The sequence below is a fragment of the Deltaproteobacteria bacterium genome (assembly GCA_016177765.1).
GTDB lineage: Bacteria > UBA10199 > UBA10199 > JACPAL01 > JACOUP01 > JACOUP01.
In genome coordinates this window covers 1030445-1145122 of sequence record JACOUP010000008.1, presented here as the reverse complement: position 1 = coordinate 1145122, position 114678 = coordinate 1030445, and the positions used below count along the sequence as shown (strand labels likewise).

Here is a 114678-nt window from a genome sequence, read left to right as displayed (position 1 = left end):
TCCCGGCGATGATTTTTGTGAGAACTGCAATGAATCGCTCATGAGTCTGGACGGGATCTCTTCTCCCAAAACCGAAATTGGCCGATCCCTCATGGAAGACCCGATCAAGAAACTGTCCCCCAAAAAACCAATTGCTATCTCTGAAAAAGAATCCCTTCTAAACGCAGTCGAGAAGATGAAACAATCCAAGATCGGTTGCCTGCTCATCACCGAAGGGAATTTCCTCAAAGGGATCCTGTCGGAGCGGGACCTCCTCTTCAAGGTATTGGGGAAGGTAACACTTTCCTCTCCTGTCTCCCAAGTGATGACTCCCGACCCGGAAAGTTTGCGCGAAACGGATTCGATTGCCACCGCCTTGAACAAGATGTCTCTCGGGGGGTTCCGTCATATCCCGATCCTCAAAGAGGGAAGGCCCTCCGGGATCATCTCGATCCGGGACATCCTTCAATACATCAGCCATCACCTCGGAACTTCTTAAAATCGTATGCTCTACAAACAAAAGATCGTCAGAACCCTGCGGTGTAAAAATAAAAATGTGCGGGGGACGCTGGCGGCGCTCATCACGGCCCTCTCCAAGGCCGGTGCCGATATCGGCGAAATCAGCACTGTTTTGGTGGGTGAACTCCACAACGTCCGCGACATTTCGATCATCGTTGATGACGAAGCCGGGCTCGCCCGGGTCATCAAGGCGGCCGAAAAGACACCCGACGTTGAACTGCAACAGGTGATCGATGATGTCTTGGAACTTCACCAGGGAGGGAAATTGAGCCTTCAGCCGACCTTTCCGGTGCAATCGATTGAGGATTTGAGAAAGGTCTATACCCCCGGTGTCGCCTCCGTCTGCAAACTGATCCATGATGATCCAAAACAAGCGGTCAGCTATACTACTATTTCTAAAACGGTGGCCCTGGTGACCAACGGGAGTCGTGTCTTGGGGCTTGGCAATCTGGGACCAGTCCCCTCGATGCCGGTCATGGAGGGGAAAGCGGCCCTGTTTGCCCAATTCACCGGTCTCAACATGATCCCAATCCTGATTAACACAACGGATATCAATCTCTTCGTAAAAACGGTGGAGACTATTTCAAAGACGTTCGCCGCCATTCAGCTCGAGGATATCCAGACCCCGGACTGCTTTGAGATCGAAGAACGTCTCCAGAAACTGCCTATCCCCATCATGCATGATGACCAGCATGGAACCGCGGTGGTGAGCCTTGCCGCCGCCATCAACGCCTGCAAAATGGCGGAACTTGATATTCATGAGGTCACCATCGGGCAGATTGGCCTCGGGGCCGCCGGATCCGCAATTGCCCGGCTGATCATGAAATACACTTCAAAACCGGTCATCGGTTTTGACCTCAAAGAGGAATCCCTCCAGAGACACAAAAAATTTGGAGGGACCACCGCCACACTGGAGGAGCTGATGAAGAAGGCCAATCTGGTTATTTCCACAACGGGTCAGGAGGGACTGATCAAACCAACAATGGTCCGGAAGGGACAGGTGATCCTCGCCCTCTCCAACCCCCAGCCGGAGATCTCCATCGTGGAGGCCCTGAAAGCGGGGGCCTCGTTTGCCTCGGACGGGGCCCAGATCAACAACCTGATCGGCTACCCGGGGATCTGGAAAGGGGTCCTGGATTCTGGGGCGCAAAAGATGAACAAGGAAATGTACATCGCCGCGGCCGAGGCGATCGCCCACGCCGCCCCGGAAAGAGAATTGGTCCCCTCCCCCCTTGACCCGTGGGTACATCAGAGGGTCGCCCGCGCCGTTGCCAGGGCCGCCGTGACCACAGGGATGGCTACCATTTCACTCGACAAAGATTATTTTGGAGAAAACGAGGAGCCCCGATGACTCAAAAACAGATGATCACCAAAGAAGAAGCACTCTCCTACCATGCGGAGGGGAGAAACGGTAAAATCGAGATCCATCCCACTAAACCTTGCGAGACCCAGAGGGACCTTTCGCTCGCCTATACCCCCGGCGTTGCCGAGCCTTGTCGAGAGATAGAAAAAAATCCCCTCGACTCTTTTAAATACACCAATCGCGGCAATCTGGTCGCCATTATTACCAACGGAACGGCTGTCCTCGGTCTCGGAGATATCGGCCCTGTAGCCGCAAAACCGGTGATGGAGGGGAAGTCGGTTCTCTTTAAAAAATTCGCCGGTATTGATGCCTTCGATCTGGAATTGGATGCCGCCAGCCCCGACCGTTTTATTCAGGCCGTACAAGCCCTGGAACCAACCTTTGGCGGGATCAATCTTGAGGATATCAAGGCCCCCGACTGTTTTGCGATCGAGGAGAAACTGATCTCCTCCATGAACATCCCCGTTTTTCATGACGACCAGCATGGGACTGCGATCATTGCAACCGCCGCCCTGATCAACGCCCTCGATCTCATCAACAAAAACATCAAGAATATTCAGGTTGTCTTTTCCGGTGCCGGTGCCGCCGCGATCGCCTGCGCCAAGATGTTTTGTTCGATGGGGATGGAGAAGGAACAGATTACCCTCTGTGATCGCAAGGGGATCGTTCATTCCGAGAGGGAAGAGATTGAACGATACCGCCGGCAGTTTGCCCACCCCACCAGCAAGAGAACACTGGCCGAGGCGTTTGAAGGGGCTGATTTGTTCATCGGCGTTTCTTCAAAAGGGCTCGTCACACCAGAGATGCTCCGTTCGATGGCGGCCAAACCGATTGTCTTCGCCTTGGCCAATCCTGATCCGGAAATCAACTATGAGGAGGCGGTTGCCGTCCGCCAGGATCTGATTATGGCAACTGGCCGTTCGGATTACCCCAACCAGGTTAATAACGTTTTGGGCTTTCCCTTTATCTTTCGAGGGGCCCTGGATGTCGGGGCAACGCGGATTACGATGGAGATGAAGATCGCGGCTTCTAAGGCACTGGCCGCCCTGGCCCGTGAACCGGTCCCTTCGGAAGTCAGAAAAATCTATGCCAATATCTCCTTGGAATTCGGACCCCAATATATTATCCCCAAGCCGTTTGACCGGCGTGTCCTCCTCTGGGAGGTTCCTGCCGTGGCTAAGGCGGCCATGCAGAGCGGTGTGGCGACACGACCTATCCAGGATTGGGAAGACTATGAAAGAAGACTGACCCGCTACTTCCCGGCATCGGCAACCGCAGGAGAGACCCGTAGCGGGCTGCTTGGGATCCGGTCCTCTCGAACCTGAACAGCGTCTGGCAGTTTCAAGGGAATTATTCTGATCTGATCTCTGGAAACGTAATTGTTGCCGACAAGCCAGCCGGTCAACCTCTTGACATCCCCCTGACGCAGGAGAAACCGGGCCCTCTTTTCCAAAGTCGCCTGGCCGTTTGAGTTTCCACTCGTATAAAACTGTTTCTCATCATACTGCGGGTTGTACGGCTGAAACCCGTTCCGGGAGAGCTGGTCCACCATCTCCTGAAAAGGGATCGGCTGGCTGATTTGCGCCAGCTCTACGACGACAAGAAGAGGAAAAGGAAGTCTTTTTCCGGCATCCAATGACTCGGCCGCCTCGATGGCCGGCCACAATTGGGGGGGGTAATCCTTGGAGTCATCGCGAAACCGGGCCACCCGGAGGGGGCTGGTAAACAGATGTTTGAAAACATCGGCCGCCGTCGGCAGGGGAATCGGGGGAGGCTTTTGTCTCTTCTTCGATCTTCCCTTCTTGCCGGCGGCCCCATTATTCCCGTCTTCCTTCCTGGCAAGCTCTTCCTCTTTTTTTCTGATCATATCATCCAACGCTCCACGCAGACCGATGCGGAGGGTACCGATCCCGGCGTGGTAGGTGCTTGTGGAGACCCAAAGGGCTTGGGACCTGTCAAAACCGACTCCCTTGCGGATATAACCATCCTGGACAACGGCATCAAACCCCTGGCGAAGGATCCTCGCGGCGGCCTGTCCCGAAAAAATGAAATTACGACGCTCATCAATCCCTTTTCTTTGATTGATCTCGAGGCCGTAACGAAATTTGGGATCTTTGAACTCAAGACGACAATATTCGTTATATCTCCTGCGGCCCCTTTTCTTCTCATCAAAGACAACAATCTGATAAGGCCCGGTGGCGCAGGAACCATTGGGGGGAGGTGGATTCGCCTGGGCCTCCGATTCAATAATCGCCAATTTAGCCAGGTGACGGGAATCCGGCAATTTGTCATCAGGGAGGGCGCCGCGGAAGGCCTCTTCAAAGATCACCTCCAGATAGACCTGCCAGGCAGAAAAACGGGTGGCCGCCGCCGTGATATCCGCCTCTCTCCCGGAAAGATAATTATACCCTTCAAAAACCTCCCCATCCTTCTCCGCCCTTTTTTTAAAAACTTCCCGCGCCTTTTCATCGAGCCTTTCTTTCTCTTCCTCAGCGGCTCTTTGGATAATCCTGACAATCTGGGGATGTCGCTTGCCCGATCTTTCCAGTTCACGATAGGAGGGGGTATAAACCTTGAATCCAATCCCGTCTTGTTGCATCTGTTCAACGGTCAGCCGGTAGGTCTCTCCCTCCCGATCGGTCCCGAACCCCTCTCCCTTGTAGTTAACAATGGACATCTCTCCCTTGCTAAATTTTCTGGCATAGGTCACCCACAACCGGTCGGAGAAGTAGACCCAATGCCAGTAACGGATCAAAGAATCGAGGCCGTCAGGCATTTCTAACGCCTCCACAGGGGGCAAGGGGGTGGGGTTAAAGGTATAAACCTGAGGGGGCGGACAGACCTCCAAGGGTGATCCACCCAAGGGTGGTTCGTGATGGCTCGTCTTCCAGACCCCCAATGCCCCCACAAGGTTTTCACCCACCCTCTTCACCCTGACGTCCGGCGCCTCCTGAAAAATCTCTGAGGCAAGAATCATCAGTTGCGTAACCGATTCCTCCGGCAGATTGGAAAGGAGCCCCTGATTCTGGATAACGGCAAGAAACCGGGTAGCGGCAACAACCCGATCATCCTCACGAACCTCCTCAATAACACTCCATGCCGCACGACCCGATTCCGTCAAACGATAACTCATTTTAACAAGGAAATTCCCCACAGCCTGTAAGAGAGTCCTCTTCCCAAGAGCCCTGTCCGTCAGGTAACTGGCATAGGTCATCAGAGGGGGTTTCTCTCGCAACGAACAAAACTGGCGGAGCGACGGCTGGTCCAGGAGCTCCGTTTCGTCAATGACACCAGGTGAAAATGAGTCATTGAGGGCTTCAGACAAGGCCGGAAAGGTTCCATACCCTTGTTCATCCAGGGCCTTGTAGATCACCTTGCCGTGAGGGTCTTCCGGAAGGGATACTTTAACCTCTTTAAATTTTGGAGAGGGCACACCCATACCGGTTTCTATTATCGGTCGGGTTCAGGGCAAAGTTGCTGTTTTTATGAGGGTTTAAATCACTCCAGCCATTCCCTTTTTGGAGTTGACGGGGCTTCAAGAGGGTTGCTAGAAGTGGCCTCATGCCTCGGGCGAGAAAGGTTGATCATATCGGGATCGCGGTTCCCGATCTCAAGGCGGCTGAAGCCCTTTTTGAACGGCTCCTTGGCAAAGGGGCCGATCGCCACGAAACCGTCGAAGATCAAAAGGTGACTACCGCCTTCTTTGCTATTGGAGAAACCAGTCTTGAACTCCTTCAGGCGACCGATCCGGAAAGCCCTATTGCCCGATTTCTCAAAAAAAATGGCCGTGGTGGTATTCATCACATCTGTTTTGAAGTAGAAGGGATCGAAGAAATTCTGGCCCGTTACAAACGGGATGGGGTCCAACTGATCGATGAAAAGCCGAGGATCGGCGCCCATGGGAAGAAGATCGCCTTCATCCACCCCAAATCAACCGGTGGGGTTCTGATTGAACTCTCCGAACCGAGCCTCTCTGAAGAAGATACCCAAGAGGAACGATGACCCAGAGGACCCACCCCAGGCAGGCCCTTTTCGCCGGCGAAAAACAATTTCCAATCATCCCGACCTGCGAGCATTTTGCCGGTTCCGAAAAATTGATGGCGAAGGCGCTGGAACTCCAGAATACCAAGGAGGGCGTCTTTGATATCACCCTCGATTGCGAAGATGGGGCGCCTGCCGGTAAAGAGAAAGAACATGCCGAGATGATTGTGCGAATCGCTAACTCGGAATTGAACAAACAGAAGATGAGCGGCGCCCGGATCCATGATTACACCAACAAACATTGGCGGCAGGATGTCGATATTTTGGTCCCGGGGGCTGGAAACCAGCTCGCTTATATCACGATCCCGAAACCAACGGCGGTCGGTCAGGTCCGTGAGATGATTTCTTATATTCAGGCGGTTGCCAAAAAATCAGGAATCAAAAGAGAGATCCCGATCCATGTCCTGATCGAAACCCATGGGGCCTTGAAAGAGGCCTTTGAGATCGCCGCCCTCCCCTGGATGCAGGTGTTGGATTTTGGTCTGATGGATTTTGTCTCCGGTCACCATGGGGCGATTCCCGACAGCGCGATGAGATCCCCCGGCCAATTTGAACATGCCCTGCTCGCCAGGGCTAAAGGGATTGTGGTCGCCGCGGCGCTCGCCAACGGGATTATCCCGGCCCATAACGTAACGCTCGACCTCAAAAATTTTGAGCAGACCAAATCGGATGCCGCACGGGCCCGCCATGAATTTGGTTTCTTGCGGATGTGGTCGATCTACCCGACGCAGATCGATGCGATTGTGGAGGCGATGATGCCGAACTACTCTCAAGTACAGAAAGGATGCGAAATCCTGCTTGCCGCGCAGGAGGCCTCCTGGGGACCTATCCAGTTTGAAGGAAACCTCCACGACCGGGCGACCTACCGTTACTACTGGGAACTGATCCAGACCGCCCATCTCTCGGGCCAAAAACTTCCCGAGAATGCGGAGAAGGCGTTTTTTTCATGACGTTTGACCCCCACCAAGGACTCGACGCCGCCCAAAAGATCCTTGCCATCGCCGGTCGTCATCTGGCCCAGCATGAACCGTTGGGTGAAGCACCCTTGGGTGAAGCACCCTCACAAACGACCGCCTACGACTACGCCTGGCTTTCGGCTGAGGCGTATGCCGCGGAACAACTGGTTGCTTATTCTGAAAAAATCCCCCACGGGGGAGATTTGGAAACAGCGCTAGCCCAACTCTTTACCGCGGAACTGGTCTCTCACCTTTCCGAAAAAGTCAGTTACCACTTTCAGGCCTGGGGACTGGATGAAAAACAACTTCGGGAAACAATTTGGGAGCCACCCCTGACCAAAAAAGTAGAAGAGATTTTAAGTCCTGGGAACTATTCCCGTATCGCCTGTCTCATCCACGAAAAGGGAAACGGCGGAACTTATGGTCTGAACAGCCAGCATGAGATGTTCCGTCAAACTTTTAAAAAATTCGCCGAAGACAAGGTGATGCCGATCGCTGAAAAGGTCCATCGTAACGACCTCCTCATCCCGCAAGAGATCATCGAAGGGCTAAAAGCCCTCGGTTGCTTTGGGTTGTCGATCCCCCAAAAATATGGCGGCTTTCAGGATGATGGTAAGCCGGACAATAAAGGAATGGTCGTTGTTACCGAGGAGTTATCACGCGGCTCGTTGGGGATCGCCGGAAGTTTGATCACCCGCCCGGAAATCCTCTCCAAGGCGCTCCTCAAAGGGGGAACGGAGGGGCAAAAACAAAAATGGCTCCCGCTTTTGGCCTCCGGTGAAAAAATGGCGGCCGTTGCTGTTACAGAACCGGATTTTGGGAGTGATGTCGCCGGCCTGAAAGTCACCGCCACGAGAAAAGAAGTGAATGGGAAAAAAGGATGGGTCATCAATGGGGTTAAGACCTGGTGCACCTTTGCCGGTTATGCCGACAGCCTCATGATTCTCTGTCGGACCGATCCGGACAAAAATTTGGGCCACAAAGGGTTATCCCTGTTCATCGCCGAGAAACCGCGATTCGAAGGGCATGAGTTTAGCCATGATCAACCGAGTGGTGGCGGCCATGTTGAGGGCAAATCGATTGCCACCATCGGCTACCGCGGGATGCATTCGTATGAAGTTTCTTTCCAAAATTATTGGGTCCCGGAGGAAAATCTGATCGGCGGCGCCGAAGGACTCGGAAAAGGTTTTTACTTGCAGATGGAAGGGTTCGCCGGTGGGCGTCTTCAAACGGCGGCTCGGGCCTTGGGGGTCATGCAGGTCGCCTTCGAAAAGGCACTGACCTATTCTCAGGAAAGGAAAGTTTTCGGAAAACCAGTTTTTGATTACCAAATAAATCAAGCGAAGCTTGCACGGATGGCGGCCTTGATCCAGGCAGCCCGGCAGGCGACCTATCATACCTGCCATCTGATGGATGAGGGAAAAGGCGCCATGGAAACGTCATTGGTTAAATTTTACGCCTCAAAGATTAGCGAATGGGTTACGCGCGAGGCGATGCAGATCCATGGTGGTTACGGGTATGCCGAAGAATACGCCGTCAGCCGTTATTTTCTGGATGCCCGTGTTTTTTCCCTCTTTGAAGGGGCGGAAGAGGTCTTGGCCCTGAAGGTGATCGCCCCGGCGTTGCTGAAACAATACCTATAACCCCCCTCCCTTGATGGGGAACTTCCCCGCTTATCGGGGAAGATGTCCCGGAGGGACAGAAGGGGCGGATGGGGATAAAGGGGAGGGTGGAGGATTTAAAAATGTCTGAGCGTAAAATCCCGATCACCAAACAAAAAGAATTAGCCAAGACTGTTCCGATTAATCTGCCGGAGGGGATCAAGAAACCAGAATACGGCCGGACGCTGGAAGAGTTCGTGGAGGGACAGGTCTTTACGCACCCCCGTGGGTTCACCATTTCTGATTCTTTTGCCCAAGAATTTGCCACCACCTTTCTCGACACCAACCCGCTTTATCTCAACGCCGAATACGCCAAGGGGCATGGCTTTCGGGGTCAGGTCGTCCCACCGCTGATGGTCTTGAACCTCGCCCTCTCGATGGGGGTCCAGAATGATTCGGAAAAGGCGGTCGCTCATCTGGGTTACTACGACGTCGTCTTCCCACGCACCGTTTATCCCGGAGATACCCTCCGTTCGATGACAAAAGTTCTGGCACGACAAGATCGGGGGGAAGGAAAACCAGGGATTGTCACGGTACGAACCGTCGGCCTGAATCAAAAAGATGAGATTGTGGTCCAGTATGATCGAAAAATCATGATCCCGACAGGAAAGGAAAAAAAATTGGCAGAGTCAAAACCAGGAATCCTGCCGGAGATCGGCGCCGCAACCGCCTGGATCCCAAGAGCAACCTCTCCTTACCCAAAACTTCTGACCGGTCCCAACACCTATTTTGAGGATTTTACGGTTGGCGATATCATCGTCCATGCCAATGGCCGGACAATTTCTGAAGAGCACTACGCCTGGACCTACCGTTTGGGGAATACCCATCCGCTCCACTATGACAAGATTTATACCCAGAGCCGCAGTGGACCGCTCTCCGGCCAGCCGGTCGTCTACGGCGGCCTTGTCTTTGCCTGGCTGGCGGGACTCGCCTCACGAGACACGACCGAAAATGGTCTCTGGGATTTTGGTTATACCGAGGGGTACCACACCCAACCGGTCATCGCGGGGGATACGGTTTACGCCATCTCCCGGGTCCTGCACAAAGAACCACACCCTGACCCGATCGACGAAAAGATCCCGGCTGGGATGGTTACCTTTCAACTGATCGGCGTTAAAAACAGAAAAGGGAGTGAGGCGTTGGAAAAGTACGGCGCCGATCTTTTTGTGAAGGAAAACGACAAGAAGGCTCTCGGCAAGGAAAAAATTCCGGAAAAGATTTTCGAGATTGAACGAAGGGTGTTGATCAAAAAGAGGCCTTAATGCACGATAATCCCTGGCTCATTCGAACCTACTCCGGCCATACCTCGGCTAAGGAATCGAACAGGCTCTACAAGAAAAATCTGGCCAAGGGACAAACCGGGCTTTCCATTGCCTTCGATCTCCCGACCCAGACCGGTTATGACTCGGACCATACCCTCGCCCGGGGGGAGGTCGGCAAAGTCGGCGTCCCGATCGCCCATCGCGGGGATATGGAGGCCCTTTTTGACGGAATCCCGCTTGCAAAAATGAACAGTTCGATGACGATCAACGCCACCGCGATCTGGCTTCTGGCCCTCTACGCCAGCGTTGCTGAAAAACAGGGGGCCTCCCTTTCGAAATTGCAAGGGACCACACAAAACGATATCTTGAAGGAATACCTCTCTCGCGGCACCTCTATTTTTCCGCCGGAACATTCACTCCGCTTGACCACCGATCTGATCGCTTACACCGTCCGGTTCATGCCCCAATGGAACCCGATCAACATCTGCCCCTATCACCTGCAGGAGGCTGGAGCAACGCCGGTGCAGGAGATCGCCTTTTCCATCGCCAATGCGATCGCTGTGCTGGATGCGGTGAAAAATTCGGGCCAGGTTTCCAGTGAAGATTTCCCGAAAGTGGTCGGCCGAATCTCCTTTTTTGTGAACGCCGGGATCCGGTTTGTGGAGGAACTCTGCAAGATGAAGGCGTTTGTCCGGTTGTGGGACCAGATTACTTTCGAGCGTTACGGGGTCACCGATCCCAAATACCGAATTTTCCGCTACGGCGTTCAGGTGAATTCCCTTGGACTGACTGAGGCCCAACCGGAAAACAACATCGCCCGCATTATCTATGAAATGCTCGCGGTGACCCTTTCCAAAGAGGCGAGGGCCCGCGCCATTCAGCTTCCCTGCTGGAATGAGGCGATCGGCCTCCCCCGTCCATGGGACCAACAGTGGTCACTCCGGATCCAGCAGATCCTCGCCTGTGAAACAGACCTGCTCGAGTACGAAGATATCTTCAAAGGTTCTTCCGTCATTGAGGAAAAGACGGGTGAACTGGCAGACTCCGCAAAGAAAGAATTACAGAAGATCGAAGATCTCGGCGGGGCGGTGAAGGCGATCAGCATCATGAAACAATCTCTGGTGAGTTCCAATGCGGCGCGGGTCAAGTCGGTCGAATCGGGCGCAAAAGTGGTTGTGGGGGTCAACCGGTTCACCGAAACGGAATCCTCCCCCCTGCTGGAACAATTTGACGGCGGTTTTTTAAAAATAGACCCGAAGGCCGAGGCGGAGCAGGTCCGGCGCCTCCAACTCTTTAGAAAAAAGCGAAATAAGAGAGAAGTTCAAAAATCTCTGGAGGCCCTTTTGCGCGCCGCCGAGAAGAAAGAAAACCTTGTGCCGGTTTCCATTGAGGCGGCCCGGGCCGGTGTCACTACCGGTGAATGGGCCTCCACCCTTAGGCAACTCTTTGGGGAATACCGCGCCCCAACCGGTCTCACCGGAACCGGACTCTCCGGTCAATCAATGGCAGAATCAGATTCCAACTCCTTTAAAAATCTTCGATCAGAAGTTGAAAAAGTCTCAAGGAAATTAAAAGGGCGAATCCGGATCCTTGTCGGGAAGCCGGGACTGGACGGTCACTCCAACGGAGCGGAACAGATCGCCCTTCGCGCCCGCGATGCCGGGATGGAGGTGATCTATCAGGGGATCCGTCTCACTCCAGATGAGATCGTCTCTTCCGCCCGAGATGAAGGGGTCCATGTCATTGGGCTCTCGATCCTGTCTGGGTCCCATCTCTCCCTCATTCCTGAGATTATCAAGGGGCTCAAAAAAGCCGGTATTGGCAAAGTACCGGTCGTTGTCGGCGGGATTATTCCGGAATCGGATAAAAAGAGGCTCCTCAAGGCGGGGGTCAAACGGGTTTACACCCCCAAGGATTTTGAACTGAATCAAATCATGATTGATATTGTCCGATTGCTGGGATAGTAAAAGTTCTCCATGCCCAAAGCAATTTACGCCATCGGTGAAATCCCGCCTCGAGGAGTTGTTCCCAAAAAGATGTGGGCCCAGGTCATACGGCAAAGCCGGTTTGGGGAACCGAAAGAGGCCTTCAAAATGGAAGAGATGCCGGTTCCCTCGATCGGGCCGGATGAGGTCTTGGTCCAAGTCATGGCGGCCGGGATCAACTACAATAATGTCTGGGCCGCCACAGGGGTGCCGGTGGATGTCGTCCGTCTGCACGAAAAAAAGGAGGCGGAGGAAAATTTTCATGTCGGTGGGAGTGACGCCTCCGGAATTGTCTGGGCGGCAGGCAGTGAAGTCCGGAATGTCAAGGTGGGGGACGAGGTCGTTGTCCATTGCGGTTGGTGGGACAAGAATGACCCGTGGGTCAAGGCGGGCAAGGACCCGATGCTCTCCCCCTCCCAACTGATCTGGGGATACGAAACCAACTGGGGGAGCTTTGCCCAGTTTACCCGGGTGCAGGATCATCAATGCCTTCCCAAACCGAAACATCTCTCTTGGGAAGAGGCCGCTTGTTACATGCTGGTCGGGGCGACCGCCTACCGAATGCTTCATGGCTGGCCGGAACACACGGTACAAAAAGGAGACGTCGTGCTGGTTTGGGGGGCCTCTGGTGGTTTGGGGTCCATGGCGGTTCAGATCGTCAAGGCGGCCGGTGGAATTCCGGTGGCCGTTGTTTCCGATGACGATAAAATCCCTTACTGTCTGAAACTGGGGGCCAAGGGGGTTTTGAACCGGACAAAATTCCATCACTGGGGAATGCTCCCTCACTGGAAAGATGCAGATAATTATTCAAAATGGTTTGAGGGGGTCCGCTCCTTCGGGAAGACACTCTGGGAGGTTGTTGGAGAGAAAAAAAATCCGAGGATCGTCTTTGAACACCCCGGAGAAGGGACCATTCCCACCTCGATGTTTGTCTGTGACACCGGAGGGATGGTCGTCATCTGCGCCGGGACCTCCGGGTTCAATGCCACCCTCGACCTTCGTTACCACTGGATGCGGCAAAAAAGACTGCAAGGATCGCACTTTGCCAATGATCAACAGGCCAAGGGGATCAACGACCTGGTCACCCAAAAAAAAGTGGGACCCTGTCTCTCCAAAACCTTCTCGTTTGAGGAAACCGGCCCTGCCCACCAACTGATGAAGGAAAACAGGCACCCGCCGGGGAATATGGCGATCCGGGTGCAGGCGAAATGATCGCCTTGACATTCCCAACCGACAAAATACAGTGGTACTTATTTCCAAAGGAGTTTTTATGAAAATCAAAAAAATAGGGGTTATCGGCGCAGGACAAATGGGGACCGGTATCGCACAAACGGCGATCCAGTTTGGCTACCAGGTCTGTCTCCGGGATGCCAACGAAGAACTAACCCGCAAAAGTAGCGCCAAGATTGAAAAAGGGCTTGCCCGGTTGGTCGAAAAAGGAAAGCTGACAGAGGATCAGAAAAAGGGCCAGATGGCCCTTCTGCAATCTTGCCCGGACCTTCACTGCGTGGCGCAAAGTGACATCGTCATCGAGGCGATCACGGAAAACCCGAAACTGAAGATGGAACTTTTTAGGGAATTGGATAAGCTGGCACCCAAAGAGACAATCCTCGCCTCCAACACCTCTTCCATATCCATTACCCTATTAGGCTCTGCCACCAGCCGACCGGAGCAGGTGGTGGGAATCCACTTTTTTAACCCGGTCCCGGTCATGAAGCTGGTTGAGATTGTGCGTAGCCTCAGAACTTCCGACGCCACCTTTCAAGCCGCCATGGGGCTTGCAGAATCGATGGGGAAAACGCCGGTCCCTGTTAAGGACTCCCCCGCCTTTGTCGTCAACCGGATTCTCTTGCCGATGATCAATGAGGCAATCTATGTCCTGCAGGAGGGGATCGCGGATGCCAAGGCGATCGATACCGCCATGAAACTGGGCTGTAACCTCCCGATGGGGCCGCTCGAGCTGGCCGATTTCGTGGGACTCGATACCACCTTGGCCGTTCTTGAGGTTCTGTACCAGGACATGGGGAATGACAAGTACCACCCGGCCCCGCTTCTCCACAAATATGTGGAGGCCGGTTGGTTGGGGCGTAAATCAGGGCGCGGATTTTTCGATTATTCAGCGCAAAAGTAATTTGTTCTCCGTCTCTCCCGCTAAAGAAAAAGAGCTGTCCAACCGGATGCAACGTCTCGGCGTTCACCCCGAGGATCTTGAGGAAAGTTTTGTCCGCTCCTCCGGGGCTGGCGGTCAGCACGTCAATAAAACCTCGACCTGTGTCTGGCTCCGTCATTCCCAAACCGGCCTGGAGGTTAAGTGCCAGATCTCCCGAAGTCAGGCGATGAACCGGTTTCTCGCCCGGCGCCTTTTGTTGGATAAAATAGAAACCCAAGTCTTGGGAAAAAGGAGCGAGGAACAAAAAAGGATTGAAAAGATCCGCCGCCAGAAACGACGCCGCTCCCGCCGTGCCAAAGAGAAGATGTTGGCGGATAAACGCCGCCGCTCCGAGAAAAAGAGCCTCCGGCAAAAACCGGGCTTTTAACACAACCCATTCCGCGCTCCCCCGATAATAAGCCCGATGGTGACTCGTTCCTCATGGACATTTTTATTTACCTCAGAGGATCCTGCCTTTTCGCTCCTCCGTGCGCTCCGGGAACGGGGTGTTTCTTACGACGCGATCGACCAAGGGTACCACGAAATCGATTACTCCCAGCCGGGCCCCAACATGACGATCAAAGGGGCTCAGGATGGAGAGATTGACCCGCGCGAGGTGTATGAATACCTCCTGGATCATGCCGATCAATACCGTGATCTTGTCAACGGACTCGGCGGCAAACCTCTGGCGTGGGAACTGGATGACCTGGATCCCAAAACCAACTTTGACGCCGAGATTCGTGCCAAAGTTCAAGGGGCGATTGACTCCCTGGATAAAATCCTTCGTCAGCAAGGGCTCACGCCAGGGACTGACCCGTACAAGGAAAAAATGGCGGTCGGTCTCTTTTATTTTGCCCTTCTGCACCGCGATAAAAAACTGATCAGTGCCGATCTCGGTCCCTTCTTGCTTCAGACGGCAGAACTTGCCGACACCGGTCTTGACCAGTTTCAGTTCTATCTCACATCCACCGGGGGCTTGGGATTAACGGATTTCACCGGTGATGCCCCTGTTGAGGCAACTGCTCTGGAGGCCCTTGTGGGGGGTGTCGGCTATTGCACTGAAAAGATCAATATTCTCTTTGCTGCCTTTCGACAGGCTGGCCTTGACCCTTTCTTCGTCTATACGACAGGAGAAACGGTAGCTCAATCTGGTGCCCAAATACCTGAAACACAAAGTCAGAATGATCATATCTATCTTGGTCTCACCATCGGTCAAGAAAGACGTTTCTTTGACCCAACACTACTCACCTCCAAGGCCTCTTACCCCAACAATTACCCGCTTCGCCCGATCCACTATCTGGCGATGCTGAAGATGAATCGGGGGAACGATTTTATGAAACAGGGAAAAACGGAAGAAGGGTTGAGGGAGCTTAACCAGGCGGCCTCGTTACAGCCAAACCTGGCCCAGGTTTATCTTCATCTCGGTAGTTACTATTCCGGGGAAGATCCGGAAAGGGCCTTGGCAAACTTTCTAAAGGCACGTACCGCTAACCCCAATTATGCGTTGGCCCACGCGGCACTCTCCCAACTTTATTTCCTGCTCCAAAGGTTCGACGAGGCAATAACATCCGGCAGAGAGGCGGTCCGTCTTAATCCCAACGATGCCGAGGCCCATTTAGTATTGGTTTTTGCATTAAATGCCACAGGAAAGGTCGAAGAGGAAGAAATCCACAAGGCTCAGTATGTCAAGTTAGACCCAAGTGCCAGAATCGCCGAAAAGTGGCTAAAGAGATTTTCTAAACCGAGCCCTGATGCAGGAGTCAAGTAAGTACACCCCCAGAAAGTTGGCTTAACTGATTGAATTTATTATAATCCGACCTGATTAGAATCAGGGCAACTTTTCCACCCCCCGTCCGAGAACCCTAAGGGGTTCATTTTTCTCCCCTTTTATGGCTACTGACGTCAAAAAGATCTCTCTTCTGCTGGGTGTCATTCTCCTTTGCCTGCAGGGGTGTGCCGATATCAAATCGGCCGACTCGGATGGGGGTGAAAACCAGATCCTGCCCAGTGAAAGTGAGGCGTTGTTCCCGCACCCGGACGGATGGGCCGAACCAACATCACATGGGGAGTGGGTCCGCCAAAATGGTCTTCAGGCTTGTCTCAACTGTCACAAAGAGGATTCCTATAAAAAGAATGATACCCCCCCAACCTGCCATTCCTGTCACCCCCTTTTCCCACACGAAAAGGAGTGGGGCACCAAGGAACTCCATGGAGAAACGGTTTTGAGAAATGGCAAGGCATTTTGCACAGGATGCCATGGCGCTGATCTTCAAGGGGGGCTTTCACAAATCTCCTGTCACCAGTGTCACCCAATCTACCCCCATTCTTCCGACTGGAAGAATCCTTCCCGTCATGGAAAAACGGTTGAAGAAACCGGCAAGAAATTATGCGTTAATTGTCACGGGTCCGACGCCCCCCAAAAATTTTTTGGAGAGTCCTGCCACAGCTGTCATGCGATCTACCCACATCCCTCCTCCTGGGTGGAGGACCACAAGACAAAGGCCTTGGGGATCGGTCTGTCCACCTGCCAGGCCTGTCATGGAACCGATTTTAAGAATGTGTTAAACGGGAAAACCTGTTTTTCCTGTCATCAGAGTTACCCGCACACCGACCCTCGATGGGCGACCGGTTTTGGTCACGGCCGCTATTTTTCAAGCCAATTCAAAAGCCCTTCCACTGAAGCGGAGTGTTGGGACTGTCACGGTTCCCCTATTCCCTTTAATGGCACCCAAACAAGAGAGGAACTGAAAAACCAATCCTTCTGCTACCAGTGTCACTGGGCCTACCCCCACAAGCGGTATGAGACGGCCAATGGCCCCAAGGACTGGGGTGTGGCGACCTTCCCGCCGGGGCTCGGTCACCTGTACTATCTGATCCAAAGCGATCTCCTGCTGGACTCCCGAGGTTCACACCCGACAACAAACGACAACGATCCTTGGTTGATCCCGGCCGTCCGGGCAACCTGCGGCGGTTCAACGGAAGGGAGCTGTCATGTCAATGGGAACCGGTCGGAACCGGCCGATCACGGGACAAAATTGTGCGGCGGGTATTGCCATAAGAGGTAAAATAAGATGGGTGGAGACGGTAGAATCGTTGGAACAGCAACCAGTCGCGGGACCCTCATCCATGAGGATCTCCGGCAGAATGGGGCCCTCTCGGTTGACGGAAGATGGAATTCCGAGGGGGACACATCCGTCTATGGCGAATTCGACGGCGCCTACTTCCTCCGGTGGGACGACGACCGCTACACCCTTATCCCCGGAGAGGCCTTCGTCGGCCTTCGGAAGGGGGTTGTTGATCTTCGAGGAGGGCTCCTCTTTGGCGCCCCTTTCTGGAGTTACGAGCGGTTTGCCGGAGGCCGCGTCCAACTGGATCTTCCCTGGATTGCCGCCGAGGTTTATGGCGGGCAGACAATCATTGACCTCTGGGAAAATGGTGTCCCGGTGCCACAGGGAGATAACCTTCTCGTCGGCGGCGGTCTGGCCGGCGGTCCCCCACTTTTTCACTTGAAGGTCAATTACGAACAGGAACTGGAGACAACCGGTCCGATCGTTGAGAGAAGGGGTTCCTATCTTCTCACCAGTCGCCCGGGATGGGACCGACTCCTCCTCTTTTCGAGAGGAAAGATGCTTTTGATCCGGGAAGGTCATGAGGTGACTGCCGGAGGTCATCTGGATGTTGTGCCCGGGAAAGTCGGTGTTGAGCTCGCCGGTGTCGTCTCCAACCTCCCCCCCTTCTTTGAATTCGAGGAGGTGGAAACAGCCAATGTCGAAGACCAGCGGGGCCGTGTTGCCGTTTCGGTCAGCCCGACGGGAACGATCCAGACAACCGTTGCCGGCGAGGCGGGGCATTTCTTCTGGGGGGGTGAGGTCGGCGCCAACACCGCCTACGGCGGGGCCTCCTTTCTCTACCGTGAAAACCGGCAACAAAAAGGAGGGGATACCGGGGTCCTGGCCTATCTCCTGATCCCCCTGACCGATCAGCTTGCCGTCAGGCCTTATGCAAATCTCTTGATGGAAAGGGGGGAGGAGATCAGTGGTCCCCACAACCTGCTCGACACCGGAGGAAGGGTCACCTGGACCCCCTGGAGAGAATTGGGCCTTTCGGCGGGAGGGGGCTACGCCTTCACCCCACTCACTGGAAACGGGGCGTACGCGATGGTCAGCCTTGTAGCCGGGATCGCCGCAGGGTCAGCGGCCAATCCCCCCCCTGTCCTTGCCACCCCCCTCGCCTCGCAAGGAATGGCCCGATCTCCCACCCTTCTGAAGAGGAGGCGATTCGGCCCCCTGATGAAAGAGGCGACCAGTTTTCCCCACCAGGTACATCTGACCGATGAGGGGGTCAGTGACGCCAATGGAGGGAGCCCCCTGACCTGTCCCGAATGCCATTCCCCATCCCCCCTCATCCGTCTCCCGCAACCAACGATGCAAAGGATCTGTTCCAACTGCCATGAATGGGAGGAGGCGTTGGAACCGATTTTTTCAAAACTGGCGCGTGTGGAACACCCGGGAAGGGTTGAGGGTCTCTCCTGCCCTTCCTGTCACGGCCCGATGGAAGAGATTGAGGAACCGACCGGCGGTATAGGGACCCTTGTTCTCTACCCGCATTCAACGGAAGTGGCCAGGACCCGCGGACCGGGATGGCAAGACCATGGCCTCCGGCAAGATGCCAGCTGTCCGGTCTGCCATGCAGGCGGCGTCTCATACAAGGAGCGGACTATCCCAGCCTGCACCTCCTGTCACGACATCTTCAAACCCCAAAACTACCTGGCCCAGATGCCACACCCCGACGGGTGGCGCATCGGTCACGTGATACAGGCCAGACGCACCGTCGAACCTTGCACCACCTGTCACAGCAACTTAAGCTATTGCCGCGACTGTCACAGGAAAGAAGGGGTCACGCTCCGCGATCTCCATCATACCGATTTTATGAGAATCTCCCGCGGAAGGATGAGGCATGGCCTGACGGCGACCCAGTCAAGCGTGGCTGTCTGCGCCGTCTGCCATACGCCGCAGGAGTTTCAGAAAAGAGAGGGCCGCGAGGAAGTCTGTACGAGGTGTCATTGATATGGACCCATTGTCAGCAACCGGTTTGATTTTTATTTTCGGAGTGGTCTTGGGGGCCTGCGAGAAGTTTTTTGCCCCCCCTCCTGACGAAACAGAGGGGGATGTTTGCAAAAAATGCCACACCAGCCCCGATGAGCCAGCCTCTTCTTCTTTTCATCTGTTCGGAAGAGCGGACCAAGGGGCCCATGATGCGCACCGGCAGACCAGATTCACCAGACCGATCGGCTGTCCGCAGTGCCACACGCTACCGACCCCTGAGACCCTTTGGGAGACACCCACCCATATCAATCAATCCGTTGATATTTACGCGCAGGACAACCCCTGGATTCAAGGTTACGATTCGCTGACAGCGGAATGTACAACAGCCTGCCACGTCCCACGTCGCTGGACCGAAAAACATGAGGAGAACTGCAGTTTCTGTCACACGAAAACAGTCCCTCCCCACGATATTACCGATCGCCGTATATGTTCCCGTTGTCATACCGAGACGATCGGATCCGACGGGCAGTTTATTTCTCTCGATAAACATATCGATGGGGCGATCGAGGTCCGGCAAAATATCTGCGAAGGGTGCCACGAATACCCCCCAGACTCCCACATGGCCAACCAGCCCGATGATGTGGTCACTCAACTGATCATGGGGTGTGATCACTGCCATCTCGAAAAACCGGTCTCCGGATTCAGGACTTCGGTGGATGACCCCCACAGGAGTGGAACAGTCGACTTCCAAGAAAACCTCTGCGTCTCCTGCCATGATTTTCCTCCCACAGATGGAGCTCACCCAACACACACCAACGACGCCGGGATCGCTTGTACCACCTGCCATGAGGCGCTTCCGACAACGGACGATACTATTTTCTATCACATGAGCACCACCACCAAGGTCAGTTTTCCAGAAGGGCCGGCGATGATCAACCACCACGGCGACCCCCTGCAACCGGCTTGGGATGACAGCGCCAAGACCTGCAGTTCCATCGGGTGCCACGGGGCAGGCTTAGCCGCAGGGCAACTCATGAGCCCCCTCTCTTGGGACGACCAATCGGGGGAAGCCAAGGAATGCGGCGCTTGTCATCACGTCCCCCCCTCTGAACCTGAATTTCACCAGCTCTTCCAGTCTCAGGGAGAATCTTCTTGTCCCGAATGCCACACCCCGGTCCCTTCCGAGGAACATGTGAATGGGGAAGTCAATTTAAGACCTTAGCATTTTGATCCGTTTCAAACATTCTGAACGAATAGATTTTCCATAAATATTGACAGTCTGCAAATCCTTGTAGGATAAAGTCTGGCGGATGAAGTTTTACCTCATCAACCCGAAATTCCCGGATACCTTTTGGGGTTTTCGTCACGTTGCCAACATCGGTGGCTACCGTTATGCGATGGCCAACCTGGCCCTGCCGACCGTCGCGGCGATGATCTCGCAGGACCATGAAGTCACAATCGTTGATGAAAATATCGAAGAGATTGATTTTGAGACCGATGCGGAGGTCATCGGCCTCACCGGATTCAACATCCAGTCGGAACGGATGTATGCCATTGCCGATTTTTTCCGTCAAAAAGGGAAATTAGTTGTTATCGGGGGCCCCTACGCCTCGCTCTGTCCTGAGGAATGTGCGCCGCACGCCGATGTCCTGATCGTGGGGGAGGCGGAGGGGATCTGGCCGCAGTTCCTTGCCGATCTGGAAGATGGCCAATGGGGACACCGCTATGAAGAGAAGGAAAAGATTGATATCACGACTTCACCCATCCCCCGCTGGGATCTCCTCAAAATCCGGCATTACGGACGGATCCCTGTCCAGACCACAAGAGGCTGTCCCTTTAGTTGTGAATTTTGCGACGTGATCGTCTACCTTGGCCAGAAGGTCCGCCAGAAGAGGCCGGAACAGGTCTGCGCAGAACTGGACGCCCTCTACCCTTACCTCTGGAAGGCCGGGCGTGACTCCGTCTTCTTCGCCGATGATAATTTCATCGGCAACAAGGGGCATGCCAAGAATGTCTGCCGACAGATCATTGAATTAAATCGCTCCTTCAAACGCCCTCTACGTTTTTCAACACAGGTCACGATCAATCTGGCCAAGGACAAGGAGCTGTTGGAACTGATGGCCGAGGCGAATTTCCAAAGTGTCTTTATCGGGATTGAAACTCCGAACAAGGAAAACCTTTTGGATATCCAAAAACCTCAGAACATGGCGGGCGATATGATTCAGGATGTCCGGACCGTCCAGTCTTATGGTCTTTTCGTCTGGGCCGGGATGATCGTCGGCTTCGACAACGATACCCAGGCGGTCTTCAAGGAACAACTGGATTTTATCAATGAGGCCAACATCCCGATCTCCATGACCGGGATGCTCAACGCCCCGGCCAACACCCCCCTCTGGTCCCGCCTCCACAAGGAGGGGCGTCTTCTGGAAGGACACCAGTATATCGATCAGGCCGACACCAATATTATTCCGAAAAGGATGACCGCCGAAGAGTTAAGGCAGGGGTACGCCCGCCTGATGACGGAACTCTATTCCTATGAGAATTACGAAAAACGTCTCAAAGGGTTGGTAGACACCATAGAAAGAGAACCAAGCCGCCGCCGGAAAAAACCCTCTTACCGGAGGGCCGCCGTCAACACGGCCCGGCTGGCCAAGATGATCCGGCACTACCTGTTGACCGGAGACCGGCAAAAACGGAACTTTTTTGTCTCTACGGTCTCCCATATCCTTAAAAAGCGGCCCCACTACCTCAAGGAAGGACTCTGGCACCTCGCCGTCCACAAACATTTCCACGAATACAGCCACCAGCTGGCCAAAAATGTCGGTGTCTAAGTTTCCCAAGTAGTCAATTTGAGGTTGCAGTCTAGCAGGAGTCTTGGTAGGCGTGGCCCCGGTTCAGCTTGGACGCGTTATCACAAGAAACAAGGAGAACGAGGTCGGCTCCCATCGTCTAGTGGCCTAGGACGGTGCCCTCTCACGGCACAAACACGGGTTCGAATCCCGTTGGGAGCACAAAAATAAAAGTTAAGGACAAACCATGCCCTCTTTAGCCCCAGACTCTCTCTCTTCTCTGATCACTCAATCCTTCACCGACAGGAAACGTCCAGCCTACGGCCAGCTCGCCACGGCGGACCTTGATGGAACACCACACGTGCGTGCGGTCCATTTTCACCTCATCCCGGAACGGGAGGCGCTTGCCTTTAACTGCCACACCCTCTCCGCCAAGTGGCAGCAACTCAGCCAGAATTCGAGGCATGAAGGTTGTTTCTTTGATCCCTACAGGCTCGTCCAGATCCGGTGGCGGGGAATAGCGGAACCGCTCAACCCGCGGGATCCCAACGAAAAAACCTTTCTGGACCAGATGTGGTTGCGGATGCGGCCCGATGTCAGAGGAGAATACTGGATTGATTGCGGGGGAAAATCGTCGAACGTCAGCGAACGGGCCCCCAATCTGGGAACCATCCTCTGCCGGCCGTTTCTCTGGGATATTTACAAGATCAGCCAGAAAGAAATACCGACAGTGGCCCGACTGATTGATTCCTTATGGCCCGGCAAGATCTCCTTCGGGGAGTACGGCAAGGGGGAAAGAACCATCCACGAACTTAAAAATGGCCGGTGGGTCTCCCGAAAAGTCTCACTTCTGAATGGAAAGTAAAAGGACCCGTCCTTTACTATCTTCGACGATCCCCAAAAAGTCTGAGGAGCATCAGGAAGAGATTGATGAAGTCGAGGTAAAGCGCCAACGCCCCCAGGATCGCCATCTTGGCGTACCCCTCGCTCTCCTCCTGAAAACCGGTCGCCATCACTTTTAACTTCTGGGTATCATAGGCGGTCAACGCGACAAAGATGACGACGCCAATAAGGGAAGTAAGGTAGTCAAAGGCGCTACTTTTGAAAAAGAGATTCACGACGGAGGCCAGGATGACCCCCCAGAGCCCCATGATCGCGATCCGTCCGACACCGGTCAGGTCTTTCTTGGTGAAGTACCCGTAAACGCTCATCCCCCCGAAGGTGCCGGCGGAGATAAAGAAAACCTGGGCGATCGACTGGCCGGAATAGATCAGAAAGATCGTGGAAAAGGTCAGGCCATTGAGAGCCGCATAAATGATAAAAAGGGTTGTCGCGGCGGCAGGACTCAATTTCTGAATTCGCGCCGAGAGGATAAAGACCATCGCCAGCTGGGCAATGATAATAAGAATCAAATTTCCGGAACTGCCGAGGATCGCCTTCTGCATTGACGGCTCGCTCGCTACAAAAGCGGCAACAAAACCGGTGAGGGCCAGCCCCAGTGCCATCCAGGTGTAGACCTTGGTGAAGAAGCGGCCCAGAACCGCCGAGACCGAAGACTGTGCGACAATATCCTGCCCGTTCATAACCCCCCCCTTTTTTAAATTAATGCAATGATGGTAATTCTAACTCACCCTGAAAGTTGCTCACGCTCTGGTGCGCCGCCACCTGCCTGGCCATCTCGATGAACCGTTTGGACTGCGCCGCCGAAGGATCCCTCGCGACAATCGGCCGCCCGTCATCGCCGCTCTCGCTGGTTATGGTTTCCAGCGGAATTTCTCCCAGAAATGGCAGTCCCAGAGTTTCGTAACGGCCGCTCGCCCCCTTGTGAAAGACCTCATGCCGCGTCTTGCATCCGGGGCATTCAAACCAGCTCATGTTCTCCACCAACCCCAGTACCGGAACGTTGGTCACCTGAAACATCTTGATCGCCCGTTTGACATCCGCCAACGCCACATCCTGAGGTGTGGTGACAACAACCGCCCCGGAGAGCGGGATCAACTGCGCCAGCGAGAGCTGGACATCCCCGGTTCCCGGCGGAAGATCGACAACAAGATAATCCAGTCCCCCCCACTCCACCTGTTCCAGAAACTGCTGGAGCATCTTCCCCAGCATCGGTCCCCGCCAGATTACCGCCTCATTGGGAGGGAGGAGAAACCCCATCGACATCAGTTTGAGGCCAAAACGTTCCAAAGGTTCAATCCGGTTGTTGCCGACAATTTTTGGTTTTTCCCCTTCCTGAATGCCAAACATGATCGGGATGGAAGGGCCGTAGATATCGGCGTCGAGCAGGCCGACCGAGGCCCCTTCGCTCTGGAGGGCCAGCGCCAGATTGACCGCCACCGTCGATTTACCAACCCCCCCCTTGCCACTCCCGACGGCAATGACATTCTTCACCCCAGGAATCCTTTTCTCATCCTGCGAGGGGATCCTGCGGGACTTGACCTCCGCCCCCCAGGCCACCTCAATTTTTCCGATCTGGGGAAAACCTCTTTTGAGAGTCTGATCAATCTCATTTTTGATTGTTTCTTTTAAAGGACAGGCCGGGGTTGTCAGGACAACGGTCAGAAAGATATCGTTTCCCCGGATCTCCAGATTTCGGACCATCTCCAGAGAAACAATATCCCGTCCCAGTTCCGGCTCCTTGACCGTTTTCAAAAGGGACATCACTGTTTCGTGATTAAGCGACATCAGCACTGACGCCCTTCTCCCCTTCCACCGACTCTTCATCATAATGAAGGGTCACGGAAGGGCCAAAATCCATGTTGCGCCGGCGGGCCTCATTCTCCCAACGGGGTTCCTCGGAGCAAACAACCCGAAATTCCTCTTCCCCGCATTTCATGGCAAGCATCGTGACAAAGGAGCGGATCAGGCCCCGCCAACCCATAAAGTCACTGGCCAAGTCGGAGAAGGAGATGACAAATTCGGTCCCCTTCAGGAGCTGGATCTTGTCGATGATCGCCGAAAAGGCCTCGGTGAGCCTTTTTTCGGTGGCCTCCGTCGAAAGACCGAGGCCAAAGAGGAGGATCTCCGGAGAACCGATCCGCCCGGAAGAGGGCATCATTAGCGCCTCCATGAACTTCCCCTCGATCTTCCCCTTGAGGATCAGTTCGGAGAGCCGACCGTTCAGACGCCAGTCCAGAAGCCCGACCTGCCCTTTGAGAGGCCGAAGGTCTTCAAAAAATGTGGCGACTGCAAGACGGGCCCCTGTCTCGTCAATCGGTTTTGTGGTGAGCGCCAGATGAATCACCTTTTGTCACTCCCTTGGCCATCGGGTCCAGGATGCCATTGATAAAGGCCCCGGACTCCTCGGTGCCGAATTTTTTGGCGATCTCGATCGCCTCGTCCAACGTAACATTGATCGGGATGTCGCGTCGATATAAAAGTTCATAAGCGGCCAGACGGAGGATATTCCGGTCCACAACCGCCATCCGCGAAAGCCTCCAGTGGGCGGAGTGTTTTTCGATCAGCTGATCAATCTCCTCCCGGTTCCGATAAGTCCCCTCCACAATCTCTGTGGCGAAGTCTCGAGTCTCCGACGAGATCTCTTGCTCCCTCCAGAAGAGGGGCAAGACCTGTCGCGGCTCGGTATCGGTCATCTCGACCTGATAGAGTACTTGCAATGCCGCCTCTCTCGCCTTCCGCCTTTGGCCCATCCTTATTTTATCCTTAACCTAAAAATCATCTCCAAGGCAGCGGCGGCCGCCTCTTCCCCCTTGTTTCCGTGCCGGCCGCCGGCCCGCTCCAAAGCCTGCCTTACCGTGTAGGTCGTCAAAACACCATTCCCGACCGGGATCTCAAAATCATAGGCCACCTGGGCGATCCCCCGTGCCGCCTCCCCGGCCACAATCTCAAAATGGGCCGTCTCCCCCTTAATCACCACCCCCAAGGCCACGAGGGCGTTATACCTTTTGGAACGGGCCAGCCGCTTCAAAAGGAGCGGGATCTCCAGGGAACCGGGGGCCTGAAAAACATGAATATCCCGAAGTGAGGCCCCCCTCTTTTGCAAGAACTGCCTTGCTCCGGCCTCCAGCTTTAATGCAATCGACCGGTGGAAACCACTCACAACAAGCGCAAAGCGCAATCCTTTTGCGGAAAAATTGTTTGGAAGGGATTTTAAATTTTCAGTTTTCACTACGCCTTCTTCAAGAGGTGTCCCAGCTTTTCCCTCTTTGTCTTGAGATACCTGGCATTTTTTTCCGAGGGTTCGATTTCGATCGGGACCCTCTCGACAATCGTGAGATTGTACCCCTCAAGCCCCACAATCTTTCTGGGGTTGTTGGTCATCAGCCGGATCTTGGAAAGCCCGAGATCCGCCAGTATCTGCGCCCCGATTCCGTAATCCCTCAGATCCGCCTGAAACCCCAGTTTTTCGTTCGCCTCCACGGTATCGTACCCCTCTTCCTGAAGGGCATAGGCCCGAATTTTATTCAGGAGGCCGATCCCCCTCCCCTCTTGCCTTATATAAAGGAGGACCCCGTGCCCTTCCTTGGCAATCCTCTCCATCGCCGCGTGGAGCTGTTTGCCACAATCGCAACGCTCCGATCCGAAGGTGTCCCCCGTCAGGCACTCTGAGTGGACTCGAACAGGCGTTGGTTCACCCGGACGAATCTCCCCACGGATGAGGGCGATATGGGTGCATTGATCGACATCGTTCTCATAGGCAATCAGCCGGAAGTCTCCAAATCCCGTTGGCAGATTGGCCTCGACAATCCTTCGCACCAGTTTTTCCTTCTGCATCCGGTAGCTGATCAGATCGGCAATAGAAACAATCGGGAGGTTGTGCTCCTTGGAAAATTTTTCCAGATCCGGCAGGCGGGCCATGGAGCCGTCTTCCTTCATAATTTCACAGATAACACCGGAGGGTTTCAGGCCTGCCAAACGGGCCAGATCAACAGAACCTTCCGTCTGGCCGCTACGCACAAGGACCCCCCCCTTCTTGGCCCGTAGCGGGAAAACATGGCCGGGCCTCGTGAAATCGGAAGGTTCTGCCTTGTCATCAATCGCCTTAAGAATCGTCACGGCCCTGTCGTGGGCGGAGATCCCGGTCGTTGTTCCCTCCCGGGCATCGATAGAAACGGTAAATCCGGTCCCGAAGGGGGAGGTGTTCTCCATCACCATCGGTTGGAACCCTAACCGACCCGCCCTCTCTACCGTCAGGGTCAGACAGATCAGACCTCTTCCATACCGGGCCATGAAGTTGACCGCCTCCGGCGTTACCTTCTCGGCCGCCATGGCGAGATCCCCTTCGTTCTCGCGATCCTCATCATCCACAAGGATCACCATCCGGCCCCGACGGATCGCCTCAAGGGCCTCTTCTACCTTCTGTTGGGGGGATAAAAGTTTCATTTTGGAAGACTTCCTCTATATCGGGCGAGCCTGTCAACCTCCAAATTGATCTGGTCAGAGGCCTTCCGGTCCTTCAGATTCGTGACTTTGAGGGTATGAGGGATGAGAAATATTTTAAAAGTAGACTGCCGGCGGTTGACCTTTGGGTGGAGCACCCTGTTGATCGTGAGACTCACCCCGTCAATCGCGACCGACCCCTTCATCAAAATAGACCGCGCCAATTTCTTTGGGAAAGAGATCGTCCATTCCGCCCCATTGGGGTATTTTCGAAGAGAGACAATCCGGCCCATGGCATCGACATGGCCGGTCACAAGGTGCCCTCCAATCCGGTCTCCAAACCGGAGGGACCTCTCCAGGTTTACCCTCATTCCTTTTTGAAGCAGACCGAGTGTGGTGATTTTTAAGGATTCACGGGCGACATCAAATTCGAGGAGGCCGCTCCGGTACCGGACCAGCGTCAGGCAACAGCCATTCACCGCGATACTCTCACCAATCTTGACGCGGACCGGCCGAGACTTCGGTCTGAGGACAAGCCGGACCCCCGCTGGAATCCTCCGCGTTTGGCAAATAATCGCTGTCTGTTCGACGATGCCGGTAAACACCGGCCTTAAGACTACTTGGTCAGGGAGACATCCGTCAAGGAGGGAGTCGGGAGGTTGAGCGTCAGATTCGTAATGAGGGTCTCCTCATCAATGGTCAGGATCTTGTAATCCTTGAGATCCTTGGGAACTGTTCCGTTTTTCGAGAGGCCGGTGCAGGGCTCGTCCACAATATCACCGCAGACCTTGCCATCCTTGTTGGTATCGATACCGGCCGCCAGGTAGAAATTGCCATCGGCGATCCCCTCAAAGAGGAAGGTGTAGCCGCCAGAGGAGGTCGCCCGAACGTGGGCCTCCGGCTTGCCGGTTGCCGTATTGACCAGAAAGAGATCGATCGCCCCATAATCCTTCGCCCCTTTGATGAGATCCTCGACCAGTTTCTCCAGGTCGTCAGGGTCGCCACTGCCGGAGGTCACCTCCGCAATGACCGGAACCTCCAGCGTACTGGCGCCGTAGGTCACAACCACAGTGGCATTATAAGTCCCCTCGGCCAGGGTTTCATCGATCTTGATCCCAACGATCCAGCCAGCATTTCTTTTCTCCAACGTCTCAAAAGAAAGCCAGGGGACATTCGCCTGATCCTTGATCGTCACGGCGGCTTCTCTATTAAAGACCAGGAGCGGCGCCCCCATCAGCCCCTCTTCCAGATGCATGGTCGCATAAGAAACAGACAGCGGGGCCCGTTGGTTGGCGACGGCCGAAAGGGCGGCACCGGCATTCACCAGCCCCCAGCCATAATAGTTGTCACGCCCCACGGAGCCCAGATCGAAGGCGGTTTGTGTTAAAATATCCTTCACCTGGGTCTTGTTCAAGGCCGGATTCTTGGAGAGCATCATCGCCGCCACACCGGCCACATGGGGGGCCGCCTGTGACGTTCCGCTCAAGAGACCGTATTGATCGGTTGGGCCGATGGCACTCGTCACCTCAACGCCGGGGGCAACAAGATCTTGCCGGGGGCCATAGTTGGAAACGATCCCGTAGGCCTCATAGCTATCGACAAACTCCCCATACTCTCCGGTCATCCCGACGCAAATAACCTCCTGAAAGGCGCAGGGGTAAACAGTCTCATTGCTCATCGGTACCGAGGGATTTTCCGGATTCCCGTTCCCTGAGGCCGCCACAAGGACCAGACCTGCCTGAGAAGCCCTCCGGAGACAGGGCTCAAAGAGCGCCCGGCCCTCCGCATCCAAAGGATACCCAAAGCTCATATTGATGATTCGGGCCCCATTGTTCTTGGCCCAGTCCAGCCCTTGACAGGCCAGATCCACATTGGTTTCCGTCCCATTCACAATACGGATCGGCATGATCTTCGCCTTGGGGGCGACAGAGGCGACAATCCCGGCCACATGGGTCCCATGGAAACGGATCGCACCGGTGGTCATCGTATCCGTGGCATCGGCATTATTGTCCACAAAATCGTAGCCGGCCACCAACCGCCCCTGAAACGCGGGGTGATTGGGGATAATCCCTGAATCCAGAACCGCCACGATCAGATCCGACCCACTGTTATTTGGAAAGAAGGTAAGGGCCGCCGGCTGATTGATGAGCGGCAAGTTCCATTTGTCACCGGCATGGCTCTGTATTCGAAGAATCGTGTTGGGACTGCAGGCCTCGATATCGGGATCGGACGCCTTGAGTTGGGCGCAGGCCGCCTTCGCCTGGGAGTGGGCCCGGGTATAAAGGTCTCTCCGGTCAAAAACCTGTTTGGCAAAATCGGCGGTCTCTACGCCCATCGCCTGGAGGGAGGAACTCCCTTGGGTGAACCACCCTTGGGTGAATCGCTCTTTGAATTTAATCTTGGTGATACCGGTGCCGGTATTCTCCTCAACAGACTGGACCGTCAGAGAGGATCCCCCTTCGGGTGAATCACCCGCTCCAGAGGCCAAACTCATCCCTTGAAGAGAACCGTTCCCGACCGCTACCCGATTTTCCTTGTAACGAACCAGGACCTCCCCCGGCACAGCACTCGCCACGGTGATTCCCTTGCTCGCAATCGCCACAGAATCAGGGCCAATTTTTACACGACCGGCAACACGGCCACCGATAACATCTCCGGCTTCGCCAGTCTTGGAGTAGTAATAGGTCTTGTCGATCACGAGCAATTTATCATCAATCTCATAATTGTGGGTCATCGGGTCGGTGGGAGGGAATATAAAATCAATCTGTTTTCCCTTGGGGGTGTAGGTCCCGGCCACGGCAAACGCCGTCGAACCATCATTCGCCTTTCCCTCAACGGTGATTCCGCGCTCCCCCTTCTTCATCGTAAAGGTAAGAACCAGACGGACCTCACCGGTCATCGACTGGGCCTGCCACCGGCCGGCCAGAAGCTTGTCGGATTGCGTGGCATCCACCCCGTCGTCATCACTGCCGCCGCAAGAGGCGAGACCCAACAGGGCAAGACCAAGGCCGATAAAGGACAAGATTTTTATGGTCGATGCTTTCATAGCCACTGGTTAACAGAGCAAATAACATGCCAAAGTAGGGGCAGACGACCACGCGCCCCTACTCATTGAAATTACATTGGATTTTACTGTGACCCGAAGGAGAGGCCTTTTCCCCTAATCAGCCCTGTTGGGGAGAAGATACCCCGTTACCAGGAGGTCTGGCCCCACCTTTTCCACAGAGACAGAGTGGAGTGTCGGGAGCCCTTTCAGACCCTCATTTTCCAGACCGGAAAACATCGGAAGCCCACCCCCCCCCAAAAAGCGGGGGGAATAGAAGAGGAGGAGCTTATCCACCAAACCTTGTTCGATAAACGATGAATGGATACCCGGCCCCCCTTCCACCAGGAGGCTGGTGATCCCCTTCTCACCCAATTTGTGGAGGAAATCATGGAGATCAATCCTCCCCCCGGGGGTTGACCGGCAGAAGAGGATCTCCACACCGGCCTTCTGGAATAATTTCTGCCTTTGCAAAGAAACCCTTTCAACGGTCACCACCACCGGCGGCGGGCCGGCGGTTTTCCCAAAAACCTTGGCCGTTGGCTCCACGTAAAGAGAACTGTCCAGGACAAGTCGGAGCGGATTTTTACCCTTTCCCCCTGGAATTCGTGTGGTCAGTTGGGGATTGTCCCTTGCCACGGTGTTTGCCCCGACGGCAATCGCATCGACCTGATCCCTCAGTTCATGGGCCCTCAAGCGGGACTCCGGGGAGGTAATCCAGCGCGAGTCCCCTTTTCGGGTCGCCACCATCCCGTCCAGTGTGACCCCCGCCTTCAAAATAACAAAAGGGAGTCCGGTGGAAATATGCTTGAAATAAACCTCGTTCTGTTGTCGGCACTCCTGTTCAAGGATCCCCAATTCAACCCGAACCCCTTTTTTTCGCAAACAAGCAATCCCTTTTCCCCCCACCAGGGGATTGGGGTCGCCGACACCGACAACGACATTACGGATTCCCGATCGGACAATCGCCTCCGTGCAGGGAGGGGTTCGACCCTGGTGACAACAGGGTTCGAGATTGATATATAAGGTAACCTCTTGTAGGGGCAGACCTGTGTGTCTGCCCTTTTTTTGGCGGCCACGCAGGGCCGCCCCTACATTTTCTATCGCTTCTACCTCCGCATGCGGCAGACCGGCCTTGTGGTGATACCCCTCGGCAATAATTTTATTTTTCTGAACGATAACGGCCCCAACCATCGGGTTCGGAGAGGTCCGGCCGACCGCCTGTCTGGCGAGTTCAAGGCAACGTCTCATGTAGAATTCGTGGGTCATTTCACAGGCTGTTTCAACAACCCCTTCAATTCCGCCATAAACTCATTAATATCCTTGAACTCCCGATAGACCGAGGCAAACCGGACATAGGCGATCTGATCCAGTTGTTTCAGTTCCGCCATGATCCTCTCTCCGATTTCAGAGGCAGGGATCTCCTTTTCCCCCTTCTCCTGCAGGGACTGTTCCACGGCGGTCACTGTCTTTTCGATCGTCTCGATCGAGATCGGCCGTTTTTCACACGCCTTCTGGATCCCCCCCCGTACCTTGTTCCGGTCGTAAGGCTCCCGTCGGCCATCTTTCTTGACCACCAGCGGCAAAAACTCCTCGACCCGTTCGTAAGTGGTAAACCGCCGGCTACAGGCCTCACACTCCCGGCGGCGCCGGATCAGATCCCCCTCCTTGGAGAGGCGGGAATCGATCACACGGTTATTGGCATCCAAACAGAAAGGGCATTTCATGGGGTATTATAATAGGGGCTCGCGTCGCCCCCTACAAATATAATGGAAATTTTTGACACAGTTGTTTTACCTCTTCCCGGATCTCTCTTTTTTTCTTCTCATTCTTGGGATCGGAGAGCACCTCATGGATCCACCCGCCGATCTGTTTCATTTCGTTCTCTTTCATCCCCCGTGTCGTCAGGGCTGGTGTGCCGATCCGGATACCACTCGTAATCAGAGGGCTCTGGTCGTCAAAGGGAACCCCATTCTTGTTCACAGTAATGCCGGCCTCTTCCAAGACCTCTTGGGCCTCCTTGCCGGTAACCTTGCGATTACGGAGATCGATCAACATCAGGTGGTTATCGGTCCCCCCGGAAATAATTTGATAATCGTAACCGACGAGGGTTTCGGCCAACGTCTTGGCATTGGTAATCACCTGCCTGGCGTAGGATTCAAAGGAGGGCTCAAGGTTTTCCAAAAAACCGACCGCCTTGGCCGCAATGATATGCATTAATGGGCCTCCCTGAATACCGGGGATCACCATGGCGTCAAGCAATTCTCCCATCCTCTTCTTACGGCCTGATTTTGGAGCAACCAGACCGAACGGATTTTCAAAATCCTGCCCCATCAGGATGATCCCGCCGCGGGTGCCGCGGAGGGTCTTGTGGGTGGTAGAGGTTACCACGTGGCAGTGCGGGAGAGGGTCATCCAGGAGTTTCTTGGCGATCAGCCCCGCAGGGTGGGCGATGTCCGCAAAAAGAAACGCCCCGACCGAATCGGCAATTTCGCGGAATTTTTTGTAATCGATGTTACGGGAATAGGCGGAGGCGCCGACCGTGATCATCTTCGGTTTCTCCTTCTTGGCCAGGTCAGCAACCTGGTTATAGTCAATCCGCCCCGTCTTTGGATCGACCCCATACGCCGCAAAGTTATAGAGCTGACCCGAAAAATTAACCGGTGAACCATGGGTTAGGTGCCCGCCGTGGGAGAGGTTCATCCCGATCACCTTGTCCCCCGGTTTCAAAAAGGTAAAATAGACCGCCATGTTCGCCTGCGAACCGGAGTGGGGCTGGACGTTCCCGTAAGAGGCCCCAAAAAGTCTTTTCAGCCGTTCACGGGCCAGTTCTTCCACCTGATCGACAAATTCACAGCCGCCATAATACCGTTTGCCGGGGTACCCTTCCGCATATTTGTTGGTCATCACGCACCCAGCCGCCTCAAGCACCGCTTTGCTGACAAAATTCTCAGAGGCAATCATCTCAAGTGAGTTTTCTTGCCGCGACAATTCACTACCAATCGCCTTGGCTACTTCCGGATCCTGCCTTTGCAGATGGGCCATCGATGCCTCCCTAAGTAATTAATAACGGCACAGTAAGAAATGACTGACCTTCCGTCAATCCCGAAAAAACCATCAAATCGGGGGCCGCTCTCCCCACCTGCCAGGCGTGACTGGCCAACAACTAGCTGGAATCAGTCGTTTTTTTGAGTTGTCCCTGTTGGCACACCATTTGCTTTTGTACTGGGTAGGATGAAAAAGCAATTAACCATAGTCGCCTTATCTATCGCCTTCGCGCTGGCCCTCCTTCCGGCCTGCGAGAATAACGATGAACCCAAGATCGGTCCTGAAGGGGATACAGTGACTCCCACCTTCCCGGTCATCGACAAGAAAAAAACTGATTGCCAGGGGACGGTGGATGCGAATGGGCAGTGTCAGGAGGCAGGGAGTGGTAACACCGGCGGTGACGGTGGCCCCACAGGGGGGACAGGGGGAGGCAACGGTGTCAGCGGGACCCCCGGAGGAGGGAACGAGACACCTCCTTCGATCAATGTCGAACTCCACCGTTGTGGTCTCTCCGATCCGAGCTGTCAGCCGATGATCGACGGACAGGACAAAGTCGTCGGGGCCCTCAAGCTCACCTGGGAGTTAATTGGGATCCAGTCAGCCTTTGTCCAGCTCCCGACTCAGGACGATCCTGGTGTTGGCACACAAGATCAGTTCCTCAACCCTTTTAATTACATGCCGTTCCTCGGTAGCACAACCGCTCCTTACATGGGCCGCACAAAATACAATCCGGATGATCTTCTGGACCACCCCCTTAAGGACTGGGATAGCTACATGCCGTTTGTCAAAAACCGGATTTTAGGGGATGCGGAGGCGTTGCCTTTCAACTATTGTGTCGCCGCGGCATCCAGCATTGCCTCCGCCCTTGCCCAAACAGAAAATCGCCTCTGTTATAGCAGTCCGCAGACGAATGAGGCCAATTATCTGAATATCTTCTTCCCCTTGAGGCGGGGGGAGACCACAAGACGGGGGACATGGCTCCTGAATGCGAGAGATACCTCCAAGATTATTGTCTACTATAAGGAATTTGCCAGCACCGTCGTGAAAACCATTCTCCTGACACAACCGGCTTCAATATCCTCACAATAAAAAAATGCAAATAACCGTTAAAATCCTGCTGGCCTCCTTTTTTTTGATGATGGCCGGCCTGGCAGTCCCTCTGGGCCTTCTTTACAAGAGCCTGCCTGATCCCTCTTCGTTAAAGGAAACCGATCCCAAGACCACCTCATTCATTCAAGGGAAGTGTCGTTTGGAATCGTGCCCCCTCTCATGGAGCCCCCTTTCTGGAATGCCATCCTTTGTTCCCCAGGCGATTGTGCTGGCCGAGGATACCCGCTTTTTCAGCCATAACGGGATTGATCGGCATAATATCCTCAGGGCCTTAAAGATCAATATCCGGAGTAGAAAGATCGTCTGGGGGGGCAGTTCGATCACGATGCAGTTGGCCAAGAATCTCTACCTGAAGCCGGACAAGACGCTCGGCCGTAAACTGGCAGAGCTGGTCCTGACCTACAAACTGGAGAAAACCCTCTCCAAAGAACGGATACTCGAGCTTTATTTGAATGTTGCGGAATGGGGGCCAAACCTTTTTGGGATCGGGAACGCCAGTCTCCATTACTTTCACAAAGAACCGTCTCAACTGAGGCTGGAAGAGGCGGCCTTTTTGGCCTCCCTCCTCCCGAATCCTTCCCTTGTTGCTGATGGGGATCTTCCAGACCGTTTCTTAATCGCCGGCTCTTTTCTCTTTGAGGAGCTGGTCAAGCAGTACCAACCGGTCGTCAATTAGCCAATATCGGCATCAAGACATTGGCGACCTTTAGGCAAACTTCCTTTCCCAGAGGAGTGTGAGGAAAATAGACCAGGGAAGGATCTGAATATTCTGGACAACGCGGGGGGTTTTTTCGAGTGAGACCGCTACCAGGTGTTTGATCTTTTTTTCTTCCTGAAGGGCCAAAAGTCCTTTCAGGTCATTGGGCGTAATATTAGTTTTGGCCTTGACCTCAACAGCCACCGCCTCCTCGATAACAAAGTCGACCTCAAATCTGGATTTCGAGCGCCAATAGTAGAGATTCCCGCACTTGGTATAATCAACAAATGTCTTCATCTCATGAAAAAGATAGGCCTCGAAGGCTTCCCCAAACTCCGGTGATCTCGGCTGGATCGATTGACGGTGTTGAAGATGACGAACAACGCCCCAATCGAACAAATAAAACTTGCTGGTCGTAATCGGTTTCCTCTTTTGACTTTTCTGCCATGCGGGAAGTTCGTGGGCAATAAGGGTGTCTTTGAGGATCTGGAAATATTCGTGGACAGTCGTTCTGGGGATCTGGGCGTCATTACTGATGGAGGTATAGTCAATCATCTGACCATTACAAGAAGCGGCCACTTCCAGAAAACGGCTAAAAGCGGGAATGTTCCGCGTGAGTCCTTCCGCGGCGATTTCCTCCTTGAGATAATCACCGGCATACCCCTCCAGATCATCCTCAGGGTTGTCAGAAAGATAGATCGAGGGGATAAGACCCCGATTCAACGCCTTCAGGAGGTCAAATTGATCTCCCAGTTCGTGATAAATAAAAGGATGAAAGGCGCGCGACCAGGCCCGCCCTCCAAGGAGGTTCACGCCACCCCGACGGAGTTTCCTTGCGCTGGAACCGGTCAGAAGGAACCTGACTTTTCTGGATTCAATTAATCGATGGACCTCATCGAGGAGATTCGGAAGTTTCTGAATCTCATCAATCACAACAACGGTGTCTCTGGGTCCAAGCTCCTCTTCCAACCTCTCGGGCCTTTGACCCAAGGAAAGAAGCGTGCGACTGTCCAGGAGATCATAGAAACGACAAGAGGGGAACTGGTGCTGAATGAGACTGCTCTTCCCGGTCTGACGGGGTCCAAAAAGAAAGAGAGATTTCTTTTCCAGAAGGGGGCGAAGATCCAGGAGGCGAGGAAGATACATAGATGATGACCAACGACTATTATAGCGTTTATAATGATATCTGACGATATATCTGTCAATAAGAATCTTGCCTGATGGACCACTGATCAGGATAATCATGATAATCATTGACAATGACCTCTATTATCATGATAATCGGTTGTGATGTACCCACTTGAAATCAAAAGAATTCTTGATATTACAATTCCAAAAAACCCGTTAAAGGGCTCCGGTGCCGCTTTTCTTTGGGGTCCCCGGGGAACCGGAAAAACAACCTGCCTCAAGCAAAAGTATCCCGACGCCAAGTATTATGACCTGCTTCAGACGGATATTGTGGCAGACCTGACCTTGCACCCCTACCATCTGCGGGAGGAAATTTTGGCGCAAAAGCCGCCGATGGTTATCATGGATGAGGTTCAAAAAATTCCCGCTCTGTTAGATGAAATTCATTGGCTTCTGGAAAACAGGCCCACCCTGTTTATTCTGTGCGGGTCCAGCGCGAGGAAACTCAAGAGGGAAGGGAAAAATCTTCTGGGAGGGAGGGCCGTATCCTATCAACTGTTTCCCTTTACTTCTATTGAGATTGAAAATTTCAATCTGGATAAGGCGCTGCAATTTGGGACCGTTCCACGCCACTACTTGTCCGATTCCCCCCGCCCACTCCTCAATGCTTATATCAACAATTACCTTAAGGAAGAAGTCATCGATGAAGCGCTGATCCGGAATGTTCCTTCCTTTGCGGAGTTTCTCAAGACCGTTGCCCTCACCCATGGACAGCTTCTCAATTACGCCAATGTGGCGCGAGAAGTGGGGGTGTCCCCTTCAACGGTTCGGGCCTATTACCGGATTTTGGAAGATACGCTTGTCGGACACCGTTTGGAACCGTGGAAAAAGAAAAAAGACAGACGTCTGATCGAAACGGAAAAGTTCTATCTTTTTGATGTGGGAGTCGCCAATCATCTCCATCCGGAAATTCGTGAGGTTGTTCCCGGAACCGATATTTATGGCAATGCCTTTGAACACTTTCTGATTGAAGAGATCCGCGCCTTTCTTTCCTACAAGGGAAGGGACGATCCTCTGACGTTCTGGAGAACCACCACAGGTTACGAAGTGGATATTATCATCGGCTCGATGGCTGTCGCCCTTGAATTCAAGTCGGCCAAAAAAGTGACGGAGGGCCATTTGAAGGGAATGAAAGCCCTTTTGGAAGAACACAAGGTGGGCCGGGCCTGTCTGGTGAGCCAGGAAGAAGTGCATCGTAAAACAACGCAAGGCATTGAGCTGATCCATTGGAAGATGTTTTGCGAGAAACTCTGGTCAGGGGAATTCCTTTCCTAAACCTCCTTCAAGAGATTCTCAATTTGACAAAACCTGTCAAAATATTGGCGGTTTTTGGGCCTTTAAGAACCACTCAGCATTAATAAAACCAAGTAAAAACAAATGGTTAATAATTAAGAGCCTATGGCATGGGGTTTGCTTCTATTAAGGATGGAGGTTGCCGCGGCAACTTGGCTTGGTCCAAGGGCCGAAAATAGGGGTCGGAGGTTCTTATGAAAACAGCTTTTAAAACCGGTTGGGTTCTTTCCATCTGCCTCCTGGCACTTGCCTGTTCCGATTCAGAAAAGAAATCAACCATCACCTGCACGCTCGGTTCCTCGGCCATCCAGGCCCCAACACAAGTAGCAGTCAAGGCCGAAAATGTTTCACTCACCTTCACGGAGAACGGGACCGCGACCCTTTCCTGCATGGGTCTCCCTCCTGCACCAGAATCCCAACCCTCTGTGGATGCCGGAGGAAAAATCGTCACCACCTCGGCCAACATGAAGGCGATGAAAAAATCTGATAAACCGGATAAGGTAGAGATCTCTCTCTCGTGGGATTGTTCCCAGTGCACCTGTCCCCCTGCCAATGGGGGAGAGGCCTTGAAAGATATCGCTCCCCCCCCTCCGGCCCGTGCCACCGTCGTGGATGGCACAAAGACAATGGAAGGGGAGCCGACTCTGTCGGTGGATGATAAAGGGGACTGCACACTCGAACAGACGATCAATGTTCAGGTCGGGACTACCGCCCCCGGCGGCCCCACCTGCGGCAACGGAAGCTGTGAAACTGGTGAGGATGCCACCAACTGCCCGGCCGATTGTACCGGATCAACGCCTCCCCCACCGCCGCCGGCTCCTCCTGGACCAACAGCGGAGAACTGCTCTAACGGGATTGATGATGACGCCGATGGGCTCGTGGATGCCAATGACACCGATTGCGGAGCGGCGGGTGCTGGCGGCGGTGGGAATAACAGCAGACCGGTAGCGCGGTGGGTCGGTCCCGGTCAGGCACAAGTCGTCACCGAAGAGGCGGCCCCACACTTTAGCGCCAGCGACCGAGTTTCTGATATCTTTCTGACACTGAAGACCTCCAATGCCCAGGAGGCGGGGATGGGTAGCGCCCCTGGATTCGGTTGCTACTATGTAGATCTCTGTCCCCAGAACTCCCGGGAGGGATGCATCAAGGCCCTAAAATATACGATGTGGCGTGATCGGCCCTATTTCTGGACCTATGCCGGGGCCCAGTGCTCGGGCAATTCACGAAGTCTCTCTTCCCTCACCTGTCAATTCGGAGTTGCGAATCTTTCGGCAGAAAACGTTCGAAGATACCGTCTTTACATCCGTGCCAGCGGCGTTCAAAGACAGGACAATCCTGACCAGCGGAATACGCACTGTCGTGCTTATTGGGAAGACGAGTGTGGAAATAAAAAATGCGTTGAACAGACGACCGGTCCTGAGTTGGATGACCCCTGGCATGTCGCCAGCTATCAGGTCATGGTCAAATTGACCAACGGGCGTGAGGTCAATTTCCCTGAACGAGACAATTACCAAAAGGGGGGGATTGGATGGTGGATCGGCAAGGTCGGTGGTGTCATTAAAGAACTTTTTTATTCATTCTAACGATGAAAATTATTCTCACAACTTTTGTCTTGATTCTCTCCTTCTCTCTTTTGGCCTGTTCCGACAGCGCAAAGAAATCGGAGATTGCCTGCACACTCAGTTCTTCAGCCATTCAGAATCCCACACCTGTCCCGGTCAAGGGAGATAATATCTCTCTCACCTTTACAGAGTCAGGAACCGCGACCCTTTCCTGCATGGGGCTTCCGCCGGCACCTGAATCCCAACCCTCCGAGGAAGGAAAGATCGTCATCACCTCAGCCAATATGAAGGCGATGAAAAAATCTGATAAACCGGATAAGGTCGAGATCTCTCTCTCGTGGGATTGTTCCCAGTGCACCTGTCCCCCCACCGATGAGGGAGGGGCCTTAAAAGATATTGCTCCCCCTCCCCCTGCCCGCGGAACGGTGGTCAATGGTACAAAGGCGATGGAAGGGAATCCCCAGCCGACAGCCGGTGAAAAGGAGTCCTGCACCCTTGAACAAACGATTACTGTCCAAGTCGGCACCGTCGCACCGGGGGGGAGTGTTTGCGGGAATATGGTTTGTGAAACTGGAGAAGATGCCAATAAATGCCCGGTGGATTGTACAGGGAATGATAGTGAGGGCGACGGAGGAAGCAACAGTGGCACCGGTAGCGGGGACGGTGGGAGTAACGGTGAAGGCCCCGGTGAAGATGACAATGACGATGATGACCCGGGCAACGGAGATGTTGCCGGCGGTGGCAATCCTCCCCCTTCTGCGGAAAACTGCATTGATGGGATCGATAACGATCAAGATGGCTTCACCGACGCTAACGACCCCGATTGCGGGGCCGGAGGAACGGGGGGTGGTAACGCTGGGGGTGGTCGTAGCAACGACGATGATGATGCCGATGAGGATGAGACAGAAACAGCCGTTTTGGTAGTGGAGGCCCCAGCGGGTTATGTCGCCACCGTCGTACCGTCTTTAAGGCCACGAAGCTACACCGATGGAAGAAAAAGGGTCGCCCTTGTTGTTAAACTCTACAGCAAAGTTAATTTTGGGGGTAGCTGGGGCACCTTCGTCCATAGTGTAAGAGACACCAACTGGGATGGGGTCGGTTCTATAAAGATATGGAAGGGACCCAATTATTGCAACGGAGATAAAATCAGAGTTTATGGCGATCAAAACTATAATACTGATGATCGAGGGAGTTCTATTGAATTGGTACCGGGTAAATATCCTGATTTTGAACGTTTTTGGAGGGGCAATAACCGTTTGACCACCCGTGTTCAATCAATAAAATATAAACTGGTTCGCGGTTGCCGCGAGGCGGACGATCTTCGAGGGCAATCTCATGTATGGTCTCATAAGATTCCAATCATCCTCTATTTATATCAGGACAAAAATTATAGCGGTGATATTGTCCGTATCATTCACGACATAGGAAACCTTGATGACATGGACTTTAATAACAGGGCCTCCTCGGCCAAGGTGAGAAAAGGACCCGACTTCAACGATCATGCCAAAGTAAAGGTTTGGGAGAGTAAAAACTACAAGGATGGTTATCAATTTCTGAAGGTGAATGGACGAGCCAGAGGTAATTACCCTGACCTCAGCACTATTAACTTCAAGAACAATGATGATACAAATATCCATGATGATATCGAGGCTGTAACCATCAGGGGACAAGAATGCACCCGTAGAGGTGATAAATGCGAATACTGAAGATAAAAAAGTTGCCGGTATTTCTCCTTTTTCTCCCTCTCCTTCTTCTTTCTTTCGCCTGTTCCGACAACGATAAAAAAGAGGCCCAGGGAGAGACCGCCTGTACCCTTTCCGGGCTGGCCGGCGATCCCGTCACCGTCCCGATCAAGGCAGACAGCTACGAGATCAAGCCGACCGAGAGTACGACTCTCACCATTACCTGTCAGGTCCCCCCCAGCCAGGCGGCCCAGTCCCAGTTGGATGAGAGCGGCAGTGTGGTGGTAGCCAAGGGGGCAAAATTACAGGCGAGCAAAAAAGAGGAGATCCAACCCGGCGAATCGATTTCTCTTTCATGGGACATGTCCGGTGGAACTCCGGTCTGTCCTGAAAATGAAAAAGATCAGCCCTGCACTATTGAAAAAACTCTCACTATTAACGTGAAACCTGGCGAAGTGCCCCCACCGCCACCACCTCCCCCCCCGCCTCCACCGCCACCACCTCCCCCTCCACCAGTCGTTGATTCTAGTCGCCGATACAATGCCGGTCTTTTCTCAAGGGCCTTCAATATTTTCAGAAATGCCGTAGACGACCTGCGTGTTCCTTCTACACCGCCTACGCCCAGCCGATGTCCTGAAACTGTATATGATGACGGCCGACAGCCAGTCTTCTTTGTGGTCCAGGCCTGGGAAGAGGCAAACTTCCAAGGGGTCCACCGTACCTACGTTGACTCCACTCGCTCGGTTGGGAGGGAGATGAACGATAAGATCCGTTCCGTCAAGATTTGGATCGGTCCCAATGGGTGGGAAGGGACCGTCGCCTTCTGTTCGGGTGATAACTACCAAGGGCGTTGTAGCTCGCTACAAGCGGGGACCTACACAAACTTCAGTAATGAAATCAGTTCCATCAAATTCTACCACTCGATGGGAGAAGACGGTCGGTGCCAGGGGACTCCTCCCAGTCATCGATGGAACAAATCAATCCCTCTTATTGTAGAGCTGTATGAACATATCGACTTCAGGGGAGAGCATCGGACCGTTATTAAAGACTATCCCTACCTTGGGTCCGAATACAATGACAATTGGAGTTGTAACGACGACAACTGTATTGGCGGTCCCGCTATAGAAGCAAGTGGGCTTACTTTCAACGACCGCACCTCATCCATAAAGGTCATCAAGGGACCTGACTCTTCTATCGGTGACTGCGTCTGGTTTTATGAAAATGGTAATTACAATGAGGTGAACGGTGAGTATGACCGAAACTCATTCGGTTTTAGTCTTAGTCGCGGTCAAGAGGTGTCCGATGTTGGAGAATATGCCAGAACCAACTATAGGTCTAGCGGCTATACTGGAGATTTCAACGACACACTAAGTTCCGTTAGCTTCTGCGAATAGTGACTACGTCTGGTTTTATGAAAACAGTAATTACAATACTGCGGCAAAGGATGTGTATGGGGCAAATTCATCCGGTTTTAATCTTAGTCACGGTTATGCTGGCCGCTTGCAGCGACAGCGATAAAAAAGAGGCCCAGGGAGAGACCGCCTGTACCCTTTCCGGGCTGGCCGGTGATCCCGTCGCCGTCCCGATCAAGGCAGAGAATTACGAGATCAAGCCGACCGAGTCTACCGTACTGACCCTCACCTGTCAGGTGCCACCGAGTCAGGCCTCCCAGTCCCAGTTGGATGACAAGGGGACCGTCCTCATCGGAAAACCGGCCAAACTCCAAGCGACCAAAAAGGAAGGGATCAGGCCGGGAGAACCAGTCCTCCTCTCTTGGGACCTCTCCGAAACAACCCCCATTTGTCCGGAGGATGACAGAGGAGGCCCTTGTCTGATTGAAAAAAAGATCTCCTTTAATATCGTCCCGGAAGGCCCCCCACCGCCACCGGTCCCCTCTCCGGAACCATCCCCCAACCCTACCCCCCCTCCGCCAGCGCCTCCCCCAAGCGGGGAATCCACCATGGAGATAGGAATCAGCTTTAGCTATCGATGGCTTCCGGCAGGGGGTGACAGCGGCTTCATGGATTTAAGGGCGTTGGTTATCGGCGGCGGCTCCTCCCCTTATCTCTACAACTGGAAGTTTCTGAATACCAACACCCAAGCGGTAGGAGAGATCACCTCCCTCCCGGTGACCAAAGGGGATACCTACCGGGTTGAACTGACTGTCACCGATTCCCGAGGGGATACCAGGACCAAAACCAAATCGATCCAGGTCTGCGTGACGGCAGACGGTTATTGTTGAAAAGATTCGGAACAAACCCGTTTAACGATAAGCTTCTTTGCGATGGTGGGCCGCGGTCATGAAAACCAGTTTCTCTTTCTCATTAATCTGATAAAAGAAACGCCAATCGCCGATGCGATAACGCCACGTGGGGGGTTGCCAGTCGCGAAGCTTCTTGATTTGGGGCCCAAAATGAGGTTCTTCCCTCAACTGGGGATAAACAAACAACCTCAATTTTTGTTCCAGCGGGGCAAATCGCTGTGGCGCGATCTCCCTGACGTTTTGAAGAAAGTTTTTCGTCTCAAAAACTTGGTATCTAGCCAACGAGTCTCCCACGGCGGGCGGCCGTATCGCGGGACCCCCTTTTCAAACGACGGAGAAGGGTTTTGTCGGAAAGAATTTCTTCCATCTCCTCTTCTTCAATCAGTTCGGACATTCGGGCATATTGAAGAACTGCCATTTCAATAAAATTAGACAGCGACCGTTTTTCAGCATTAGCGCGATTGATAAAGGTCCTGTAAACAGGATTTTCAATCCGCAAGGTAACTGTTTTTGCCATGAAGCCTCCTTTTATTCATTATTATTCTATAAAATTCATAATGAATCAAGACTTTTTTGTTGAAAAACTGCTTCTTCCCTCATAGCATTTTTGCAATGCCCCAAACCCTCTTTGAAAAGGTCTGGAACCGTCACAAGGTCAAAGAGCTCTCCGATGGCACCACCCTCCTTTATATAGACCGTCACCTCGTCCATGAAGTGACCAGTCCTCAAGCGTTCGAAGGTTTAAGAACAGCTCACCGTCAGGTCCGCCGGCCGGAACTGACCTTTGCCACGATGGACCATAACGTCCCGACGATCGACCGGATGAATATCACCGATGAGATCGCCCGGGCCCAGATCGAGGCGTTGCGCAAGAACTGCCAGGAATTTGGGATCACCCTCTATGATTTGGATAGTAACGAGCAAGGGATTGTCCATGTAATCGGCCCGGAACTGGGACTCACCCTCCCCGGAACAACGGTCGTCTGCGGCGACAGCCACACCTCGACCCACGGCGCCTTTGGGGCCTTGGCCTTCGGGATCGGAACCTCAGAGGTGGAGCATGTTTTGGCCACCCAGTGTCTGGTCCAAAAGAAACCGAAGGTTTTTAAGGTGGAGTTTTCGGGAAAACCCTCCAAAGGGGTCACCGCGAAAGACCTCATCTTAAAATTGATCGGCACGATCGGCACCGCCGGCGGGACCGGTCACGTCCTTGAATATTGTGGCGAGGCAATCCGCTCTCTTTCAATGGAGGGTCGAATGACCCTCTGCAACATGAGTATTGAAGCGGGCGCCCGGGCCGGGATGATCGCCCCGGATGAAACAACTTTTGATTTTATCAGCACAAATAAGGCTGGGGAACCCAGTCGCCCTTTTTCGCCAAAAGGAAAACAATTGGAAGATGCAATCCACTTCTGGAGAAATTTGCCGACCGATGCCGGGGCCAAATTTGATAAAGAGATCTCTCTCGATTCCTCAAAAATTGCCCCTCAGGTCACCTGGGGGACCAATCCCGGAATGGTGGCTGATGTCGATGGCCGAGTCCCCAAGCCTGAGAATAAAGATACGGAGAGGGCCCTCGACTACATGGGGCTTAAACCGGGGGCAAAGATAACAGAAATTCCGATCGATGTTGTCTTCATCGGGAGTTGCACCAATTCCCGCATTGAAGACCTCCGGGCCGCCGCCAGGATTTTCAAGGGGAAAAAGAGAAATCCTAAGGTTCAGGTCCTCGTGGTCCCCGGTTCACAAAAGGTGAAGCAGGCCGCAGAAGCGGAAGGGTTGCATAAAATTTTCAAGGAGGCTGGTTGCGAATGGCGGGAACCCGGTTGTAGTATGTGCCTCGCGATGAATCCGGACCAGCTACTCCCCGGCCAACGGGCCGCTTCTACCTCCAACCGGAACTTTGAAGGGCGCCAAGGCAAGGGGGGACGGACTCATCTTGTTAGCCCGGAGATGGCGGCCGCGGCCGCCATCGAGGGGCATTTTGTGGATGTGAGAAAATGGGAATGAAAACCCTCACCCATCCATGGGGTCGCGATGGCAACTCCCCTCTCCCGATAATGGGAGAGGGCTAGAGGTACCCAGTGTTAATGAAAAACAGTGTCCTACTAACTTTGTTTGATATTCTTGGTTACTGCGAGTGGATCAATGATCCGAGTTATACTCTTCAAGATAAAGTTAATGTGCTCAGACGTTTGAATCAAATATGCGAAGCTAATGAACTTGAATCATCACAAAAATGGTTAGGTGTTTCGCTTTGTGACTCGGTAGAAACTCATTATGGCAAATTGCTACCAGATTCGCCTTATATCACCAGATTTCTCGTTCCCGTTGAGGATGGTTGTCAAGAAAGGTGGGTTCTGGACTGGCCCACTGTATCAAAAAGCTTGCCTCAATGGGCTTGGGATTATCTTTGTTCAGAGAAAGACATCACGTTTCTTAAAGATCGTTCTCCAAAAGAATGCCAAAAGAGATATGAATCAACATTAGCATTTTATTCAAAGCGCTTCACGAGCCCTCTCCCCTCGGCGGGAGAGGGACGCGATAACCGTTGAGACAGTGAAGGGTGAGGGGGAAAATGGGCTCAAGCACGGTAGATAAGGCACGCTGGTTAAGACAAATTGGGACGCTAAGTGAGTCCAAGCTGTGGCACGCCCTCCGCTATCAGAAACTGGGGGTTAAATTCAGACGACAAGAACCGATCGATCATTATATTGTCGATTTCTGCTGTTTTGAGAGGCGACTCGTTATAGAAATTGACGGGGGCATTCATGAAAATCCGGATCAGAAGAAATACGATGGGCAACGCGAATCTCACCTTAGGGATGAGGGGTTCAGAATCTTGCGTTTCAGAAGTGAAGAGGTTGAGAAAAGACTCGATGAGGTGATTGAAAAAATAAAAAGAGAGATCTTGAGCCCTCTCCCCCTGGCGGGAGAGGGGGAAATATTATCCTGATTATCTTAAGAGGGTGAGGGAAATATGAAATCTTTCACAAAATACCACGGTCTGATCGCGACGCTCGACAGGGCCAATGTCGATACGGACCAGATCATTCCCAAGCAGTTCCTGAAATCGATCCGGCGGACCGGTTACGGTGAAAACCTCTTTTTTGATTGGCGCATCCTCTCCGACGGAAAACCGAACCCGTCTTTTGAATTGAACGCCACCCGTTTCAAGAACGCCCGGATCCTCGTCACCCGAAATAACTTCGGTTGCGGGAGCAGTCGGGAACATGCGGTCTGGGCGATTGTCCAATACGGTTTTGCGGCGGTGATTGCCCCTAAAAAAGGAATGACGCCGGCCTTCGCCGATATTTTTCGCAGTAACAGTGCCAAAAACGGTCTATTGACCGTGGAGTTGCAGGAGGCGGAGGTTGAAGAGATCTTCCAGATGGTCGGACGGTACGAAGGGCTTCAGGCAACCATCGACCTGCTGGAACAAAGAGTGGTGCTCCATCTCCCAGAGGAGATTTCATTTCACTTTGAGATCGATCCGGCGACAAAAGAAAAACTGGTGAATGGGTTGGATGAAATTGGTTTGAGTTTGGCCCACGAAAAAGAGATCAGCGCCTTTGAGAGTAGTCACGATTCACAAATAATTCCCTCGCCTCGCCGACGGTAAAAAGAGAGCCGGTGATAACCGTCAATCCCCCTCCCCCTTGAGGGGGGAGGGTTGGGGAGAGGGTGATCCCGTGGCCACCCTCCCCTTCATCCCCTCCCATCAAGGGAGGGGAGATAGTTTTTTCCATCGCCTCTTTTACATTCTTCGTCACCACGACCTCTTTCCCATACCCCCTTACCATCTCCGCCAGGACAGAAGGGTCGAGCGCCCTCCTGGAATTGGGTCTCGTCGTGATCACCTGATCCGCCAACGGGACAATTTCATCCAAGAGGCCCCGAATATCTTTATCGGCCATCACCCCCAAGACCAGTGTGATCGGAACCGATCGATACTCTTCCTCCAGAAAAAGCCGCAAGGCGGCCATCGCCTGCGGGTTGTGGGCGCCATCCAAAAGGAGTGGCGGATTTTTGGAAATCATCTCCAACCGACCGGGCCACTTCGTATTTTTCAAACCAAAAATAATCGCTTCCGCAGGGATCGGCCACCCTTTTTCTTTCAAAATTTCAATTGCCGCTAGCGCACAAGCGGCGTTTTTTTGTTGGTGATGACCGAGAAGGGAAATTGGGGATGGGTCCTGTCTCAGGTTGGGTGATTCACCCTTCCGCCCAACCGGGCTCACCCGTTCCGCTCGGCCGGGCGCCCGACCCTCGCCACCCACCCCTGCAAAGGGAGACTTACACCCCTGAGCCACATTGCGTATCACCCCCAACGCTTCAGGGGACATCTCCCCGCAAACCACCGGCACCCCCGGTTTGATGATCCCTGCCTTCTCAAAGGCAATCGCCTCCAAGGTTTTGCCAAGATGTTCGGTATGGTCCAGACCGATGGTCGTGATAACAGAAACAAGGGGATTGAGGACGTTGGTCGCATCGAAACGCCCACCAAGCCCGGTTTCGATCACTGCGATGTCGACTTTCTGCCTGGAAAAATAAAGAAAGGCCAATACCGTCATGAATTCAAAAAACGAGAGGGGCGTGCCAAGGGGCGCCCCTACATTTTTTTCTAATCTTTGTAATTCCTCAATAAGGGCCTCACATTCCTTTTTCGCAATCATCTCACCGTCGATCTGAACCCGTTCGCGGAAATCGACAAGGTGCGGAGAGGTATAGAGACCGACCCGGAATCCGGCCTTCTTCAAGACAGAAGCGATCATCGCGGCGGTCGAGCCTTTGCCATTCGTTCCGGCGATATGGATCGAAGGAAATTTTCTTTCCGGATGGCCGAGCCCTTCCAGGACCTTTTGGATCTTACCTAAGCCCAGCTTCATCCCAAAATATTCGCGCTCGAGGAGTTTTTGGAAATAATGATTCATACAATTTATCAATGTGCCACTTAGCCAGTTCCGTGAAACTGCCGATATCGCTCCAACCGATCGCGGCAGGGATCACAAAGGCTCGTTTTGTTTTTTCCATGATAGCGTAGTCAATAGAAACTGGTTTCAGCGAACGATAACCATTTTTAGATTTTAATTTTTGGAGCATCCCTGGATTTTGTTTTTTAAATTCATTCAGAAAAAACTGGATTTTTCCGATGAAAATGCCGCCGTTCCAAAAATAGTCGCCACTTTTCAGGTATTTCCTGGCCGTTTTGAGATCGGGCTTTTCACGGAACCGTTTCACCCGATAAATCGATCCGTTAACAGAAACCCCTTTCTGAATATACCCATAGCCGGTGTGAGGCGAAGTCGGCTTCATCCCCAAAGTAAGGATTCCATCGTGCCGTTTTAAAAATTTTTCCCCTTTTCGAAGGATTTTTCGGAACTTCGCGGCATCGCGGATCGCATGGTCAGCCGGCAGGATCACCGCCACCTCGTCGGGAAATCGTTGCACCAGATGCCAAAGAGCAAAACCGATCGCCGGTGCCGTGTTTCGCCCCGCCGGTTCGATAAGAATGTTCTTCTGCGGTAGAGTGGGAAGGAGCCGCCGGACCCAAACGGACTCCGCAACCGGTGCGATGGTAAAAATTTTCCTTCGAGGGCAAAGAGGAAGAAGCCGACCAACCGTTTCACAGAGGAGTGGTTTTTTACCAACCAATGGGAGAAACTGCTTGGGCCTCTTTTTACGCGAGAGGGGCCAGAGTCTTGTCCCTTGGCCGCCGGCGAGGATCAGGGCAAACATTTAGACGGGAACCCCGTATCTTTTGAGTTTGCGGTAGAGGGTCGCCTGACCGATATCCAGTTTCTTGGCCGCCGCCGCGATATCCCCTCCACATTGGGTCACCGCCGCCTCAATGGCGTACCGCTCCACCAGTTCCAGGGGAAGGACTTTCTGAAAAGGATCAAAAACAAAGGAAGAAGAGGAATCGCTTTTTTCAACCTCCCTCTTTTCTGACTGCTGGACAAAGCGGGGGAGATGAAAAAGTTTGACCCGCGTATCGTCATGGAGAACCACCAACCGTTCAACGGCGTTTTCCAGTTCGCGAACATTCCCCGGCCAGTCGTAGTTGACCAGCGCCTCCAGGGATTCTGCGGTAAACTCCTTGAACCGCTTGTTGTTCTTCTGACAATACTGCTGGAGAAAGTGCCTGGCAAGAAACGGGATATCCTCCCGTCGAGAGCGCAACGGGGGGATCTGGATCGGCACCACATTCAGGCGGTAGTAAAGATCTTCCCGAAAATGCCCCTTTTCGACCTCGGCCCGGATATTTTTATTGGTGGCCGCAATGACCCGAATATCAACGGTGACCCGGCTGGTACCACCGATACGGGTAAAACTCCTCTCCTGCAAGACACGCAGGAGTTTAACCTGCAGCGAGGGGTCCATTTCGCTGATCTCGTCCAAGAAAAGGGTCCCGCCATTGGCCCTCTCGCAACTGCCGATATACTGCCTGTCGGCGCCGGTGAAAGAACCCCTTTCATGACCAAAGAGTTCATTTTCCAACAGCTCCTTCGGGATGGCGCCGCAATTGATATCAATAAACCGGTTCGTCGTCCGTTCCGAGTGACCGTGGATCGCCTTGGCGATCAATTCCTTGCCGGTGCCGCTCTCGCCAAGGATGAGGACTGTCGCATGACTCTTGGCCACAGTCTGGACCATGTGAAAGATCTCCTGCATGATCGGTGAAACCCCGACGATATCATCAAACTTCCCTTGCCAGCCGACCTGGCTTTCCAGGACAGAAAACTTTTGAACAAGCCGGTGTCTCTCCGCCGCCTCCCGGATTGATTTTTTCAGACGCGGGAGGTCCGGAGGGGTTCCGAAATAATCCCAGGCCCCCATTTTCATCGTCGAAACAGCCCCCTCCAGTTCGGCCAGTGGCGACAGGCAGATCACCGGCAGTTCCGTCTGCTGTGACTTGAGACGACGCAAGAGATCAATCCCCTTTTCCCTCCCCTCTTTCTGGCTAAAATAGAGAAGGAGAACGTCCGGACGGAAACGCCCCAAGAGTGACGGCAGGAGATCGGGGCTTGCCTCCGTAAGATTGAAATCCCCATCGGGTAAATCCCCCTTGGGTGACACCCGATGGGGCGAATCGCCCTTGGGTGAATCACCCTTTTTCAGACCGGCCACCAGTTTCTTGTCGGGAGAGGCCCCATAACTGAGGAGGAGGACGTTAATCGGACTCATGATCCCCCTCCTTTCTTGAATTCGGTGATATTGATGCCGCACTTCTTGAGGATTTTTTTGAAATTGCTGCGATCCATGCCGGCCCGCGCCGAGGCAACGGAAATATTCCCCCCGGCCCGTTGCAGAAGGGTGGCGATATAGGTCTTGTTAAAGAGGGAGACCGCTTTGTCCTTGGCCTCCTGATAGGTCAAGTGGATCAGGTCACGGTGGTTCTGGTCTTCTGACAGATAAAAAATCTGCCCCAGAAGGGCGGGGGGAAGGTCACGGGCGGTGATTGTCTCAGAGGTGGTCATCACAACGGCCCGTTCAATCACATTTTCCAGTTCACGGACGTTCCCGACCCACCGGTATTCCTGAAAGGTCTGCATCGCATCCACCGAAATCTTCGTCACTTTTTTCCCTGTCTTCTCGGCATACCGCTGGAGAAAATGGTAGGCCAGGAGCGGGACATCCTCCATCCGGTCGCGAAGCGGCGGGACCTGGAAGCTGACAACGTTCAGCCGGTAATAAAGGTCCTCCCGGAACTTTCCCTCCTTGACCCGTTGATAGAGATCCCGATTGGTGGCGGCAATCAGACGGACATCGACATGCTTGGCCTCCGTCCCCCCGACCGGTTTCACCTCGCCATCCTGAAGGACCCGGAGCAGTTTGACCTGCATCATCGGTGAGATTTCGCCAATTTCATCCAGAAAAACCGTCCCTCCGTTCCCCTCTTCAAACAACCCCTTTTTGTCACTGATCGCCCCCGTAAAGGAACCCTTCTTGTGCCCAAACAGCTCGGTCTCCAAAAGATTTTCCGAAAGGGCGGAACAGTTGATCACCACAAACGCCTTGGAGGCCCGAGGGCTCGTTTCATGGAGGGCCCTGGCAAAAAGCTCCTTGCCGGTCCCCGACTCCCCCAGAACAAGAATATTGCTCTCACTGTGCCCCACATTTTCCACCAACCGGAAGAGCTCCTGCATCTTGGCACTCCGCCCGATAATCCCCTGGAAGGAGTCCCGACGACGATCACCACCGCTTTCCAGGTTCTGAACCCTCTTTAACAGCTGTTCTTTCTCCCAGGCCTTGCGGACGGTGTTCAAAACACGGTCCATGTTGTCAAAAGGCTTTGTCAGGTAATCGTAGGCCCCCTGTTTCAGGGAGGAAACCGCCGTATCGATGGTGGCACTCCCGGTGATCAAAATCACCTCAGTCAGGTACCGGTTGTTTTTGATAAACTGAAGGATCTGCAAACCGGAAAACCCTGGCAGATTGAGGTCCACCAGGGCCACATCAATCTCCCTTTTGGCCAGAAGCTGTGTCGCCTCCATCCCGTTGTTCACGGAAAAAGCGAGAAAGTCGTCTTCACGAACGAGTTTTTCCAACGCCTTCGCTATCGAAGGATCGTCATCAACAATCAAAACGAGACCTTTTTCCATTTAATTCACTGCCTCCTTATCCAACTGTTTCTTTTTGATCTTTTCCACAAGGGTTGTCCGATTGAGGCGTAAAAGCGCCGCCGCCTTGTTCTTGTTCCCCCCCGTCTTCTGAAGCGCCTTCAGGATCAACTCCGACTCAAAGTCGGCAACGAGGCTCTTGAAGGAGATCCCCTTATCCGGAATGACAATGCTTGTAAAAAAATCGGGGGTCTTTTCCTCAAAGAGGTGCGACGGCAGGTCTTCCACCTGGATGATCCCCTGTCCTTTGAGAATCACCATCCGTTCGACAAGGTTTTCAAGTTCCCTCACGTTCCCCGGCCAGCCATACCTCAGGATCTTGACCATCGCCTCCTCGGAAAACCCGTCAACCTTTTTCCCATTCTCGTCGTTGCATTTTTGGACGAAATGTTTGACAAAGACGGGGATATCTGCCTTGCGGCTTCGGAGCGGCGGGATTCGCAAGGGGATGACATTCAAGCGGTAAAACAGATCCTCCCGAAACTGCCCCCTCTGTACCGCCTCTTCGAGGTTCCGGTTGGTGGCGGCGATGATCCGGACATCCACTTCGTGTGATTTTGTCGAGCCGACCGGCTCAAATTTTCTCTCCTGCAGGACCCGCAGGATCTTGACTTGGAGTTTCGGGCTCATGTCACCGATCTCGTCTAAAAAGATCGTCCCTTTGTCGGCCACTTCAAATCGTCCCTGCTTGTTGGCAATCGCCCCCGTAAAAGAGCCCTTCATATGGCCAAACAGTTCACTCTCCAGCAATTCTTCCGGGATGGCACCGCAGTTGACTGGGACGAGCGGTTTATCCGCCCGTTGTGAATTATAATGGATGGCACGGGCCACCAGCTCTTTCCCGGTACCGGATTCACCCAAAACCAGAATGGTGGAATCGCTCGCCGCCACTTTATGGATCGTCCGCAACACCTCCTGGATCTGGGGAGAGACCCCGATGATGTTGTCAAAGCGGTATTTCTGCCGGATCTGGCGCTTGAGCTCCCTGTTTTCCTCACGAAGGCTCCTGTGTTCCAGCGCCTTGCTGATCAACAAACCGATATCTTCCAGCTCGAACGGCTTGGTCAGGTAGTGATAGGCCCCCGCCTTGACCGCCTCCACCGCCGAGGGGATCGTTCCGTAGGCGGTCATCACGATGCAGACAAGGTTTGGACTCACCTCTTTCAGGCGCCGGACCAATTCAATGCCGGAGAGCTTGGGCATCATCATATCGATCAGCGCCACATCCGCCGAGGACTCCTTGGCCAGGGCAAGCCCCTTTTCCCCATCCTCAGCCGTCATGACATCATAATTGAGGCTGGTCAGGTATTTCTCCAGCGCCTTCCGGATGATCTCTTCATCGTCAATAATCAAAATTTTGGGTCTCATAGAATTCCCTCCGTTTTTGTACGGGCGACCGGGCCGGTCGCCCCTACCCTCGCAATCGGCAGTGCCACCGTAAAGGCACTCCCTCGCCCCCACTCACTCGTCACTTCAATCCGGCCGCCATGCTCCACAACAATACTGTAAGAGATCGAAAGTCCAAGCCCGGTCCCTTCACCAACCGCCTTGGTCGTAAAATAAGGGTCAAAGATCCGGGGCAGGTGTTCCTTCCGAATGCCGGTCCCCGTATCACGGACAACCAGACCCACTTGTCCTCCGGAGGCCGGCAGGGTTTTGACAAAAATGATTCCTCCCTGTGGCATCGCCTGGAAGGCGTTGGTTAGAAGATTCACCACCACCTGCTGGATGCGGCTTTCATTGCCACAAACAAGAGGGAGCCTTTTTTCGTAATCGGTTTGCACCTCAACACCGCGCGACTTGAACTTGAGGCGCAGGAGGGGAAGGATCTTTTCGACCGCTTCATTGAGATCGACCTCCATCCTGTCGGAGTCTTTCGTCTGCCTGGAAAAGTTGAGGAGGTTCTCCACAATCTTTTTGCACCGGATCGCCGCTCCTTCAATCTCCTTCAAATCATCACGAACGGCATGAGCCGGCTCCAGTTCCCTCATCGCCAGCTGTGTGAAGGCCAGAATCCCCCCCAACGGGTTATTGATCTCGTGAGCCACCCCGCCGGCCAACATCCCCAAGGCGACCATTTTTTCATTCTGCATCAGTTTTTGCTGGAGGATCTTCTCCTCGGTAACATCCCGGTAATGATGCACCACACTTTTCTTCCCGCCAAAGGGGTACGAAGAGACCTGAAAATCCCTATTGGGCATTAACCGATCAATGAAGACCTCATTGGGGCTCTCAATCCTCAGGGTACTGGCCAAAGGACAACCCGGACAAATGGAATCTCTCTTGGCAAAAACCTCGTAACAATGCCGGCCGATCATCTGACGGATCCCCACCTGGGACTTGCCGGCCGAGGCGAGATTGGCCCGTTCGATCTCGTAGCCCTGATTGATGATCATAACCGGATCCAGGATGGAATCAAAGGTCGCCTGCCACATCTGCTTGGCCCGGGAAATCTGCCCCACCAGCTTCTGAAGAGTTTTTAGCTCTTTCTCATTTTTTTTCTTGGGTGGGTGTCGCTTTTTTGTCGCCCGTGTCATTATTAACCCTGATCCCTTTCCAGAAATCCTCTACCACATCTGAAAACCGTTGGCAAGGAATTGAATTTTATTGACTTTTGACTCAGGGGGAGATACCGCTCTCCCCCTGAAAACCGACCATGAAAGCACCTCATAGCCCCTACAAGGAAGCTGGTGTTGACATCGACACCGGCAACCGGTTTGTCCAAAAAATCAAACCGTTCCTCAAGAAAACCGAGCGTCCCGAGGTCCTTTCAAGGCTCGGTCACTTTGCCGGCCTCTTCCAGGTCAACAAATTAAAGTACACCAATCCGGTCCTCGTCTCCTCAACCGATGGGGTCGGCACCAAGATCCTTATCGCGGTGGAGATGAACCGGTTTGATACCATCGGTATCGATCTTGTTGCGATGTGCGTAAATGATGTCCTCTGTCTTGGGGCAGAACCGCTCTTCTTCCTCGACTACTATGCCTCCGGCAAACTGGATATCGAAGCGGCCGCAACGGTTGTTCGGGGGATTGCCAAGGCCTGTGCCGACATCAACTGTTCGTTAATCGGCGGTGAAACGGCCGAGATGCCTTCTATTTACCGGGACGGCGACTTTGACATGGCTGGTTTTACGGTCGGGATCGTTGACCGCGACCAGATCATCGACGGCTCCTCCATCTCCATCGGCAACAAGATTATCGGGATCGGCTCTTCCGGTTGCCACTCAAACGGTTATTCCCTCGTGAGGAAGATTCTCAAGGAGGCGAAGGCCTCCCTGAAAGATCACCCCAAGGAGTTGAAAACCTCCCTGGGGGAGTCCCTCCTGATGCCGACACGGATTTATGTCAATACGGTCATGAATCTGAAGAGAGATTTTTCCCTGCATGGGATCGCCCATATCACCGGCGGCGGCCTTCTGGAAAACCTGCCTCGGGTCCTGCCGGCCCAGTGCCGTGCCGAGATCCGGCTTTCAAACTGGCCCCGCCCGCCGTTATTCACCTGGCTTCAAAAAGAGGGGAAGGTCGAGGAAGAAGAAATGCAACGGGTCTTCAACTGTGGAATCGGCCTGATGTTGGTGGTGCCAGCCCCTGAGGTGGAGGATATCCTTCAGCGCCTGAAGAGTCTTCAGGAAGAGGCCTGGTTGATCGGAGAGATCGTGGAACGCAAAAAAGGAGAACCGTCTTTAAGCATCTTATGAGATTACCGCTCCGACTCGGAGTCCTGGTTTCCGGAAACGGAACCAACCTGCAGGCAATCCTCGACGCGATTGAACGAAAAAAACTCTCCGCTGAAATTGCGCTCGTCATCAGCAACCGGCCAGAGGCGCACGCCCTCCAGAGGGCCCGGGACAAAAAAATCCCCATCGCCGTTGTCACCGCACAGGAGTACCCGAGCCGGGAATCTTTTGACGGAAAAATGAGTGAACAGCTCGACGGAAAAAAGGTAGGGCTTGTCATCCTGGCCGGTTTTATGCGAATCCTGACACCAACCTTTGTGCGCCATTACCAAGGACGACTGATGAACATCCACCCTTCACTTCTCCCTTCCTTTCCGGGACTCCATGCGGTACAACAGGCCTTAGACCATGGCGTCAAGCAGACCGGTTGCACCGTCCATTTTGTCGATGAGGGAACAGACACTGGACCGGTCATCCTCCAACAGGCGGTGCCGGTCCTGGACAATGACACGGAGGCCACACTGACCGAACGAATTCACCGCGAAGAACACAAGCTGTATCCCAAGGCGATCGAACTTTTTGCCCAGGGGAAAATCAGGCTCACCAACCGGCGTGTCCTTATTTCAGGAGGAGTCCTATGAAAAAATTAGCCGTGGGTCTTGCACTGTTCCTCACCCTGGCCACTCCCTGCCTCCAGGCTGATGAAGGGGAAGGTTACGACGGCGGGCGGCGCGGTTTTACCGTCGGTTTCGGACCGATCGGCAATATTTACGTCATTGATACCCTGCCGATCATGGATCCCGGTATCGGCGGTTATGTCTATTTTGACTACCGGTTCCACCCGCAGGTCGCCTTTGAGACCTCCTTTTTTGTCTCCAGCCAGGATGCCGACAATGTCTCCAAGGCGGACGGGAACATCCTTCTTCTGGGGATCCCGGCCTTTGACATCAAGCTCTATTTCCGCGACGGAGAGCCGAGATGGGACCCGTACGCCTCCACCGGGATCGGTGTCTACATCCTGACCGAAGGGAATGTGAGCAATTCCACGGGGGGGGCCGGAATCGGGGCCCAGGTGTCACTCGGTTTTGACTATTATTTGAATAGCCTCATCTCGCTCGGGTTTCAGGGGGCCTTCCGGTCGGTTGGGGTGATTACCAATTTCGGAACCCCCAGCGCCAGCACGGCGATCTTCCCTTACTCGTTGCAGGGGAATGTGGCGTTCCATTTTTAACGGGAGGAATAGAAACAATGGTTAAATTAACCTATTTCGGCCATTCCTGCTTCGTCATCGAAGGAAGCAAGGGGAAGTTTATCATCGACCCATTCCTGAAAGGGAACCCTCATGTGAAGGTCAACCCGAACGAGATCTCGGTGGATGCGATCCTGGTCACCCATGGCCATCAAGATCATCTCGGAGACGCCGTCGAGATCTCCAGGAGAAATCACGCCCCGGTCATCGGGGTCTATGAACTGGTCCAGTACTGTCTGGCCAAGGGGGCCGAGAAGGGGCATGGGATGAACTTGGGCGGTAGTCGCCGTTTTGATTTCGGTGAAGTTTACGTCGCACCGGCCTTTCACAGTTCGGGAACCGCTGATGGTTCCTACGCCGGTTCCCCCTGCGGTTTTATCATCCATTGTGACAACAAAACGATTTACCATGCCGGGGATACCGGGCTCTCTCTGGAAATGACACTGATGGGGGAACTCCATAATATCGATGTTGCCATCCTGCCGATTGGCGACAATTACACGATGGGACCCGCCGATGCGGCCAAGGCGGTGGAGTTTCTGAAACCCAAAATGGCGATCCCGATGCATTACCGGACCTTTCCGGATATTGAACAGGACCCCGAAGAATTTATGGACAAAGTAGGGGATCTGGCTAAAGTAAAGATCATGGGGTTTGGGGAAACCTTCGAGTTATGACAATGACCCCCAATTTTTGCGACCTCCTCGTTGTCGGGAGTGACCTTTCCGGCATCCTGGCGGCGACTCTGCTCGCCAAACGGGGGATGAGTGTTCTTGTGTTGGAAGACGATGGCGGTTTTGAACCGAACGTCTTGACCGGCCTTGAATCCCGGCTTTTCAAAAGTATCCTTGGCAAATTGATGATCCCGGACGGGCGGTTGCAGATCATTGAGAAAAATCGGGTCAGTTACCAGGTCGTCTTTCCGCGGAATCGGCTGGATGTTTCGCCCAATCCCTCCATCCTCTTCAAGGAGATTCAACGCGAATTCCCGGAGCTTGTCGGTTTCTTTGAAAACCTCTACAACGAGGCTGAAGGGTTTCGCAAAACGGCGCTGGAGCTGCTGGCCCCTTCACTTCCCATCGCGGACAAAAAGGAAAAAAAGAGGTTTGTCAAACTGGCCCGGGCCCTTCCCTATCAAAGGCTCTCTTCCCTTGTGGAGAAGACGCCTGTGGAGGTAGCCAGTTTCATCCGGTCCCAACTCCTGTTTCTGTCTCAGGGGGTCCTCATGGATCCGCTTTTCTTTCAACTCTGTTTTCTTCTCTCTCCGGAAATCTTCGCCACCTACTCGGTCAAGGGAGGGCTAACGGAACTGAAAAAAATCTTCTACGAAAAGATTGAATACTTTGGAGGAGCGGTTCAGAGGGCAACGGATGGTTTCGATCTGGTCATTCAGAAAAAAGAGGTCAAAGGGGTCAAACTCCCCCAGTGTGGTTTTGTGACTCGGTGCCGATACCTGCTGGGGAATACCAATATCCAAAAGATTTACCAGATGATTCCGAACCGGAAGATCTACCAGATGACCCCCAAAGGGTGGCTCACCCAAGGATTCCGCACAATGCAATTTAAAAAGAAGGCGTCCCGACTGGCGCCGGTCACTCACCGGATGAATCTTTTGTATGTTGTTGACAGTCAGGTCCTGCCAACCCCGATGAAGGAAAATCTTCTTTTGATCCAGGACCCGTCGCTCCCTTTATCCGGTAGCAACTACCTGCAGCTGAACCGGCAACCGATTCCCAAAAACATGAAGCAAGAAGGAGACACGTTGCTTTCTGTGAGTTATTTTCTGCCGCCGGAAAAACTGTCAATGACTGTGCCAGAGTTTGAAAAACTCCACGAAGAGATCACCGGTCTTCTCCACAGACTGATTCCGTTTGCCGGTAGTTCGCTCAAAAGGGTTTCCCCCAAGATTTTGCCGGAAGAGGATGGACTCTTCCCGGAAAGCTCCGAGGAATACAACGCCTTCCGGAAGGGCGCCGGCGCCTGCGTTGCCTACACCCCCTCTTTTTTCTTCCCGACCCTCACCTCTCCCTACGATAACATGCTGACCGTCGGGCCAAACCTCCTCCCCTGGCTCGGCACGGAAGGAAAGGTCCTCTCCGCCCTCAAGGCGGTCGACCTGATCTGGGGACGGGAACTGAAACTCAGGGAAGGTTAGAATTGACAATATTATTGTATACTGTATAATAATACTGTGCATATCATTGATGCCCGGCGATTTGAGGAGGCCTTGAAGGAGCAGGGTTATCCCTCCATTGGCGCCTTGGCGAAGGATCTCGGTCTCCATCGGAACACCATTCACTACTATCTTTCGGGTCATGGCGTTTTTCCGGCCGCCTTTGAAAAGCTCCTTTCAAGACTCCGGCTGAAACCGGCAGAAATTTTGATCCAGAGTGAAGAGTCCTCTTTATCCCCACTCGAACCGATCGCCCCCCTGATCAGTCAACTCCAAGAGGAGTTTCCTTCCGTAGCTTTTGTTCTGTTCGGTTCACGAGCCAGGCAGAAGGCGCAAAAATATGCGGATTGGGATATCGGTATCTATGCCGAAAAGGGGCTCTTCCACGAAATTTACCGGAGTATGATTCAAAAGAAGGGGGACTTTGAAGAATCTTCTCCCTATAAAATCGACCTCGTCAATCTCAACCGGGCCGACAACGATTTTTTGCGACAGGCCTCCAAGGGATCGGTTTTTCTGGGAGGGTCGCTCACCAGCTGGATTGCCTTGAACAAAAGGAGTCGCCATGAAGAAGCTAAAAGAGGCCATTGACGATCTGGAGCATGCCCTCTCCTTTCTGAACAAGGCCGAAAAAGACGATTTTTATTATTCGGGTATCGCCAAAAAATTTGAGATCTGTTTTGAATACGCCTGGAAGCATTTTAAACAAAAGGCCAATGATGAGGGGTTTGAGGCCTACAGCCCCAAAGAGGCGATCAAGCTGGCCGGCCGCATGGGGCTTATTGACAATGTCGAAAAATGGCTCGCCTTTCTGGAGGATCGCAACCTCGGCGTTCATGACTACCTGGGCATCGAACAGAACCAGTATCTCAAAACAATCCAATCGTTCTTTACCGAAGTTAAAAAGTTGAAATAGACAGCAAGGGTGATTCACCCATGGAGATTTGACGGCAGGGGGCGAAGCTCTTCCGGTGAAGTTCGGTTAAGCCGTAGGTCCGAATCTCCTTCAAATGAATCTTTGTCCCATACCCTTTATGGCGTGAAAACTGGAACTGCGGGTATCTCTCCTGCCACTCAACCATTGTCCTGTCCCGGGTGACCTTGGCAATGATCGACGCGGCGGCGATTGAAAAAGAAAGGGAATCCCCCCGGATAATCTGTGTTTGCGGGTAGGCCGAGGTGATCCTGAAATTACCGTCGATCAGGAGGTGATCCGGCGGAACCTTTAAATAACCGAGTGCCAGCTCCATCGCCTTTTTGGAGGCCTCAAGGATATTCATCCGGTCAATCTCATCCGGCCCCACAACCCCAACCCCCCAGGCGATCGCCTTTTCCAGAATTTGGGGGTAGAGTTCTTCCCTCTTCTGCGGACTTAATTTTTTGGAGTCATCCACGCCAGCAATCGTTAAATAGGGTGGAAAAACAACGGCGGCGGCAACGACAGGACCGGCAAGACAACCACGACCTGCCTCATCTAACCCCGCGACAAACCGAAAACCCTGGCGGTAACACTGCCCCTCAAAGAAGAACAGATCTCTAGGCTGACCGGACTTCTGGCTGGCTGGTAGCCGCCGGCGGAGCTTGGTTAGCTTCAGCAAATTCCTCTTCCCCTTCGAGTCTCGCCTTCTTGCCGGAAAGGTCTCTCAAGTAGTAAAGCTTGGACCGACGAACCTTGCCGCGCGAAACGACCTCCAGCTTGGCCACGGTCGGGGAATAAAGCGGGAAAATCCTCTCAACACCAACACCATAAGAGATCTTGCGAACCGTGAAACTCTTGCGAATCCCGCTACCGGCGATCCGGATCACAACCCCCTCAAAGACCTGGATCCTCTCCTTTTCCCCTTCCCGAACCCGGGTGGAAACCTTGACGGTATCCCCCGGCTGGAACTGGGGCAGATCCTTGCGGAGCCCCTCTCTTTCTATCTTCTGGACGGTATTCATGAGGGGGGGAGACCTAACAAATCCATTTTTCTAAGGCAATAGGGTTTTTTAAGTGGAAAAAGGGGAGGAAAATGATAGGTCCTCTGTGAGAATGCGCCTTTTCCCAGCGGCCTTTTTGGCAACCCTTCTAATCACCCCCCCTCTCTGGGCCCTCCCCCGTTATGCCGTGCAGGAGGGGGTCGGTTGCGTCTCCTGCCACGTCAATCCAACCGGGGCCGGCAAACGGAACGATACCGGGGGTTTCCTCTTTGCCAGAAAACTCTCGTTGAAAAGTACAAGGGTGATTCACCCAGGAGACCTTGTCCCTCTGGACTTACCCAACGGCCGCTTGAATAAATTTGCCGCGATCGGGGCCGATTTTCGGGTCCATGACACCACCACCCTCGGAACCGTCAACACCAACAATATCCAGATCCCTCAAGGAAGCCTCTATTTGGAGCTGAACGCCGGCCAGCACCTGACTGCCTACGCCGATTATGACCTCGCCAATACCGCGAGCCGCGAACTGTTCGGGATGGTCCATCAGCTCCCCGCCGGCCTCTACTTTAAGGTGGGGCGGATCAACCTTCCCTACGGCCTTCGGGTGGATGATGACTCAAGCCCGATCCGGACCAGTTTCAATGCCACCTTTGCCAATCAGGATATCGGTGGTGAGATCGGCATCGCCCCGGGCCCCCTGGAGATCATTACCGCCGTCTCCAACGGCGTCCCCGGAGGCACCAACGACGAAAATGCCGCCAAGGCGATCACAACAACCGTTCAGTGGGTTGGAAAACGGGGACGGGTCGGTAGTTCCTTTCAATTCAATAAGCGATCAACGACCCGGCTGATCTCCACCGGCCTGCATGGCGGGTTCACCCTGGGGCCCCTGATCGGACTGGGAGAAGTGGACCTCCAGCAGAACCATCCCAACAGTACCACGACTAGTAACGCCTGGGTCATTGCCGGTTATAGCGAGCTGGACTGGAAGGTCATCGACGGTCTTTCTCTCAAAACGGTTTACGATTATTTGGACCCGAATTATCTGGTCGGAGGCGACCTTCAACACCGGATCGGGTTCGGTATCGATTTATACCCCTTGTCCTATTCGCAGATTTCGGTACTCTATCGGGCGAATCTGGGAACCGGTCCCTTGGGGGATGACCAGATTCTGCTCAAGATGCACTTTTTCTTTTGATGGATATATTTTACATGAAACAAACCTTTCTTTTTTTTGCTGTTCTCTTGACCCTTTTTTCCGCCTGTGGGGGCTCCTCCGAGACCGATGCCACCGATGACACAATCACCGGAACACTCACCAGTCTCCAAACCAATCTCTTTACCCCGACTTGCGCCCTCTCCGGCTGTCATTCCAGCAGTTCCCAGTCTGGTTCCCTTTCCCTCGCGGCGGGGGAATCATTCGGCTCTCTCGTCGGGACCGCCGCGAATGAACTCCCCAGTATGAACCGTGTCACTGCCAACGACACTACCAAAAGCTACCTGATCCACAAACTGGAAGGGACCCAAAGTAGTGCCGGCGGGAGCGGCTCACGGATGCCGCTGGGAGGGTCTGCCCTGACCGAGGCCGAGATCCAGGCGACCAAGGATTGGATCAACAGTGGCGCAAAAAATAATTAAGGTCTCAAGACCAGCTGAAGCGTCACCGTCACCTTCTCCGCTAGCTTCACCCATAACACCTGCGGACGCTCGATCTGGTAGTCGGCCAAAAGGATCGGGAATGTTGAAGAGATCTGCAGTTCCTGTTTTGTCGGGTCGTACAAAACTTCCAACGGGATAGTCTCAGTCCTCTTGATGCCGTGCAGGTCAAAGCTCCCTTCGGCAGTCACGCCCCCTTTTTGCCCCGGCGTTAGCAACTTCATCCCGCCAATCTGTTTCAAGGTAAAACGGATTTCAGGGAATTGGTCGGTCTCCAAAAATTCACGCATATCTTTGTCACGCAGACGGTTGCCTGTCTTCAGACTGACTGGATTGACGGAAAAAGTGCCCTGCACCTTGGTCAACTGCCCGGCGTTCCCTTCCACCCAACCGGAGATCTCTTTCGTCTTCCCGACAAAATCTTCCAACGGGGCCTTTGAACTGAACTGAACGGAACTCTCCTCGGGAACGACCTGAAACCGGACCGGCTTCTCACCCGCTATTGCGAAAAAAGAAACAGATATCAGAAGAAAAAATAGTTTTATTTTCATCTCACCCTAGACCCTACTTTTTTAACAGATCCGGCCTCTTTTTACCTGTCTTTTCTTTTGCCATCCTTTGCCGCCAGTTTTCAATCTCCTTGTGATTCCCGGAGAGGAGAATCTCCGGAACCTTGAGCCCCCGAAAATCTTCCGGCCGTGTGTACTGGGGGTGTTTTAACTGGCCATCGGAGAGGGTGTCTTTCGCAACCGACCCCTGATCCCCCACCACCCCGGGGATCCATCGCACCACCGCCTCGATCAAGACGAGCGCCGCCGCCTCTCCCCCCATCACCACATAATCACCAATCGAAATCTCTTCATCAATCCAGCCTCCTTCAACAACCCGGGCATCGACCCCTTCATAGCGGCCGCAAACCAGGACAAGCTGGTCATAGGCGGCCAATTCTTTCGCCTTGGACTGCGTCAACAGATTCCCTTGAGGGGATAGAAGGAGTCTTCGACTCTTTTTCCCTTTTTGACACAGGGTTATTTTTTCGATCGCCGCAACGACCGGTTCCACCTTCATCAACATCCCCGGACCGCCGCCGTAGGGAGTATCATCCATGGTACGGTGACGATCGGTCGCAAACGACCTCAAATCGTGAAGAGAAACGCCAATCTTTTTGGAGACAATCGCCTTCTGGAGCAGGGCGACCTTGAGAGGTCCTTCAAAAAACGAGGGGAAGAGGGTCAGTATGTCGAAAGAGTGCACGGGCGCTTCAGCCAAAGGATAACTCGAGATTTTAGGAACGAACGGATCTAAGGATATGATTGACCGTCTCCGAAGGTTTGGCCCCTTTGGAGAGCCACCATTGGGTCCGTTCCTTATTGACCGTTGATTTTTCAATCCCCTTGGCCGGGTCGTAGGTCCCAAGGATTTCCAAACAACGCCCGTCCCGGGGAAAAGACTTGTCCGCCACAACGATCCTGTAAAACGGTTTCTTTGTTGCCCCAACACGCGAAAGCCGGATATGTGTCGCCACTTTTTCTCCTTAATGAAAGCGGGGGGAGCCTAGGGAATTGGCCCTTCAAAGTCAAGGGACAATGTAGGCCTTTGATTCTTCTGCCCAATATGCTAAATTAGCCCTTAATGTCTCACCCAAAGATCGCTCGCATTCGTGTTGCCGGGCCGGACCACAAAGGGATTATTGCGGCGGTCACCGGCTACCTCTCCCAAAATAATATCAACATCGAGGATATCGACCAGAGGATTTTAGAAGGGGTTCTCGTCATGAACATGGTGGTTGATTTTAAGGAGATGCGAACCCCCCTCCCCCATTTCCTGAAAGGACTCCGGGAGGTGGCCCGAAAGATCCGGATGGAGATCAGTTTTCATCCGGAAAAAGAAAAAAAATTAAAAGAGATCGCCATCCTCGCCACCAAAGAGCCTCACTGTCTGGAAGAACTCTTAAGACAGATGAAGAGGGGAGAGATCAAGGGAAAACCGGTGATGGTTCTTTCCAACCGGACCGACCTTCGACCGATCGCCGCCAGATATCACGTCCCCTTTTACTACAACCCGTCTCTCCGTAAAAAGGAACATGAGGAAAAAATTTTGAAAAAACTGGCCGGTTTTGACGTCGATGGGATCATCCTCGCCCGTTACATGCAGATCCTCTCCCCGGAGTTCTGTTTTCGTTACGAAGGGAAAATCATCAACGTCCACCCGTCGCTCCTCCCCTCTTTTCCGGGCGCACGGGCCTATTCACAGGCGTACCACAAGGGGGTGGAGGTGACCGGCGTCACCGCCCACTTTGTCACCACCGATCTCGACGAAGGACCGATCATCTGCCAGGAGGCGTTCCGGTTTGACAAGACCAAGACACCACTTGAAGAAATTATCGAACGCGGAAAAAAACTGGAGGCAAAGACCCTCGCCCGCGCAGTCAAACTGTTCTGCAACAACCGCCTCGTCCTCCGCCGCGGCAAGGTGATCGATAACCGGAAATTGCGAGAACTGACTGAAAAAACAAAGGGGTTTTACCGCTAAACCACCAACCCAAGTTTTTTTCAAAGCACCTTAACAATACCCTTGACGGGACCCTGTTGTAACAGTTGCCTCACTTTGGGCATTAGACGTTGGAAGGATTCCAAACGATTATTTTTTGTGACCAAAATGATAACGCCAATTTGTGCCGATTCCAGATTTTGCTGATAAGTAAGATTTTGGTCCGCCGTGAGAAACAGGTCGAATTTGGAGGCGGCCAATTTCAACAATTCGCCGTTTTTCTTTCCTGCCCAACTCATTTCAGGAACAGTGAAAACCTCGTGATACTCTAGGAGGTCGCCTTTCAATTTTTTGGGGAGACATTCGTCAAGCAATACGCGCATGAGGCCCACTCACAAGAGTTTCTTTGGCTACTTCCAAGATATTGAGAACCTGTTCGTGACTGACAGTCGGAAAATCTTCCAAGAAATCAGTGGTGGACTTACCCTCTTCCAGATAGTCTAAGAGATTCTGGATGGGAACCCTTGTGCCAGCAAAAACGGGTGTCCCCCCCAAAAGTTCTTTTGAACGCTGGATAATGTTATCGTGCCTCACAGGGACAGTATTGCACCCTCTCCATCAGGATTCAAGACAGAAATAGTCAATAAAACCTTAAACCACCAGCCTCTTGACCATCCGCCGGATCGCGAACCAGCAAAAAAACAGGGCCAGCAGGAGAATCCAGCTAAAGGGGAGGAGAAGATTCCAATCGAATCCCTTTTGGGCAAGCGTCCGGCAGAGGTGTACGGCGGGGGTGAGCGGGAGGATCCAGACAATCTTCTGTAAAAAGACCGGCATCCCGGAGAGTGGAAAAAAAGTGCCGGAGAAAAGAAACATCGGTTCTAAAAAAAGGGTAAAATAATAGGTAAAGAAATCATAATCCGGGGCATAGGAAGTCGCGAGCATCCCGAGCCCGGAAAAAAGAACCGCCGTAATCCCCATCACCGGGGCAATCCACAACGCCCCCAAGGGAGTGATGAGGCCGGCGACCACCATCGCGATCAACATCACGAGCCCGGCCAGACAGGCCTTGGTCGCCCCCCAGAGGATCTCCCCCGCCACCACCTCTTCCATGCTGATCGGTGTCGCCGCAATGGAGGCATAGGTCTTTTGTTTCTCCATCCGGGTAAAGGAACTGAAAGTGGTTTCAAAGGAGGCGCTATTCATCACCGACGAGGCGATCAGCGCCGGGGCGAGGTATTGAACATACGGGATCCCCTCAATCGGCGGGATAAAGGAACCGAGACCATAACCGATCCCGACAAAGTAGAGAACCGGTTCCCCCAACGCCCCAACGAGACTGGTGTGCCAGTATTTGGACCAGACGATTAAGTCGCGGAGCCAAACCTTGAAGAGACGTCTCCCCAGATTCATTCCCTTAAGTCCCTCCCGGTCAGTTTCAAGAAAACCTGTTCTAAATTTTCAACCCCCTGGTTTTGGATGAGGGCCGAGGGAGACCCTTCCTGAATAATCTTGCCATGATCCATAATCACCAAACGGTCGCAGAGCTCTGACGCCTCTTCCATATAGTGGGTGGTGAGGATCAGCGTCACCCCCTGGCCCTTGAGTTCTCTGAGTTTGTCCCAGATGGCGTGACGCGCCTGCGGGTCGAGGCCGGTCGTCGGTTCGTCCAAGATAAGGAGTTCCGGTTCGTTGATCAACGCCCGGGCGATCAAAAGGCGCCGCTTCATCCCGCCGGAGAGTTTGTCAATTGGGGCCTTTCGCTTTTCCTCCAACTGAAAAAATTGGAGAAGCTCCCCGGCCCGTTTCTGAGACAAACGGGAGGAGAGGTCAAAGTAGCGCCCGTACATGAGAAGATTTTGAATGACGGTCAGGTCCGGATCAAGGCTGTCCTCTTGAGGGACCACACCGATCCGTTTTTTGATCTCTCTTGCCTTTTTCTCCGGGTCTTCGCCAAAAACCAGGAGATCCCCGCCACTCCGTGGCGAGGCGGCATCAATCATTCGCATCAAGGTGGTCTTGCCGGCCCCGTTCGGGCCCAGAAAACCAAAACAGACTCCACTGCGGATCTCGAAGTCAACCCGGTCGACGGCAGCCAGGCCCCCAAAATTTTTAACAATCTGCCGGGCTGAGATAATAGAGGGTGACATCTAGATCTTCGAGGTCGTGATCTCTTTTTGGGCCTGATATTTTCCCTTTTTATCCTTGTAGGAGGTTTGGCAGAGATCGGTCGCCTCCAGAAAAAGGACCTGGGCGATCCCCTCCCCGGCGTAGACTTTTGCAGAATAGGGGGAAAGGTTGGCAATCTGAATGGTGACAAACCCTTCCCACTCCGGTTCAAAGGGGGTGAGGTTTACAAAAACCCCGGACCGGGCATAGGTCGACTTGCCGAAGGCGATCGCCAGAATATCCCGCGGGATCCGGAAATATTCGATACTCTGGCCCAAGACAAAACTGTGCGGAGGGATGATGCGGACCGACTCCCGTTTTTCCTCGAAGTGCGAGGGATCGACATTCTTGGGGTCGAGGATCTCTGCCTCCGGTTTGTCTGAAGCGGGTCGCAAAACCTTGAACTGATCTGAGAGGCGCATGTCGTAGCCGTACGAAGAAACCCCGTAGGAGATCACCCCTTTTCGAACCTGATCTTTGGCGAATGGCTCAATCATCTTTTTTTGTTCAGCCATCTCGCAGATCCAGTGGTCAGGTTTGACAGGCATTTAGCACCCCAAATGTCGTGAGATCACGATCCGTTGGACCTCGCTCGTTCCTTCCCCAATCTCCAAAAGACGCTGGTCCCGGTAAAATTTGGCGACCGGGTATTCCTCCATCAGGCCGTACCCGCCAAAAATTTGCACCGCATGATCGACCACCCTCCCCATCACCTCGGAACAATAAAGTTTTGCCATCGAGGCCTCCTTGGCAAACGGCCGCCCCTGGTCTTTCAGCCAGCAGGCCCTGTAAAGGAGGCCGCGGGCCGCCTCGATCTCGGTTGCCATATCGGCCAACTTGAAGGCGATCGCCTGATGCTTGGCGATTGGCACGCCAAAGGTTTTTCTCTCCTGGGAATATTTCAAGGCCGCCTCAAACGCCCCTTCGGCCCCACCCAACCCCATCGCGGCGATCCCCAGACGGCCGGAGTCGAGCGTCTTCAACATCTGACGAAAACCATCCCCCCTTTTGCCTAAAAGATTTTCCTCCGGCACCGTCACATCCTGAAAATAGAGCTCCGCCGTGTTGGAGGAACGCCAGGTCATCTTGTGGTGCATCGTCTTCGCCACAAAACCGGCGGCCCCTTTTTCTACAATGATGCAAGAGATTTCCTTCTTACCGGTCTGTTTTTCAACGCCGGTCACACATTGCACCGTTACACCGGCCGTGATCTCGGTCGAACCGTTGGTGATAAAAATCTTGGAGCCGTTGATGAGCCATTTGCCATTTTTGAGTTCGGCGTGGGTCTTGGAACTGCCGGCATCGCTCCCCGCCTCCGGCTCGGTCAGGCCAAAGGCCCATAGTTTTTTGCCAGTGCAAAGATCGGGAAGGTATTTCCGTTTCTGTTTTTCAGTCCCGAAGGCCACAATCGGCCCGATCCCCAAAGAGTTGGCCGCCGCCACGGTCGCCGCTTGACAGCCATCGACACGGGCCAGTTCCTCGACGCAAAGGATATAGGAGAGGGTGTCTGCCCCTTGTCCACCATAATCAGGAGAAATCGTCATTCCAAAGAGTCCCAAGCCGGCCATTCGGGCGGTCAGGGCGCAGGAAAACTCCTCTTTTTCATCCAGTTTTTGGGCGACCGGCCGGATCTCTTTTTCGGCAAAGTCACGGATCGTTTTCCGGAGCATCTCTTGCTCGGCCGTCAGATCAAAATCAGGCATGGGGACTTCCTCCTCAAAGGCTCAAGAAATTCCTAGGAAATAATTGATAAAAGTGCAACAACCAAACGTCCTTGACAGTCCCCTCAAAACGGCGCTAGCCTTTCCGGAGAGAAGCACTAAAGTATTTTTTCGGCCATTGAAGGAAACTATTCAGGAATCCAGCGAAGCAATCTCTTTCTCTTCTGGTCATCCCCTCCTTCGTCACCGGACTAACGCGGCGCTTTACCATCTCTACAAACAAGGTTTTCTGGAGGCCTCAGAGTCGTGGGCCGTCGGCAGTCGTCACTTTGCGCGGGTCTCTTTCCGTCGCTTTCACCAGATTGTCAAGGACTGGCGTCTCCTCCTCAGGGATTTTGAAATCGGTATGGCCGGAGGCGTTGTTACGATTCTTGCCGCCACCGCCAGTTTTTTTGTCGGTGCCATTGCTTTAAGACCGCACTGGTCGCAGTTTGCAGGCTCCTTTGTCCTCAGTTTTATCGCCCGTTTTCGAACCATTGTGAGGCAGGGGATCATGGCGGATGTCGGCCAATGGGCCAAGAAACGGTTTCCCTACCATATCGAATTCTTCCAGATCCGGGGACACCATTTCAGCCTGGGGGCCGCTTCCCTCGGAAAAATTTATGCCCCGATCGAACAGGCGTTCGAAAACTGGTTGGCTAATTCTTTTTACAATACCTGCGCCGGGATCGGTCTTTCCTGGAGCTCCCTCATCATCAAGTCAAGCGACCAGGCACTGGCCTCCATCGCCTTCACCCTTCCGATCGACCTCTTCATGGAAGACCCTAAAAAAACTGAACGGTTAAAAAGGTGGGCCGTCCGGCCGATTAACAAGTTCCTGACCTACTATTCGCTCGCCGGTCTGATGGCCTTTGAGAAGGGGATCCCCGGGCCGCCGTTGTGGGGTCTCGCCCATGGTACGCAAAGATTGTGCTCCATCTTGGGCGGCCTCCTCTCCATCATTACCCTCCCCAAAATCAGGCCGGTCGCCAAACAGGGTACAGACCCTATTGAACGGGGGCTGGACTGGGATGGAAAACCGCTCAACGTGGAGATTACCCTTCACGGTCAGGTGATTCCGGACCGAAAAATCCCCTCTTTTGAGGACGGGGAAGAAGATGTCGCCTCTCTCCGCAGCACCTCTCTGGAGTGGATCAATGTCAATGAAGAGGCCGAGTCGGGTAATTTGCGGGCGACTAATTCTTTTTTGGCCAATACTTCCGCCGGGGCCCGGATCAACCGGGGGAGCCTCGACTTCAAGACACTCAACAATTCAGAGCTGACTTGGCTCTGTTTAAAGAATACCGACTGCGCCCCCTGGCCCACGATCAACCGATACACCGGCTACAACGACAATCCGAATCTGGTAAAGTTCTATTTCCTTTATGAACCGACGGGCAAGATCGAAGAAACGGCCCTGACCCAACCGCCAATCACCTTCAAAAGTCCTTCGTACGGGATGGTTCATGTCCAGGGGCAACACCGGATGGGGGAGGTTTGGCGGCGTTCTCAGAAAGAAAGAAGACCCCTTTATTTCCCTACCTTCATGATTGAGATGACCGATGAAGAGATGGAGAAACTGGTCGTCAAACCATTCGGCGGGATTGAAAAGATCCCCCATTTTCCTCCCCCTTTCCTGAACCGGAGTCGTATCGGCGTCCAAAACCCGGGGATCGCCACCCGGAAACGTTTCTTCGTCAATATCCGGGAGGTCCTCAATCCGTTGCTCCAGAAGGAAATCGAAAATGCGCGGGCCAATTTCCTGGCCGGCAATCTCCCCTTTGGCGGGACAGGAATCGCCTGCGGGACCTTGAGCCCGACCCACCAGGGGCATCTCTCTCTCTGGCTTCAGGCAGTCCGTCAGCTGGGCCTGAAAAGATTGGTTGTCTTCACCGTCAACCGGTCACGAACCCACAAGGGACCGATTCTCTCCCATGCCGCCCGTCAGTCTATCTTGGTGAACAAGGTCCGGGATTTTCCAGAAATTGAGGTCTTCTCCCCCCTCGAAGGTTGGAGTATCACCGACAATATCCGTAGAATTATCTCTCTGACACCACCCCCCCATACCCTCGTCTGCGGGGGTGATACCGTTTCGCTCTACACGGAAGAACACCAGCTCCCCCCGGAGATGAAGATCGCGGTGCGTCCGAGGCTGGATTGCCCGATGCCGCCCCGTTCTGAACGGATCATCCACCTCCTGGATGACCCTGAAAATTCCTCTATTTCAAACCGCAGTACGATTGAGGTAGTTTCCTCCCTTTAGCCCCAAACCCCCGGGATTTTTTGCAGGCATTGGGGACAACAGCCAGACTGGAGGTTGTTCTTCAAGATTGTGTACCCAACCCTTTCAACCAGGAGGGTCTTGCAAGAGGGACAATAGCTGTTTTCCAGATCCCCTACCTTTCCCGGCAGATTACCGGCGTAGATAAAGTGGAGCCCTGCCTCCTGACCGATCCGCGCGGCGCGAACAAGAGTCTCCACCGGTGTGTTGGCCGGACCCCTCATTTTGTAATCCTTGTGAAAGGCGGTCAGATGCCATGGGATCTCTTTTGAAATCTTGGCGAGAAACCGGGCGATCTGCCTCAACTCTTCATCCGAATCATTAAAGCCGGGGATGATGAGGGTAACAACCTCCAGCCAGAACTGTTTTTCGTGAATAGCCTGGATCGTTTCAAGGACAGGATCCAACAGCCCCCCCAGTTCCCGATAATGTTTGTCGTTAAAACCCTTGAGGTCTACTTTATAAAGATCAACCCAAGGCCTTAGATAATTGATCACTTGTGGGGTCCCGTTGCCGTTGGAGATATAGGCGGTCTTGAATCCCGCCCTCTTCGCCTCTTGAAAGACAGCCACGGCCCATTCGCTGGTGATCAGTGGTTCATTGTAAGTGGAGGCGAGTGTCGAGGCCCCCCTTTCTCTGGCCATCGCCACCAATTCTTTGGGCGTCACCTTCTGCGGAGGGGCTATCGCCTTTGGGTCGCGCAGGGCCTGACTGGTCAGCCAATTTTGGCAATTCGGACAGTGATAATCACACCCCAGCATCCCGAAGGAGAAGGCCTCGGTTCCTGGCATCGCATGAAAGAACGGTTTTTTTTCGATCGGGTCGCACTGGAGCGCCCCCACATAACCAAAGGGGACCTGGAGTTTCCCTCCTTTATTAAAGCGGACCTTGCAAATCCCGATCCGTCCTTCGGGAATCACGCACCGGTGGCCGCAGGAAAAACAGCGGACCTTCTCCCCCTCCAGTTTTTCATAGAGGGTCCCTTCCTGGGTCATCGCACCTAGCAGACCGGCATAGTCAATGGTGTTCACTCTATCAACTTTAGACCTTTGATTTTCCCTTGGCAAGCGCGGGAAAAATCCATAAGATCCCTCCCGATGAAACTCGGAGTGCTCACAGGGGGGGGTGACTGCCCCGGTCTGAATGCCGCCATTCGTGCGGTTGTCCGGCGGGCCGTTTCCCTCAACATTGGCATCGATGGCATCCTGGAAGGATGGAAAGGGCTTCTGACTTCTCATTTCCGTCCGCTCGATATCGCCTCGGTCTCCGGCATCCTCCCGATGGGGGGAACGATCCTCGGGACGACCCGTATCAACCCTTTGAAGACACCGGAGATGAAGAGAAAGGTCATTGAAAACTTCCGGCGTTCCCCCCTGGACGGCGTATTGGCGATCGGCGGCGAGGGAACGATGCGGGTCTCCTATGCCTTCCACAAGGCCGGCATCCCGACGATCGGCATCCCCAAAACGATCGACAACGATCTTTGGGGGACCGATGTCACGATCGGTTTTGATACCGCGGTGCAAATTGCGACGGACGCCATCGATCGTCTCCACACCACCGCAGAATCCCACCACCGCGTGATGATCGTGGAGGTGATGGGACGTCACACCGGCTGGATCGCCGCCTGTGCCGGCATTGCCGGCGGGGGGGATGCCATCTTGATTCCGGAAGTCCCTTTTTCACTCAATCACTTGATAAGGCTTCTGAAGCAACGAGCCAGCCGCGGCAAGAATTTTAGCATCATCGTCGTTTCCGAAGACGCCCGGCTCTACGAAGGGGTTGGGAGGAAGAAAAAGATCCTCAAGACCCCCACCAAAAAAGACGAGTACGGCGACATCAAACTGGGGGGTATCGGGATGCTTCTCGCGAGGGAGTTGCAGAAAAGGACCTCGTTTGAGATCCGGGTGACGGAACTGGGGCATGTTCAGAGGGGAGGAACGCCAACCGCCTATGACCGGATCCTCGCCACCCGCCTCGGCGTGGAGGCGGTTAATCTCGCCCATAGCGGAAAATTCGGCCGGATGGTCGGGATCCAGGGGAACAAAATAATTTCCCTCCCGCTCCAACAGGTGGTCAAGAAGATCAAGACGGTGGATCCCGCTTTCTATAAGCTGGCAGAGGTTTTCTTCGGTTGAGAGTTGACTTTGAGCAACCGCTCATCTACTAAAAAGCCGCTTATTCGGGGATCGTCTAACGGCAGGACTGCGGACTCTGACTCCGTAAATCTAGGTTCGAATCCTAGTCCCCGAGCATAAAACAAATACCCTAAACCAAAAGTGATTCCAAAATTCGAAGACCCGCCGCCCCTGCTCGCCGTTTGATTTCATTCCAGTCGGTGTAAGGTTCTTTGAGTGATTTGTAGTGACTTAAATCAGTCTCTGTCAGATCCCAGGGCTTGGGTTCAGCCAGCTGTGTGGCGAGTTGTTTTAATACAGACTCCTCCCCCTCTTGCGGATAGAGATCATCCAATGAAGCCAGCGCCTTCAAAGATTTTTCAGCCCCGAAATGGTCGAAAAGGGCGACAAAATCAATAAAGTCCCGCGTCGTGTTTCTCTTGGTAATTAAGTAGCCTTTGATTCTTAAAATTTCGGCAACCGTCGGGACGCGAAGTCCTTTCACCATCGTTGTCTCCAGTGGTTTTTTCCGGATCAACTGGCGAATACCGGTCCGGACCCCTTGAAAGTTTCCCAAAATGAGAACCGGAGGTTCCATCCGGCTTGTTTTCCAGCCGGCTTCTTTCTCCACTTGAGCCAAAATTTCGGCGAATCGTTTTTTAAGATCAGGCAAAACGTGATCGGCATCCATAGAGACACGATGACCGGCATGAAGTGCCGCGGCTGTTCCGCCAACAAGAACAGACTCCGGAAAATGGGATTGGAAGAGAGCTTGTGCGGAAAGTAATTTTTCCCATGCAGGAAATGTATCGGCTTCTTTTTTCACAAAAAATTCCCCCGTAAATTGCCAAGGATCCCTTTCCATAAAGAAATGGTTCCGTAGATACTGATCGCATTAAGAACTTTCTCGAGCGCACCGGCTTCAGCGCCAAAGGGGTGATCGGCAATTCTGCGGCGCAGTTCTTTCCAGTCTCTCAAGCTTCCATGCGAGAGAACCTCTTCCAAATAGACCGGATTTCCCCAAAGCGCTCCTCTAAGACGCACACTGGACATGGATGACTCATGAGTTTTTTGAAGACCCCAACGCGTTTGAGCGGCATGCCTCGAAATAGCCTGACGGGCCGAAGGGGAAAGGTTTTTGGCCCGCCTCTTCCCCCCTTCCTTGCCCCACTGTTTAAAGACCTGCAAAGTCCTGGTTGAAACCGGCTTCATGCGGAACATTCTATGCTTAGGGGGTAGGTATTGTCAAGGCCCTATTTCGTGGCCATAACATATTGTATTCATTGATCCTAGTCCCCGAGTATTTTTCGTTGTCTTTCAGCCCTCTTTTGAATTAGAATCCTAAAAATGCGGCGGCTTTTCCTGTTGGGTCTGCTGATTTGTTCCCTTGTCTTCTCGCTTTCTTACTGTGGCGGGGATGACGACGATGACGACACCCCGGACAAGGAAGATCCGGAGTATACCGAAGATGGTGTCACCGGCGGAACCTTCACCTCAGAGGATGGTAAGTTTCAGGTCATTATCGCCGATGACAGCATGCCAGCCGCCCTCCGGGCCCAACCGGAAATCGAAATCGTCGACACCCCCTCCGATCTCCTGGAAGAGGGAGAAAAAACCGTTTCCAGTTCCTACGATTTAAATCTTGATTCCATCATGCACTTTATCACCACCCAGGATGTTACGATGACGGTTCAGCTGGATAACTCCTCCATCCCGGCGGCAGACCAGAACGCCATCAAGGTTTACATCAAGGTCTTTGATCCGGACAACAAAACGACCCTCTGGGTTCCTGGAAGTTTGAGCGGTTCCCAACTCACCCTCAAGCTAAAGGGACTTCCCAAAGACGCCATCTACACTGTCGTCTACAACCCCAACCTGCAGACCGCCACATCGTCCGAGGGCTCGTCGATGACCCTGGACCCCTCCAAAGAGGCAACGGCGGAGGCCCCGTGGAGCACCAATTTGTGGATCAGCTATTACAACCCGAGGGACCCCAATCTAAGGACTGTCATCTCCGGTATCTTGAACATCCCTGCCGCCAGCCTGACCGATGCCCAGATCCAAACGGTGATTGTCCAGAGGGTCAGCAATAACGGGGTGGCCGCCGGCGCCATTTACCAGGCCGCCGGTTTCCGACAACCGAACCTTCAGGTTATTGCCGTCGGCGGCAAGAATTATATGCCGATCTCTCTCTTCAATGGCGGAAGTAAGTTTGAACCGGGAGGGCTTGACGAAAGCGCCAATCATTTTGGTTTCAGCTTCGGGATCCTCTACGTCGGTTTTTCCCGAATCGCCGACACCACCGCCACCAACGCCCTGGGGACTGTCTTCGCCTCGGTGGCCCATGAGATGTTCCATTCGGTCCAAAATGGCTACGACACCGGTTTTGGGGATACCCTTCAGGGTTCCGCCGAGGGGAGTGCTGCCACCTACGGAGTAACAATCGACACGGCGGCAACCACCCCGCAGGTCCGCTCCGCTACCGCAACCGAAACGCATATCCTCTCCAATTATCTTTTGGTTCCAAACGCCGGCGGTTCGGAGGCTTATTCCAATCAGGATTTCTTCGCCTACGTCGGCCGTGTCTACAACAACAAAAGTCTCAGCTACCTCCAGACCTATTATGCCAAACTCAAGGCAGGGATCGATGCGCTCGTGGCGGACGGGACCAAGTCGGCGCCACTCGGCCCTCCCTGGGACACCGTCACCGACGCCCTCGACGCAACCCTCCAGGGCAAATTTAAAAAGGACCTCGCCACCGTCTATGCCAAATACGCGAGAGACCGGGCGATTGAACATTCCAGCGACAGCGTCCTTCGCTCCGGAGAAACAGCCGCCGGTGTCTTGAACACCAACCTCTTTTCCGCCAAATCGATCGTCGCCAAAACAGTCGACCCGGAAGAACTCAAAGACTCCAGCCTGACCGGTGCCGTGAAGAAGATCAACGAATTTGCCACCAAGGTCTTGAAGATCACCCCGACCAAGGCGGTCGAAAACGGCGTTGATGTCACCCTCACCCTTTCCCCCAGTGCCGGGGCCGTCGGTAATGCCGTTCGTGCCGCGGTTTACCGGGCCGGGGCCGCCGTCGGGACGGAAATGTCCGGGAATTCGGTCGGGATCAAGGGGTTTGGTGTTTCAACCGGCGACGTGTTAACCGTGGTCATTTCCAATGCCGCCACCATCGGACGGATTGATGTCGACTTTGAGCTGGCCAAGGTTGCTGAGGAAACGACAACGACGGCAAACAGTTTTTCGGCCACGATCAAGATCAACGGCGCCAATATCTCGTTCGACCCCAAGACGATCGTTGGCGGCTTCGGCACCTTTACGGGGGATGTCAAACGGATTAACCTCCCCACCGCCTTCGCCTCCGAAGGGGCCTCAGCCACAGATCTCACTCAAACAATGGTCAATATCATTACCGACCCTGACGATATCAATGCCGGCAATACCTACAACCTGAACGAAACCGATACCGTCTTCGAGCAAAATACCGGCTCTGCCAGTATCATCTTCAACTCTCCCAAGATCACCCATGATGATAACGGGGAACAGGTGGTCTTCGGCTCAACGGGGGGAACGATTACCCTGACCAGTTATGGCGAAACGGGGGGGAGCCGGATGACCGGCACCTTTACGGCCAATATGAGCGGTAAAAAACGTGTCGTCACCAACGGCGTCGAAAGCGATCAGACCCTCACTGGAACTATCTCCGGTTCCTTCGACGTACTCCTTGAGGCCAACTGATTTTTCAGTTATACTTGTAAGGTTCCATGGCCCTCAAGCGATTCGCCTCTCTTTTTCTGGCCCTTCTGGTTTTCATCCAGATGGTCATCCCCACTGCCGCCCAGGCTGTCTATACGGTCAAAAAGCTCTCCCCGGAGGAGGCGTTTGTCAGGAGTCTGGACCGGGGCTGGATCTATTCCCATGCCGACTATGACAAGGGGGTCGGGATTGTCGGCCAGATGGTCGGCGTCATTGAGTCCCCACCGGCCGAGGTCTGGAACATGTACCGGCGATCAAACGACTGGCCAGCCTATGAAGTCCCCACCTTGAATGACTGCCGCGCCCTCAGCGAAGGTTTCATCAAGGAATACCTGGTCAAGAAAACAAAGGAGATCAAGGAATTTTACCAATTGATGAACGGTCGACAATTCGATCAGGAGCAGGGGCGGAAAGCCGGCGCGCGTTGGGATTCCTATTCGTTCCAGAGTTTTGACATCCCCTGGCCGGCCAACGATAAATGGTTCATCCTCAAAAACAAAAACAACGAGACCCGTGAAAAGGAAGGGGTCTTTTCCTCGGAATGGGAACTGGTCGGCGGCAATGTGAAACATTTTGCCGGATCGGTGACCTTTGAGCCGTTCGAGGGGGATCCCACACGGACGAAGATGGATTACAAGGCGACCGTCATTACGGGCAACCGCGTTCCTAAATTCCTGCTGATTTGGGGGGCACAACAGGTGATGCCGCGGGTGATCAAGGCGATCCGGAAATACCTCTACAAAACCGGCAAGGGAAAGATCAGTAATTCACCTGAAGAAAGTTCTGCCCTAACGCAACCGGCCTTTTGATTGAAAGGTATCCCAGCTTTTGATGTAATTGAGGGCGGTTTCCTTCTGGTAGTCTTCCGGTTTTTGCTCCGGGGTTGCTTTTCCCTTTTTGCCTTTGGGTGAACCACCCTTGGGTGAGCCACCCTTGGGTGAGGTTTCTGCCTCTTTTTCGGAATCCTCTTCTTCCCCTTTGGGCGAACCGCCCTCCAGGTGCCCCTTGAGGTCCTTCTCGCGAACCACCCGCTCCCGCGGAGTAGTCGCCGTAGAGGCAATCATTTCCGGCTTCACCTCACCCACCTCAATATCCGGTTTGATCCCCTGGGCCTGGATCGACCGGCCGGAGGGGGTGTAATATTTGGCAATTGTCAGCTTGAGGGCCGAACCATCCCCCAACTCATAGACCGTTTGCACGGAACCTTTACCAAAGGTCGACGTTCCCAAAAGGATGCCTCGACGATGATCCTGCAGGGCCCCGGCAACAATCTCTGCCGCCGAGGCGCTCCCCCCGTTCACCATCACAATGAGGGGATAAGCGGGATGCGTCTTTTCCCTTCGGGCCTCTTTCTTGTCGACCTCCTTGTTATGGCGACTCTTGGTCACGACAATCGTCCCGCTCTCCAGAAACTGATCTGCCACCTCAACGGCCTCATCCAGGAGACCACCGGGGTTATTGCGAAGATCCAGGACAAGACCGGCCAGTCCCCCGGGCACCTTTTTTTCGAGTTCCCGCAGGGCACGATCCAGCTCTTTGGCCGTCCCCTCCTGGAAGGAAGTCACCCGGACATAGCCGTATCTTTTATCCACCAATTCCTTCCGGACACTCTGGATCCGGATCAGATCCCTCACCAGGGTGACCTGAAACGGTTTGCTCCCCTCTCTTTGCAGGACAAGGGTTATCCGGCTCCCCCTCTCCCCCCGCATCATCTTGACGGCATCGGTGAGTGACATCCCCTTGGCGGGGGTTTTGTTGATCCTGAGGATCCTGTCTCCCGCCCGTATCCTGGCGCGGTCCGCCGGTGTCCCTTCCAGGGGGGCCACCACCGTCAGAAAATTGTCTTTGGAGGTCACCTCGATCCCGATCCCGCCAAACTTTCCCTCCGTATCAACACGAAGTTCCCTGTAAACCTCCGCCGGCATAAAGAGGCTGTGGGGGTCCAACGCTGTGAGCATCCCACGGATAGACCCCTCAATCAGTTCCTTGTCCTTGACATCCTCGACGTAATCACTCTTGACGTGATGGAGAATCTTGGCAAAGAGCTCCAGGTCCTGGTACAGCTCCCTGGTGATTGTCTTTTCCTTCTTATCGGCCGCTGGTGACAGAGACGGCATGGCGAAAAAAGAAATCCCCAGCAAAAGGGCGACAGCAATCTGTTTCATGAGGGACACCCTTTCATGAAAAAGCAAAAAAGTATAGTTGCTTTTTTCTGCCAGCACCGCTAGGAGAAAACCGATGTCTGTCGTCAATGATCTCTCCTCACTCGCCCGGTTGGTTCGCTATTATACCCTGATCTCCACCTCAGAAGCCGGTTCCGGCCATCCCTCCTCTTCGCTCTCAGCCACCGACCTGATGACAGTGCTCTTCTTCAAATATCTCCAGGCGGATCTGGACCATCACAAAGATCCCAACAACGACCGTCTGATCTTTTCCAAGGGGCATGCCGCCCCGCTCTTCTATGCCCTTTATGGCGCCGCCGGTGTCATCAAACAGGAAGAACTCCTTCGGCTCCGCCGTTTGGGAAGCCCTCTTGAGGGGCACCCGACCCCGCAATTCCCCTATGCCGAAGCGGCCACCGGCAGTCTCGGACAGGGGTTATCCATCGGCGTCGGGATGGCGCTCAATGCCCGTCTCGATCAGCTCCCCTACCGTACCTTCGTCCTTTTGGGGGATGGGGAAATGGCGGAGGGATCGGTCTGGGAGGCGATCCAGCTGGCCTCCCACTATCATCTTGATAACTTGGTCGGGATTATTGACGTCAACCGGATGGGGCAGAGCGGTGAGACGATGTGTGGCCATGACGTCAAGACCTATGCCGAAAGGGTCGCCTCCTTTGGGTGGCATGTTATCACGGTGGACGGCCACTCCCTCCCTGAAATTGATGCCGCCTTCAAAGAGGCCCTGGCAATCCGGGGCAACCCAAAGGGTGGTTCACCCAAGATGATCGTCGCCAGGACCCTCAAGGGGAAGGGGGTCTCCTTTCTGGAGGACAAGGAGGGGTGGCACGGCAAGGCACTCTCCAAGGCCGATCTTGAAAAGGCGCTCCAGTCCTTGGGGCCGGTTGATACCAATTCTGTCGGGATTGTTGAAAAACCTGAAAAAATTAAACCAAAAAGAAGAGAGAAGCAGGAAAGGGGGACCCACCCGATCCCTCTCCCTTCTTACAGTCTGGGCCAAGAGATCGCCACCCGCAAGGCTTATGGGGAGGCGATCACCGCCCTGGCCGTCCAGTACCCGGAGGTGGTCTGTCTCGACGGGGATACCAAAAATTCGACCTTTGCCGAAATCTTCGCCAAAAAGTGGCCGGACCGTTACTGGGAAATGTTTATCGCCGAACAAAATATGGTCGGTGTCGCGGTCGGTCTGGCGGGACGGGGAAAGATCCCGTTTGCCTCCACCTTTGCCGCCTTTTTGACACGCGGTTTTGACCAGATCCGGATGGCCGCCGTCTCGAGGGCCAATGTCAAATTTGTCGGTTCCCACGTCGGGGTCTCCATTGGTGAGGATGGCGCCTCACAGATGGGACTGGAGGATATCGCTTTGTTCCGGGCGATCCATGGTAGCACCATCCTCTACCCCTCCGATGCAGTCGCCACGCTCGCACTCGTAGAAGAGGCGATCAAAAAGGAGGGGATTGTCTACCTCCGGACCAACCGTCCGGCGACGCTGGTTCTCTACCCGGCGGGTGAAAAGTTCCCGATCGGTGGTTCCAAGACAATCCGTTCTTCAAAGAATGACCGCGTCACCGTGGTCGCCGCCGGGGTCACCCTGAATCAGGCCCTCACCGCCGAACAGACACTGGCCCAGGCAGGGATCCCGGTCCGGGTGATTGACTGTTACTCCGTCAAACCGATTGATGCCGCCACGCTCCTGAAGGCCGGCCGTGAGACAAAGGGGATTGTTGTTGTGGAAGACCACTGGTTTGAGGGGGGGCTGGGAGATGCCGTTTTAAACGTCTTTGCCGGAGAAAGGAACGTCCCGATCCTGAAACTGGCGGTCACCAAGATGCCAATTTCTGGAAAGCCTGAAGAGCTGGTCGACGCCGCCGGGATTTCGGCGCCGCATATCGTCAAGGCGGTCAAAAAACTACTGATGTGATTCGACGCTGACCCGTTCCACCCCTTCCAGATTTTGGTCCAGAAAGAGCGACCCGACCCGGGCGAACCGCTCCGGCGAATCGGTGACAAAAAAAGACTGTTTCCCTGTGCGATCTTCCTGACTGAGAAGATTTTTGGTTTTCAGAAGGCGGGCCAGCTCCTTGGCCGTTTCTTCCGCAGAATCGATGAGCGCCACCGATGGTCCCAACAGTTCACGAATCACCCCCTTCAAGAGCGGGTAATGGGTGCACCCCAGGATGAGGGTATCGATGCCGGTCGCCTTCAGGGGATTGAGGTATCGTGCGGCGACCTTGCCACTCTCCTCCCCGGAAAGCCACCCCTCCTCGACCAAGGGGACAAAGAGGGGGCAGGCGACACTATAGACCTCCACCTTGAGATTGAATTTTTTGAGAAGGGTGGCATACGCCTGGCTCCGGATCGTCCCTTCGGTCCCGATCACCCCTACCTTTCCGTTGCGTGTCCGCGCCAGCGCGCCGCGAACGCCCGGTTCGATCACACCAAGCAAAGGGACGGAAAATTTTTCGCGCAAGGTCGGAAGGGCAAAAGCCGAGGCGGTATTGCAGGCGACCACAATCACCTTGGCCCCTTTGCCGGCCAAGAACCGGACATTCTCCAGGCTGTAACGAGTAACGGTCTCTGGGGATTTGGCGCCGTACGGAACACGGGCGGTGTCGCCCAAGTAGAGGAGATCCTCCCTCGGAAGGAGACGGGCCACCTCGCGGCTGACGGTCAATCCTCCGATCCCGGAATCAAAAATGCCGATGGGGGTTTCTATCGCGAACGACCTTTCCTTGAACCTTTTCCGCGCTTCATCATCCGGCGTCCCACATGATCCAGCTCCCTTTCCAATTTATGGATCCGCTTTTCACAGGAATCGAGATCCTGTTTGGAAGGGATGCTCATCACCTTCAAGACATCCTGGACATTGTGACGGATGAAACGACCGACCTCATCCTTGGTATGGATGATCTTGGTCACCGCATCAATGAATCGACGGCTGCTCACCAGATCAGAAAAGACCGCTGACTTGAGAACCTCACCAACGATATCCCTTTTTAACTTCTCACCCCTTTCCAGGGCATCCTCCAAAACCTCTTTGAGCATGAAGACCTCCTGTGCGGGGGGCATTATCCTTCAGCCCAAAGAGGGGTGTCAATCAAAAATAAACCTTGGGTAATTCACCCTTAGCAATTGACTTTTGAGACCAAATGAATAAAGTTGTTTTGCTTCAGGAGGGGAAATTCCTATGACTTCTCAGGCGTTTGCGGCAACAAGCAGTTCTCTCGGTGAAAACGGGCATCTCCTCCAGATCCTCTGGGGTGCCGACCCTGTCGTGAAACTGACATTCATGATCCTGGTCGGTTTTTCGATCGGTTGTTGGGCTATTATTTTCTACAAATCCAAGGAGATGAAACGGTGGCAGTTGGGTTCCCTCCGTTTTGCCGAACTCTTCTGGCGAACCACCAACCTGGAGGAGTTGATCAAGCGCGGAGGGGATGACAACCCGCTTTCCAATATCTTCCGGAGGGGTGTCTCCGATCTCTTTCGCCGCAAGGGTGATTCATCCAAGGAATCCGGAACGGCCACGGCAGAAATAATCCGGCGGAAGGTGGAACGGGCCACCGAAGATGAAGTGGAACGGATCGAACGCTACCTCCCGTTTCTGGCCACCACCGGCAGTTTTACCCCTTTTATCGGTCTCTTCGGCACCGTCTGGGGGATTTTGACCGCCTTCTGGAAGATCGGCCGGGCCGGCTCTTCGTCGCTCGCCGTCGTTGGACCCTATCTCGCAGAGGCGCTGATCGCCACAGCGATGGGGTTGGCCGCCGCCATCCCGGCCGCCATTTTTTACAACTACTTCGTCCGCAAGACACGAACCTACATCCGTCAGGTGGAAAACTTCTCGGAAGATCTCCTCTACCGTGTCGAAAAGGAATATTTTCGATGACCCCGGGGCATCACAAGGAAGACGGCCACTATCTTTCCGAAATCAACGTCACCCCTCTCGTGGATGTCTTTCTGGTCCTCCTGATCATCTTCATGGTCACCGCCCCACTCCTGCAACAGGGTCTGGATGTCGATCTCCCACAGGCGGGTGCCCCGGCCCTGGAAAGGAGCGAGGCCGATATTATCCTGACCATCAACAAACAGGGACAGATCTTTCTCCAGGATGACAAAAAGCCGTACACCCTTTCCGACCTCGAAGGCAAATTGGTGTCCGTCTACGCCCAGCGCGAGAAAAAGGAGATCTACCTGAGGGCGGATAAAGAGGTCTCCTATGGGTACGTCGTTTCGACGATCAGTCTCCTGAAAAAGGTCGGGATCGGTCGTGTCGGGATGATTACCCAGGAAAAAACGGGGAAGGAAACCTAAATCTGCTTGAACCATTCTCGCTACGCAAATATCTCTACTTCTCGGTTGCGTTCCATGCCGCCTTCGTTCTGGTGTTGAGCACGACCCCATTTTTTCAGTCGTTTCGCCGGCCGCTCTTTCAGGACAAGGTGACCTGGATCAATCTCCCTCTAGGACCCACCGATAAACTGGAACCCGGTTTCGTCAAAGCGAGGGACCTCCCGAAGAGCACCATCCAGGAACAAAAAAAGATTCTCTCCGTCCCGCCAACCGTCACCCTGCCGGAAAAGACCTTCAAGACACTGCCGGAGAAGGACAAAAAACCTGCTGTCAAAAAGGAAGTCCCGCTCTCTCCCGCCGCCCAGAAACAAAAAGAGCAGGATGAGTTGATGAAAAAGGCGTTGGCCCGAATCGGCGAGGAGGTTAAAAAGAACAAGGTGATCCAGCCGGAGGTGGGGCAGATCCCGGCCGGAAAGGCCGGCGGGGTCCCGTTTGGCTCGCCGGGAGCCGTTTATGTCTCCCGAAATGATCCAGAATACCTCCTTTATCAGGCCAAGATCCGGGAGAAGATCATGAGCCAGTGGCTTGTTCCCCTTACCCTTCAGGGGCTCGACCTCTCCTGCCAGCTGGTCGTCCATATCAACGAAAAGGGAGAGGTCCTGCAAACCGAATGGGAGAGAAAATCAGGGAGCGAGGCGCTGGATCTCTCCGTCTTGAGGGCGGTCGAACGGGCCTCCCCGCTCGATATCCCGCCGGATCGTCTGAAACCGGAGGCGATCAACGAGGGGTTTCTGGTAGAATTTAACACACGACAGAAAGGATCAATGTGAGGCAACGATTCTGGCTCGTTTTTTTCCTGCTCTTCGGAGCGGTGGCGGAGGCCCGCATTTACATCATGGTCGATCAGCCTCTGGAAAAAAAGTTCCCGATTGCGGTCCCGGACCTGATCAACACCGGTTCCCGTGATCCCGAGGAATGGGCCGAGACCTTGCCGGAGATTATTCGGAAAGACCTGCAAATCGCCGGTCTCTTCGAGGTGATGAATCCCGATTCCTTTCCCCGTCAGGATGAAAAGAATTTTACCGCGGAGACAGTCCGGTTTGCCGCCTGGAACCTGATCGGCACGCAGGCGCTCATCAAGGGGGCCTTTTCCTACAAAAAAGATGTCATCTCGGTGGAGATGCGCCTCTTCGACCCGGCCCTCGGGAAACAACTGGTCGGCCATCGGTACACCGCCAAGCTGAATGAGGCGGGTGTTGTCGCCCACCACTTTGTGGATGAGGTGATGGAGGTCTTGACGGGCGTTCGGGGGCCGTTTTCCAGCCGGATCGCCTTTGCGAGCGTCGTCGGCAAGAACAAGGAGATCTTTGTCACCGATGTGGATGGCGGCAATCTCCGTCAAATCACCGCCTCCAAGACGATCAGCATCTCCCCCTCGTGGGACCCTTCCGGGACACGGCTGGTTTATTCGGGCTACGTCAACGGTTTTCCGGAACTCCACGTCATTCCTGCCAGCGGCGGGAGACCGCAGAAGATCACCAACAACAAAAGTGTCACCCTCACCCCGGCCTGGGCGCCAAACGGCAGGGGGATTGCCGCCGCCACGGCGATGGGGGACGAGATTGACCTCCATCTCTACAACCTTCAGGGGGGGAAGATCCGTTTACTCACCAGCGCCTTCGGGATTGACATCAACCCCTCCTGGTCGCCCGATGGCCGTCAACTGGTCTTTGCCTCGGAGCGGGAGGGGCGTCTCCATATTTTTACGGCGGATGCCGATGGCGGGGATATCCACCGCCTGACCTTTGTCGGTCATCACAACGACAACCCGGACTGGTCCCCCAAGGGAGACAAGATCGTGTTTCAGGGGCGGGATGAAGGGGTCTTTGATCTCTTCATCATGAACACCGATGGCTCGATGATCCAACGGCTGACCTCCGATTCCGGCAACAACGAAAGCCCCTCTTGGGCCCCGAATGGACACTACATCGCCTTCAGTTCGACCCGGACCGGCCGTTCGCAGATCATGGTGATGATGGCGGATGGAGGAAATCAGGTCTCCATTCTGCCGAAAGGAAACGGGATCCATCCGGACTGGTCCAATTGGATCGCAAAATGAACGCCGCGATTGATATCGGCACGAATACCGTTCTCCTCCTGATTGCCGATTATAAAATCCCCCCAACCCCCCTTTTGCAAAGGGGGAGAAATGGGGATTTACGGATCATCCGGGATGAAGCGCGAATCACCCGCCTTGGCCAACAACTCCATGCCTTGCAACTCTTTCCGCCCGCCGCCATGAAACGGACGCTCGCCGCCTTAAAGGAATACAAGACCCTCTGCGATCACCATCAAGTGAAAGAGATCGCCGCCGTCGGTACCGCCGCCTTTCGCCGGGCCCGGAATGCGGAAGAGTTCACCCAAGAGGTTTTAGAAAAAACCGGGATCCGGATTGAAATTATTTCCGGGGAGGAGGAGGCCTGTCTTTCGTACGCTTCAGTCCTGAAAGATTTTGGGGATCGACACAAAAACCTGATGGCCCTTGATATCGGCGGCGGGAGCACGGAGATTATTTCGGTCGACGGGGCGGTCAGCCTGCCACTCGGTTGTGTGGAGCTGACGGAGCGGTTCTTGACGTCGGATCCAGTCCGGCCGACAGAGATAAAATATGCTTACGACATTATAGAAAATGGTCTTGCCGGCAAGGGAGGAAGATCGGATGGCAGCTCTCAGTTGACCCTCGTTGCCCTCGCCGGCACCGCAACAACCCTCTCGGCGATCAACCAGAAACTTCCCCTCTGGGATCCTGCTAAAATTCAGGGGTCAATCATCACCAAAACCGAACTGGACCGGATGACAAAAGAATTGGCTCAAAAGACAATCGTCGATCGCAAAAAAATCACAGGGATGGTCCCCGAACGGGCCGATACCCTACTGGCTGGTGCCATGATCCTTCAGAAGGTGATGGAACAATACCGGATTGAGAAAGTCTTGGTTTCGGATCGGGGCTTAAGGTTTGGACTGTTTTATAAAAGATTTATTCCGAATCACCATCAACACGCGTCCGTTCGGGAAGCTTGATCGTCCAAGCGACAAGGCATCCTCTTTCGTCTTTCGCCTGAAGCCCCTCGGATTCAAAGGCATTGTTGAGAATCCCCCGCACCCTCTCCTTAAATGTTTGAACCGCCGCCTCATCAACCCTTTTTGGGGAAAAAAGACGGGCCTGCCGGATGATCATGCGGGGCGGAACGGGCGGCGAGATCGGCGAAAAGGGGATATGGACCGTGATCTCCCCATCAATGGTGGCCTCTGACATCCTTAACTCCCGTATCGCCTCACCAAAATCTCCTTCCAGAGTCCCCATAATCCGTCCCACCTCCGCCGCCAGCGCGTCACAGTCAAGGACCCTCGGTCCTTCGAGAGCTCCACTCCTCCTCGCCTCTGCCGCCTCGGCCAGCCCATCCTCAAAGTCACTCCCGGCACGAGAAAACTCATCCGCCGCCTCTTCGGCCTCAGCGGCACCACCGGCCGGCATTGATCTCGGTGGTTCCGATTTCGACGTACGGATCCCCTTCAATAAATCCGCCTCAATAAACCCCGTTGCCACCAGTCTTGCTTGAATCCTCGCCTTTAAACTCTCCTGAATGTCCCACCGATCATCGCACCCCGCTAAAAATATCCGGATCCCCGCCAACCCCCCTTTGTCCCAGACCGAACCGATCTCATCTTTCAGGTTATCCCAGTCCGCCTCACCCAGGAAAGCGTCCGCAACCTCCCACTCCAGCAGACTCCTCACCCAGACTGTATTCACCGCTTTTTCATCTAAACCATACCCCACAGCCCTCTTCCATTTCTCCACTACCGGGAGTGAAACCACCCATTTCGGCCGAGAAGCCGCCTCGCGGATAAAGAGATCCAGCCCCTCCCGACCCCCACTATCCCAATCGGCCCTGATTCTATCCCTCAGATCATCCCACTCCATCTGGCTCAGATAATTATCGAACGACATCTTATCGACTAAGGCATCGTGAAAGGTCTGAGGAGGTGGGGAATCGGCAGCGGCTACTTCAGTGGGGGGAGGCCCCACCCGCCTAAATTGTAGAACCGCCCCCCCGACAGGCCTGCGGGTCTCAGCATCCAGGACACGGCCGATAACCCTGCCGGTCCCTGGGGCCGGTGGACCGGCAACCGCAGAAAGGGGGATAGAGGAGACAACGTCTCGAAGTGACATAAGAACCTCATCAGTATTATCGACTGAAAAACTGGGGAGTTGTGCCTGAAATGACTAGCAGTCTGTTGACAAACTCAAAATGACCCTTCGACAAGCTCAGGGTGTCCACTCCCATTGGCCGACCGAATAAATTCGGCGGCTAATCCAATGACAATTCCTTCCGGAATTCCAGAGGAATTGTTTTAAATTAGCCCACGAATTTATTCGTTGGGCCTCTTTGCCGCAAGGGCCTTCTGGAGCCGGGCTATCGCCTCTTCCGCCTCCTCCCTCACGGAGATCCCTTCCAGTCTCGCCCCCTGCCGGTCATGCCAGTCGACGTAGGCCCGGTACTCGGCAATTGCCTCTGTGTAGGCCTTTCGACGGGAGGCAACAGCGGCCGGCTTGTCCCCCTTAACCAAATCCCCCTTGGCCTCAAGGTCCCCCGCGATCAGATAACGGAAGAAACCCTCTTTTGACCGTTGCCGGTAGATAGCGATCGCCTCGTCGTATTTTTCCTGCTTTTCATAGAGCTGGGCGAGACCAAAAAGGAGACGTTTCAAGAGTTCTTCCCCTTCTTCACGGAGGGATCGATCCTGCCTCGAATCGGTCTTTGGGTGAGCCACCTTTGCCAGAAAGGCCTTGAGCCTCTCCTCCCCTTCCCGCAACGCCACCATCGCCTCCTCAACAACGGCCGGCGGACCCCTCTCTGACCTCTTCCCTTGGGCCAGGATCTCTTTCACCTCGGCAAAAAGGGCCTCTCCCTCCAGGTCGATCAGTCTCTGGAGATCAATCGTCATCTCCGGAGTCATCTTCGGCCTAATCTCCAATTCCTGATCGACCGGCTGGTACCCCTCTTTGGAAATATGCAGAGTGACCTTCCCGGGATGAAATTCGGCCCGCTTCAAGCGTCCGTTTCTGTCCGTCGTGACCTTCCCCAGGAGGGAATACGCCGTCCCATCCGTCGCCGTCCCGCCAAAGGTGACCTCCGCCCCTGAAATCGGTTTGTTGGATTTATCCACCAGATGGAGGGATAACCGGACTACCGGTTTGCGTGGCAACGGCCCACCGGGCAGGACTGGGGCCAAGCGACCAGCAGGGGGCAGGGGTGGTGCCGGAGGCCTTACCGCCGGGGGTTCTGGCGGCCCAGGTTCAGGAACCGGTGGAGGGGGTGGTGTATAGACCGCAATCCCACTCAATAAAGCGGCTTCAATAAAATTTGTATCAACCAGTTTGGTCTGGATCCTTGTCTTGAGACTCCCCTCGATCGTCCATCGTCCCCCACACCCGGAGAGAAATAACCGGATCCCCGCCAACCCCCCCTTGTCCCAGACCGAACTGATCTCATCTTTCAGGTCATCCCAGTCCACCTCACTCAAAACCTTAGGTGAATCACCCTTGTCCCCGACCTTCTCTTCCAGCAGACTCCTCACCCAGACCGTATGAACAGACTTCTCGTCGAGACCGTAACCGATTGCCCCCCTCCATTTCTCCACCACCGGAAGGTCAACCACCCAACCGGCCCGAGAAGCCGCCTCCCTGATGAAATGATCCAGACCTTCTTGACCCCCATCCGACCAGTGATCCTTGATTGAATTCTTCAAACCATCCCACTCAGACGAGGTAAAATGATTGTCTGACATCTTCTCGAATAGACTGTCATAAACAGTGGCAGAAACACCGGAGGGGGCCATCGCTAACGATGATCCCTATAAGATCAGACCGCTGAGATCAAGAAAATTGACAAATTCCCCCTCTCCCCTTGCGGGAGAGGGTTGGGGTGAGGGGGACTAAGGCCCTATATCCGGCAAGATCAGCCTCGGGGTATCCCCAGAAAAATCAATATCAAAGGCGAGGGGGTAGGATTCTTCCTTCCTTCCTCCATTCTCAGGGTTTCTGAAGACCCCGATATTCCGCCCCCTGAAGAATGCTTCCAAAGGGTAGGCCCTCGGATCGGTCTCAACCTCGTCCACAAAACCATCATCATCCACACGAAGGCCCACCTCTACCTGTTGAGGGCCGCCTTGTCTCTGCAGTGTCTCCCTTATGGATGACCATGTTCCAGCATTGATCTGATTAAAGAGGGAGGTCACCTTCGGCAGAAAGGCAACATACCCCAACTTTCCTAACGCCTTTTGGGCCTCGTCGTAATGAGGGTCCTTTTCTCCCAACTTTTTGTAATAAAGGACCGCCTCGGCATACTTCTGGAATATAGAGGCCCTTGATATCTGTTGTCCCCCCAAGACATCCAGCGCCGAGGCGAGGAGGTATTGCAGCTCCGACGACGTCTCCTCCCGATTCAGGCGCCTCCGGTGACACTGGACAATCGCGTCGGCATCCAGGATCGAATCGTAGAGATCCACAAGGAGGGAATCCACCTCTTCGGCAAGCCGGAGAAGATCGGCGGCAACCGTTCCATGCCTTAGGGCCTCTGTTTTTTCAAAGGCGATCCCCAGGAGGCTACTTGTCTTCTCCAGATCCTTAATTGCCTTCCGTTTGTCATCGTCCTTTTTTTTCCCGATGAATCCACGATTTGTCGGGACAAGGAGCTCCGTATCCCGAATCAACCGAAAGACGTTCTGCCCGTCAAGCTCAGACGGTAACGGGAGTCCCTCCTCCACCAGGGCAAATTGCCGGACAACCTTGTCCCCTTCAATAGTGATCCTCGCGTCGGGAAAGGACCGATACCCCTCTTTGTGGACCTTGACCCGACAATCCCCGGTAGGGATAGTTGCCGGAGCGATTGTTCTGCCACCCTCCTCACGCTGAAGCCGACCCTCTTTACCCGTATGATAGACAACAGGACCATAACTTTCCCCGTCGCCGCTGGAGGTCCCTTCCACGGTAACCGTCGCCCCCTCCAGGTAGGTCTCCCTCAAGAGGTCGGTCACCCTCCAATCAATCGGGACATGGGCAACCGGCGGCATCCGGACATTACGGGTATAGATCTTGCCCGGCGCCAAATCTACATCTGCCCCATCGTCAACGGTATAGGTCTGATAACCCTTTTTCCCTGTCGTGTATTTTAAGAGCCCTGTGGGGAGGTCGATGGAGGCGAAACCGTCTTTATCCGTTGTGAGAGGATTTCCATCGACAAGGTCAGAATAAGGGGGCATTCCTTCAACATCGGAGGCCTCCCCCCCCAACGTGATTGTCACCCCTGCCAGGGGGTGTCCATCCCCGTCGGTAATCTGCCATTTGACCCTCGCCTCGCCCGCTTTGAGGGGCCGTTCAGCCGTTGCAGGGGGAGGAGGAGTAGGTGGTGGAGCGGCCGCCTCGGGAGGAGCAGGTGGCGCGGCCGGTGGTGGAGGCGATCCCGCCCCCGGACCGGTTTCTTCATCAATAGTAAGACTGTCTGGCCTCGCTGTTCCTGCGGCAGGCGGAAGAATCGGTTCTGGTGCCGGTTCCGCCGCAGGTTCAGGCGGTGGTGGTGGAGCGGCCGGTTCCTCATGCACCCTGATCCCACTCAAAAGTGCGATACTCACAAACCCAGGCTTGACTAACTTCTCTTGAATCCTTGTCTTTAAATTCCCCTCAATCTCCCAGTGATTATCATGATCACCTGCCAAGAATAAAATAATCCCGGCCAACCCCCCTTTGTCCCAAACAGAACCGATCTCTCCCTTTAAACTGTCCCAATCGGTCTCACTCAGAACCTTGTCCCCGACCTTCTCTTCCAGCAAGGCCTTGACACGGGCGGCCTGGTCCTGCCGTTTCTGGATCTCCGAAACAGGTCCCCCCTCAATCCCTTGACCTGTCCCCTTGCCCCACTTCTCCAAAATGGCAGGATCGACTACCCAATTCGGACGATCGGCAACATCACTGATAAAACTATTGAGCCCTTCCTGACCCCCATCCGACCAAGAGGACTTGATCTCTTCTTTGAAGCTATCCCACTCGGATTGGCTCAGATAACCATCCGCCATTGCCTGTGTCAGTTTTTCATTAATGGAGGTCATCATTTAATACCCTGAAGTACTCCCTTCAACCGGTACCGGAACTTTGTAGAAACAGGTTCCTTCCCCCGCTGGAGTCCCCACAGAGGTCAACTTGGCAGTGGCCCGTAGCTTTCCCAGAACCGCTTCCCCAAAGGAAGTGTGATCCTGTGGTCCTTTTAACTGAGACACATCGACCTCAATAGACATTGTCCCATCGGATTCCGCCTCCGGGATATGAAACTCGATATCTATCTTTCCATGGAGGAGTTGGAATTGAGACTTGGCTTTGATATCCTTCAGCGACCCATGGGGCCCCAACAAGGGGGACAGGGCATCATTCACCCGCCCTTTGACGGCCTCACTACAAGCGGTTGTCCCTCTCACGGGTCGTCCGGCGGCGGGTGATGGAGGCGCTGGAGGAGGTTCAGGATCCCCTCCTCGCATTCTCGACGTTGCCGGAGGTGCCGGTTCTGCCGGGGCCCTATCATCACTCAGATCAAGCACCTCAAAATCATATCCCCCATCAGCAGGAGCGGGAGGAGGCGCCGGAGCGGCTGGCGGTGCCGCCTCCTCATGCACCTTGATCCCACCCAACAAAGAGGCCTGAACAAACCCCTTACTGACCAGCTTCTCTTCAATCCTTGTCTTTAAGCTTCCTTCAATCGTCCATCGATCCCCGTTATCTGCCAAGAATAAAATAATCCCCGCCAACCCCCCCTTGTCCCAAACAGAACCGATCTGACTCTTTAAACCATCCCAATCGGCCTCACTCAAAACCTTGTCGCCCACTTTTTCTTCCAACAATCCCTTAATCCTCAAGGCCTGTTCTTGCCGTCCCTGAATAACCCGAACAGGATCACTATCAATCCCCTGACCTGTCCCCTTGTTCCATTTTTCCAAAATGGCAGGATCCACCACCCAGTGTGGTTGTCCCGCAACCTCCCCAATAAAATCATTGAGCCCTTCCCGACCCCCATCCGACCAAGAGGTCTTGATCCCTTCCTTGAAGCTACTCCACTCGGGTTGGCTCAAGTAACCATCGGCCATCGTCCCCCTTAAACGCCCTGTAATTTCTGCCGCTGTCGCCATACAAAAGCCCTTTCGTTTCAGGGGGGTTACCCCCTGTTGGGATTATCGGTAAAACTGGGGGGAAGTTGCGGCATTTTCAAAAAGGGGCTACTTTCATCCATTTCCTCAATTGATTTATGAGATCTATCTCATAAAATCATGAGGTATGCTTACTAGAGATTTCTAGGCAAGGTGATTGAACTCTTCTACTTGACGCAGACGAGATTTCCTTCTGTAATTCTGATGAATTAAAAACCAAAAAGGGCGGTCCACCTGAAGGAGGACCGCCCTTGATCAAACTACTTTAACGAGCTTATTCAAATGTACCTGCAGGAGGTCCAGCAGGACTAGAGGTCGGGCGTGCCCCCTCCTGTCGCCCCCCCTGAAGAGCCGCCATCAAGGTTAAACCCAAGGACTAACATCGCTCCGTACTGTCCTTGCAATTCGAACCCGGTGCTCCCGCCAGCGGCGATACCACCACCCACCTCAGGCCTCACGGTAATTGACACAACATCACCAAAAAACCCTAGATCGACCGCACCGACCACCCCCAAATTCCATGGTTTTGCGGTATCAGTCGTTGTCGTTGATCTGTCCTTAGCCGTCGTTGCCTGAGAATAGGTCCGGGTTTCTGGGGCTGTCCCCGCACCGGCTCCTGCCGGCTGGCGTCCCCCGGGCGCCGGTACCCGTCCACCCGATTGAGTCCTGGCACCCATGTCATAAGAGGCATCCTGGGGATCAGTAACAGTCCCCTCAGCCGCCGGTGCCACAGTTGTCTTCCCTGGAACCGTTGTCGTTTTGATTAAATCATCAGGGTAGTATCGGAAACCGGTTTCAAAAAACCCTAAAAACCGGGCACCCCATCCTTTGGGTCTGGCCTGCTGACCACCAAAACGGGCCTCAAAAAGGCCAAACCCTCCATCACCAACCAAACCGAATCTACCAAACTCCAGACCTGCAAAAGTATTTTCTCCTAAGGGACCTTCGCCAACATTCAGATCGATGGCCAAGGTCTGAAGAGGCAGGTCGGTTGTCCCCATCACATGGCTATCGTTAAAGCCGGTCATACCGGTTCCATGAACCATCGAGGTTGATACCGTCAATTCTTGTGGACCAGCCATAACTGCCTCCTTATAGAGTAAGACCGCTTAACCGTTTCATGCCTATTATCGTTCCCCCCGGACCATAGTTGCTAATAATTTTAGTTTTTAGGAGAAATGTCCCCCCCTCCTTTATATACATCTTAAATAGGTCCTGGAGAGGACCCTGCCGATCCGGCCTTCGTCCTTTAATTTTTTTAGCAACCTTCCCCTGCCCTTTCCGATAATCCTGTTAGAGCAATGAACTATTCATTGTCAAAGGAGTCTACCATGAAGCTTAAACGATCTAGCGTCATTATGATCTCGGCAATCCTGCTGGGACTAATCGGGCAACCAGAGGCGAACGCCTTCGAGTTTAATCTCATCAAGGCCCCTCTCAACCGCCTCTACTCCTTTATTGGGAAGTTCAGCTCGGTCGGAAAGGTAAGCTCCTTCTTGGAAGAGGGCGAATGCGCCGATGGGGCAACCAACATCTTCAGAGACGGTGAAGACGGCGGCCCCAGGGATGTCTGCGCCATTGACGGGGATCACCTGGCCACAGCGATCGGCTACTTCAACAACCAGACCTATTGTTTTGAGGGAGATACCGACTTGACCACGGTCAAGCCGGTTGTCTTTTTTGATACAAAGCCAAACACTGTTACCCGTGATGAATTGGCCGGCGGGACTCCACCCAACTGTACGGATGAGGAGATCACCGTCACTGTTACGGAACCGTTTGTGATTAGTGGGGAGAATGTCGGGGATGATATCTGTGTTTCAGCGGACTGTCGTCGGACCGCCAAAGCGGGGTTGACAATCTCCGGTTTCCTCTCCAAGACAACGATTGATGCCATGGAGTACCTGACCGCCAACCCAGAGGGTTGCGTCTTTGACATCCGGGGGGAGGCTTCAAACTACCATACTTTGGCCTACCTCACGATTCTTGTCCCAGAGGGAGATGGGGTCAAAGACCATATCGTTTGCGTGGATGGTGCACCCCAGGCGGTAGACAGCTTAAGAAATCCATATACGAGTGCCAAGATGTTTTTAGACCCCTCCGTTGTTATTATGCAAGAAGGTGTTGCGGATGCGGATGGAGATGGGGTTGAGGATTCTGTAGACCAGTGCCCCGGTTCCAACCCGACGGAACGGATTGATCCGGCGACCGGTTGCCCGATAGCGGCCCCCGGGACCGGCTGTGCGGCCGATGATGCCGACCAGGGGGATACCGATGGGGACGGCGTCAAGAACTGTGAAGACCAATGCCCCGCCGAAGCGGCCGGAGCAACACCGGATCCAGCACGACCTGGTTGCCCGACAGGGACTAACCCGGGTGGCAGCAACGTGCCGAACTGTGTCTCCAGTGCCCCGACGGTGACCACGACAGAGACAGGGATTGCTGTCAGCGCCACCTATACCGCCCAGTTTGCCTCCAGCATCAAGGTAAGCGGCGGCTCGGCAACAGCGGTTGAGGCGGTCTGCCCCAATCAGGCTGATGATACCTGTTCGATTATCTTTGAAACCAGTTTTGCCCCAACACCGGGTGGAGACCAGGCGATTGAGTGCGAAACGAAGGATGACAACGGCGTCTCCCATATCCAGTCATTCCCTGTGGCGATCGCTGTCACCGGGGGGGGCGGTGGTGGAGGGGGCAACGGGGCCCCAGCCTGTCTCCCGAACGATGAGACCTGTGACTCGGATGGTGACGGCTTGAACAACGGGCAGGACAACTGTATCAACGTCCCGAACCCGGACCAGACCGATACGGACGGAAACGGCGTCGGCGATGCCTGCGTGCAGGCGACTTCTCTTTCCGACCTGGATAACGACGGCCTGACCGACTTTGATGAAGACCTCTGCGGGACCGACAAGAACAAGGTCGATACCGACGGCGACGGACTGGATGATTATGAAGAGTGCACCTCTCCGTTGTACCCAAGACTCTGCGCCCTGAATTCCGACTGCGATCTGGATGCGGTCTGCGACGGCGGGGCCGAGATCCCGAACGTCTGTAAAACGGGACCGGACAACTGCCGCATCGTCAAGAACGAGGGGCAGGAGGATACCGGCGGGATTGAAGGGTTGGGCGATGCCTGTGAAGGGGATATCGACGGCGACGGCATCTGCGACGGCGTTGACCCGATTGAAGGACTCTGCACGGAGGGACCGGATAACTGCAACATCGCCAATCCGGATCAGGCGGATGCCAACGGGAACGGGATCGGCGACGTCTGCGACGGTCTGCCAGCCCTGACCGCGGATAGCGGTTGTGGTTGCACGATCGGCGGGAGTGCCGCTCCTGGAATGCAGGGCTTCGGGATGATCCTGATCGGTATGGGCCTTGCCCTAGTCCGCAGGATGAGAAAACGATAATGTCCGAGGCGCCTCAAGCGGCGCCCCTACAAATTAAAACCCCCTCGGGATGACCGAGGGGGTTTTTTATTTTCTAAATCAACAAGTTGCACGCGTGCCTGGCACCAAAGGGGGGGTCTGGTGCCAGGCACCAGGCGAACTCATGAATAAATAACATTATAATCTAATCGGCAGGATCACGACCGGAATCCCCTGATTATAGAACCGTCGCTGGACCGCAAAGATCGTGTAGTTGTGGAGCCAGCGGGAAAAGAAGGAATCGTGCGGGAAGACCAACTGCCCCCCAAAGATGACCGCCTCCGGAAAACGCTCCATGACCTTTGGCATCAGACCGGCAACCTGTTCCACCACATCGGTCCCCAGAGACGAAACCGCCTCCGCGTTGTATCCGTGCCGCTTCATGAAGGCGACATACCGTTCCGTCTCCCTCTTGACCTTGGCCTCCAATTGGGCAATCTCCGCCTCCCCCTTGAAGACACCGGCATCGATGACACCCACCTGGATAAAGAGATAATTCTTGAAAACCTCTCCAAAGAGACGGATCACGCTAAAGAGGGTATGAAGACCCAGTCCGTTAAAGCCGTTTACCAGAAATACGGCGGTCTTGGCCTGCGGGTCGAGGGTCTCCCCGGATGACCTCTTTCGGGCTAGGGTCGGGTCTGTCTTGGTGGTAGTCGCCTCCGCCGCCTCAACAAGACTGTCCAACCTCTTGAGCATCCTCCCCGCCTGATCATAATGGCGCCGGATAGTAACCACCAAGGTCACCAATCCCCCCGTCACCAGCAGGGTTATCCAGCCCCCTTCATAAAACTTGATCAGGGTGACCGAAACGAGGATGAACGCCGTCAACCCGAGCCCAACACCACTAATCAGAATCTTCTTCTTCCAAACCCTTTCCCTGGAACGGAAGAGCCACCAGTGCCGAACCATCCCCAATTGGGATAGGACGAAGGTAATAAAGACGTTAATACTGTACAAGACAACCAGGAGCCTGACTGAACCCCCTGTAAAGACCATCGTCACGAGGGCCGAAGTCCCCATGAGAAGGATCCCGTTTTGCGTCACCAACCGGTCGGAGAGCATCGTAAAGCGTGTTGGAAACCAGCGATCGAGTGCCATGTTGGACAAAACCCGCGGGCCATCCAGAAAACCGGACTGGGCCGCCACAAAAAGGATCGACGCCTCTGAAACAAGAGCGGTCAGAATAAAAGTGCGGCCGATCCCTTCCCCCCAGGCCTCCGAGATCCTGTTGAAAAGGACGGCGTTCAAGGTCTTGCCCTGTTCTGGAGCCACACTGTAGAGGAGATAAGCAATCATCAATCCGACAACGGTCAGGGCGAGTGAAACCGCCATGTAGTTCATCGTCTTCTTGCCAGTCTGGACCCTCGGTTCGCGGAGGATCGGAAGACCATTACTGACCGCCTCAATACCGGTGAAGGTCCCGGCCCCCATGCTATAGGCCCTCATCACCAGAAACAGGATTCCCAAAAAGCCGATCTCGGCCTGTCCCCTCTGGATTGTTTCCACCGTCGCCTGCACGACACCGGGAAAATCAAAGAGATGCGTCACAATGGCGTAGGCGATGGCAAAAAAATGAGTGATGACAAATATCAGAAAGATCGGGGTCCAAACCACCACCGATTCACGAATACCGCGCATATTGAGCAGGGTCATTCCAAGAAGGGCAACCAAGGCGAATTCCAGCTTGAAAGGATACCAGGCCGCTGGCAGAAAGCTAAACAGGGCGTCCGCGCCGCTCGCCACGGAAATCGAGATCGTCAGGACATAGTCAATCAGCAGGGCGCAACCGGAGACCATCCCCAAGGTCGGATTGAGCAGTTTGCTCGCAACCAGATAGCCCCCGCCTCCGGAAGGGAAGAGTTCGATGATCTGCGAATAACTGGCGCTGATGACAAAGATGGTGATAGCCGAGGCAAGGGCGACGAAAATCCCCAGATGGGGATGCCCTTGCAGGGCCAAGAAGGCCTCTTCGGGACCGTACGCCGAAGAGGAGAGGCCGTCCGCCCCGAGGCCAACCCAGGCAAAAAAGGCGATGAGCGACATCTTGTGAAAGACGGAATGGTCGTAGGGATTTCTGGCACTCCCCAGGATGAGCCGCTTGCAACTCTGCCAGAAGGTCCGTTCTTGGGGCATAAGGGAATCAGGCCACTTGTTTCTTGCAATACTGAATATTGATTGTTATGGCAACTTAAATGTCTGAACGGATCTCGTTTCTGACCCTTCTCGCCTTCCTTTGTCTGGCGGTCCTCTGGCTCTTTCGCCCTTTTCTCTCCGTCATCCTGCTGGCGGCAACATTCGTCATCAGCCTCTGGCCGCTCTATGCCTCGCTCAACCGGCTGTTCCGGGGACACCGCTGGATCGCTTCATTCGTCGTCACCCTGTTTCTGGCGCTGGTCCTGATTTTTCCAGTCGCCTTTGTGATCAGCCTGGTCATTGAACAGGCGGTCGCCCTCGCCCATTTCCTCCCGGAAACGATGCAGGCCTGGCTCCCCCTCGTCAAGGAGTACAGCCACCGGTTCAACCTTCCGATCTCGTGGGAGGCGATCCTCCCCCAACTGGTGCAACAGGGGGCCCAGTTTGTCTCCCAGTTTTCGCCAAAACTCCTGATGCAAACCACCCAGTTCCTGCTCAATTTTGCCCTGACACTGCTCCTCGTCTTTTTCCTGTTTATTGAAGGACCTGCACTCTATGAAAATTTGCTACACCTCTCCCCCCTCAAGGAATCCTACGAGACTCACCTTTCCCGGGAGATCCGCAACACCCTGAACGCCTGCCTTTACGGCTACATCCTGACCGCCATCTCCCAGGGGATATTGGCCGGCATCGGCTTTACAATCGCCAAGATCCCGATCGCCGCGCTCCTGGGGGTGGCTACGATCGTCACCAGTTTCATCCCGATCATCGGGGCGGCCGGGATCTGGATCCCGGTGACGGTCTATCTCCTTCTCACCCAGCAGTGGGGAATGGGGATTTTCCTCGGACTCTACGGGGCTCTGCTGATCTCGGGAATTGATAACCTGATCAAGCCGCTCATCATCCAGGGGAAAACGCGGATCCACCCGTTTTTGATCTTCCTCGCCATCTTCGGCGGCCTGCAGGCCTTGGGGCCGGTGGGACTGCTCGTTGGCCCGATCATCGTCGCCATTTTCCTCGCCTGTGTGAAAATTTATAAAAAGGATTTTTTAGAGCAGACGTAGGTGGTACGCCTTGGGTTTCACAAAGGCCTGTATCCCCAAGAATGAAAGTGTGGAACCGATCCCTGAATTTTTCCGCCCGGACCACGGGAGGTAGGGGCTAACCCGATCGCAACAATTCCAATAACCGGTCCCGGCATTGATCTGTCTCAAAATCTTCTTGGCCCTCTCCTCACTACCGGAATAAACGGAGGCGGTGAGGCCATATTCGGTATCATTCATGAGTTGGACCGCTTCTTCATCCCCCGAAACTCTTTGGATCCCGATGACAGGGCCAAAGGTCTCTTCCTTCATGAGGCTCATCTTGTGATTCACCTCAGTCAAGACAGTCGGTTCAAAAAAACCCCCCTTCTTCCCCCACCGTCGGCCACCGGTCAAAACCTTCGCCCCCTGGCCGACCGCCTCCCGGACCTGTTTTTCGAGAAACTGGAGATGGGCCGGGCGGGCCAGAGGCCCTTGGGTCGTCTCCGGCTCGAGCGGATTGCCAACCTTGAGACGGCCAACCCCTTTTAAAAAATTTTCAAGAAACCGATCATAAATTTTTTGGTGGACATAGATCCTTTCAACGGCGCAACAACTCTGGCCGTTGTTGTAAAAAACCCCTTCGACCGCCGCGGCGGTAACCTTGGCGAGATCCGTGACATCCTCGGCGACATAGAGGGGGTCCTTCCCGCCAAGCTCCAGCCCGAAGGGGACCATCTTTGACGCCACTTCACCGGCAATAAACCGCCCGGTCCGGTAAGAACCGGTAAAGAAATAACCATCCAGAGGGAGATCCAAAAGGGCCTGGCCGACTGGAGCCCCTCCAACCACAATTTGAAAGGCCGATTCCGGCACACCCGATTCCCACAAAAGCCGGGCGATTTCCAGTCCGGTTAATGTGGCATACTCAGAGGGCTTGTAGAGAACAGCGTTCCCGGCGATCAACGCCGGGACAAAAACATTGACACCGACAAGATACGGATAGTTCCAGGCGGAAATGTTGGCGATAACACCCAACGGTTCAAATTCAAGGGATTCGGTCATCCCCGGCTCTTCATGCACCACCCTGGATTTTAGAATTTCTGCAGAGTGGTCCAGAAAAAACTGGATGCGGCTCCTGGCCCCTGCAATCTCATTCAAAGACTCCCGGATCGGCTTTCCCATCTCATTAGTCAAAATGCGGGCCAGTTCCTTTTTATTTTTTTCCAATTTTTCTGAAAATCGGGCCAGGCGCTGAATACGCTCCTCCAAAGGAACCTGCCGCCATGACTCCAAACCTTGGGTGGAGCACCCCCTCCGTAAAACTGATTCCTTTTTTCGCAAACTTTCAGCGGAATCTTCGGAAAGTTCCCGGATCAACTCTTCTGTGGCTGGATTAAAGACCTTCATGATCGCTAAGCGGAACCCTTCACCTTTTTCAAAAAATAATCGTAGAGAGGCTCCGGCCGGATCACCTGATCCTTCAGGGTATGCGAAAATTCCGGGTGCCACTGGACGCCAAGCACCAATTTTTCATCCGGCTTCTTGTAGGAAACCGCCTCCACCAGCTGGTCCTGCGGGGAGATCGCCTCCACCAGAAGATCCTTGCCCAGATCCTTGATCCCCTGATGATGGACCGAATTGACCTCCGTCGCCTTGTCCTCCTTGTAAACCTTGCCCAAAAGGCCTCCCGGCTTCCACTCAATCCGGTGGTGGACATGGTCATACCGCATCGCATCCCGATGAACGAGGGCCCCTTCCTTTTGGGAAGCGATATCCTGATAAAGCGTCCCGCCAAAATAGACGTTGATCAACTGGCAACCGCGGCAGATCCCCAGAACCGGCTTGTCCTGGCGGACGGCATAGTCTAAAATTTTCAGTTCATAGGCATCTCTCTCCGGGTCGCCGGGCCACCGCCCCTTGGAGGCCCCTCCCTGCCTGATCGGCTCTTCACCATACGACTGGGGGGCGATATCGCTCCCCCCCTGAAAGACAAAACCATCCATCGCCTCCAGAAATTCCTTCAGGTTCTCCTCTGCCAGATTGGGGATCAGGATCGGCAAGATGCCGCGTCTGGAGAGATACCGGGCCATGTCGCTTTCAAGATAGGTCAGCGTCTTCAGGCCGAAGACCGTCCGGCCGGGATCCGGGTAGAGAAAACAGGCGGAGACACCAATTTTAATCATAGGGCCACCCGGTAGATTTTCTGAAAATCGGACTCCGTCACCGGTTTCGGATTGCACTGATGGCAAACATCCTGAAAAGCGAGCCGTGAAAGAGGACCGACATCCTTCTCCCCCACCTTCTGGGAAGAGAGGCGGAGCGGGAGATGAATCTTTTCGTTCAACTCTCCTAAGTATCGGATGAGCGTTTGGCTCCCCGGGTCGGCAAGATTGAGGACCTTGGCAATGTTGGCCAGACGCTCCTCACAAACATCGGCATTGAAGGCAACACCATGGCGCAACATGATGGCATTAGCCAGGCCATGATGGAGGTCAAAAAGGGTCGAGAGCGGGTGGGCCGTTGAATGCACCACCCCCAACCCTTTCTGAAAGGCAACAGCCCCCATCATAGCCGCCACCATCATCTTGCTACGGGACTCCAGATCCGGCTTGTTGACCGTCCTCACAAAACTCTCGCCAATCAGGCGGATCCCCTCCAGGGCGATTCCGTCGCAGATTGGATGAAACCCCCTGGCCAGGTAAGACTCCATGTTATGGGTCAGGGCATCCATTCCGGTCGCCGCCGTGATGACGGGGGGAAGTTCCATCGTGAGCCCCGGATCGGCAAAAACTATTCTGGCCATCAGTTTCGGTGAAAAGAGGATCTTTTTCTCGTGGGTGGCATCATCGGAAATGACGGTCGACCGACCGACCTCGCTCCCGGTGCCGCTGGTCGTCGGAACGGCGACAAAATACGGGATCTCTCCGGTGACCAACCGCTCTCCCCCTTGCGAGTCTTCATAATCAAAAAGGTCCCTCGCATGGTTGACCTTGAGGGCGATGGCCCGCGCCACATCCAGCGAGGCCCCCCCGCCGATCCCGACGATGGCATCACAAGCCGATTTTTTATACTGACCCACCCCTCCCAGGACATCGCTCTTGACCGGGTTCTTGTGGATGCCGGAATAGACTTCGACCCCAACACCGGATTTTTTGAGTGAGGCGATAACTGTTTGAAACAGCGGAAGCAGGGCGAGACCAGGATCAGTCACGACGAGGGGACGACGAACCCCCTTTTCTTTCAAGTGCGGTCCCAACTCCTCAATCACCCCTTTGCCAAAACGGATGAGGGTCGGAAAATTAAACGTGTATCGTTGGTTCCAGTCCATCAGATCACCTCGAAGTATCTCTTCAGTTCCCAATCGGTCACCGCCTTGGAATACTGCCGCCACTCCCACTCGCGGGTCTGGCAGAAATGTTTCACAAAGACTTCCCCAAAAAGTTGGGTGGCCATCTCCGAGTTCTTCATCGCCACGGTCGCCTCTTGAAGATTCCTCGGCAAAGGCGCCGCCTCTTTGTTGGAGTAGCCACTACCAACAGTCTTCGGGATGGTCAAAGCCATTTTCTTTCTGATCCCATAAAGACCGGAGGCGAGACAGGCCGCAATCGCGAGGTAGGGGTTCACATCCGAACCGACGACACGAAACTCAATCCGGGTTGCCTCGGGGGAACCTTTCAAGACACGAACGGCGGTCGTCCGGTTATCAACCCCCCAGGTCGCAGTCGTCGGGGCCCAGGCCCCTTCGACAAGCCGTTTGTAACTGTTCACGACCGGGGCAAACATTGGCATGAGGTAAGGAAGGCAATGGAGTTGCCCGGCGAGATAATTTTTCATCAAGGGACTCATACTGTCCGGATCCCTGGCATCGTAAAAAACATTCTGCGTCTTTTTGGCATCCCATAGGCTTTGGTGAAGATGGCCGCCGCAACCGGGGAGGGTTTCATTCCACTTGGCCATAAAGCTGGGGGTGATCCCGTGACGGGCCCCGATCTCTTTCACAGCCGTCTTGAAGAGGGTCGCCCGATCGGCCGCCTCCAGGGCGTCGCTGTAAAGGATCGCCGCCTCATAGACACCGGGCCCGGTCTCGGTATGAAGCCCCTCAATCGGGATTCCAAACCGCCCCATGAAATCAAAGAGGTCGTTATAAAAAGGACTCCTCTGTGAAGCGCGGAGGACCGAATACCCAAACATGCCACCGGTCATCGGGATCGGGTCCCCGACAGCCCCTCCCGACTTGAAATTAAACCACTCAAACTCCTGGGAGAAGACTGGGGAAAACCCGATCTCACTCGCCTGCCGGATTATTTTTTTCAAAAGATTGCGGGGACAGATTTCAAGCCCTTCCTCTTTCTCATTCCTGAAATCAGCCAGAAAAAATGGGATCTCATGATCCCACGGGACCCGTCGATAGGTCGAAAGATCGATCCTCGCCTTCGCATCCGGGTAACCGGTATGCCACCCCGTAAAATCGGCGTTATCGTAGAGGGTATCCAGCATGTCCCACCCAAAGACGACATCGCAGAAACCGAAACTCTTTTCCAGGATTGAAAGGGCCTTGTCCCGATGGATCACCTTTCCCCTCAAGACACCGTCGATATCAACAATGGCCAGTTTGACCTTTCCGGAAGAATACTCGCGAAGTTCACGAATAATCTCTTCTTTGGTTTTCATCCGTTCTCCTCAACAAGGATGCCGCTTTTTCGAAAAAGCTGAAAACCGGCGACCAAAATTCCCATGATCGAAAAATAGATCAGCGCCAGTTTGACGTTATAGAAGATCATCGCCAAAAGAGAAACAGAGGCAATCAAAAAAGCAATGAACGGGAAGAGCGGATACCCCGGTGTCCGGAAGGGACGCGCGAGCTGGGGTTCCCTCTTTCTCAACTGAAAGAGGGAAACCATGGAAATAATATAAAGGGTCAACGCCCCGAAACAGGAGAGGGTGATGATTTCCCCGGTTTTTCCCGTCAAAAGGGCCAAGATACCGACCCCCATATTCGCCAAAAGCGCCTTGGCCGGCGTCCTGAAACGGGGGTGGGTTTCCCCCAGCGAACGGAAGGTATAACCGACACGACCGAACTCGAACGTCGCCCGGCCAGCCGCCAGGATGATCCCATGAAAAGAGGCGATCAGACCGAAAAGACCGATCGTGATCAGCAAGTGATAGAAGAAATGATTTTGTCCAACAACCTGCGCCAAGGCCAAGGGCAAGGGGGAATCCGATGGGATCGGCCCCGCCGATGGGATCGCCCCGGGCACGGCATAAACGATCCTCTCCCAGCCCCCCACACCGACAGAGCCCAGAAAGGTCAGGATACAAAGGACAACAAGCGTTCCCATCGCCGAACTGAACCCTAACACAATATTTCTCTGGGGGTTCACCGTCTCCTCCGCCACGTTGGCCACCCCTTCAATCGCCAGAAAAAACCAGATTGCAAACGGGATCGCGGCAAAAACCCCTTTATAACCGAATGGCAGGGAGTTTTGGGTCAGATGACTCCATTCCAGATGGGGTAATGTAATACAGGCGAAAATCAAAAGTTCGATCACGGCAAAAATCGTAATCCACAATTCAAATGAAGCGGCCGCCTTAACACCATAGATGTTCAGGGCCGTAAAAACAAGATAGACAAAAAGGGCGATCCCGATAACCGGAATCTGCGGGAAGAAGAGGTGAAAATAGGCGCCTATTGCCGCGGCGATCGCCGGTGGGGCAAAGACGAATTCAATGATCTGCGCCAGACCGCCGACGAAACCCCAAGTTGGTCCCAAGGCCCTCTTGGCATAATCGAACGCCCCACCCGCCCGCGGGATGGCGCAGGCTAGTTCCGCATAGCCGAAGGTAAAGGTAACATACATCAGGGTGATAAAAAGCGTCGCAATGGCGAGGCCTAAAGTCCCCCCTTGGGGGAGCCCGAGGTTCCACCCGAAATACATGCCGGAGATGACGTAACCAACGCCTAATCCCCAGAGCATGACGGGTCCTAAAACCCGCTCCAGTTTTGCCTTATTCTCGGCCATACCACCCTCCCTGCCGACTCCGAATGAGATTGAGAGCGGAACCGGCCTTGAACCAGGCGATCTGTTCCAAAGAAAGGGAATGATGGGCGGCGATTTTTTCTTCTTTCCCATCCCTGTGATGCAACAGAACAGTCACCAGACAGGCCGGTTTTAACTGAGAGAGCCCTATAACACTCACCCGATCCTCTTCCTGGACCTTGTCGTAATCACCGGGATTCGCAAAAGTGAGCGGCAGGACCCCCTGTTTTTTGAGGTTTGTTTCGTGAATCCGGGCAAAACTGCGGGTGATGACAGTGGCACACCCCAGAAACCGCGGGCTCATCGCGGCATGTTCGCGGGAACTCCCCTCCCCGTAATTTTCGTCCCCCACCACCACCCAGCGGATTCCCCGCTTTTTGTAGTCGCGCGCAATCTCGGGAAACGATTTTCCCCCTTCGCCCGTCAGGAGATTTTTTCCCTTCCCCGCCTCGCCGGTAAAGGCACTGATCGCCCCGGTAAACATATTATTGCTGATGTTATCCAGATGCCCTCGGAATTTGAGCCAGGGCCCCGCCGGAGAGATATGATCCGTCGTGCATTTCCCCTTCGCCTTGAAAAGAAGCGGCAGTTTTTCAAAATCCTTCCCATCCCAGGCGGGAAACGGCTCCAACTTTTGCAAACGCTCGCTCCCCGGCCTGATTTTGACCTCAATTGATGAAGGATTCTTCGCCGGCGCGAGGTAACCGGACCTGGCCCGAACAAACCCCTTTTTGGGGATATCGTCTGCCTTGGCGGGGGCTATCAGCCGCCATTTTTTTGCCCCTGCCGTCAATTCGTCCGTGAGGGGATTAAAATCAAGGCTCCCCTGGAGTGCCATCGCGACAACCAGTTCCGGGGAACCGATAAAGGCGTTAGTTTCGGGATTCCCATCATTCCGTCTCGGAAAATTACGATTATAAGAGGTTAAAATGGAATTTTTCTCCCCGGCCTGGGTATCCTCCCGCTTCCATTGACCGATGCAGGGACCGCAGGCATTGGCCAAGACCTTCGCACCAATCGCCTCGAGGGCCGCCAACTGCCCGTCCCGCTTGATCGTTTCAAAGACCTGTTCCGAACCGGGGGTAACCAGCAAGGGGGTTTTGACCTTGGCCCCGTGAGCCGCGGCCTGACGGGCGATATCGGCCGACCGCTCAATATCTTCATAGGAAGAATTGGTGCAACTCCCGATCAGACAATAGCGGAGGGCCAACGGATACCCCTGGACCTTGGCCTCCTCTCTCAGTGCGGAGATCGGTCTTGCCAGATCCGGCGTATGGGGTCCCACAACGTGCGGTTCCAGACGATTCAGATCAATCTCGATCAGTTCATCAAAATATTTTCCGGGGTCCTTTTCCACCTCCGGGTCGGCCCGGAGGAGAGTTTTTCGCTTTTCGGCCAGTCCCGCAATCTCTTTTCTCTCAGTCGCCCTCAAATAGTCGGCCATCCGTTTGTCAAAAGGAAAAAGGGAGGTGGTCGCCCCCAGTTCCGCCCCCATGTTGGTGATCGTCCCCTTCCCCGTACAGCTGATCGATTCGCAACCGAGCCCGATATACTCAATAATTTTATTCGTCCCCCCTTTGACAGTCAATTTTTCGCAGACCTTGAGGATGACATCCTTGGGGGAGGTCCAGCCGTTCAGTTCGCCGGTCAGGAGAACCGCTACTCTCTTCGGAGCAAGCACCTCCCAGGGGAAGCCGGCCATCACATCGACCGCATCCGCCCCGCCGACACCGCAGGCGATCATTCCGAGCCCACCCGCATTCGGCGTGTGGGAATCGGTCCCGATCATGAGGCCCCCCGGAAAGGCGTAGTTTTCCAAAACCACCTGATGGATGATGCCGGATCCCGGCCTCCAAAAACCGATCCCATGTTTTTGAGACGCACTTTCGAGAAAATGATAGACTTCTTCGTTTTCGGTGAGGGCGGTTTTGAGATCACTCGCCGCCCCGGCATGCGCACGAATCAGGTGGTCGCAGTGGACCGTTGTCGGGACAGCGGTTTCGAGCCTCCCTGCCGACATAAATTGCAAAAGCGCCATCTGGGCGGTCGCATCCTGCATCGCCACACGATCCGGCCGGAGGGAGAGAAAACTTTTCCCTGGAATCAAATCCTCTTTTTCCGGATTGTCGAGATGACCGTAGAGAATTTTTTCGGCAAGGCTCAAAGGACGCCCCAGCCGCTTGCGAACTATTGCAAGGTTCTTCTCCATCCTCTCATAGGCCTGGGCCACTAGCTCTTGGGTGGTTTCAATCGGCGGCATCGCGGCCGACCCTATCAGAATGATTCTTGATTTCAAGGCTGTTTCAATGGTTGGATGATGAAGATGAAGAAGATCCTTTTCCCCAATGAACATGGCGCCTGGGGGATGTTGACCGTTGCTTTTCTGATCGGTTGGCTCGCCACCCCCGATTTTTCACTTCGTCCCTGGTTCCTCGTTCCCGCCGCACTCGGCGGTTTTCTGGCCCGCTACCCCTTGGGGATCTATTTCAAAAAAAAGAGGGTCGCCCGGTCCCTTCAGATCCCGCTTTCCCGTGAGAAAAACTGGTTCTGCCTCTACTCCCTTTTCACCTTTCTTGTTACCATCCCCCTGTTCTACCCGCTCGGGTGGTTCTGGCTCCTCCCGCTGGTGATGGTTTCGTTTCTCTCCTTCGTGGGGCACCTCGTCGCGATCGTTCAAAGAAAGGAACGGACCTTTTTTGTCGAGTGGTCGGCGATGGTCGGCCTTTCCACACTGGTCCCGGCGGCCGCCTATGCCTCCATTCTCCGTTGGAGTCTTCAACCGATTATTCTCTGGGTGCTCTTTATCGGCTACTACAGCTGGCGGATCGGTGCGATCCGGAAGAAAGTGGCCGAGCGGAGGGAAAAACCGGTGGATTTGAGGAAGATCGGCAAAAGGGAGCTTTTTTACTCCGGGCTGTTCGTTCTAGCGATGATTATCGCAAGCCGGATTTTTGACTAGAAAAAATAAGCGGGAGACGGGATTTGAACCCGCGACCCTTAGCTTGGGAAGCTAATGCTCTACCCCTGAGCTACTCCCGCATGTTGAACAAAGGCTACTTCATGCAGACTCTGTGATTACAGGCGGGGGTCCTGCTTTTCGCTTTGTAGGACTCCCGCAACCGGGAGCTCGTTGTAATCGAAAACCCCACTGGAGGCAATTATTTTCTTGCAGGACCGGTTGGTGGTGTTGGAGGCGGGGGTGGAGTGGTTTCCGCTTGGGCCTTCCCAAGAATCACCTCCCGCGCCCGGACAACTTTTGCCGGATCGATGGGGCCTTCCCTTTTCGTTTCCCTATCAGGGCATCCATGGATACTTTTTATTCCGAAGTCAGGCTTCAAGTCTGCCTGCAGGAAACTGCTTGGATCAGCACAATCGGTTGTCGTCTTGCTCGTGACACTCCCATCCGGTCTCACATAAACATCAACCCGGACCCCTGGAGGATCTGTATCTTTCCTCCTTAATGAATCAGCGTGGACCTCGATCCCACCATCGGGGGTGGCCTCAACTGTGGAAAACGGGGGGATGCTGACTCCCAGTTCCCTTCCCACCCGTGTTGCCAGATCACCATCAAGAAAATCCGGTGGGGTGAGGGCTGACAGATCTATAGAAAGGCCTTCCCCTTTTTTTGGCCCTGCTGGTGGAGCTCCCATAGAACCTCCTTTGATGGTAGGATCATTTTAACAAAAAGGGGGGGGTGTCGACAACAAGAAATTTCTACGCCTTTCATTTAATCAAAGAAACCTTCGAGGCTTCTTCAAGCGCCTCGTCGAGGCTTCCCAACACATTTTTTTCTCCAAACTCGGCCAGAAGCCCGGACTGTTCCATCGCCATCAGCGGTTGGGCATGGATCCCGCAGAGGATCAGATGAACTTTGTAACGGAGGCATTGTTTCCTTAAATCCTTCAAGGCACGCAATCCGGTCGCATCCAGCAGCAGAACATGCCGCATCCGCAGGATCATCACCGGCGAGGGGTTCTTGCCAATCTCCATCATGTCCCGAAAGAGTTCGGAAACCCCAAAAAAGAAGGCCCCCTCCGCCTCATAGACATCGACCCCTTCAGGGATGGTCCGCTGGCTTGTGGCATCTTCCGCCTCACGAAGATCGGTCTCATCAAGGTCATCATCCAACGCCTCTTTGACTTCCCGAACACTGGTCACGTCGGTCATCCTCTTCATGAAGAGGATCAGGGACAAGAGCATCCCAACCTCAACCGCCACGGTTAAGTCCACAAAAACGGTCAGCAGAAATGTGGTGAGCAAAACCGCGAGATCCATTCGCGGCCCGCGAAGGAGCGCCTTGAACGCCCTCCACTCACTCATATGGTAAGAAACAATCACAAGGATGGCGGCCAACACACAGAGCGGGATCAGACGGGCCCAGTGGCCGAACAAAAGGACAATCACAAGCAAGGTAGCCGCATGGATCATCCCTGCCACCGGCGTCCGCCCCCCGTTTTTGACGTTGGTCGCGGTCCTCGCAATCGCACCGGTCGCCGGGATCCCTCCAAAAAACGGGACTACGACATTGGCGACCCCCTGAGCAATCAGCTCGGTGTTGGAACGGTGTCTCCCCTCAATCATCCCATCGGAAACCGTCGCGGAAAGGAGTGATTCGACCGCCCCCAGCAAGGCGATAGTAAAGGCGGGACCGATCAGGTTTTTCATCTGCACAAAAGAAAACGCCGGCCACTGGGGCGACGGCAAGGCCGCGGGGAGGGACGAAAAACGGGAACCGATCGTCTCCACCGGAAGGTGAAAAACTTGCACAAGGGCGGTAACGACCAGAATGACGATGATTGACCCCGGGATTGGGATCTTCCGGTTCAAGCGAGGCCAGAAAACCAGGAGGGCTATTGAAAAAAGGGAGAGGGACAGGGTTACCAGATTCAAAGAGCGAAATGTTTCAAGATAGACCTGCCATTTTTCCATAAAATCAGCGGGAAGGGTTCCGGTCTTAAATCCGAAGAAGTCGCCGATTTGCGAGGAAAAGATAACGACGGCAATCCCGGAGGTAAAACCGACCGTCAGTGGGTACGGGATAAACCGTATAATCGCCCCCATCCGGAGACACCCCATTAAGATCAGGATGACGCCGGCCATTACGGTGGCGATCATCAAACCGTCAACGCCGTAGAACTGGACAATCTGGTAAACGATCACCACAAAGGCCCCGGTCGGCCCACCGATCTGGACACGGGATCCCCCAAAAACGGAGATCAAAAAGCCGGCAATAATCGCCGTGGTGAGACCGCGGTCAGGAGAAACGCCGGAGGCGATGGCAAAGGCGATCGCCAGGGGAAGGGCCACAATCCCGACGATCAAGCCGGCGGAGAGATCCCCCCAAAACAGGGAAACGGAATAATTCCCCAAGGCCGAAACCAGTTTGGGGAGAAAGAGAGGCTGTTTCTTTTTTTGAAGGTTCACTTGAAAAAGTAAGCGACTTCAACCTTGGCCGTTTCCGGCGCATCCGAACCATGAACGATATTTTGTTCGATGTTGTCGGCAAAATCGGCGCGGATCGTCCCCTTCTCCGCCTTCTTGGGATCGGTCGCCCCCATCAAGCCGCGCCAATGGTTAATCGCTCCTTCTCCTTCCAGACAGGCCACCACCACAGGACCCGACGTCATAAACCGGATGAGACTTTGAAAAAAAGGCCTCTTACTGTGAACCGCATAAAACCCTTCCGCCTTTTTCTGATCCAGTTTGAGCATCTGGAGGGCCGTAACCTTCAGGCCCGATTTTTCGATGCGGGCCAGGACCTGGCCGATCAAATTTTTCCGGACGCCATCCGGTTTGATGATGGCGAGTGTACGTTCAAGTGACATTTGTCCTCCTATAAAATGGCTTTCAATTCTTTCCCAATCTCTGTCACCGCCCGCGCCACCTTGACTCCAGCCGATTCCAACGCCGCAATCTTTTCCCTGGCCGTTCCCTTGCCACCGGTGGGACCGGTCCTACCGGTGGGACCGGCCCCGCCGGTAATAATCGCCCCGGCATGTCCCATCCGCTTGCCGGGAGGGGCTGAAATCCCGGCGATGAAACTGACAACCGGTTTTTTCAGATTCTTTTTGATAAAGGCGGCCGCCTCTTCTTCCGCGGTCCCGCCGATCTCACCGATCATCACGATCGCGTCGGTCCCCGGGTCTTCATTGAGGAGCTTGAGACAATCAACAAAATTGGTGCCGTTCACCGGATCGCCGCCGATCCCGATACAGGTCGACTGACCCAAACCGATCCTGGTCACCTGATCGACCGCCTCATAGGTGAGCGTCCCGGAGCGGGAAACGATCCCGATCCGTCCCGGCCGGTGAATAGACCCCGGCATGATCCCGATCTTGCACTCCCCCGGTGTAATGATCCCGGGACAGTTTGGTCCGATGAGACGCGTTTTTTTTCCTTCCATGTGCCTCTTCACAGAGACCATGTCCAGAATCGGGATCCCCTCGGTGATGCAAACAACAAGATCCAAGGAGGCATCGACCGCCTCCTTGATCGCCCCCGCCGCAAACTTTGGAGGGACATAAACGACAGAGACCGTCGCCCCGGTTTGCATCGAGGCCTCCTTGACGGAATTAAAGATCGGGATTCCTTCAAACTCCTGTCCCCCCTTGCCCGGCGTCACCCCGGCCACCATCTTTGTCCCATAGGCAACGCACTGCCGCGTATGAAACTGTCCGGTCGAACCGGTGATCCCCTGGGTCATGACCTTCGTGTTTTTGTTGACGAGTATCGACATCTATTGTGCCAACCTCACAATTTTCTCCGCCGCCTGATCCAGATTATCAATTGAAATCAGATTTAGGCCTGACTCATTCAAAATCTTTTTACCTTGGTCCACGTTGGTCCCTTGCAGGCGGACAACGACCGGCACCCTGAGGGTGACCCCTTTTGCCGCGGCGACAACCCCACCGGCAATGGTATCGCACTTCATGATCCCGCCAAAGATATTGACCAAAACCCCTTTCACCTTCGGGTCGGCCAGAATAATCTTGAAGGCGGCCGCCACTTTTTCCTCCGTCGCCCCGCCGCCAACGTCCAAAAAGTTGGCCGGTTCGCCACCATGGAGTTTGATGATATCCATCGTTGCCATCGCAAGCCCCGCCCCATTCACCAGGCAACCGATTTTTCCGGAAAGACTGATGTAAGAGAGATCCTGTTTTTTGGCCTCTATCTCGGCCGGGTCCTCTTCATCCAGGTCCCGCAAGGACTCATAGTCCGGGTGACGGAAGAGGGCGTTGTCATCGAAATTAATCTTGGCATCGAGCGCCAGCAGATCCCCCTCTTGGGTGACAGCCAACGGATTAATCTCAGCGAGCGAACAATCGGCCTTCAGATAAGACTCATAGAGAGACCCCACGAAAGAGACAAATTTGGGGGTTAGTTTTCGATCCAGACCCAGTTTGCGAGCGACCTCTTCCGCCTCGCCGGGATTGACTCCAACAACAGGATCGACAGGCATCCTAAAAATTTTTTCTGGATGTTTGGAGGCAACCTCTTCAATCTCCATCCCCCCTTCGGCGGAGGCCATGATCGTAACGCGGGAGTTGGTCCTGTCCAGCACCAGACCGAGGTAGAGTTCACGCGCAATCGCGCACCCCTTTTCAATCAGGAGTTTTTTGACAATCTTCCCTTCAGGCCCGGTCTGGGGAGTCACCAGTTTCATCCCTAAAATCGCCTTGGCGTATCCCTTCGCCTCCTCCAGGGTCTTGGCCAGCTTGACCCCGCCCCCTTTGCCTCGGCCACCAGCATGAATCTGGGCCTTGACCACCACCGGCATCCCCAAACCTTCGGCAATCTTGACCGCCTCACCCAAGGAAAAGGCGACGCCGCCCGGTGACACCGGGACGCCGTACTTTTTCAAAATCTCTTTACCCTGGTATTCGTGAATCTTCATAAGAGCAAGTTACCAAAAGTTAAGGGGCGGGATCCCCCTTCCGCCCCTTCCTTATTTTTCTTTTCTTTAATCCCCTAAAATCTTTTTGAAGATCCGTCCGGTCATCTGCCGTTCCACATCGGCGATGGAAACGGTGAGCGGGATCTCCTTTGGACAGGCCCGCACACAGTTTTGCGCGTTGCCGCAATCGCCGATCCCCCCTTTGCCCATCAGGGCATCGAGCCGGTCATCCTTGTACATCCTCCCGGTCGGGTGCATATTGAAGAGCCGAACTTGCGAAATCGGCGCCGCCCCGATGAAATCGGACTTGTCGTTGACCTGAGGGCAGGCCTCGAGGCAACAGCCACAGGTCATACAACGGGAGAGTTCATAGGCCACTTCCTGGTCTTTTGGACTCATCCTCGGACCGGGGCCAAGGTTGTAAGTCCCATCGATCGGCACCCAGGCCTTGACCCTCTTCAAACTCTCGAACATCACGGAGCGATCGACACGAAGATCCCGAACGCAGGGAAACTTGCTCATCGGTTCGAGCGTGATCGGTTGGGAAAGTTTGGCAACCAGTGTGGAACAGGCCTGACGGACTTTTCCGTTGATCAACATCGAACAGGCGCCGCAGACCTCCTCCAGACAGTTGGAGTCCCAAACGACCGGCGCGGTCTTTTGCCCCTTGGCGTTGACCGGATTCCTCTGAATCTCCATCAAGGCGGAGATCACATTCATCCCCGGCTTGTACTCCACCTGAAACTCCTCCCAGTGGGCCTCCGCCTTCGGCTCTTCACGCCTTTTAATTTTGAAATAGACCATTTTCATTAGTCGTACTTCCTCGGCCTTGGTTTAATATACTGAGTGTCCACTTCCTCATACGTAAACTCCGGACCGTTCGGCGTATGGCGGGCCTTGGTGGTCTTCAGCCAATGGGCATCATCCCTGTCCGGAAACTCCGGCTTGTAGTGGGCGCCGCGGGACTCATTCCGGCGGAAGGCCCCTTGCGTGATGACGCGCGCCAAGACCAGCATGTTGTAGAGTTCACGCGCAAAAATCAATTCATTATTCGCCCAACCGGTTTTGTCCGGGAGTCCGATGTTTTTGTACCGTTCCATCAGTTCCTGAATTTTGTCATCAGCCTTGGCCAGTTTTTCGTTATAACGGATGACAGTCACATTCTCCGTCATCCATTCCCCCAAAGTTTTATGCAGAAGGTGCGGGTTTTCAGAACCGTCGGCCGTCATCAGCCGGTTACTAGCCTCTTTTTGTTTTTTCAATTCCTCTTCAAAGAAGCGCCCCGGGGCAGCATCCGACCCCTTCTTCATCCCCTGGGCATACCGGACGACAGAACCGCCCGTGACAATACCGGCGTAGATACAGGACAAGAGGGAATTAGCCCCGAGCCGGTTCGCCCCATGATATTGGTATTCACATTCCCCCGCAGCAAAGAGTCCCGGGATATTGGTCATCTGGTTAAAGTCGACCCAAAGCCCCCCCATCGTGTAGTGAACCGCGGGGAAGATCATCATCGGGACCTTCGTCGGGTCTTCACCGACAAATTTTTCATAAATTTCCAGAACGCCGCCCAGCTTGGCCCTCAAAATTTTTGGGTCGAGGTGGGAGACATCCAGGTAAACCTT

The 114678-nt window shown here is 54.1% G+C and carries 109 protein-coding genes and 3 tRNA genes (2 of these 112 only partly in view); 53 read left to right on the top strand and 59 right to left on the bottom strand.

The annotated features are described in order from the left end of the window. The 3 genes in view from HYS22_08040 to HYS22_08030 are tightly spaced (at most 11 nt apart) and all read left to right on the top strand, a layout consistent with a single transcriptional unit that may run on beyond the window. A protein-coding gene (locus tag HYS22_08040) for a CBS domain-containing protein (GenBank protein MBI1910102.1) crosses the window boundary here: on the top strand, positions 1 to 478 show its 3' portion. The gene continues 32 nt to the left of window position 1, outside the view; the window shows 478 of its 510 coding nt (coding positions 33-510); its start codon lies beyond the left edge, outside the window; its stop codon occupies positions 476 to 478. Between the two features lie 6 nt (positions 479 to 484). Continuing rightward, positions 485 to 1849, top strand: a complete 1365-nt coding sequence (locus HYS22_08035) for an NAD-dependent malic enzyme (GenBank protein ID MBI1910101.1) — start codon at positions 485 to 487, stop codon at positions 1847 to 1849. Positions 1850 to 1860: 11 nt separating this feature from the next. Continuing rightward, complete coding sequence (locus HYS22_08030; GenBank protein MBI1910100.1) at positions 1861 to 3186, top strand: malate dehydrogenase; 1326 nt, start codon at positions 1861 to 1863, stop codon at positions 3184 to 3186. Here the strand turns inward: HYS22_08030 and HYS22_08025 are convergent. Both HYS22_08025 and HYS22_08020 read right to left on the bottom strand, forming a co-directional pair. Then, positions 3114 to 5294, bottom strand: a complete 2181-nt coding sequence (locus HYS22_08025) for a hypothetical protein (GenBank protein ID MBI1910099.1) — start codon at positions 5292 to 5294, stop codon at positions 3114 to 3116. The two genes, HYS22_08030 and HYS22_08025, sit on opposite strands and share 73 nt — an antisense overlap. Beyond that, positions 5275 to 5424: a hypothetical protein gene (locus tag HYS22_08020; protein ID MBI1910098.1), complete on the bottom strand. Its 150-nt coding sequence runs from the start codon at positions 5422 to 5424 to the stop codon at positions 5275 to 5277. Before HYS22_08020 ends, HYS22_08025 begins: the two co-directional genes overlap by 20 nt. Between HYS22_08020 and mce the strand changes: the two genes are divergently transcribed. The 15 genes from mce (at position 5423) to HYS22_07945 (ending at position 22614) form a co-directional block, all read left to right on the top strand. Then, positions 5423 to 5863 (top strand): methylmalonyl-CoA epimerase, encoded by a 441-nt coding sequence (mce, locus tag HYS22_08015; GenBank protein ID MBI1910097.1) that lies wholly within the window; start codon positions 5423 to 5425, stop codon positions 5861 to 5863. The two genes, HYS22_08020 and mce, sit on opposite strands and share 2 nt — an antisense overlap. Further along, on the top strand, positions 5860 to 6852 hold the full coding sequence (locus HYS22_08010) for a CoA ester lyase (GenBank protein MBI1910096.1): 993 nt from the start codon (positions 5860 to 5862) through the stop codon (positions 6850 to 6852). The genes mce and HYS22_08010 overlap by 4 nt, the downstream gene beginning before the upstream one ends. Beyond that, entirely contained in the window at positions 6849 to 8501 is a 1653-nt protein-coding gene (locus HYS22_08005) for an acyl-CoA/acyl-ACP dehydrogenase (GenBank protein ID MBI1910095.1), read from the top strand. The genes HYS22_08010 and HYS22_08005 overlap by 4 nt, the downstream gene beginning before the upstream one ends. A gap of 101 nt (positions 8502 to 8602) precedes the next feature. Then, the gene (locus HYS22_08000) at positions 8603 to 9781 is read left to right on the top strand and encodes a MaoC family dehydratase (protein MBI1910094.1); all 1179 of its coding nucleotides are present in this window, start codon (positions 8603 to 8605) and stop codon (positions 9779 to 9781) included. Continuing rightward, positions 9781 to 11745, top strand: coding sequence for a protein meaA (locus tag HYS22_07995; protein ID MBI1910093.1), 1965 nt, complete (start codon positions 9781 to 9783; stop codon positions 11743 to 11745). The genes HYS22_08000 and HYS22_07995 overlap by 1 nt, the downstream gene beginning before the upstream one ends. 12 nt (positions 11746 to 11757) lie before the next feature. Continuing rightward, entirely contained in the window at positions 11758 to 12978 is a 1221-nt protein-coding gene (ccrA, locus tag HYS22_07990; protein MBI1910092.1) for a crotonyl-CoA carboxylase/reductase, read from the top strand. A 58-nt stretch (positions 12979 to 13036) separates the two neighbouring features. Continuing rightward, positions 13037 to 13897 (top strand): 3-hydroxybutyryl-CoA dehydrogenase, encoded by an 861-nt coding sequence (locus HYS22_07985; GenBank protein ID MBI1910091.1) that lies wholly within the window; start codon positions 13037 to 13039, stop codon positions 13895 to 13897. Then, positions 13830 to 14303: a peptide chain release factor-like protein gene (locus tag HYS22_07980; GenBank protein ID MBI1910090.1), complete on the top strand. Its 474-nt coding sequence runs from the start codon at positions 13830 to 13832 to the stop codon at positions 14301 to 14303. The genes HYS22_07985 and HYS22_07980 overlap by 68 nt, the downstream gene beginning before the upstream one ends. A gap of 36 nt (positions 14304 to 14339) precedes the next feature. Then, the gene (locus tag HYS22_07975; GenBank protein ID MBI1910089.1) at positions 14340 to 15683 is read left to right on the top strand and encodes a tetratricopeptide repeat protein; all 1344 of its coding nucleotides are present in this window, start codon (positions 14340 to 14342) and stop codon (positions 15681 to 15683) included. A 121-nt stretch (positions 15684 to 15804) separates the two neighbouring features. Then, entirely contained in the window at positions 15805 to 16980 is a 1176-nt protein-coding gene (locus HYS22_07970; GenBank protein MBI1910088.1) for a hypothetical protein, read from the top strand. Positions 16981 to 16986: 6 nt separating this feature from the next. After that, positions 16987 to 18981 (top strand): hypothetical protein, encoded by a 1995-nt coding sequence (locus tag HYS22_07965; protein ID MBI1910087.1) that lies wholly within the window; start codon positions 16987 to 16989, stop codon positions 18979 to 18981. Position 18982: 1 nt separating this feature from the next. Beyond that, positions 18983 to 20182 carry a CxxxxCH/CxxCH domain-containing protein gene (locus tag HYS22_07960; GenBank protein MBI1910086.1) on the top strand — a complete coding sequence of 400 codons (1200 nt, stop codon included), beginning with the start codon at positions 18983 to 18985 and terminating at the stop codon, positions 20180 to 20182. 88 nt (positions 20183 to 20270) lie between these two features. Beyond that, complete coding sequence (locus tag HYS22_07955; GenBank protein ID MBI1910085.1) at positions 20271 to 21791, top strand: B12-binding domain-containing radical SAM protein; 1521 nt, start codon at positions 20271 to 20273, stop codon at positions 21789 to 21791. Between the two features lie 107 nt (positions 21792 to 21898). Then, positions 21899 to 21971, top strand: a tRNA-Glu gene (locus tag HYS22_07950). Between the two features lie 25 nt (positions 21972 to 21996). Next, a complete protein-coding gene (locus tag HYS22_07945) occupies positions 21997 to 22614 on the top strand; it encodes a pyridoxamine 5'-phosphate oxidase family protein (protein ID MBI1910084.1) in 618 nt (205 codons plus the stop codon). Positions 22615 to 22630: 16 nt separating this feature from the next. Here the strand turns inward: HYS22_07945 and HYS22_07940 are convergent, their stop codons facing one another. The 11 genes from HYS22_07940 to HYS22_07890 all read right to left on the bottom strand — a co-directional run bounded on the left by HYS22_07940 (position 22631) and on the right by HYS22_07890 (position 33180). Continuing rightward, positions 22631 to 23332, bottom strand: coding sequence for a Bax inhibitor-1/YccA family protein (locus HYS22_07940; protein ID MBI1910083.1), 702 nt, complete (start codon positions 23330 to 23332; stop codon positions 22631 to 22633). Positions 23333 to 23351: 19 nt separating this feature from the next. After that, entirely contained in the window at positions 23352 to 24437 is a 1086-nt protein-coding gene (locus tag HYS22_07935) for an Mrp/NBP35 family ATP-binding protein (protein ID MBI1910082.1), read from the bottom strand. Continuing rightward, positions 24427 to 24996: a hypothetical protein gene (locus HYS22_07930; protein ID MBI1910081.1), complete on the bottom strand. Its 570-nt coding sequence runs from the start codon at positions 24994 to 24996 to the stop codon at positions 24427 to 24429. The genes HYS22_07935 and HYS22_07930 overlap by 11 nt, the downstream gene beginning before the upstream one ends. After that, on the bottom strand, positions 24962 to 25402 hold the full coding sequence (gene nusB, locus HYS22_07925) for a transcription antitermination factor NusB (GenBank protein ID MBI1910080.1): 441 nt from the start codon (positions 25400 to 25402) through the stop codon (positions 24962 to 24964). The genes HYS22_07930 and nusB overlap by 35 nt, the downstream gene beginning before the upstream one ends. Before the next feature lie 2 nt (positions 25403 to 25404). Further along, entirely contained in the window at positions 25405 to 25881 is a 477-nt protein-coding gene (locus HYS22_07920) for a 6,7-dimethyl-8-ribityllumazine synthase (GenBank protein ID MBI1910079.1), read from the bottom strand. After that, positions 25881 to 27095, bottom strand: a complete 1215-nt coding sequence (locus tag HYS22_07915) for a bifunctional 3,4-dihydroxy-2-butanone-4-phosphate synthase/GTP cyclohydrolase II (protein ID MBI1910078.1) — start codon at positions 27093 to 27095, stop codon at positions 25881 to 25883. Before HYS22_07915 ends, HYS22_07920 begins: the two co-directional genes overlap by 1 nt. Further along, positions 27092 to 27697: a riboflavin synthase gene (locus HYS22_07910; GenBank protein ID MBI1910077.1), complete on the bottom strand. Its 606-nt coding sequence runs from the start codon at positions 27695 to 27697 to the stop codon at positions 27092 to 27094. Before HYS22_07910 ends, HYS22_07915 begins: the two co-directional genes overlap by 4 nt. An 11-nt stretch (positions 27698 to 27708) precedes the next feature. Next, positions 27709 to 30138: a S8 family serine peptidase gene (locus tag HYS22_07905; protein MBI1910076.1), complete on the bottom strand. Its 2430-nt coding sequence runs from the start codon at positions 30136 to 30138 to the stop codon at positions 27709 to 27711. Positions 30139 to 30252: 114 nt separating this feature from the next. Then, a complete protein-coding gene (gene ribD, locus HYS22_07900; protein MBI1910075.1) occupies positions 30253 to 31386 on the bottom strand; it encodes a bifunctional diaminohydroxyphosphoribosylaminopyrimidine deaminase/5-amino-6-(5-phosphoribosylamino)uracil reductase RibD in 1134 nt (377 codons plus the stop codon). Positions 31387 to 31400: 14 nt separating this feature from the next. Continuing rightward, positions 31401 to 31862 carry a transcriptional repressor NrdR gene (gene nrdR / locus HYS22_07895; protein ID MBI1910074.1) on the bottom strand — a complete coding sequence of 154 codons (462 nt, stop codon included), beginning with the start codon at positions 31860 to 31862 and terminating at the stop codon, positions 31401 to 31403. Between the two features lie 31 nt (positions 31863 to 31893). Beyond that, positions 31894 to 33180, bottom strand: coding sequence for a serine hydroxymethyltransferase (locus HYS22_07890; protein ID MBI1910073.1), 1287 nt, complete (start codon positions 33178 to 33180; stop codon positions 31894 to 31896). Between the two features lie 189 nt (positions 33181 to 33369). Here HYS22_07890 and HYS22_07885 point away from each other — a divergent pair, with 189 nt between their 5' ends. Together HYS22_07885 and HYS22_07880 are read left to right on the top strand one after the other, a co-directional pair. Then, a complete protein-coding gene (locus HYS22_07885) occupies positions 33370 to 34272 on the top strand; it encodes a hypothetical protein (protein ID MBI1910072.1) in 903 nt (300 codons plus the stop codon). Positions 34273 to 34276: 4 nt separating this feature from the next. After that, positions 34277 to 34969, top strand: a complete 693-nt coding sequence (locus HYS22_07880; GenBank protein MBI1910071.1) for a transglycosylase domain-containing protein — start codon at positions 34277 to 34279, stop codon at positions 34967 to 34969. 30 nt (positions 34970 to 34999) lie between these two features. Here HYS22_07880 and HYS22_07875 read toward each other — a convergent pair whose 3' ends face one another. Further along, a complete protein-coding gene (locus tag HYS22_07875; GenBank protein MBI1910070.1) occupies positions 35000 to 36136 on the bottom strand; it encodes an ATP-binding protein in 1137 nt (378 codons plus the stop codon). Between the two features lie 144 nt (positions 36137 to 36280). Between HYS22_07875 and HYS22_07870 the strand changes: the two genes are divergently transcribed. From HYS22_07870 to HYS22_07850, 5 genes are all read left to right on the top strand, one after another. After that, on the top strand, positions 36281 to 37453 hold the full coding sequence (locus HYS22_07870; protein MBI1910069.1) for an ATP-binding protein: 1173 nt from the start codon (positions 36281 to 36283) through the stop codon (positions 37451 to 37453). A 212-nt stretch (positions 37454 to 37665) separates the two neighbouring features. Continuing rightward, positions 37666 to 39054, top strand: a complete 1389-nt coding sequence (locus tag HYS22_07865; protein MBI1910068.1) for a hypothetical protein — start codon at positions 37666 to 37668, stop codon at positions 39052 to 39054. Positions 39055 to 39056: 2 nt separating this feature from the next. Further along, positions 39057 to 40739: a hypothetical protein gene (locus HYS22_07860; GenBank protein MBI1910067.1), complete on the top strand. Its 1683-nt coding sequence runs from the start codon at positions 39057 to 39059 to the stop codon at positions 40737 to 40739. Next, positions 40727 to 42109, top strand: a complete 1383-nt coding sequence (locus HYS22_07855) for a hypothetical protein (protein ID MBI1910066.1) — start codon at positions 40727 to 40729, stop codon at positions 42107 to 42109. Before HYS22_07860 ends, HYS22_07855 begins: the two co-directional genes overlap by 13 nt. A gap of 95 nt (positions 42110 to 42204) precedes the next feature. Next, the gene (locus tag HYS22_07850; protein ID MBI1910065.1) at positions 42205 to 42957 is read left to right on the top strand and encodes a PKD domain-containing protein; all 753 of its coding nucleotides are present in this window, start codon (positions 42205 to 42207) and stop codon (positions 42955 to 42957) included. A 21-nt stretch (positions 42958 to 42978) separates the two neighbouring features. On the opposite strand, the gene HYS22_07845 is transcribed toward HYS22_07850, so the two are convergent. Together HYS22_07845 and HYS22_07840 are read right to left on the bottom strand one after the other, a co-directional pair. Then, on the bottom strand, positions 42979 to 43260 hold the full coding sequence (locus HYS22_07845) for a type II toxin-antitoxin system RelE/ParE family toxin (GenBank protein ID MBI1910064.1): 282 nt from the start codon (positions 43258 to 43260) through the stop codon (positions 42979 to 42981). Next, entirely contained in the window at positions 43253 to 43495 is a 243-nt protein-coding gene (locus HYS22_07840; protein MBI1910063.1) for a CopG family transcriptional regulator, read from the bottom strand. Before HYS22_07840 ends, HYS22_07845 begins: the two co-directional genes overlap by 8 nt. A 95-nt stretch (positions 43496 to 43590) precedes the next feature. On the opposite strand from HYS22_07840, the gene leuC reads away from it, so the two are divergent. The 4 genes from leuC (at position 43591) to leuD (ending at position 46600) form a co-directional block, all read left to right on the top strand. Next, complete coding sequence (leuC, locus tag HYS22_07835) at positions 43591 to 44988, top strand: 3-isopropylmalate dehydratase large subunit (protein ID MBI1910062.1); 1398 nt, start codon at positions 43591 to 43593, stop codon at positions 44986 to 44988. An 80-nt stretch (positions 44989 to 45068) separates the two neighbouring features. Continuing rightward, positions 45069 to 45533: a hypothetical protein gene (locus tag HYS22_07830; protein MBI1910061.1), complete on the top strand. Its 465-nt coding sequence runs from the start codon at positions 45069 to 45071 to the stop codon at positions 45531 to 45533. 23 nt (positions 45534 to 45556) lie between these two features. After that, a complete protein-coding gene (locus tag HYS22_07825) occupies positions 45557 to 45934 on the top strand; it encodes an endonuclease domain-containing protein (GenBank protein MBI1910060.1) in 378 nt (125 codons plus the stop codon). 24 nt (positions 45935 to 45958) lie between these two features. Beyond that, on the top strand, positions 45959 to 46600 hold the full coding sequence (gene leuD, locus HYS22_07820) for a 3-isopropylmalate dehydratase small subunit (protein MBI1910059.1): 642 nt from the start codon (positions 45959 to 45961) through the stop codon (positions 46598 to 46600). Here the strand turns inward: leuD and HYS22_07815 are convergent. The 6 genes from HYS22_07815 to HYS22_07790 are packed head-to-tail and all read right to left on the bottom strand — an operon-like array spanning position 46542 to position 54139. Then, positions 46542 to 47912, bottom strand: a complete 1371-nt coding sequence (locus HYS22_07815) for a bifunctional folylpolyglutamate synthase/dihydrofolate synthase (protein ID MBI1910058.1) — start codon at positions 47910 to 47912, stop codon at positions 46542 to 46544. The genes leuD and HYS22_07815 overlap by 59 nt on opposite strands. Next, a complete protein-coding gene (locus HYS22_07810) occupies positions 47848 to 48717 on the bottom strand; it encodes a mannose-1-phosphate guanylyltransferase (protein MBI1910057.1) in 870 nt (289 codons plus the stop codon). Before HYS22_07810 ends, HYS22_07815 begins: the two co-directional genes overlap by 65 nt. Further along, entirely contained in the window at positions 48718 to 50166 is a 1449-nt protein-coding gene (locus HYS22_07805; GenBank protein ID MBI1910056.1) for a sigma-54-dependent Fis family transcriptional regulator, read from the bottom strand. Beyond that, positions 50163 to 51584, bottom strand: coding sequence for a sigma-54-dependent Fis family transcriptional regulator (locus HYS22_07800; protein ID MBI1910055.1), 1422 nt, complete (start codon positions 51582 to 51584; stop codon positions 50163 to 50165). The genes HYS22_07805 and HYS22_07800 overlap by 4 nt, the downstream gene beginning before the upstream one ends. Then, positions 51585 to 52970 carry a sigma-54-dependent Fis family transcriptional regulator gene (locus HYS22_07795; protein MBI1910054.1) on the bottom strand — a complete coding sequence of 462 codons (1386 nt, stop codon included), beginning with the start codon at positions 52968 to 52970 and terminating at the stop codon, positions 51585 to 51587. Continuing rightward, positions 52967 to 54139, bottom strand: a complete 1173-nt coding sequence (locus HYS22_07790; GenBank protein MBI1910053.1) for a hybrid sensor histidine kinase/response regulator — start codon at positions 54137 to 54139, stop codon at positions 52967 to 52969. Before HYS22_07790 ends, HYS22_07795 begins: the two co-directional genes overlap by 4 nt. Positions 54140 to 54258: 119 nt before the next feature. Here HYS22_07790 and HYS22_07785 point away from each other — a divergent pair, with 119 nt between their 5' ends. The 7 genes from HYS22_07785 to HYS22_07755 are packed head-to-tail and all read left to right on the top strand — an operon-like array spanning position 54259 to position 59619. After that, positions 54259 to 55302: a phosphoribosylformylglycinamidine cyclo-ligase gene (locus tag HYS22_07785; protein ID MBI1910052.1), complete on the top strand. Its 1044-nt coding sequence runs from the start codon at positions 54259 to 54261 to the stop codon at positions 55300 to 55302. After that, the gene (locus HYS22_07780; GenBank protein ID MBI1910051.1) at positions 55299 to 55922 is read left to right on the top strand and encodes a phosphoribosylglycinamide formyltransferase; all 624 of its coding nucleotides are present in this window, start codon (positions 55299 to 55301) and stop codon (positions 55920 to 55922) included. The genes HYS22_07785 and HYS22_07780 overlap by 4 nt, the downstream gene beginning before the upstream one ends. Continuing rightward, on the top strand, positions 55919 to 56512 hold the full coding sequence (locus HYS22_07775) for a hypothetical protein (GenBank protein ID MBI1910050.1): 594 nt from the start codon (positions 55919 to 55921) through the stop codon (positions 56510 to 56512). The genes HYS22_07780 and HYS22_07775 overlap by 4 nt, the downstream gene beginning before the upstream one ends. Before the next feature lie 17 nt (positions 56513 to 56529). Then, the gene (locus tag HYS22_07770) at positions 56530 to 57207 is read left to right on the top strand and encodes a metal-dependent hydrolase (GenBank protein MBI1910049.1); all 678 of its coding nucleotides are present in this window, start codon (positions 56530 to 56532) and stop codon (positions 57205 to 57207) included. Further along, positions 57204 to 58685 carry a hypothetical protein gene (locus HYS22_07765; GenBank protein MBI1910048.1) on the top strand — a complete coding sequence of 494 codons (1482 nt, stop codon included), beginning with the start codon at positions 57204 to 57206 and terminating at the stop codon, positions 58683 to 58685. Before HYS22_07770 ends, HYS22_07765 begins: the two co-directional genes overlap by 4 nt. A gap of 36 nt (positions 58686 to 58721) precedes the next feature. Then, complete coding sequence (locus tag HYS22_07760; GenBank protein ID MBI1910047.1) at positions 58722 to 59294, top strand: nucleotidyltransferase domain-containing protein; 573 nt, start codon at positions 58722 to 58724, stop codon at positions 59292 to 59294. After that, positions 59269 to 59619: a nucleotidyltransferase substrate binding protein gene (locus HYS22_07755; protein MBI1910046.1), complete on the top strand. Its 351-nt coding sequence runs from the start codon at positions 59269 to 59271 to the stop codon at positions 59617 to 59619. The genes HYS22_07760 and HYS22_07755 overlap by 26 nt, the downstream gene beginning before the upstream one ends. On the opposite strand, the gene HYS22_07750 is transcribed toward HYS22_07755, so the two are convergent. Further along, positions 59603 to 60298, bottom strand: coding sequence for a ribonuclease HII (locus HYS22_07750; protein ID MBI1910045.1), 696 nt, complete (start codon positions 60296 to 60298; stop codon positions 59603 to 59605). The genes HYS22_07755 and HYS22_07750 overlap by 17 nt on opposite strands. Continuing rightward, complete coding sequence (rplS, locus tag HYS22_07745) at positions 60240 to 60644, bottom strand: 50S ribosomal protein L19 (GenBank protein ID MBI1910044.1); 405 nt, start codon at positions 60642 to 60644, stop codon at positions 60240 to 60242. Before rplS ends, HYS22_07750 begins: the two co-directional genes overlap by 59 nt. 91 nt (positions 60645 to 60735) lie before the next feature. Here rplS and HYS22_07740 point away from each other — a divergent pair, with 91 nt between their 5' ends. Next, on the top strand, positions 60736 to 61821 hold the full coding sequence (locus HYS22_07740) for a hypothetical protein (protein ID MBI1910043.1): 1086 nt from the start codon (positions 60736 to 60738) through the stop codon (positions 61819 to 61821). Between the two features lie 14 nt (positions 61822 to 61835). Further along, positions 61836 to 62261: a hypothetical protein gene (locus HYS22_07735; protein ID MBI1910042.1), complete on the top strand. Its 426-nt coding sequence runs from the start codon at positions 61836 to 61838 to the stop codon at positions 62259 to 62261. Here HYS22_07735 and HYS22_07730 read toward each other — a convergent pair. From HYS22_07730 to rpsP, 3 genes are read right to left on the bottom strand one after another with little or no spacing between them, the layout of a single operon-like run. Next, complete coding sequence (locus HYS22_07730) at positions 62258 to 62830, bottom strand: YceI family protein (GenBank protein MBI1910041.1); 573 nt, start codon at positions 62828 to 62830, stop codon at positions 62258 to 62260. The two genes, HYS22_07735 and HYS22_07730, sit on opposite strands and share 4 nt — an antisense overlap. A gap of 13 nt (positions 62831 to 62843) precedes the next feature. Beyond that, the gene (gene trmD / locus HYS22_07725) at positions 62844 to 63533 is read right to left on the bottom strand and encodes a tRNA (guanosine(37)-N1)-methyltransferase TrmD (protein MBI1910040.1); all 690 of its coding nucleotides are present in this window, start codon (positions 63531 to 63533) and stop codon (positions 62844 to 62846) included. A 31-nt stretch (positions 63534 to 63564) separates the two neighbouring features. Then, positions 63565 to 63804 carry a 30S ribosomal protein S16 gene (gene rpsP, locus HYS22_07720; GenBank protein ID MBI1910039.1) on the bottom strand — a complete coding sequence of 80 codons (240 nt, stop codon included), beginning with the start codon at positions 63802 to 63804 and terminating at the stop codon, positions 63565 to 63567. Between the two features lie 107 nt (positions 63805 to 63911). Between rpsP and HYS22_07715 the strand changes: the two genes are divergently transcribed. Beyond that, complete coding sequence (locus HYS22_07715; GenBank protein ID MBI1910038.1) at positions 63912 to 64811, top strand: formyltetrahydrofolate deformylase; 900 nt, start codon at positions 63912 to 63914, stop codon at positions 64809 to 64811. Positions 64812 to 64831: 20 nt separating this feature from the next. On the opposite strand, the gene HYS22_07710 is transcribed toward HYS22_07715, so the two are convergent. The 6 genes from HYS22_07710 to HYS22_07685 are packed head-to-tail and all read right to left on the bottom strand — an operon-like array spanning position 64832 to position 68641. Continuing rightward, complete coding sequence (locus HYS22_07710) at positions 64832 to 65152, bottom strand: DUF5615 family PIN-like protein (GenBank protein ID MBI1910037.1); 321 nt, start codon at positions 65150 to 65152, stop codon at positions 64832 to 64834. Beyond that, positions 65136 to 65363, bottom strand: coding sequence for a DUF433 domain-containing protein (locus HYS22_07705; protein MBI1910036.1), 228 nt, complete (start codon positions 65361 to 65363; stop codon positions 65136 to 65138). Before HYS22_07705 ends, HYS22_07710 begins: the two co-directional genes overlap by 17 nt. Before the next feature lie 57 nt (positions 65364 to 65420). Then, positions 65421 to 66182, bottom strand: a complete 762-nt coding sequence (locus HYS22_07700) for an ABC transporter permease (GenBank protein MBI1910035.1) — start codon at positions 66180 to 66182, stop codon at positions 65421 to 65423. Next, complete coding sequence (locus HYS22_07695; GenBank protein MBI1910034.1) at positions 66179 to 66919, bottom strand: ABC transporter ATP-binding protein; 741 nt, start codon at positions 66917 to 66919, stop codon at positions 66179 to 66181. Before HYS22_07695 ends, HYS22_07700 begins: the two co-directional genes overlap by 4 nt. Next, the gene (locus HYS22_07690; GenBank protein ID MBI1910033.1) at positions 66920 to 67486 is read right to left on the bottom strand and encodes a dCTP deaminase; all 567 of its coding nucleotides are present in this window, start codon (positions 67484 to 67486) and stop codon (positions 66920 to 66922) included. It lies immediately after the preceding gene. After that, a complete protein-coding gene (locus HYS22_07685) occupies positions 67487 to 68641 on the bottom strand; it encodes an acyl-CoA dehydrogenase family protein (GenBank protein ID MBI1910032.1) in 1155 nt (384 codons plus the stop codon). A gap of 136 nt (positions 68642 to 68777) precedes the next feature. On the opposite strand from HYS22_07685, the gene HYS22_07680 reads away from it, so the two are divergent. Beyond that, a complete protein-coding gene (locus HYS22_07680; protein MBI1910031.1) occupies positions 68778 to 70901 on the top strand; it encodes a hypothetical protein in 2124 nt (707 codons plus the stop codon). On the opposite strand, the gene amrS is transcribed toward HYS22_07680, so the two are convergent. Next, positions 70898 to 71914 carry an AmmeMemoRadiSam system radical SAM enzyme gene (gene amrS / locus HYS22_07675; protein MBI1910030.1) on the bottom strand — a complete coding sequence of 339 codons (1017 nt, stop codon included), beginning with the start codon at positions 71912 to 71914 and terminating at the stop codon, positions 70898 to 70900. The two genes, HYS22_07680 and amrS, sit on opposite strands and share 4 nt — an antisense overlap. 102 nt (positions 71915 to 72016) lie before the next feature. Here amrS and HYS22_07670 point away from each other — a divergent pair, with 102 nt between their 5' ends. Then, positions 72017 to 73057: a 6-phosphofructokinase gene (locus HYS22_07670; GenBank protein ID MBI1910029.1), complete on the top strand. Its 1041-nt coding sequence runs from the start codon at positions 72017 to 72019 to the stop codon at positions 73055 to 73057. 44 nt (positions 73058 to 73101) lie between these two features. Further along, a tRNA-Gln gene (locus HYS22_07665) sits at positions 73102 to 73172 on the top strand. A gap of 15 nt (positions 73173 to 73187) precedes the next feature. Here the strand turns inward: HYS22_07665 and HYS22_07660 are convergent. Then, positions 73188 to 73862, bottom strand: a complete 675-nt coding sequence (locus HYS22_07660; GenBank protein MBI1910028.1) for a hypothetical protein — start codon at positions 73860 to 73862, stop codon at positions 73188 to 73190. After that, the gene (locus HYS22_07655) at positions 73859 to 74248 is read right to left on the bottom strand and encodes a hypothetical protein (GenBank protein ID MBI1910027.1); all 390 of its coding nucleotides are present in this window, start codon (positions 74246 to 74248) and stop codon (positions 73859 to 73861) included. Before HYS22_07655 ends, HYS22_07660 begins: the two co-directional genes overlap by 4 nt. A 135-nt stretch (positions 74249 to 74383) precedes the next feature. On the opposite strand from HYS22_07655, the gene HYS22_07650 reads away from it, so the two are divergent. Next, the gene (locus HYS22_07650) at positions 74384 to 76783 is read left to right on the top strand and encodes a hypothetical protein (GenBank protein MBI1910026.1); all 2400 of its coding nucleotides are present in this window, start codon (positions 74384 to 74386) and stop codon (positions 76781 to 76783) included. Positions 76784 to 76809: 26 nt separating this feature from the next. Further along, positions 76810 to 77610 carry a hypothetical protein gene (locus HYS22_07645; GenBank protein MBI1910025.1) on the top strand — a complete coding sequence of 267 codons (801 nt, stop codon included), beginning with the start codon at positions 76810 to 76812 and terminating at the stop codon, positions 77608 to 77610. Here HYS22_07645 and HYS22_07640 read toward each other — a convergent pair. After that, entirely contained in the window at positions 77590 to 78966 is a 1377-nt protein-coding gene (locus tag HYS22_07640) for a S41 family peptidase (GenBank protein ID MBI1910024.1), read from the bottom strand. The genes HYS22_07645 and HYS22_07640 overlap by 21 nt on opposite strands. Before the next feature lie 73 nt (positions 78967 to 79039). Here HYS22_07640 and HYS22_07635 point away from each other — a divergent pair, with 73 nt between their 5' ends. Continuing rightward, positions 79040 to 80902, top strand: coding sequence for a transketolase (locus HYS22_07635; protein MBI1910023.1), 1863 nt, complete (start codon positions 79040 to 79042; stop codon positions 80900 to 80902). On the opposite strand, the gene HYS22_07630 is transcribed toward HYS22_07635, so the two are convergent. Continuing rightward, on the bottom strand, positions 80891 to 81697 hold the full coding sequence (locus tag HYS22_07630; GenBank protein ID MBI1910022.1) for a glutamate racemase: 807 nt from the start codon (positions 81695 to 81697) through the stop codon (positions 80891 to 80893). The genes HYS22_07635 and HYS22_07630 overlap by 12 nt on opposite strands. Then, a complete protein-coding gene (locus tag HYS22_07625; protein MBI1910021.1) occupies positions 81694 to 82050 on the bottom strand; it encodes a phasin family protein in 357 nt (118 codons plus the stop codon). Before HYS22_07625 ends, HYS22_07630 begins: the two co-directional genes overlap by 4 nt. Before the next feature lie 118 nt (positions 82051 to 82168). Here HYS22_07625 and HYS22_07620 point away from each other — a divergent pair, with 118 nt between their 5' ends. The 5 genes from HYS22_07620 (at position 82169) to HYS22_07600 (ending at position 86355) form a co-directional block, all read left to right on the top strand. After that, a complete protein-coding gene (locus HYS22_07620) occupies positions 82169 to 82870 on the top strand; it encodes a MotA/TolQ/ExbB proton channel family protein (GenBank protein MBI1910020.1) in 702 nt (233 codons plus the stop codon). Then, positions 82867 to 83295 carry a protein TolR gene (gene tolR / locus HYS22_07615; protein MBI1910019.1) on the top strand — a complete coding sequence of 143 codons (429 nt, stop codon included), beginning with the start codon at positions 82867 to 82869 and terminating at the stop codon, positions 83293 to 83295. Before HYS22_07620 ends, tolR begins: the two co-directional genes overlap by 4 nt. A 71-nt stretch (positions 83296 to 83366) precedes the next feature. Beyond that, positions 83367 to 84104 carry a cell envelope integrity protein TolA gene (locus HYS22_07610; GenBank protein MBI1910018.1) on the top strand — a complete coding sequence of 246 codons (738 nt, stop codon included), beginning with the start codon at positions 83367 to 83369 and terminating at the stop codon, positions 84102 to 84104. Then, positions 84101 to 85393 (top strand): Tol-Pal system beta propeller repeat protein TolB, encoded by a 1293-nt coding sequence (gene tolB, locus HYS22_07605; GenBank protein ID MBI1910017.1) that lies wholly within the window; start codon positions 84101 to 84103, stop codon positions 85391 to 85393. Before HYS22_07610 ends, tolB begins: the two co-directional genes overlap by 4 nt. Next, complete coding sequence (locus tag HYS22_07600; protein MBI1910016.1) at positions 85390 to 86355, top strand: Ppx/GppA family phosphatase; 966 nt, start codon at positions 85390 to 85392, stop codon at positions 86353 to 86355. The genes tolB and HYS22_07600 overlap by 4 nt, the downstream gene beginning before the upstream one ends. Here the strand turns inward: HYS22_07600 and HYS22_07595 are convergent. From HYS22_07595 to HYS22_07575, 5 genes are all read right to left on the bottom strand, one after another. Then, positions 86312 to 87505: a hypothetical protein gene (locus HYS22_07595; GenBank protein MBI1910015.1), complete on the bottom strand. Its 1194-nt coding sequence runs from the start codon at positions 87503 to 87505 to the stop codon at positions 86312 to 86314. The two genes, HYS22_07600 and HYS22_07595, sit on opposite strands and share 44 nt — an antisense overlap. A gap of 200 nt (positions 87506 to 87705) precedes the next feature. Next, positions 87706 to 89175, bottom strand: a complete 1470-nt coding sequence (locus HYS22_07590; GenBank protein ID MBI1910014.1) for a carboxypeptidase regulatory-like domain-containing protein — start codon at positions 89173 to 89175, stop codon at positions 87706 to 87708. 96 nt (positions 89176 to 89271) lie between these two features. Beyond that, a complete protein-coding gene (locus tag HYS22_07585; GenBank protein MBI1910013.1) occupies positions 89272 to 91443 on the bottom strand; it encodes a carboxypeptidase regulatory-like domain-containing protein in 2172 nt (723 codons plus the stop codon). Further along, entirely contained in the window at positions 91444 to 92508 is a 1065-nt protein-coding gene (locus tag HYS22_07580) for a hypothetical protein (protein MBI1910012.1), read from the bottom strand. Positions 92509 to 92834: 326 nt separating this feature from the next. Then, the gene (locus tag HYS22_07575) at positions 92835 to 93608 is read right to left on the bottom strand and encodes a hypothetical protein (GenBank protein MBI1910011.1); all 774 of its coding nucleotides are present in this window, start codon (positions 93606 to 93608) and stop codon (positions 92835 to 92837) included. Positions 93609 to 93857: 249 nt separating this feature from the next. Here HYS22_07575 and HYS22_07570 point away from each other — a divergent pair, with 249 nt between their 5' ends. Beyond that, positions 93858 to 95942 (top strand): thrombospondin type 3 repeat-containing protein, encoded by a 2085-nt coding sequence (locus HYS22_07570; protein MBI1910010.1) that lies wholly within the window; start codon positions 93858 to 93860, stop codon positions 95940 to 95942. A gap of 156 nt (positions 95943 to 96098) precedes the next feature. Here the strand turns inward: HYS22_07570 and HYS22_07565 are convergent, their stop codons facing one another. After that, complete coding sequence (locus HYS22_07565; GenBank protein ID MBI1910009.1) at positions 96099 to 98096, bottom strand: APC family permease; 1998 nt, start codon at positions 98094 to 98096, stop codon at positions 96099 to 96101. A 59-nt stretch (positions 98097 to 98155) separates the two neighbouring features. On the opposite strand from HYS22_07565, the gene HYS22_07560 reads away from it, so the two are divergent. Beyond that, positions 98156 to 99160 carry an AI-2E family transporter gene (locus HYS22_07560; protein ID MBI1910008.1) on the top strand — a complete coding sequence of 335 codons (1005 nt, stop codon included), beginning with the start codon at positions 98156 to 98158 and terminating at the stop codon, positions 99158 to 99160. Here HYS22_07560 and HYS22_07555 read toward each other — a convergent pair. Genes HYS22_07555 through HYS22_07530 form a run of 6 tightly spaced genes read right to left on the bottom strand, consistent with a single transcriptional unit; the run spans position 99146 to position 107419 of the window. Beyond that, positions 99146 to 100528, bottom strand: coding sequence for an aldehyde dehydrogenase family protein (locus HYS22_07555; GenBank protein ID MBI1910007.1), 1383 nt, complete (start codon positions 100526 to 100528; stop codon positions 99146 to 99148). The genes HYS22_07560 and HYS22_07555 overlap by 15 nt on opposite strands. A 5-nt stretch (positions 100529 to 100533) precedes the next feature. Beyond that, complete coding sequence (locus tag HYS22_07550; protein ID MBI1910006.1) at positions 100534 to 101304, bottom strand: gamma-glutamyl-gamma-aminobutyrate hydrolase family protein; 771 nt, start codon at positions 101302 to 101304, stop codon at positions 100534 to 100536. Beyond that, the gene (locus tag HYS22_07545) at positions 101301 to 102449 is read right to left on the bottom strand and encodes an iron-containing alcohol dehydrogenase (protein MBI1910005.1); all 1149 of its coding nucleotides are present in this window, start codon (positions 102447 to 102449) and stop codon (positions 101301 to 101303) included. Before HYS22_07545 ends, HYS22_07550 begins: the two co-directional genes overlap by 4 nt. Continuing rightward, positions 102449 to 103792: a glutamine synthetase gene (locus tag HYS22_07540; GenBank protein ID MBI1910004.1), complete on the bottom strand. Its 1344-nt coding sequence runs from the start codon at positions 103790 to 103792 to the stop codon at positions 102449 to 102451. The genes HYS22_07545 and HYS22_07540 overlap by 1 nt, the downstream gene beginning before the upstream one ends. Then, the gene (eat, locus tag HYS22_07535) at positions 103789 to 105141 is read right to left on the bottom strand and encodes an ethanolamine permease (GenBank protein MBI1910003.1); all 1353 of its coding nucleotides are present in this window, start codon (positions 105139 to 105141) and stop codon (positions 103789 to 103791) included. The genes HYS22_07540 and eat overlap by 4 nt, the downstream gene beginning before the upstream one ends. After that, a complete protein-coding gene (locus HYS22_07530) occupies positions 105128 to 107419 on the bottom strand; it encodes an aconitate hydratase (GenBank protein MBI1910002.1) in 2292 nt (763 codons plus the stop codon). The genes eat and HYS22_07530 overlap by 14 nt, the downstream gene beginning before the upstream one ends. 63 nt (positions 107420 to 107482) lie before the next feature. Here HYS22_07530 and HYS22_07525 point away from each other — a divergent pair, with 63 nt between their 5' ends. Beyond that, the gene (locus tag HYS22_07525; protein ID MBI1910001.1) at positions 107483 to 108118 is read left to right on the top strand and encodes a YwiC-like family protein; all 636 of its coding nucleotides are present in this window, start codon (positions 107483 to 107485) and stop codon (positions 108116 to 108118) included. Positions 108119 to 108126: 8 nt separating this feature from the next. Here the strand turns inward: HYS22_07525 and HYS22_07520 are convergent. From HYS22_07520 to sdhA, 8 genes are all read right to left on the bottom strand, one after another. Then, positions 108127 to 108198, bottom strand: a tRNA-Gly gene (locus HYS22_07520). A 119-nt stretch (positions 108199 to 108317) separates the two neighbouring features. Beyond that, on the bottom strand, positions 108318 to 108809 hold the full coding sequence (locus HYS22_07515; GenBank protein ID MBI1910000.1) for a hypothetical protein: 492 nt from the start codon (positions 108807 to 108809) through the stop codon (positions 108318 to 108320). A 73-nt stretch (positions 108810 to 108882) separates the two neighbouring features. After that, complete coding sequence (locus HYS22_07510; GenBank protein MBI1909999.1) at positions 108883 to 110541, bottom strand: STAS domain-containing protein; 1659 nt, start codon at positions 110539 to 110541, stop codon at positions 108883 to 108885. A 38-nt stretch (positions 110542 to 110579) separates the two neighbouring features. Next, the gene (gene ndk, locus HYS22_07505; GenBank protein ID MBI1909998.1) at positions 110580 to 110984 is read right to left on the bottom strand and encodes a nucleoside-diphosphate kinase; all 405 of its coding nucleotides are present in this window, start codon (positions 110982 to 110984) and stop codon (positions 110580 to 110582) included. Between the two features lie 8 nt (positions 110985 to 110992). Then, the gene (sucD, locus tag HYS22_07500; protein ID MBI1909997.1) at positions 110993 to 111895 is read right to left on the bottom strand and encodes a succinate--CoA ligase subunit alpha; all 903 of its coding nucleotides are present in this window, start codon (positions 111893 to 111895) and stop codon (positions 110993 to 110995) included. Beyond that, positions 111896 to 113053 (bottom strand): ADP-forming succinate--CoA ligase subunit beta, encoded by a 1158-nt coding sequence (sucC, locus tag HYS22_07495; GenBank protein ID MBI1909996.1) that lies wholly within the window; start codon positions 113051 to 113053, stop codon positions 111896 to 111898. Positions 113054 to 113119: 66 nt separating this feature from the next. Further along, entirely contained in the window at positions 113120 to 113863 is a 744-nt protein-coding gene (sdhB, locus tag HYS22_07490) for a succinate dehydrogenase iron-sulfur subunit (protein ID MBI1909995.1), read from the bottom strand. After that, on the bottom strand, positions 113863 to 114678 hold the 3' portion of the coding sequence (gene sdhA / locus HYS22_07485) for a succinate dehydrogenase flavoprotein subunit (protein ID MBI1909994.1). The gene runs 933 nt beyond the window's last position; only the last 816 of its 1749 coding nucleotides appear in the window; its start codon lies beyond the right edge, outside the window — the gene reads right to left on this strand; its stop codon occupies positions 113863 to 113865. Before sdhA ends, sdhB begins: the two co-directional genes overlap by 1 nt.

Bases quoted from the DNA above. Each gene is read 5' to 3' on its own strand.
- HYS22_08035 (MBI1910101.1), top strand. From the start codon at position 485: ATGCTCTACAAACAAAAGATCGTCAGAACCCTGCGGTGTAAAAATAAA.
- HYS22_08030 (MBI1910100.1), top strand. From the start codon at position 1,861: ATGATCACCAAAGAAGAAGCACTCTCCTACCATGCGGAGGGGAGAAAC.
- mce (MBI1910097.1), top strand. From the start codon at position 5,423: ATGCCTCGGGCGAGAAAGGTTGATCATATCGGGATCGCGGTTCCCGAT.
- HYS22_08020 (MBI1910098.1), bottom strand. From the start codon at position 5,424: ATGAGGCCACTTCTAGCAACCCTCTTGAAGCCCCGTCAACTCCAAAAA.
- HYS22_08010 (MBI1910096.1), top strand. From the start codon at position 5,860: ATGACCCAGAGGACCCACCCCAGGCAGGCCCTTTTCGCCGGCGAAAAA.
- HYS22_08005 (MBI1910095.1), top strand. From the start codon at position 6,849: ATGACGTTTGACCCCCACCAAGGACTCGACGCCGCCCAAAAGATCCTT.
- HYS22_08000 (MBI1910094.1), top strand. From the start codon at position 8,603: ATGTCTGAGCGTAAAATCCCGATCACCAAACAAAAAGAATTAGCCAAG.
- HYS22_07995 (MBI1910093.1), top strand. From the start codon at position 9,781: ATGCACGATAATCCCTGGCTCATTCGAACCTACTCCGGCCATACCTCG.
- ccrA (MBI1910092.1), top strand. From the start codon at position 11,758: ATGCCCAAAGCAATTTACGCCATCGGTGAAATCCCGCCTCGAGGAGTT.
- HYS22_07985 (MBI1910091.1), top strand. From the start codon at position 13,037: ATGAAAATCAAAAAAATAGGGGTTATCGGCGCAGGACAAATGGGGACC.
- HYS22_07980 (MBI1910090.1), top strand. From the start codon at position 13,830: ATGTGGAGGCCGGTTGGTTGGGGCGTAAATCAGGGCGCGGATTTTTCG.
- HYS22_07975 (MBI1910089.1), top strand. From the start codon at position 14,340: ATGGTGACTCGTTCCTCATGGACATTTTTATTTACCTCAGAGGATCCT.
- HYS22_07970 (MBI1910088.1), top strand. From the start codon at position 15,805: ATGGCTACTGACGTCAAAAAGATCTCTCTTCTGCTGGGTGTCATTCTC.
- HYS22_07965 (MBI1910087.1), top strand. From the start codon at position 16,987: ATGGGTGGAGACGGTAGAATCGTTGGAACAGCAACCAGTCGCGGGACC.
- HYS22_07960 (MBI1910086.1), top strand. From the start codon at position 18,983: ATGGACCCATTGTCAGCAACCGGTTTGATTTTTATTTTCGGAGTGGTC.
- HYS22_07955 (MBI1910085.1), top strand. From the start codon at position 20,271: ATGAAGTTTTACCTCATCAACCCGAAATTCCCGGATACCTTTTGGGGT.
- HYS22_07945 (MBI1910084.1), top strand. From the start codon at position 21,997: ATGCCCTCTTTAGCCCCAGACTCTCTCTCTTCTCTGATCACTCAATCC.
- HYS22_07940 (MBI1910083.1), bottom strand. From the start codon at position 23,332: ATGAACGGGCAGGATATTGTCGCACAGTCTTCGGTCTCGGCGGTTCTG.
- HYS22_07935 (MBI1910082.1), bottom strand. From the start codon at position 24,437: ATGTCGCTTAATCACGAAACAGTGATGTCCCTTTTGAAAACGGTCAAG.
- nusB (MBI1910080.1), bottom strand. From the start codon at position 25,402: ATGGGCCAAAGGCGGAAGGCGAGAGAGGCGGCATTGCAAGTACTCTAT.
- HYS22_07915 (MBI1910078.1), bottom strand. From the start codon at position 27,095: ATGAAACTTTTATCCCCCCAACAGAAGGTAGAAGAGGCCCTTGAGGCG.
- HYS22_07905 (MBI1910076.1), bottom strand. From the start codon at position 30,138: ATGAAAGCATCGACCATAAAAATCTTGTCCTTTATCGGCCTTGGTCTT.
- ribD (MBI1910075.1), bottom strand. From the start codon at position 31,386: ATGAGACGTTGCCTTGAACTCGCCAGACAGGCGGTCGGCCGGACCTCT.
- nrdR (MBI1910074.1), bottom strand. From the start codon at position 31,862: ATGAAATGCCCTTTCTGTTTGGATGCCAATAACCGTGTGATCGATTCC.
- HYS22_07890 (MBI1910073.1), bottom strand. From the start codon at position 33,180: ATGGCCCATCTGCAAAGGCAGGATCCGGAAGTAGCCAAGGCGATTGGT.
- HYS22_07885 (MBI1910072.1), top strand. From the start codon at position 33,370: ATGAAAAAGCAATTAACCATAGTCGCCTTATCTATCGCCTTCGCGCTG.
- HYS22_07880 (MBI1910071.1), top strand. From the start codon at position 34,277: ATGCAAATAACCGTTAAAATCCTGCTGGCCTCCTTTTTTTTGATGATG.
- HYS22_07875 (MBI1910070.1), bottom strand. From the start codon at position 36,136: ATGTATCTTCCTCGCCTCCTGGATCTTCGCCCCCTTCTGGAAAAGAAA.
- HYS22_07870 (MBI1910069.1), top strand. From the start codon at position 36,281: ATGTACCCACTTGAAATCAAAAGAATTCTTGATATTACAATTCCAAAA.
- HYS22_07865 (MBI1910068.1), top strand. From the start codon at position 37,666: ATGAAAACAGCTTTTAAAACCGGTTGGGTTCTTTCCATCTGCCTCCTG.
- HYS22_07860 (MBI1910067.1), top strand. From the start codon at position 39,057: ATGAAAATTATTCTCACAACTTTTGTCTTGATTCTCTCCTTCTCTCTT.
- HYS22_07855 (MBI1910066.1), top strand. From the start codon at position 40,727: ATGCGAATACTGAAGATAAAAAAGTTGCCGGTATTTCTCCTTTTTCTC.
- HYS22_07850 (MBI1910065.1), top strand. From the start codon at position 42,205: ATGCTGGCCGCTTGCAGCGACAGCGATAAAAAAGAGGCCCAGGGAGAG.
- HYS22_07840 (MBI1910063.1), bottom strand. From the start codon at position 43,495: ATGGCAAAAACAGTTACCTTGCGGATTGAAAATCCTGTTTACAGGACC.
- leuC (MBI1910062.1), top strand. From the start codon at position 43,591: ATGCCCCAAACCCTCTTTGAAAAGGTCTGGAACCGTCACAAGGTCAAA.
- HYS22_07830 (MBI1910061.1), top strand. From the start codon at position 45,069: ATGAAAAACAGTGTCCTACTAACTTTGTTTGATATTCTTGGTTACTGC.
- HYS22_07825 (MBI1910060.1), top strand. From the start codon at position 45,557: ATGGGCTCAAGCACGGTAGATAAGGCACGCTGGTTAAGACAAATTGGG.
- leuD (MBI1910059.1), top strand. From the start codon at position 45,959: ATGAAATCTTTCACAAAATACCACGGTCTGATCGCGACGCTCGACAGG.
- HYS22_07815 (MBI1910058.1), bottom strand. From the start codon at position 47,912: ATGAATCATTATTTCCAAAAACTCCTCGAGCGCGAATATTTTGGGATG.
- HYS22_07810 (MBI1910057.1), bottom strand. From the start codon at position 48,717: ATGTTTGCCCTGATCCTCGCCGGCGGCCAAGGGACAAGACTCTGGCCC.
- HYS22_07805 (MBI1910056.1), bottom strand. From the start codon at position 50,166: ATGAGTCCGATTAACGTCCTCCTCCTCAGTTATGGGGCCTCTCCCGAC.
- HYS22_07800 (MBI1910055.1), bottom strand. From the start codon at position 51,584: ATGGAAAAAGGTCTCGTTTTGATTGTTGATGACGATCCTTCGATAGCG.
- HYS22_07795 (MBI1910054.1), bottom strand. From the start codon at position 52,970: ATGAGACCCAAAATTTTGATTATTGACGATGAAGAGATCATCCGGAAG.
- HYS22_07790 (MBI1910053.1), bottom strand. From the start codon at position 54,139: ATGACACGGGCGACAAAAAAGCGACACCCACCCAAGAAAAAAAATGAG.
- HYS22_07785 (MBI1910052.1), top strand. From the start codon at position 54,259: ATGAAAGCACCTCATAGCCCCTACAAGGAAGCTGGTGTTGACATCGAC.
- HYS22_07780 (MBI1910051.1), top strand. From the start codon at position 55,299: ATGAGATTACCGCTCCGACTCGGAGTCCTGGTTTCCGGAAACGGAACC.
- HYS22_07775 (MBI1910050.1), top strand. From the start codon at position 55,919: ATGAAAAAATTAGCCGTGGGTCTTGCACTGTTCCTCACCCTGGCCACT.
- HYS22_07770 (MBI1910049.1), top strand. From the start codon at position 56,530: ATGGTTAAATTAACCTATTTCGGCCATTCCTGCTTCGTCATCGAAGGA.
- HYS22_07765 (MBI1910048.1), top strand. From the start codon at position 57,204: ATGACAATGACCCCCAATTTTTGCGACCTCCTCGTTGTCGGGAGTGAC.
- HYS22_07755 (MBI1910046.1), top strand. From the start codon at position 59,269: ATGAAGAAGCTAAAAGAGGCCATTGACGATCTGGAGCATGCCCTCTCC.
- rplS (MBI1910044.1), bottom strand. From the start codon at position 60,644: ATGAATACCGTCCAGAAGATAGAAAGAGAGGGGCTCCGCAAGGATCTG.
- HYS22_07740 (MBI1910043.1), top strand. From the start codon at position 60,736: ATGCGCCTTTTCCCAGCGGCCTTTTTGGCAACCCTTCTAATCACCCCC.
- HYS22_07735 (MBI1910042.1), top strand. From the start codon at position 61,836: ATGAAACAAACCTTTCTTTTTTTTGCTGTTCTCTTGACCCTTTTTTCC.
- HYS22_07730 (MBI1910041.1), bottom strand. From the start codon at position 62,830: ATGAAAATAAAACTATTTTTTCTTCTGATATCTGTTTCTTTTTTCGCA.
- HYS22_07715 (MBI1910038.1), top strand. From the start codon at position 63,912: ATGTCTCACCCAAAGATCGCTCGCATTCGTGTTGCCGGGCCGGACCAC.
- HYS22_07710 (MBI1910037.1), bottom strand. From the start codon at position 65,152: ATGCGCGTATTGCTTGACGAATGTCTCCCCAAAAAATTGAAAGGCGAC.
- HYS22_07700 (MBI1910035.1), bottom strand. From the start codon at position 66,182: ATGAATCTGGGGAGACGTCTCTTCAAGGTTTGGCTCCGCGACTTAATC.
- HYS22_07695 (MBI1910034.1), bottom strand. From the start codon at position 66,919: ATGTCACCCTCTATTATCTCAGCCCGGCAGATTGTTAAAAATTTTGGG.
- HYS22_07690 (MBI1910033.1), bottom strand. From the start codon at position 67,486: ATGCCTGTCAAACCTGACCACTGGATCTGCGAGATGGCTGAACAAAAA.
- HYS22_07685 (MBI1910032.1), bottom strand. From the start codon at position 68,641: ATGCCTGATTTTGATCTGACGGCCGAGCAAGAGATGCTCCGGAAAACG.
- amrS (MBI1910030.1), bottom strand. From the start codon at position 71,914: ATGACCCAGGAAGGGACCCTCTATGAAAAACTGGAGGGGGAGAAGGTC.
- HYS22_07670 (MBI1910029.1), top strand. From the start codon at position 72,017: ATGAAACTCGGAGTGCTCACAGGGGGGGGTGACTGCCCCGGTCTGAAT.
- HYS22_07655 (MBI1910027.1), bottom strand. From the start codon at position 74,248: ATGAAGCCGGTTTCAACCAGGACTTTGCAGGTCTTTAAACAGTGGGGC.
- HYS22_07650 (MBI1910026.1), top strand. From the start codon at position 74,384: ATGCGGCGGCTTTTCCTGTTGGGTCTGCTGATTTGTTCCCTTGTCTTC.
- HYS22_07645 (MBI1910025.1), top strand. From the start codon at position 76,810: ATGGCCCTCAAGCGATTCGCCTCTCTTTTTCTGGCCCTTCTGGTTTTC.
- HYS22_07640 (MBI1910024.1), bottom strand. From the start codon at position 78,966: ATGAAACAGATTGCTGTCGCCCTTTTGCTGGGGATTTCTTTTTTCGCC.
- HYS22_07635 (MBI1910023.1), top strand. From the start codon at position 79,040: ATGTCTGTCGTCAATGATCTCTCCTCACTCGCCCGGTTGGTTCGCTAT.
- HYS22_07625 (MBI1910021.1), bottom strand. From the start codon at position 82,050: ATGCCCCCCGCACAGGAGGTCTTCATGCTCAAAGAGGTTTTGGAGGAT.
- HYS22_07620 (MBI1910020.1), top strand. From the start codon at position 82,169: ATGACTTCTCAGGCGTTTGCGGCAACAAGCAGTTCTCTCGGTGAAAAC.
- tolR (MBI1910019.1), top strand. From the start codon at position 82,867: ATGACCCCGGGGCATCACAAGGAAGACGGCCACTATCTTTCCGAAATC.
- HYS22_07600 (MBI1910016.1), top strand. From the start codon at position 85,390: ATGAACGCCGCGATTGATATCGGCACGAATACCGTTCTCCTCCTGATT.
- HYS22_07595 (MBI1910015.1), bottom strand. From the start codon at position 87,505: ATGTCACTTCGAGACGTTGTCTCCTCTATCCCCCTTTCTGCGGTTGCC.
- HYS22_07590 (MBI1910014.1), bottom strand. From the start codon at position 89,175: ATGGCCCCCTCCGGTGTTTCTGCCACTGTTTATGACAGTCTATTCGAG.
- HYS22_07585 (MBI1910013.1), bottom strand. From the start codon at position 91,443: ATGATGACCTCCATTAATGAAAAACTGACACAGGCAATGGCGGATGGT.
- HYS22_07580 (MBI1910012.1), bottom strand. From the start codon at position 92,508: ATGGCGACAGCGGCAGAAATTACAGGGCGTTTAAGGGGGACGATGGCC.
- HYS22_07575 (MBI1910011.1), bottom strand. From the start codon at position 93,608: ATGGCTGGTCCACAAGAATTGACGGTATCAACCTCGATGGTTCATGGA.
- HYS22_07570 (MBI1910010.1), top strand. From the start codon at position 93,858: ATGAAGCTTAAACGATCTAGCGTCATTATGATCTCGGCAATCCTGCTG.
- HYS22_07565 (MBI1910009.1), bottom strand. From the start codon at position 98,096: ATGCCCCAAGAACGGACCTTCTGGCAGAGTTGCAAGCGGCTCATCCTG.
- HYS22_07560 (MBI1910008.1), top strand. From the start codon at position 98,156: ATGTCTGAACGGATCTCGTTTCTGACCCTTCTCGCCTTCCTTTGTCTG.
- HYS22_07555 (MBI1910007.1), bottom strand. From the start codon at position 100,528: ATGAAGGTCTTTAATCCAGCCACAGAAGAGTTGATCCGGGAACTTTCC.
- HYS22_07550 (MBI1910006.1), bottom strand. From the start codon at position 101,304: ATGATTAAAATTGGTGTCTCCGCCTGTTTTCTCTACCCGGATCCCGGC.
- HYS22_07545 (MBI1910005.1), bottom strand. From the start codon at position 102,449: ATGGACTGGAACCAACGATACACGTTTAATTTTCCGACCCTCATCCGT.
- HYS22_07540 (MBI1910004.1), bottom strand. From the start codon at position 103,792: ATGAAAACCAAAGAAGAGATTATTCGTGAACTTCGCGAGTATTCTTCC.
- eat (MBI1910003.1), bottom strand. From the start codon at position 105,141: ATGGCCGAGAATAAGGCAAAACTGGAGCGGGTTTTAGGACCCGTCATG.
- HYS22_07530 (MBI1910002.1), bottom strand. From the start codon at position 107,419: ATGCCGCCGATTGAAACCACCCAAGAGCTAGTGGCCCAGGCCTATGAG.
- HYS22_07525 (MBI1910001.1), top strand. From the start codon at position 107,483: ATGAAGAAGATCCTTTTCCCCAATGAACATGGCGCCTGGGGGATGTTG.
- HYS22_07515 (MBI1910000.1), bottom strand. From the start codon at position 108,809: ATGGGAGCTCCACCAGCAGGGCCAAAAAAAGGGGAAGGCCTTTCTATA.
- ndk (MBI1909998.1), bottom strand. From the start codon at position 110,984: ATGTCACTTGAACGTACACTCGCCATCATCAAACCGGATGGCGTCCGG.
- sucD (MBI1909997.1), bottom strand. From the start codon at position 111,895: ATGTCGATACTCGTCAACAAAAACACGAAGGTCATGACCCAGGGGATC.
- sucC (MBI1909996.1), bottom strand. From the start codon at position 113,053: ATGAAGATTCACGAATACCAGGGTAAAGAGATTTTGAAAAAGTACGGC.
- sdhB (MBI1909995.1), bottom strand. From the start codon at position 113,863: ATGAAAATGGTCTATTTCAAAATTAAAAGGCGTGAAGAGCCGAAGGCG.